This window comes from Pseudomonas sp. DCA-1, from assembly GCF_046523955.1.
In the GTDB taxonomy this organism is placed as follows: Bacteria; Pseudomonadota; Gammaproteobacteria; order Pseudomonadales; family Pseudomonadaceae; genus Aquipseudomonas; species Aquipseudomonas putida_Y.
In genome coordinates this window covers 1522270-1637612 of record NZ_CP169881.1, presented here as the reverse complement: position 1 = coordinate 1637612, position 115343 = coordinate 1522270, and the positions used below count along the sequence as shown (strand labels likewise).

94 protein-coding genes and 1 pseudogene (2 of these 95 only partly in view) are annotated in these 115343 nt (G+C 62.4%); 47 read left to right on the top strand and 48 right to left on the bottom strand.

What is annotated here, in order from left to right:
• Positions 1-278, bottom strand: the 5' end (the start) of a protein-coding gene (locus tag ACE4QZ_RS07840; protein ID WP_021781976.1) for a response regulator transcription factor. 346 nt of this gene lie to the left of the window's left edge; only the first 278 of its 624 coding nucleotides appear in the window; its start codon is at positions 276-278; its stop codon lies off the left edge, out of view.
• Positions 279-646: 368 nt separating this feature from the next.
• Here ACE4QZ_RS07840 and ACE4QZ_RS07835 point away from each other — a divergent pair, with 368 nt between their 5' ends.
• Complete coding sequence (locus ACE4QZ_RS07835) at positions 647-1129, top strand: hypothetical protein (protein ID WP_021781975.1); 483 nt, start codon at positions 647-649, stop codon at positions 1127-1129.
• Between the two features lie 67 nt (positions 1130-1196).
• Here the strand turns inward: ACE4QZ_RS07835 and ACE4QZ_RS07830 are convergent, their stop codons facing one another.
• Both ACE4QZ_RS07830 and ACE4QZ_RS07825 read right to left on the bottom strand, forming a co-directional pair.
• Positions 1197-2414, bottom strand: coding sequence for an argininosuccinate synthase (locus ACE4QZ_RS07830; protein WP_021781974.1), 1218 nt, complete (start codon positions 2412-2414; stop codon positions 1197-1199).
• A 167-nt stretch (positions 2415-2581) separates the two neighbouring features.
• Complete coding sequence (locus ACE4QZ_RS07825) at positions 2582-3535, bottom strand: flagellar protein MotY (RefSeq protein ID WP_021781973.1); 954 nt, start codon at positions 3533-3535, stop codon at positions 2582-2584.
• A gap of 130 nt (positions 3536-3665) precedes the next feature.
• On the opposite strand from ACE4QZ_RS07825, the gene pyrC reads away from it, so the two are divergent.
• A complete protein-coding gene (pyrC, locus tag ACE4QZ_RS07820; RefSeq protein WP_103443567.1) occupies positions 3666-4712 on the top strand; it encodes a dihydroorotase in 1047 nt (348 codons plus the stop codon).
• Positions 4713-4771: 59 nt separating this feature from the next.
• On the top strand, positions 4772-5383 hold the full coding sequence (gene rnt / locus ACE4QZ_RS07815) for a ribonuclease T (RefSeq protein WP_010952252.1): 612 nt from the start codon (positions 4772-4774) through the stop codon (positions 5381-5383).
• 158 nt (positions 5384-5541) lie between these two features.
• Here the strand turns inward: rnt and ACE4QZ_RS07810 are convergent, their stop codons facing one another.
• A complete protein-coding gene (locus tag ACE4QZ_RS07810; protein ID WP_003254945.1) occupies positions 5542-6144 on the bottom strand; it encodes a peroxiredoxin in 603 nt (200 codons plus the stop codon).
• A 224-nt stretch (positions 6145-6368) separates the two neighbouring features.
• Here ACE4QZ_RS07810 and ACE4QZ_RS07805 point away from each other — a divergent pair, with 224 nt between their 5' ends.
• Together ACE4QZ_RS07805 and bfr are read left to right on the top strand one after the other, a co-directional pair.
• On the top strand, positions 6369-6587 hold the full coding sequence (locus ACE4QZ_RS07805) for a bacterioferritin-associated ferredoxin (protein ID WP_003254947.1): 219 nt from the start codon (positions 6369-6371) through the stop codon (positions 6585-6587).
• A gap of 198 nt (positions 6588-6785) precedes the next feature.
• Positions 6786-7259 (top strand): bacterioferritin, encoded by a 474-nt coding sequence (gene bfr / locus ACE4QZ_RS07800; protein WP_003254948.1) that lies wholly within the window; start codon positions 6786-6788, stop codon positions 7257-7259.
• Positions 7260-7316: 57 nt separating this feature from the next.
• Here bfr and grxD read toward each other — a convergent pair whose 3' ends face one another.
• Positions 7317-7652 carry a Grx4 family monothiol glutaredoxin gene (grxD, locus tag ACE4QZ_RS07795; RefSeq protein WP_021781969.1) on the bottom strand — a complete coding sequence of 112 codons (336 nt, stop codon included), beginning with the start codon at positions 7650-7652 and terminating at the stop codon, positions 7317-7319.
• 91 nt (positions 7653-7743) lie between these two features.
• Positions 7744-9852, bottom strand: a complete 2109-nt coding sequence (locus ACE4QZ_RS07790) for a molybdopterin-dependent oxidoreductase (RefSeq protein ID WP_410480427.1) — start codon at positions 9850-9852, stop codon at positions 7744-7746.
• Between the two features lie 372 nt (positions 9853-10224).
• On the opposite strand from ACE4QZ_RS07790, the gene argF reads away from it, so the two are divergent.
• Together argF and ACE4QZ_RS07780 are read left to right on the top strand one after the other, a co-directional pair.
• Positions 10225-11145: an ornithine carbamoyltransferase gene (argF, locus tag ACE4QZ_RS07785; protein ID WP_021781967.1), complete on the top strand. Its 921-nt coding sequence runs from the start codon at positions 10225-10227 to the stop codon at positions 11143-11145.
• Positions 11142-12251 (top strand): ABC transporter ATP-binding protein, encoded by a 1110-nt coding sequence (locus ACE4QZ_RS07780; protein ID WP_103463188.1) that lies wholly within the window; start codon positions 11142-11144, stop codon positions 12249-12251. Before argF ends, ACE4QZ_RS07780 begins: the two co-directional genes overlap by 4 nt.
• Before the next feature lie 38 nt (positions 12252-12289).
• On the opposite strand, the gene ybaK is transcribed toward ACE4QZ_RS07780, so the two are convergent.
• Positions 12290-12760 (bottom strand): Cys-tRNA(Pro) deacylase, encoded by a 471-nt coding sequence (gene ybaK / locus ACE4QZ_RS07775; RefSeq protein ID WP_021781965.1) that lies wholly within the window; start codon positions 12758-12760, stop codon positions 12290-12292.
• Positions 12761-13061: 301 nt separating this feature from the next.
• Here ybaK and ACE4QZ_RS07770 point away from each other — a divergent pair, with 301 nt between their 5' ends.
• From ACE4QZ_RS07770 to glpD, 4 genes are all read left to right on the top strand, one after another.
• Entirely contained in the window at positions 13062-13913 is an 852-nt protein-coding gene (locus tag ACE4QZ_RS07770) for an MIP/aquaporin family protein (protein ID WP_084850135.1), read from the top strand.
• A gap of 51 nt (positions 13914-13964) precedes the next feature.
• On the top strand, positions 13965-15464 hold the full coding sequence (glpK, locus tag ACE4QZ_RS07765; RefSeq protein ID WP_021781963.1) for a glycerol kinase GlpK: 1500 nt from the start codon (positions 13965-13967) through the stop codon (positions 15462-15464).
• 101 nt (positions 15465-15565) lie between these two features.
• On the top strand, positions 15566-16321 hold the full coding sequence (gene glpR / locus ACE4QZ_RS07760; protein WP_021781962.1) for a DNA-binding transcriptional repressor GlpR: 756 nt from the start codon (positions 15566-15568) through the stop codon (positions 16319-16321).
• A 297-nt stretch (positions 16322-16618) separates the two neighbouring features.
• Complete coding sequence (glpD, locus tag ACE4QZ_RS07755; protein WP_103463189.1) at positions 16619-18157, top strand: glycerol-3-phosphate dehydrogenase; 1539 nt, start codon at positions 16619-16621, stop codon at positions 18155-18157.
• Positions 18158-18184: 27 nt separating this feature from the next.
• On the opposite strand, the gene ACE4QZ_RS07750 is transcribed toward glpD, so the two are convergent.
• Entirely contained in the window at positions 18185-22507 is a 4323-nt protein-coding gene (locus ACE4QZ_RS07750; RefSeq protein ID WP_410480426.1) for an NEL-type E3 ubiquitin ligase domain-containing protein, read from the bottom strand.
• Positions 22508-22839: 332 nt separating this feature from the next.
• Between ACE4QZ_RS07750 and ACE4QZ_RS07745 the strand changes: the two genes are divergently transcribed.
• From ACE4QZ_RS07745 to ACE4QZ_RS07720, 6 genes are all read left to right on the top strand, one after another.
• Positions 22840-23757, top strand: coding sequence for a glutamate/aspartate ABC transporter substrate-binding protein (locus tag ACE4QZ_RS07745; RefSeq protein WP_021781959.1), 918 nt, complete (start codon positions 22840-22842; stop codon positions 23755-23757).
• A 145-nt stretch (positions 23758-23902) separates the two neighbouring features.
• Positions 23903-24649 carry an amino acid ABC transporter permease gene (locus tag ACE4QZ_RS07740; RefSeq protein ID WP_021781958.1) on the top strand — a complete coding sequence of 249 codons (747 nt, stop codon included), beginning with the start codon at positions 23903-23905 and terminating at the stop codon, positions 24647-24649.
• Positions 24650-25321 carry an amino acid ABC transporter permease gene (locus tag ACE4QZ_RS07735; RefSeq protein ID WP_021781957.1) on the top strand — a complete coding sequence of 224 codons (672 nt, stop codon included), beginning with the start codon at positions 24650-24652 and terminating at the stop codon, positions 25319-25321.
• A complete protein-coding gene (locus tag ACE4QZ_RS07730; protein ID WP_021781956.1) occupies positions 25318-26052 on the top strand; it encodes an amino acid ABC transporter ATP-binding protein in 735 nt (244 codons plus the stop codon). Before ACE4QZ_RS07735 ends, ACE4QZ_RS07730 begins: the two co-directional genes overlap by 4 nt.
• A gap of 68 nt (positions 26053-26120) precedes the next feature.
• Positions 26121-28025, top strand: a complete 1905-nt coding sequence (locus ACE4QZ_RS07725) for an ATP-binding protein (RefSeq protein ID WP_021781955.1) — start codon at positions 26121-26123, stop codon at positions 28023-28025.
• 47 nt (positions 28026-28072) lie between these two features.
• Positions 28073-29350: a sigma-54-dependent transcriptional regulator gene (locus ACE4QZ_RS07720; RefSeq protein WP_230065345.1), complete on the top strand. Its 1278-nt coding sequence runs from the start codon at positions 28073-28075 to the stop codon at positions 29348-29350.
• Between the two features lie 79 nt (positions 29351-29429).
• On the opposite strand, the gene ACE4QZ_RS07715 is transcribed toward ACE4QZ_RS07720, so the two are convergent.
• On the bottom strand, positions 29430-30425 hold the full coding sequence (locus ACE4QZ_RS07715) for an alpha/beta fold hydrolase (RefSeq protein ID WP_021781954.1): 996 nt from the start codon (positions 30423-30425) through the stop codon (positions 29430-29432).
• Positions 30426-30620: 195 nt separating this feature from the next.
• Between ACE4QZ_RS07715 and metR the strand changes: the two genes are divergently transcribed.
• Positions 30621-31538 carry a transcriptional regulator MetR gene (metR, locus tag ACE4QZ_RS07710; RefSeq protein ID WP_021781953.1) on the top strand — a complete coding sequence of 306 codons (918 nt, stop codon included), beginning with the start codon at positions 30621-30623 and terminating at the stop codon, positions 31536-31538.
• Here the strand turns inward: metR and ACE4QZ_RS07705 are convergent.
• Positions 31522-31935, bottom strand: a complete 414-nt coding sequence (locus ACE4QZ_RS07705; RefSeq protein WP_021781952.1) for an NUDIX hydrolase — start codon at positions 31933-31935, stop codon at positions 31522-31524. The two genes, metR and ACE4QZ_RS07705, sit on opposite strands and share 17 nt — an antisense overlap.
• A 135-nt stretch (positions 31936-32070) precedes the next feature.
• On the opposite strand from ACE4QZ_RS07705, the gene ACE4QZ_RS07700 reads away from it, so the two are divergent.
• Positions 32071-36351: a DEAD/DEAH box helicase gene (locus ACE4QZ_RS07700; RefSeq protein WP_103463191.1), complete on the top strand. Its 4281-nt coding sequence runs from the start codon at positions 32071-32073 to the stop codon at positions 36349-36351.
• A gap of 247 nt (positions 36352-36598) precedes the next feature.
• Positions 36599-38218, top strand: coding sequence for an FMN-binding glutamate synthase family protein (locus ACE4QZ_RS07695; protein WP_028697979.1), 1620 nt, complete (start codon positions 36599-36601; stop codon positions 38216-38218).
• A 36-nt stretch (positions 38219-38254) separates the two neighbouring features.
• On the opposite strand, the gene ACE4QZ_RS07690 is transcribed toward ACE4QZ_RS07695, so the two are convergent.
• Positions 38255-39673 carry an amino acid permease gene (locus ACE4QZ_RS07690; protein ID WP_021781949.1) on the bottom strand — a complete coding sequence of 473 codons (1419 nt, stop codon included), beginning with the start codon at positions 39671-39673 and terminating at the stop codon, positions 38255-38257.
• A 391-nt stretch (positions 39674-40064) separates the two neighbouring features.
• Here ACE4QZ_RS07690 and ACE4QZ_RS07685 point away from each other — a divergent pair, with 391 nt between their 5' ends.
• The 3 genes from ACE4QZ_RS07685 (at position 40065) to ACE4QZ_RS07675 (ending at position 44603) form a co-directional block, all read left to right on the top strand.
• On the top strand, positions 40065-43214 hold the full coding sequence (locus ACE4QZ_RS07685) for a transglycosylase domain-containing protein (RefSeq protein WP_103463192.1): 3150 nt from the start codon (positions 40065-40067) through the stop codon (positions 43212-43214).
• Positions 43215-43303: 89 nt separating this feature from the next.
• A complete protein-coding gene (locus ACE4QZ_RS07680; RefSeq protein WP_021781947.1) occupies positions 43304-43849 on the top strand; it encodes a PadR family transcriptional regulator in 546 nt (181 codons plus the stop codon).
• The gene (locus ACE4QZ_RS07675) at positions 43842-44603 is read left to right on the top strand and encodes a siderophore-interacting protein (protein ID WP_021781946.1); all 762 of its coding nucleotides are present in this window, start codon (positions 43842-43844) and stop codon (positions 44601-44603) included. The genes ACE4QZ_RS07680 and ACE4QZ_RS07675 overlap by 8 nt, the downstream gene beginning before the upstream one ends.
• A gap of 274 nt (positions 44604-44877) precedes the next feature.
• Here ACE4QZ_RS07675 and gspN read toward each other — a convergent pair whose 3' ends face one another.
• Genes gspN through ACE4QZ_RS07615 form a run of 12 tightly spaced genes read right to left on the bottom strand, consistent with a single transcriptional unit; the run spans position 44878 to position 55306 of the window.
• Entirely contained in the window at positions 44878-45540 is a 663-nt protein-coding gene (gene gspN / locus ACE4QZ_RS07670) for a type II secretion system protein N (protein ID WP_103443560.1), read from the bottom strand.
• Positions 45537-45923: a type II secretion system protein GspM gene (gene gspM / locus ACE4QZ_RS07665; protein WP_103443559.1), complete on the bottom strand. Its 387-nt coding sequence runs from the start codon at positions 45921-45923 to the stop codon at positions 45537-45539. Before gspM ends, gspN begins: the two co-directional genes overlap by 4 nt.
• On the bottom strand, positions 45920-46996 hold the full coding sequence (locus tag ACE4QZ_RS07660; RefSeq protein ID WP_258035548.1) for a GspL/Epsl periplasmic domain-containing protein: 1077 nt from the start codon (positions 46994-46996) through the stop codon (positions 45920-45922). Before ACE4QZ_RS07660 ends, gspM begins: the two co-directional genes overlap by 4 nt.
• Positions 46993-47583: a type II secretion system protein J gene (locus tag ACE4QZ_RS07655; RefSeq protein WP_021781942.1), complete on the bottom strand. Its 591-nt coding sequence runs from the start codon at positions 47581-47583 to the stop codon at positions 46993-46995. The genes ACE4QZ_RS07660 and ACE4QZ_RS07655 overlap by 4 nt, the downstream gene beginning before the upstream one ends.
• Entirely contained in the window at positions 47580-47948 is a 369-nt protein-coding gene (locus ACE4QZ_RS07650; RefSeq protein WP_103443557.1) for a type II secretion system protein GspI, read from the bottom strand. The genes ACE4QZ_RS07655 and ACE4QZ_RS07650 overlap by 4 nt, the downstream gene beginning before the upstream one ends.
• Positions 47945-48376: a type II secretion system minor pseudopilin GspH gene (gene gspH, locus ACE4QZ_RS07645; protein ID WP_021781940.1), complete on the bottom strand. Its 432-nt coding sequence runs from the start codon at positions 48374-48376 to the stop codon at positions 47945-47947. The genes ACE4QZ_RS07650 and gspH overlap by 4 nt, the downstream gene beginning before the upstream one ends.
• 3 nt (positions 48377-48379) lie before the next feature.
• Positions 48380-48814, bottom strand: coding sequence for a type II secretion system major pseudopilin GspG (gene gspG / locus ACE4QZ_RS07640; RefSeq protein WP_103443556.1), 435 nt, complete (start codon positions 48812-48814; stop codon positions 48380-48382).
• Between the two features lie 17 nt (positions 48815-48831).
• Complete coding sequence (gene gspF, locus ACE4QZ_RS07635) at positions 48832-50034, bottom strand: type II secretion system inner membrane protein GspF (protein ID WP_103443555.1); 1203 nt, start codon at positions 50032-50034, stop codon at positions 48832-48834.
• A 3-nt stretch (positions 50035-50037) separates the two neighbouring features.
• Positions 50038-51486: a GspE/PulE family protein gene (locus ACE4QZ_RS07630; RefSeq protein ID WP_103463193.1), complete on the bottom strand. Its 1449-nt coding sequence runs from the start codon at positions 51484-51486 to the stop codon at positions 50038-50040.
• Complete coding sequence (gene gspD / locus ACE4QZ_RS07625; RefSeq protein ID WP_103443553.1) at positions 51486-53222, bottom strand: type II secretion system secretin GspD; 1737 nt, start codon at positions 53220-53222, stop codon at positions 51486-51488. The genes ACE4QZ_RS07630 and gspD overlap by 1 nt, the downstream gene beginning before the upstream one ends.
• A 21-nt stretch (positions 53223-53243) precedes the next feature.
• On the bottom strand, positions 53244-53666 hold the full coding sequence (locus tag ACE4QZ_RS07620) for a pilus assembly protein PilZ (protein WP_021781935.1): 423 nt from the start codon (positions 53664-53666) through the stop codon (positions 53244-53246).
• Entirely contained in the window at positions 53666-55306 is a 1641-nt protein-coding gene (locus ACE4QZ_RS07615) for a hypothetical protein (protein ID WP_021781934.1), read from the bottom strand. Before ACE4QZ_RS07615 ends, ACE4QZ_RS07620 begins: the two co-directional genes overlap by 1 nt.
• A gap of 223 nt (positions 55307-55529) precedes the next feature.
• Here ACE4QZ_RS07615 and ACE4QZ_RS07610 point away from each other — a divergent pair, with 223 nt between their 5' ends.
• Positions 55530-57590, top strand: a complete 2061-nt coding sequence (locus ACE4QZ_RS07610) for a PhoX family protein (protein WP_103443552.1) — start codon at positions 55530-55532, stop codon at positions 57588-57590.
• Positions 57591-57720: 130 nt separating this feature from the next.
• Here the strand turns inward: ACE4QZ_RS07610 and gspK are convergent, their stop codons facing one another.
• On the bottom strand, positions 57721-58686 hold the full coding sequence (gene gspK, locus ACE4QZ_RS07605) for a type II secretion system minor pseudopilin GspK (protein ID WP_103463194.1): 966 nt from the start codon (positions 58684-58686) through the stop codon (positions 57721-57723).
• Positions 58687-58831: 145 nt separating this feature from the next.
• Between gspK and tatA the strand changes: the two genes are divergently transcribed.
• The 3 genes from tatA to tatC are packed head-to-tail and all read left to right on the top strand — an operon-like array spanning position 58832 to position 60113.
• On the top strand, positions 58832-59065 hold the full coding sequence (gene tatA / locus ACE4QZ_RS07600) for a twin-arginine translocase TatA/TatE family subunit (RefSeq protein ID WP_021781931.1): 234 nt from the start codon (positions 58832-58834) through the stop codon (positions 59063-59065).
• Entirely contained in the window at positions 59065-59355 is a 291-nt protein-coding gene (tatB, locus tag ACE4QZ_RS07595; protein ID WP_103463195.1) for a Sec-independent protein translocase protein TatB, read from the top strand. The genes tatA and tatB overlap by 1 nt, the downstream gene beginning before the upstream one ends.
• The gene (gene tatC / locus ACE4QZ_RS07590; protein ID WP_103463196.1) at positions 59352-60113 is read left to right on the top strand and encodes a twin-arginine translocase subunit TatC; all 762 of its coding nucleotides are present in this window, start codon (positions 59352-59354) and stop codon (positions 60111-60113) included. Before tatB ends, tatC begins: the two co-directional genes overlap by 4 nt.
• 103 nt (positions 60114-60216) lie before the next feature.
• On the opposite strand, the gene ACE4QZ_RS07585 is transcribed toward tatC, so the two are convergent.
• Both ACE4QZ_RS07585 and purL read right to left on the bottom strand, forming a co-directional pair.
• Complete coding sequence (locus ACE4QZ_RS07585; RefSeq protein ID WP_021781928.1) at positions 60217-60528, bottom strand: NIF3 1; 312 nt, start codon at positions 60526-60528, stop codon at positions 60217-60219.
• Between the two features lie 3 nt (positions 60529-60531).
• The gene (gene purL / locus ACE4QZ_RS07580; RefSeq protein WP_021781927.1) at positions 60532-64431 is read right to left on the bottom strand and encodes a phosphoribosylformylglycinamidine synthase; all 3900 of its coding nucleotides are present in this window, start codon (positions 64429-64431) and stop codon (positions 60532-60534) included.
• A gap of 494 nt (positions 64432-64925) precedes the next feature.
• On the opposite strand from purL, the gene mltF reads away from it, so the two are divergent.
• On the top strand, positions 64926-66383 hold the full coding sequence (mltF, locus tag ACE4QZ_RS07575) for a membrane-bound lytic murein transglycosylase MltF (protein ID WP_021781926.1): 1458 nt from the start codon (positions 64926-64928) through the stop codon (positions 66381-66383).
• A gap of 92 nt (positions 66384-66475) precedes the next feature.
• On the opposite strand, the gene tadA is transcribed toward mltF, so the two are convergent.
• Entirely contained in the window at positions 66476-66955 is a 480-nt protein-coding gene (gene tadA, locus ACE4QZ_RS07570) for a tRNA adenosine(34) deaminase TadA (protein ID WP_021781925.1), read from the bottom strand.
• Positions 66955-68334, bottom strand: a complete 1380-nt coding sequence (locus ACE4QZ_RS07565; protein WP_021781924.1) for a multicopper oxidase family protein — start codon at positions 68332-68334, stop codon at positions 66955-66957. The genes tadA and ACE4QZ_RS07565 overlap by 1 nt, the downstream gene beginning before the upstream one ends.
• 340 nt (positions 68335-68674) lie before the next feature.
• Here ACE4QZ_RS07565 and ACE4QZ_RS07560 point away from each other — a divergent pair, with 340 nt between their 5' ends.
• Positions 68675-70150: a DUF6861 domain-containing protein gene (locus ACE4QZ_RS07560; RefSeq protein ID WP_103463197.1), complete on the top strand. Its 1476-nt coding sequence runs from the start codon at positions 68675-68677 to the stop codon at positions 70148-70150.
• Positions 70147-71214 (top strand): ADP-ribosylarginine hydrolase Tri1, encoded by a 1068-nt coding sequence (gene tri1 / locus ACE4QZ_RS07555; RefSeq protein WP_021781922.1) that lies wholly within the window; start codon positions 70147-70149, stop codon positions 71212-71214. Before ACE4QZ_RS07560 ends, tri1 begins: the two co-directional genes overlap by 4 nt.
• Positions 71215-71338: 124 nt before the next feature.
• Here the strand turns inward: tri1 and guaA are convergent, their stop codons facing one another.
• The 4 genes and pseudogenes from guaA to ACE4QZ_RS07535 form a co-directional block, all read right to left on the bottom strand.
• Complete coding sequence (guaA, locus tag ACE4QZ_RS07550) at positions 71339-72916, bottom strand: glutamine-hydrolyzing GMP synthase (RefSeq protein ID WP_021781918.1); 1578 nt, start codon at positions 72914-72916, stop codon at positions 71339-71341.
• A 78-nt stretch (positions 72917-72994) separates the two neighbouring features.
• On the bottom strand, positions 72995-74464 hold the full coding sequence (gene guaB / locus ACE4QZ_RS07545) for an IMP dehydrogenase (RefSeq protein WP_003255025.1): 1470 nt from the start codon (positions 74462-74464) through the stop codon (positions 72995-72997).
• An 86-nt stretch (positions 74465-74550) separates the two neighbouring features.
• Positions 74551-75108, bottom strand: a complete 558-nt coding sequence (locus tag ACE4QZ_RS07540; protein ID WP_103463198.1) for a sugar ABC transporter ATPase — start codon at positions 75106-75108, stop codon at positions 74551-74553.
• A 47-nt stretch (positions 75109-75155) separates the two neighbouring features.
• Positions 75156-75302 (bottom strand): annotated as a pseudogene (locus ACE4QZ_RS07535) (sulfite exporter TauE/SafE family protein); the annotation flags it as partial.
• A 425-nt stretch (positions 75303-75727) separates the two neighbouring features.
• Here ACE4QZ_RS07535 and xseA point away from each other — a divergent pair.
• From xseA to leuA, 3 genes are all read left to right on the top strand, one after another.
• Positions 75728-77107 (top strand): exodeoxyribonuclease VII large subunit, encoded by a 1380-nt coding sequence (gene xseA / locus ACE4QZ_RS07530; RefSeq protein WP_028698084.1) that lies wholly within the window; start codon positions 75728-75730, stop codon positions 77105-77107.
• Between the two features lie 3 nt (positions 77108-77110).
• Positions 77111-77938 carry a M23 family metallopeptidase gene (locus ACE4QZ_RS07525; protein WP_103463199.1) on the top strand — a complete coding sequence of 276 codons (828 nt, stop codon included), beginning with the start codon at positions 77111-77113 and terminating at the stop codon, positions 77936-77938.
• 433 nt (positions 77939-78371) lie between these two features.
• On the top strand, positions 78372-80045 hold the full coding sequence (gene leuA / locus ACE4QZ_RS07520; RefSeq protein WP_021781914.1) for a 2-isopropylmalate synthase: 1674 nt from the start codon (positions 78372-78374) through the stop codon (positions 80043-80045).
• A gap of 407 nt (positions 80046-80452) precedes the next feature.
• Here leuA and ACE4QZ_RS07515 read toward each other — a convergent pair whose 3' ends face one another.
• The 3 genes from ACE4QZ_RS07515 to zwf are packed head-to-tail and all read right to left on the bottom strand — an operon-like array spanning position 80453 to position 83320.
• Positions 80453-81133: a bifunctional 4-hydroxy-2-oxoglutarate aldolase/2-dehydro-3-deoxy-phosphogluconate aldolase gene (locus ACE4QZ_RS07515; protein ID WP_003255037.1), complete on the bottom strand. Its 681-nt coding sequence runs from the start codon at positions 81131-81133 to the stop codon at positions 80453-80455.
• Positions 81134-81150: 17 nt separating this feature from the next.
• The gene (pgl, locus tag ACE4QZ_RS07510; protein ID WP_021781913.1) at positions 81151-81864 is read right to left on the bottom strand and encodes a 6-phosphogluconolactonase; all 714 of its coding nucleotides are present in this window, start codon (positions 81862-81864) and stop codon (positions 81151-81153) included.
• Positions 81851-83320, bottom strand: coding sequence for a glucose-6-phosphate dehydrogenase (zwf, locus tag ACE4QZ_RS07505; protein ID WP_103463201.1), 1470 nt, complete (start codon positions 83318-83320; stop codon positions 81851-81853). Before zwf ends, pgl begins: the two co-directional genes overlap by 14 nt.
• A gap of 211 nt (positions 83321-83531) precedes the next feature.
• On the opposite strand from zwf, the gene hexR reads away from it, so the two are divergent.
• Positions 83532-84395 (top strand): DNA-binding transcriptional regulator HexR, encoded by an 864-nt coding sequence (gene hexR / locus ACE4QZ_RS07500; protein WP_169774905.1) that lies wholly within the window; start codon positions 83532-83534, stop codon positions 84393-84395.
• Here hexR and ACE4QZ_RS07495 read toward each other — a convergent pair.
• From ACE4QZ_RS07495 to edd, 11 genes are all read right to left on the bottom strand, one after another.
• A complete protein-coding gene (locus ACE4QZ_RS07495; protein ID WP_103463202.1) occupies positions 84388-85242 on the bottom strand; it encodes a D-hexose-6-phosphate mutarotase in 855 nt (284 codons plus the stop codon). The genes hexR and ACE4QZ_RS07495 overlap by 8 nt on opposite strands.
• A gap of 117 nt (positions 85243-85359) precedes the next feature.
• Complete coding sequence (locus ACE4QZ_RS07490) at positions 85360-86703, bottom strand: carbohydrate porin (RefSeq protein ID WP_021781910.1); 1344 nt, start codon at positions 86701-86703, stop codon at positions 85360-85362.
• Between the two features lie 40 nt (positions 86704-86743).
• A complete protein-coding gene (locus ACE4QZ_RS07485; RefSeq protein ID WP_103463203.1) occupies positions 86744-87898 on the bottom strand; it encodes an ABC transporter ATP-binding protein in 1155 nt (384 codons plus the stop codon).
• A 3-nt stretch (positions 87899-87901) separates the two neighbouring features.
• Positions 87902-88747 carry a carbohydrate ABC transporter permease gene (locus ACE4QZ_RS07480; RefSeq protein WP_103463204.1) on the bottom strand — a complete coding sequence of 282 codons (846 nt, stop codon included), beginning with the start codon at positions 88745-88747 and terminating at the stop codon, positions 87902-87904.
• The gene (locus tag ACE4QZ_RS07475; RefSeq protein WP_410480425.1) at positions 88740-89648 is read right to left on the bottom strand and encodes a carbohydrate ABC transporter permease; all 909 of its coding nucleotides are present in this window, start codon (positions 89646-89648) and stop codon (positions 88740-88742) included. The genes ACE4QZ_RS07480 and ACE4QZ_RS07475 overlap by 8 nt, the downstream gene beginning before the upstream one ends.
• Before the next feature lie 133 nt (positions 89649-89781).
• Positions 89782-91068 carry an ABC transporter substrate-binding protein gene (locus ACE4QZ_RS07470; RefSeq protein WP_410480424.1) on the bottom strand — a complete coding sequence of 429 codons (1287 nt, stop codon included), beginning with the start codon at positions 91066-91068 and terminating at the stop codon, positions 89782-89784.
• A 104-nt stretch (positions 91069-91172) separates the two neighbouring features.
• Complete coding sequence (locus tag ACE4QZ_RS07465) at positions 91173-92423, bottom strand: AGE family epimerase/isomerase (protein ID WP_101196499.1); 1251 nt, start codon at positions 92421-92423, stop codon at positions 91173-91175.
• Positions 92424-92651: 228 nt separating this feature from the next.
• A complete protein-coding gene (locus ACE4QZ_RS07460; RefSeq protein ID WP_101196497.1) occupies positions 92652-94106 on the bottom strand; it encodes an ATP-binding protein in 1455 nt (484 codons plus the stop codon).
• Entirely contained in the window at positions 94087-94812 is a 726-nt protein-coding gene (gltR, locus tag ACE4QZ_RS07455) for a two-component system response regulator GltR (protein ID WP_101196496.1), read from the bottom strand. The genes ACE4QZ_RS07460 and gltR overlap by 20 nt, the downstream gene beginning before the upstream one ends.
• A 78-nt stretch (positions 94813-94890) precedes the next feature.
• Entirely contained in the window at positions 94891-95850 is a 960-nt protein-coding gene (locus ACE4QZ_RS07450; RefSeq protein WP_021781902.1) for a glucokinase, read from the bottom strand.
• Complete coding sequence (gene edd, locus ACE4QZ_RS07445) at positions 95847-97673, bottom strand: phosphogluconate dehydratase (RefSeq protein ID WP_103443545.1); 1827 nt, start codon at positions 97671-97673, stop codon at positions 95847-95849. The genes ACE4QZ_RS07450 and edd overlap by 4 nt, the downstream gene beginning before the upstream one ends.
• A gap of 264 nt (positions 97674-97937) precedes the next feature.
• On the opposite strand from edd, the gene gap reads away from it, so the two are divergent.
• From gap to ACE4QZ_RS07415, 6 genes are all read left to right on the top strand, one after another.
• The gene (gene gap, locus ACE4QZ_RS07440) at positions 97938-98939 is read left to right on the top strand and encodes a type I glyceraldehyde-3-phosphate dehydrogenase (protein WP_410480423.1); all 1002 of its coding nucleotides are present in this window, start codon (positions 97938-97940) and stop codon (positions 98937-98939) included.
• Positions 98940-99321: 382 nt separating this feature from the next.
• On the top strand, positions 99322-99834 hold the full coding sequence (locus ACE4QZ_RS07435; protein WP_103463206.1) for an RNA polymerase sigma factor: 513 nt from the start codon (positions 99322-99324) through the stop codon (positions 99832-99834).
• Positions 99835-99923: 89 nt separating this feature from the next.
• Positions 99924-100886 carry a FecR family protein gene (locus tag ACE4QZ_RS07430; protein WP_021781898.1) on the top strand — a complete coding sequence of 321 codons (963 nt, stop codon included), beginning with the start codon at positions 99924-99926 and terminating at the stop codon, positions 100884-100886.
• 125 nt (positions 100887-101011) lie between these two features.
• Complete coding sequence (locus ACE4QZ_RS07425; RefSeq protein WP_103463207.1) at positions 101012-103600, top strand: TonB-dependent receptor; 2589 nt, start codon at positions 101012-101014, stop codon at positions 103598-103600.
• Between the two features lie 349 nt (positions 103601-103949).
• A complete protein-coding gene (locus ACE4QZ_RS07420) occupies positions 103950-104543 on the top strand; it encodes a biliverdin-producing heme oxygenase (protein WP_103463208.1) in 594 nt (197 codons plus the stop codon).
• Positions 104544-104597: 54 nt separating this feature from the next.
• Positions 104598-105011: a YbaN family protein gene (locus ACE4QZ_RS07415; protein WP_103463209.1), complete on the top strand. Its 414-nt coding sequence runs from the start codon at positions 104598-104600 to the stop codon at positions 105009-105011.
• On the opposite strand, the gene arcD (ACE4QZ_RS07410) is transcribed toward ACE4QZ_RS07415, so the two are convergent.
• On the bottom strand, positions 104991-106418 hold the full coding sequence (gene arcD, locus ACE4QZ_RS07410) for an arginine-ornithine antiporter (RefSeq protein WP_021781894.1): 1428 nt from the start codon (positions 106416-106418) through the stop codon (positions 104991-104993). The two genes, ACE4QZ_RS07415 and arcD (ACE4QZ_RS07410), sit on opposite strands and share 21 nt — an antisense overlap.
• 434 nt (positions 106419-106852) lie before the next feature.
• Here arcD (ACE4QZ_RS07410) and arcD (ACE4QZ_RS07405) point away from each other — a divergent pair, with 434 nt between their 5' ends.
• The 7 genes from arcD (ACE4QZ_RS07405) to gltS all read left to right on the top strand — a co-directional run bounded on the left by arcD (ACE4QZ_RS07405) (position 106853) and on the right by gltS (position 115148).
• A complete protein-coding gene (arcD, locus tag ACE4QZ_RS07405; RefSeq protein ID WP_021781893.1) occupies positions 106853-108280 on the top strand; it encodes an arginine-ornithine antiporter in 1428 nt (475 codons plus the stop codon).
• Between the two features lie 33 nt (positions 108281-108313).
• Entirely contained in the window at positions 108314-109567 is a 1254-nt protein-coding gene (gene arcA, locus ACE4QZ_RS07400) for an arginine deiminase (RefSeq protein ID WP_021781892.1), read from the top strand.
• 69 nt (positions 109568-109636) lie between these two features.
• Positions 109637-110647, top strand: coding sequence for an ornithine carbamoyltransferase (locus tag ACE4QZ_RS07395; protein ID WP_003255074.1), 1011 nt, complete (start codon positions 109637-109639; stop codon positions 110645-110647).
• Positions 110648-110811: 164 nt separating this feature from the next.
• Positions 110812-111741 (top strand): carbamate kinase, encoded by a 930-nt coding sequence (gene arcC, locus ACE4QZ_RS07390; protein WP_103463211.1) that lies wholly within the window; start codon positions 110812-110814, stop codon positions 111739-111741.
• A 56-nt stretch (positions 111742-111797) separates the two neighbouring features.
• Positions 111798-112166, top strand: a complete 369-nt coding sequence (locus ACE4QZ_RS07385; RefSeq protein ID WP_021781890.1) for a DUF5064 family protein — start codon at positions 111798-111800, stop codon at positions 112164-112166.
• Positions 112167-112306: 140 nt separating this feature from the next.
• Positions 112307-113815: a sigma-54-dependent transcriptional regulator gene (locus ACE4QZ_RS07380; protein WP_021781889.1), complete on the top strand. Its 1509-nt coding sequence runs from the start codon at positions 112307-112309 to the stop codon at positions 113813-113815.
• A gap of 127 nt (positions 113816-113942) precedes the next feature.
• Positions 113943-115148: a sodium/glutamate symporter gene (gltS, locus tag ACE4QZ_RS07375; protein WP_021781888.1), complete on the top strand. Its 1206-nt coding sequence runs from the start codon at positions 113943-113945 to the stop codon at positions 115146-115148.
• A 58-nt stretch (positions 115149-115206) separates the two neighbouring features.
• On the opposite strand, the gene ACE4QZ_RS07370 is transcribed toward gltS, so the two are convergent.
• On the bottom strand, positions 115207-115343 hold the final stretch of the coding sequence (locus tag ACE4QZ_RS07370) for a DUF1109 domain-containing protein (RefSeq protein WP_028698090.1). The gene runs 505 nt beyond the window's last position; the window shows 137 of its 642 coding nt (coding positions 506-642); its start codon lies beyond the right edge, outside the window; it ends in the stop codon at positions 115207-115209.

Genomic DNA, 115343 nt, shown 5'->3' with positions numbered 1-115343 from the left:
ATGCAGCGCATCGAAAAGTTACCGGGAGCCTGCGACGTCAGCACCAGCACCTTGCTACCCGGGCTGAATGTCGCCATGCGGGCGATCACCTCCAGGCCATCCAGTTTCGGGATACCGATATCCAGCACCACAATATCCGGCAGGTGTTGCCGTGTCAGCTGCAGCGCAGCCACCCCATTATCAGTCTCCGCCACAACGTCATACCCATGCCGCTCCATCAGCATGCGTACGGCCAGGCGTATGACCGGATGATCATCCACGATAAGCACTTTATTCATGCGATATCCATACATTGTTGTTGCTTTGGCACGCCACGATAACCGACAGGACGCTTGCTGGCGCGGCGATTTACCAGTGAAAGCCATGGACAGACAAAACCTACAGAGCTTACAGAAACTTCCTACACATTAAGACTATGGTTGTAACAAACAAATTACTTATTACCGAAAGAAACGGTACCACCCACTAACATAAACGCACCAGTTGAATACTGATCTTCAGCAGAGGAGAACTTCCGACTCGAACGCGTTGAAAAATCAACACAACGAGGTTCTCTGACGATCATTCCTCCCCCGGGAAAGAATCCAGCCTTTAGTTGAGTACAGCAGTAAGGTAAAGATGGACAAAACCGCTGGAGACGGCCCCTATGACCCAAGCACAACCTGTCGCCCCGCTGACGATCATTGCCATCTTCGCGGGGATTATCGAAGCCTCCGCCCTTGCCACACTGCCATTTCTCGGCGAGTCCAGCCAAAAGCTCTACACCTGGTTCCTGGTAGGTTTTCCATTCTTTCTGACGGCACTGTTTTTTCTGACGCTCAACTTCAATTACAAGTCGTTCTACAGCCCGCTCCCCAACAACCCTGTACACGAAAACACGCCAGCACTGAACAGTGCGGCCACACCCGCTATTGCCAATGATGCCCGTGAGGCGGTACAGGGCGAGCCTGTTACATTCATGTTCTCCGGCCCCGACGCCTGTCGCATGATGGAACAACAACTCTTGCACGCTCTTGCCCACCCCCCCGAGCCGGCGCGAGTCTGGCGCTTTTGTAATCTGGATAGACGTCAATGTGCGCAGCTTTCGATCAGCGCACTTGAGGGCGATGATGTGAACCCTCGAAGTTGAACGACTCGCCTTTGCGCAGGCATAAAAAAACCCCGGACTGAGCCGGGGTTTTCACGCACACCAGCAATCAGAGCAGCGAACGGCCCTTGTTGGCGGCAATGCGCATACGCAGCGCGTTGAGCTTGATGAAGCCAGCAGCGTCTTCCTGGTTGTAGGCACCACCATCTTCTTCAAAGGTGGCGATGTTGGCATCGAACAGCGAATCGTCCGACTTGCGGCCAACCACGGTCACATTGCCCTTGTACAGCTTCAGGCGCACCACACCATTCACGTTCACCTGCGAAGCATCGATCATCTGCTGCAGCATCAGACGCTCCGGGCTCCACCAGTAGCCGGTGTAGATCAGGCTGGCATACTTGGGCATCAGCTCATCTTTCAGGTGAGCGACTTCGCGGTCCAGGGTGATCGACTCGATGGCACGGTGGGCCTTGAGCATGATGGTACCGCCAGGCGTTTCGTAGCAACCGCGCGACTTCATGCCGACGTACCGGTTTTCGACGATGTCCAGGCGGCCGATGCCGTTGGCACCACCGATACGGTTCAGGTCGGCCAGAACGGTAGCCGGGGATTTCTCGACGCCGTCGATGGCAACGATGTCACCATTGCGGTAGGTCAGCTCGATATAGGTAGCCTGGTCCGGGGCGTTCTCAGGCGAGACACTCCAGCGCCACATGTCTTCTTCGTGCTCGGTCCAGGTATCTTCCAGGACACCGCCTTCATAGGAGATGTGCAGCAGGTTGGCGTCCATCGAGTACGGCGACTTCTTCTTGCCGTGGCGCTCGATCGGGATGCCGTGCTTCTCGGCGTAGTCCATCAGCTTTTCGCGGGACAGCAGGTCCCACTCGCGCCATGGGGCGATGACCTTGACGCCTGGCTTCAGGGCATAGGCACCCAGCTCGAAGCGCACCTGGTCGTTACCCTTGCCGGTGGCGCCATGGGAAATGGCGTCGGCGCCGGTTTCGTTGGCGATTTCGATCAGGCGCTTGGCGATCAGCGGACGGGCGATGGAAGTACCCAGCAGGTACTCGCCTTCGTAGACGGTGTTGGCGCGGAACATCGGGAACACGAAGTCACGCACGAACTCTTCGCGCAGGTCGTCGATGTAGATCTCTTTAACGCCCATTGCCTGGGCCTTGGCACGAGCCGGTTCGACCTCTTCGCCCTGACCCAGGTCAGCGGTGAAGGTCACCACTTCGCAGTTGTAGGTATCCTGCAGCCACTTGAGAATCACCGAAGTATCAAGGCCGCCGGAATACGCCAGTACGACCTTTTTTACGTCCGCCATGCCATCACTCCACGGGGTTGTACGGAAAGGGACCGATTCTACCGGCGTTGCGGATAAATTTACAGTGGGGCGACAGCTTCTGACGACAAAGCGACAGAAATTGTCGGAAGGGCGACTTGCCAGATCAACACGGAAATTTGAGGCAAGGGTTGGCGCCCCATCCGGTCTCAGGGCGCCTTCGCCCCCGACGCGGGAGCAGCCGGAACGGCTGGAGCGGGAGCAGCCGGCGACACGGGCTCAACCGGTTTTTCCACCGCCTTTTCAACCTCCGCCACCCGATCCAGTTCGATATTCACCCGCCGATTACGCGCCCGGTTCGATGCACTGTTGTTCTTCGCCAGCGGATAACGCTCACCATGGAAGCGCACAGTAATCTGCTCTTGCGGCACACCGTGAGCCTTGAAGTAATCGGCCACGGCCAATGCGCGGCGGCGCGACAGGTCGCGGTTGGTCAGGCGGTTGCCACTGTTGTCGGAGTGGCCGTTGAGCTCGATATGGTTAACCGTAGGGTCGGCCTTCAGGTAGTCGACAATCACCTCCAGCCGCGCCTTGGCTGCTGCATCCAGCTCGTAACCGCCCCCAGGGAAGCCCACTTGAGTCTGGCGCACCTGGTCATAGTTCATCGGCAACAGCTTGCCGGCACAGACCTGATAGTCATTGTAGGCTTTGGCGAAGCTGACCGGCAGCACCCGCACCTCCATCGGCCTGCCCGCCTCACCGGTGTAGTTGCGCACGACGGTGCTACGCCCGTCGAGCAAACCGTTGATCAGCCGGCTGGCCTGCCCCTGGGAGGAGCTGAACAGCACACCGCTGCGGGCCATGCGCACATGGCCCAGGTTGATATCGCCACGCCCAGGTTGCCAAGGCGCTGCCGCGGCCAGCAGGCTGGCGGTGCCGGCACCCAGTACGTTGCTGTCCGAACGCAGCTGGAACACCGGCTGCTCGCCTGCCCGGCGCACGAACGTACCGCTGCCGAAACCTTCGATCGGTTGGCTCAGACGACACTCGAACTGGTCACCCTCGACCTGCCAGGCAATGTTCTCCATGCGCGTCTGGAAAGTCAGTGCGCCGGCCGGCAGGCTGGCGAACAGGGTCAACAGGGCTAGGTAACGCTGGCGCACGGGCGGCTCCACAATTTCTGACGGCTTACCAGCAGGCTATCGGACGCCGCGCGGAAAACTTGATAGCCGTGCTCGCCCCAGGGTTTTCCGGTAGGATTGGGGCTTGAGTTCGACCCGCCTGGAATCCCCAATGTCCGATCGCCTGACCCTCCTGCGCCCCGACGACTGGCACATCCATCTGCGCGATGGTGCCGTCCTGCCCCACACCGTTGGCGACGTGGCGCGTACCTTCGCCCGTGCCATCATCATGCCCAACCTCATGCCGCCGGTGCGTAATGCCACCGAGGCCGGCGCCTACCGTGAGCGCATTCTGGCTGCCCGCCCGGCCGGCAGCCGCTTCGAGCCGCTGATGGTGCTGTACCTCACCGACAACATCAGCCCCGAGGACGTCCGCGCGGCCAAGGCCAGCGGTTTCGTGTACGCCGCCAAGCTGTACCCGGCCGGCGCCACCACCAACTCCGATTCCGGCGTGACCAGCATCGACAAGATCTTCCCGGCCATAGAGGCACTGGCGGAAGTGGGTATGCCGCTGCTGGTGCATGGCGAAGTGACCCGCAGCGAGATCGACGTGTTCGACCGCGAGAAGCGCTTCATCGACGAGCACTTGCGCCGTGTGGTCGAGCGCTTCCCGACGCTGAAAGTGGTGTTCGAACACATCACCACCAGCGACGCAGCGCAGTTCGTCACCGAGGCCCCGGCCAACGTGGGTGCGACCATCACCGCCCAGCACCTGCTGTACAACCGCAACCACATGCTGGTTGGCGGCATTCGTCCGCACTTCTACTGCCTGCCGATCCTCAAGCGCAATACCCACCAGGTGGCCTTGCTGGACGCCGCCACCAGCGGCAACCCGAAGTTCTTCCTCGGCACCGACTCGGCACCTCATGCCCGTCACGCCAAGGAAGCAGCCTGCGGTTGCGCGGGTTGCTACACCGCCTATGCGGCCATCGAGATGTACGCCGAAGCTTTCGAACAGCGTAACGCGCTGGACAAGCTGGAAGGCTTCGCCAGCCTGCACGGCCCGGCCTTCTATGGCCTGCCGGCGAACACCGACACCATCACCCTGGTCCGCGAAGAATGGACCGCTCCGGAAAGCCTGCCATTTGGCGAGCAAACCGTAGTCCCGCTGCGCGCTGGCGAAAAACTGCGCTGGCGCCTGCTGGAGGCAAACGCGTGAGCGAAGACCTTTACGAAGACGACCTGGAAACCCAAGGCAGCAGCGGTCCTCGCCACCCGATGGCCGAGCGCTTCCGCGGCTATCTGCCGGTCGTGGTGGATGTTGAAACCGGTGGTTTCAACAGCGCTACCGATGCGTTGCTGGAAATTGCCGCTGTCACCATCGGCATGGACGAGAAAGGCTTCCTGTTCCCCGAACATACCTACTTCCACCGAGTAGAGCCGTTCGAGGGCGCCAACATCGAGCCGGCCGCACTTGAGTTCACCGGGATCAAGCTGGACCACCCGCTGCGCATGGCGGTCAGCGAGGAAAGCGCGATGACCGACATATTCCGCGGCGTGCGCAAGGCCCTCAAGGCCAACGGCTGCAAGCGGGCGATTCTGGTCGGCCACAACAGCAGCTTCGACCTGGGCTTCCTCAATGCAGCAGTGGCGCGCAATGACCTGAAGCGCAACCCGTTCCACCCGTTCTCCAGCTTCGACACCGCCACCCTGGCGGGCCTGGCGTATGGCCAGACCGTGCTGGCGCGGGCCTGTCAGAGTGCCGACATCGACTTCGACGGTCGTGAGGCGCACTCGGCACGTTACGACACCGAGAAAACGGCTGAGCTGTTCTGCGGCATCGTCAACCGCTGGAAAGAAATGGGCGGCTGGCGCGATTTCAACGACTGATCTGCCAAAAGCATTCGCGGGCACGCCCGCTCCCACAGGTTAACCTTTGCCTTCAGGCATGCAGAGAATCTGTGGGGGCGGGCGCTCCCGCGAAGAGGCCGGCACAGGAAGGCAAAAAAAACCGGCCACGAAGGCCGGTTTTTTTGTGCACGCAGCAATTACAGCTTGCCAGCGTTCTCGCTCAGGTAGGCAGCAACGCCTTCAGGCGAAGCGTTCATGCCCTTGTCGCCTTTTTTCCAGTTGGCAGGGCAGACTTCGCCGTGCTCTTCGTGGAACTGCAGAGCGTCGACCAGACGCAGCAGCTCGTCCATGTTACGGCCCAGTGGCAGGTCGTTGACGATCTGCGAACGGACAACACCATTGGTATCGATCAGGAAGGCGCCACGGAAGGCCACGCCGCCTTCGGACTCGACGTCGTAGGCTTTGCAGATTTCGTGGGTCATGTCGGCAGCCAGGGTGTACTTCACCTGGCCGATACCGCCGTTGTTGACCGGGGTATTACGCCAGGCGTTGTGGGTGAAGTGCGAGTCGATCGACACGCCGATCACTTCCACGTTACGCGCCTGGAAGTCAGGGATGCGGTTGTCCAGGGCGATCAGCTCGGACGGGCAGACGAAGGTGAAGTCCAGCGGGTAGAAGAACACCAGGCCGTACTTGCCCTTGATGGCCGAGGCCAGGTTGAAGCTATCGACGATCTCGCCATTGCCCAGCACGGCCGGAACGGTGAAATCGGGGGCTTTCTTACCAACGAGTACGCTCATTGTAATCTCCTGATGAGGGTGAAAAACCGTTTGCCGGGCCAGACGGGCTTGCCCGACATCCAACAAAGGCCGACCATCATACACGGCTTCTCATGACAGGCCGACTCCGTCGACAAAGCGACCGCCGGTCGCTCAAGCACACCCCTCTCAGAAAGATCTTTGACAAGCATTCTCATTAACATTAAGCTCCAACCCATCGACCCAACCAGCGATGGTCAGCCCTTATGTATGTGTGTCTTTGTGTCGGCGTTACCGACGGACAGATCCGCGATGCGATCTATGAAGGATGCTGCAGTTACAAAGAAGTGCGAGCCGCGACCAATGTCGCCAGCCAGTGCGGCAAATGCGCCTGCGTGGCCAAGCAGGTGGTCCGCGAGACCCTGACCGAACTTCAGGTCAGCCAGGCAGCCCTGCCCTACCCCGTCGAATTTACCGCTGCCTGAACCCAGAATTTCAAGAACCGGACCTGGCGTCCGGTTTTTTTATGCCTGAAATTCAACAAGTTAGCGCTACAACGCGGTTCACAAACATTCTTATTCCTATTAATTTTCACTTATTATTCAAGAACTTAGGTTTGACACACCTAAGTATCGGGCTCAAACTTCACTGGATTGACACTTCTACAGGGCAGGAACCCCGACATGAAAGGCGACGTAAGCGTCATCCAGCATCTCAACAAGATCCTCGGAAACGAGCTGGTCGCGATCAACCAGTACTTCCTGCACGCACGCATGTACGAAGATTGGGGGCTGAACAAACTCGGCAAGCACGAGTACAAAGAATCCATCGATGAAATGAAGCACGCTGACAAACTGATCAAGCGTATTTTGTTCCTCGAAGGTATTCCTAACGTTCAGGACCTGGGCAAACTGCTGATCGGCGAGCACACCAAGGAAATGCTCGAGTGTGACCTGAAGATTGAACAGCAAGGCCTGGTCGACCTGAAGGCCGCCATCGCCCATTGTGAAACTGCTGGCGACTTCGGCTCGCGTGACGTGCTAGAAGATATCCTCGAGTCCGAGGAAGAACACATCGACTGGCTGGAAACCCAACTGGGGCTGATCGACAAGATCGGTATCGAGAACTACCTGCAGTCGCAGATGGGCGAAGAGTAACTACTCGCCCCATAAAAAAACCCGCGATCAGCGGGTTTTTTTATGCTTGCCGGTAGATCAGGCTTCAGAAGCCTTGGCCTTGGCAGCCGCTTCCTTGATCAGGGTTTGCAGCTCACCGTTCTCGAACATTTCCAGCATGATGTCGCTGCCGCCAACCAGCTCACCGGCTACCCACAGTTGCGGGAAGGTCGGCCAGTTGGCGTATTTTGGCAGGTTGGCGCGAATTTCCGGGTTCTGCAGGATGTCGACGTAGGCGAACTTTTCACCACAACCCATCACGGCCTGCGATGCACGCGCAGAGAAGCCGCACTGCGGGGCATTCGGCGAGCCTTTCATGTAAAGCAGAATGGTGTTGTTGGCAATCTGCTCTTTGATCGTTTCGATGATATCCATGTAGCACCTCGGCTGAACTATCCGACACAGTCGTCGGCACGGTGTCGCATTGTATCGGAAAGCCGAGCGCCGTGCTCGGCCTTGCCGTTCCTCAAGCGGCCTCGACCTGCACGGGTACGCCATTGAGCGCAGCGTTTCCGGAAACCTGGTCCCGAAAGCGTTCGTCAGTCAGGTCATTGGCACTCACGCCGGGTTGCGCCTGGGCGATCTGCAGGTGCACGCCCTGACGACCATGACCAAAGCCGTGGGGCAAGCTGACCACACCGGGCATCATGTCTTCGCAGGCCTGCACCTCGACCTCCAGTGAGCCAGTACGCGAACGGATGCGCACGCGCTGGCCATCCTGCAGTTGCCGCTGCTGCAAGTCTTGCGGGTGCATCAACAGCTGATGCCGTGGCTTGCCTTTTACCAGGCGATGGAAGTTGTGCATCCACGAGTTGTTGCTGCGCACATAGCGACGCCCAATCAGCAGCAGTTCGCCCGGCACTGGTGGCGTCATTTGCGCCAGGCGCTGCAGGTCGTCGAGCAAAACCTGAGGGGCTGCTTCGACAGCCTTGCTGGCAGTCGTCAGCCGCCCTGCGAGGTTGCTGCGTAAAGGCCCCAGGTCAAGCCCATGCGGGTGATCGTCCAGTGTTGCCAAGGAGAGCTGCCAAGGCGTTGCTTCACCATAGCGCCCTTTGCGCAGGGCTTGATCAATCATCTGCGCAGGCGACCAGGTCGGTTTCAATTCCAACTCGGCACGCTTGGCAAACGCCTGGGCCAGGCCGACGAAGATCTCCCAGTCATGCAGTGCCCCCTCCGGCTTGGCCAGGATCGCCCGGTTGAAGCGCGTGACGTTGCGCACTGCCAGCAGGTTGAAGGTGCTGTCGTAATGGTCATTTTCCAGCGCTGAGGTGGAAGGCAGGATCAGGTCGGCATGGCGGGTGGTTTCGTTGATGTAGAGATCGATGCTGAGCATGAAGTCCAAACCCTCCAGCGCTGCATCCAGCTGGCGACCGTTAGGCGTGGACAACACAGGGTTGCCGGCAACTGTCACCAGCGCGCGCACCTGCCCTTCACCCGATGTAAGCATTTCCTCGGCCAGGGCCGCCACCGGCAGCTCGCCGCCGTACTCGGGCAAGCCCGACACACGGCTTTGCCAGGCATTGAAATGCCCGCCCGAGGTGGTCGCCACCAGGTCGACGGCAGGTTCCGTGCACAACGCGCCGCCTGTGCGGTCGAGGTTGCCGGTCACCAGGTTCACAAGTTGTACCAGCCAGTGGCAAAGGGTACCAAATGCTTGGGTCGAGACGCCCATGCGGCCGTAACACACGGCCTGCCCGGCAGCGGCGAAGTCGCGTGCCAGCTGGCGAATGTCCGCTGCAGCGATACCACACTGGGCACTCACGGCCTCGGCACTGAACGGCGCAATGGCCTCACGCACCTGCTGCAGGCCGTTGACCGGCAAGTGCGAGCCCCGTGCCAGGCCTTCTTCGAACAATGTGTTGAGCAAGCCGCACAACAGGGCTGCATCACCACCGGGGCGTATGAACAAATGCCTGTCAGCCATTGCCGCCGTTTCGCTACGTCGCGGGTCAACCACCACCAGGCGCCCACCACGCGCCCGAAGGGCCTTCAGGCGCTTCTCCACATCCGGAACGGTCATGATGCTGCCATTGGAGGCCAGTGGGTTGCCGCCAAGAATCAGCATGAATCCCGTGTGGTCGATGTCCGGAATCGGCAGCAGCAGCCCATGCCCGTACATCAGATGGCTGACCAGGTGTTGGGGCAACTGATCCACTGAAGTGGCAGAGAAACGGTTACGGGTCTTGAGCAGGCCCAGAAAGTAGTTGCTATGGGTCATCAAGCCGTAATTGTGCACACTCGGGTTGCCTTGGTAGACCGCCACGGCATTGCGCCCATGGGCCTGCTGGACCGCCCACAATTTTTCGGCCGCCAGTGCAAAGGCCTCATCCCAGCCAATGGCTTGCCAATGGTCGCCTACTCGCCTGTGTGGCTGGCGCAGGCGATCCGGGTCGTTCTGAATGTCCTGCAACGCCACGGCCTTGGGGCAGACATGGCCACGGCTGAACGGGTCCAGTGGGTCGCCCTTGATCGAGCTGATCAGGGCTCGCCCGTCCTCCTCATGGCTGACTTCGATGTTGAGCCCGCAGATCGCTTCGCACAGGTGACAGGCACGGTGGTGCAGGGTCTTGGTCATGGCCGCCTCTGCCTTGTTGTTGTCGAAAAGTGACTATGCGCCCGGCCCCTCCCCGCGGCCAGTGCGCTTCGCCGCGTGAATCCACCGACATCAGGCGCACGATTTACGACAGCCATTTGCCAAATTGCCAGCAAGCCGTGTACAACCTTGTGTAGCAAATAAAGAACAGCACGGCCATCGGGCAAAGACACCGTTTGCAACACCCTTTGCGATCAGGCCGCTTTTCCCCCCTTGGCTTCAGGCGACATTTACTTATAGTATTGCGCCTTTCCCTATTTCGTCCGCCCCGTGCGGCTTACGCCGCAGGTCATTCCCGTTGTCAAAAAAACCATACGGTCGACCTGCATACCGTTGCAGATAAGGTAGTCAATCATGAGCGCTAGGCACTTTCTCTCCCTGCTGGACTTCACCACCGACGAATTGCTCGGGGTGATCCGCCGCGGCATCGAGCTGAAGGACCTGCGTAAGCGAGGCGTGCTGTTCGAACCCCTGAAGAACCGTGTACTGGGCATGATCTTCGAGAAGTCCTCGACCCGTACCCGAGTGTCCTTCGAGGCCGGCATGATCCAGCTCGGCGGCCAGGCCATCTTCCTGTCGCCTCGCGACACCCAACTGGGCCGAGGCGAGCCGATTGGTGACAGCGCCATCGTGCTGTCGAGCATGGTTGATGTGGTGATGATCCGCACCCACGCCCACAGCACCCTGACCGAGTTCGCCGCCAAGTCGCGCGTGCCAGTGATCAACGGCCTGTCCGACGAATCGCACCCGTGCCAACTGCTGGCCGACATGCAGACCTTTGTTGAACACCGCGGCTCGATTCAGGGCAAGACCGTGACCTGGATCGGCGATGGCTTCAACATGTGCAACTCCTATATCGAAGCCGCCACGCAGTTCGATTTCCAGCTGCGCATCGCCTGCCCCGAAGGCTATGAGCCGGATCAACGTTTCATGGAACTGGGCGGCGACCGCGTGCAGATCATCCGGGATGCCAAGGAAGCTGTGCGTGATGCTCACCTGGTGGTCACCGATGTCTGGACTTCCATGGGTCAGGAGGAGGAAACTGCACGGCGCCTGGCGCATTTCGCACCTTACCAGGTCACCCGCGAACTGCTCGACCTGGCTGCACCCGATGTCCTCTTCATGCACTGCCTGCCCGCCCACCGTGGCGAGGAAATCAGCCAGGACCTGCTCGACGACCCACGTTCGGTCGCCTGGGACGAGGCTGAAAACCGCCTGCATGCACAGAAGGCGCTTCTCGAATTCCTTGTAGAACCGGCTTACCACCACGCATGAGTCAACCCCTACTGCTCAACCTGCGCAACCTCGCCTGCGGCTATGGCGACCAGCGCATCGTCCAAAACCTCAACCTGCACCTGAACGCAGGCGACATCGGTTGCCTGCTGGGTTCATCCGGTTGCGGCAAGACCACCACCCTGCGCGCCATCGCCGGTTTCGAGCCGGTGCACGAAGGTGAAATCCACCTGGGCGGTGAGGTCATTTCCCGGGCTGGCTTCACCCTGGCCCCGGAAAAGCGCCGCATCGGCATGGTGTTTCAGGACTACGCGCTGTTCCCGCATCTTACCGTGGCGCAGAACATTGCCTTTGGTATCGCCAAACACCCACGCCAGACCGCCGTCATCGAAGAGATGCTGGAACTGGTCAAACTCGGCGGGCTGGGCGGTCGTTACCCGCATGAGTTGTCTGGTGGCCAGCAGCAACGTGTCGCCCTGGCCCGGGCGCTGGCGCCCGAACCGCAACTGTTGCTGCTTGACGAGCCGTTCTCGAACCTCGACGTAGAGCTGCGCCGTCGCCTGAGCCATGAGGTTCGCGACATTCTCAAAAGCCGCGGTACCAGCGCCATTCTGGTCACTCACGACCAGGAAGAAGCCTTTGCGGTCAGTGACCAGGTCGGTGTCTTCAAGGAAGGCCGCCTGGAACAGTGGGACACGCCCTACAACCTTTACCACGAGCCGCAGACGCCATTCGTGGCGAGTTTCATCGGCCAGGGATACTTCATCCGTGGGCAAATGAGCAGCCACGAAGCGGTCAATACCGAAGTGGGTGAGCTGCGCGGTAACCGCGCCTACATCATGGCGCCGGGCAGCTCGGTGGATGTACTGCTGCGCCCCGATGATATCGTGCATGCACCAGGCAGCGCGCTACTGGCAAACATCGTGGGCAAGAGCTTCCTCGGGGCATCGACGCTCTATCGCTTGCAGTTGCCCACCGGTAGCCAGCTGGAAGCGATCTTCCCTAGCCATAACGACCACGAGGTCGGTGAGAATGTGGAGATTGCAGTGAAGGCCGATCACCTCGTGCTATTCCCTGTACCGGGTAGCGTTGCGGCACAGTTGCCACGCCAGGAGAATGGCGTGCGTCGTTACAGTTCGGCGACTTGACTTCAGCGCCAGGGGGCCGCTTGGCGGCCCCCCTGTTCTCAGCCTCGACCAATCCCGGCGAACGAGCCCTGCGTATACTCCGCCAGCACCGCCGCTGCCAACTCCACTTCCAGGCCACGCCGACCGGCGCTGACATGGATAGTTGCAAAATTCTGCGCCGAGTCATCGATAAAGGTCCGCAGACGCTTCTTCTGCCCTAGTGGGCTGATCCCGCCCACCAGGTAACCGGTCGCCCGCTGCGCCGCCGCCGGGTCGGCCATCTCGCACTTCTTTACCCCGGCAGCATGGGCCAGGGCCTTGAGGTCCAAGGTCCCCACCACAGGCACAACCGCTACCAGCAATTCTCCTTTCTCGCTGCTTGCCAGCAACGTCTTGAACACCTGTTGCGGGTCGAGCCCGAGCTTTTCTGCCGCCTCCAGGCCATACGACGCCGACTTCGGGTCATGTTCATAACTGTGCACACGATGCTCAGCACGGTGCTTTTTCAACAGGTCTAGGGCGGGGGTCATGCAAGGGCTCCAGTCAGGGACGACTCGGCGGCTACTTTAGGACAATTCCTACATCCCAGCCAGCGCACCGCGATCGCGCGCCTCTAGTACGGGATCCGCATCTTATTCTAGCGGCCATATCGTGACTGACCGTTCACTTTCGACCTTTGACATCAGCGTTTCTTGTCTATATTTTTTCGTTTCTGAATAAGCGGTGCACTTTTAAGGTGCATTTCCTACATCATCCGGGGTCAATGGGGATAGACACCGGGTTTTGCTGTCGAGCGCCACGCGCCTCACAACAAAAAAAACGAGGTCATACATGACGACTGCTCTGCACCAACCCACGCTGTCCAGCCAGTGCCTGGCCGAGTTTCTCGGCACCGCCCTGCTCATCTTCTTCGGTACCGGCTGCGTCGCCGCGCTCAAGGTTGCCGGCGCCAGCTTCGGGCTTTGGGAGATCAGTATCATCTGGGGCGTGGGCGTCAGCATGGCCATCTACCTCACCGCCGGTATTTCCGGTGCGCACCTGAACCCAGCCGTAAGTATCGCCCTTGCACTGTTCGCAGGGTTCGACAAGCGCAAGCTGCCCTTCTACATGCTGGCCCAGGTATGCGGCGCATTCTGTGGCGCGGCACTGGTCTACACGCTGTACAGCAGTCTGTTCTTCGATTTCGAACAGGCCCACGCCATGCTGCGCGGTAGCGAAGGCAGCCTGGAGCTGGCCTCTGTGTTCTCCACCTACCCGCACCCGTCCCTGTCCACCAGCCAGGCATTTCTGGTCGAAGTGGTGATCACTGCCATTCTGATGAGCGTGATCATGGCCCTGACCGACGACAACAACGGCCTTCCGCGCGGTGCCATGGCACCGCTGCTGATCGGCCTGCTGATTGCGGTGATTGGGAGCGCCATGGGCCCTTTGACTGGCTTTGCGATGAACCCGGCCCGCGATTTCGGGCCAAAACTCATGACATTCCTCGCCGGTTGGGGCGAAATCGCCTTCACTGGCGGGCGGGATATTCCTTATTTCCTGGTTCCGGTATTTGCACCGATCGTTGGCGCCTGCCTGGGTGCAGCGAGCTATCGCGGCCTTATTGCACGCAACCTGCCAGTAGCGCCCGCCGCGACCCCAGAGACAAATGACATTCGCCAGGGCGATACTCAAGCCAATTGATGCCGCCACCACGCGCAGCCCTGACCCTCTATTCTTGCAAGGCCTACGACCATGACAGACACCCAGGATAAGAACTACATCATCGCCCTGGACCAGGGCACCACCAGTTCGCGGGCGATCATTTTCGACCGTGACGCCAATGTTGTGGGTACCTCCCAGCGCGAGTTCGCACAGCACTACCCACAGGCGGGTTGGGTCGAACATGACCCGATGGAGATTTTCGCCACACAAAGCGCGACCATGGTCGAGGCCCTGGCCCAGGCAGGCATCAGCCACGCTCAGGTCGCCGCACTGGGCATTACCAACCAGCGCGAAACCACTGTGGTGTGGGACAAGGAAACCGGGCGCCCGGTGTACAACGCCATTGTCTGGCAATGCCGCCGCAGCACCGAGATCTGTGCCCAGCTCAAGCGTGACGGCCATGAAGGCTACATTCGTGAAACCACCGGCCTGGTCACCGACCCGTATTTCTCCGGCACCAAGCTGAAGTGGATCCTCGACAATGTCGACGGCGCCCGTGAGCGCGCCGAGCGTGGCGAACTGCTGTTCGGCACCATCGACACCTGGCTGATCTGGAAATTTACCGGTGGCAAGGTTCACGTCACCGACTACACCAACGCCTCGCGCACGCTGATGTTCAACATCCACAGCCTGCAGTGGGACGACAAGCTGCTGGAAATCCTGGGCATCCCACGGCAAATGTTGCCTGAGGTGCGCCCCTCTTCTGAAGTGTATGGCCACACCAAGAGCGGCATAGCCATCGCCGGTATCGCCGGCGACCAGCAATCGGCACTGTTCGGCCAGATGTGCGTGGAGCCGGGCCAGGCCAAGAACACCTACGGTACTGGCTGCTTCCTGTTGATGAACACGGGTGACCAGGCGGTGAAGTCGTCCCACGGCCTGCTCACTACCATTGCCTGCGGCCCGCGTGGTGAGGTGGCCTATGCACTGGAAGGCGCGGTATTCAATGGTGGCTCTACCGTGCAATGGCTGCGTGACGAACTGAAGATTGTCAACGACGCCCTGGATACCGAGTACTTCGCCAGCAAGGTCAAGGACAGCAACGGCGTGTACCTGGTACCAGCCTTTACCGGCCTGGGCGCCCCATACTGGGACCCGTATGCCCGCGGTGCGTTGTTCGGCCTGACACGTGGCGTGAAGGTAGACCACATCATCCGCGCCGCACTGGAGTCCATCGCCTACCAGACCCGCGATGTCCTCGACGCCATGCAGCAGGACTGTGGCCAGCGCTTGTCCGAACTGCGTGTGGACGGTGGTGCCGTGGCCAACAACTTCCTCATGCAGTTCCAGGCCGACATCCTCGGCACCTGCGTGGAGCGGCCGCAAATGCGCGAAACCACGGCACTGGGCGCCGCCTATCTGGCTGGCCTGGCCTGTGGCTTCTGGAGTGGCCTGGACGAGCTGCGCGACAAGGCGATCATCGAGCGCGAGTTCAGCCCGCAGTTGGACGAAACGCAGAAAGAAAAGCTGTATGCCGGCTGGAAGAAAGCAGTCAAGCGTACCCGTGACTGGGAAGATCACGAGGCATGATACCTGTGGGGGCCGCCATACGGCCCCCATCGTCCACTGGCCGTCATCCCTTTCCTACGGCATCATTGCAGAATTTGTCCGGCAGCCCCAAAGGACCGCCCATGAATCTGCCCCCCCGCCAACAACAAATCCTCGAACTGGTGCGCGAACGCGGCTATGTCAGTATCGAGGAAATGGCGCAGCTATTCGTTGTCACTCCCCAGACTATCCGGCGCGACATCAACCAGCTTGCCGAGCTCAACCTGCTACGCCGCTACCACGGCGGTGCGGCTTACGATTCAAGTATCGAAAATACCGCCTACGCCATGCGTGCCGACCAGATGCGCGACGAAAAACAGCGCATTGCCGACGCCGTGGCCCGACAGATTCCCGACCATGCCTCGCTGTTCATCAACATCGGCACCACCACCGAATCGATTGCCCGGGCACTGCTCAACCACAGCCACCTGAAAGTCATCACCAACAACTTGCACGTGGCTGCGATCCTGGCCGCCAAGGACGATTTCGAAGTGCTGGTGGCGGGTGGCACGGTGCGCCGAGATGGTGGTGTAGTCGGCCAGGCCAGTGTCGATTTCATCAACCAGTTCAAGGTCGACTTCGCCCTGGTGGGCATCAGCGGTATCGACGAGGATGGCAGCCTGCTCGATTTCGACTATCAGGAAGTGCGGGTGTCGCAAGCCATCATTGCCAATGCCCGACAAGTGATCCTCGCGGCCGATTCCAGCAAATTCGGGCGCAATGCCATGGTGCGTCTGGGCTCGATCGACCTGGTCGACTGCCTGGTGACCGACCAGACACCGACCCCAACCCTTACCCAATTGTTGAACCAGAACAAGATCAGGCTTGAGGTGGTTTGAGGGCTGGCGGGTGCATGCCGCCAGATATGTGGCGGCCGTGAGATCAAATGCGGCCCGCGCGGCGCATCGCGAGCGAGGCTCGCGCCTGCATCGTTTTCGGGCCAGTTATGCCTGAGACAGCGCGCGCGCCCAGAACCCTGGCCGCCCCCTAAATTTTCGTAAATGTTCACTTCATTGTCATTTGATCAGTTTTTTCTATAGAGACTGACTGGCGACCGGCTTTCTGTTGCGCTAATATTTTCGCAAACGAACATCAATGTTCATATTCGATGTGAACAGCCCCAGGAGGCCTTGCCCGTGTCCCAGCCAGTTTCGTCCCAGCCCCCAACAGCCGACTGTTATGACCTTGCCGTGATCGGCGGTGGCATCAATGGCGTGGGCATCGCTGCCGACGCCGCTGGTCGCGGCTTGAAGGTCTTCCTTTGCGAAAAGGACGACCTGGCCCAACACACGTCGTCAGCCAGCAGCAAACTGATTCACGGTGGCTTGCGCTACCTGGAGCACTACGAATTTCGCCTCGTACGCGAGGCATTGGCTGAACGCGAAGTGCTGCTGGCCAAGGCGCCGCACATCGTCAAACCTATGCGCTTCGTGCTTCCGCACCGCCCGCACCTGCGCCCTGCCTGGATGATCCGCGCCGGCCTGTTCCTCTACGACCACCTGGGCAAGCGCAAGCGTCTGGGCGCCTCGCGTAGCCTGCGCTTCGGCCCGGGATACCCGCTTAAGCCAGCAATCACCCGCGGCTTCGAATACGCCGACTGCGCTGTCGATGACGCCCGCCTGGTGGTACTCAACGCCATGGCGGCACGTGAGCTAGGCGCACATATCCACACCCGCACCCGCTGCTTGCGCGCCGAACGTGTAAAGGGCTTGTGGCAGGTAGAACTGCAGCACGCCGATGGCACCCTCCAGACGATCCATGCCCGCGCACTGGTCAACGCCGCCGGCCCGTGGGTGGCCAGCTTCATCAAGGACGACCTCAAGCTCGAGGCGCCTTACGGCATCCGCCTGATCCAGGGCAGCCACCTTATCGTGCCGCGCCTGTATGAAGGTGAACATGCCTACATTCTGCAGAACGAAGACCAGCGCATCGTCTTCTGCATCCCGTATCTGGACCGCTTTACCCTGATCGGCACCACTGATCGGGAATACAGCGGCGACCCGGCCTCGGTCGCCATTACCGAGCAGGAAACACACTACTTGTTGAAGGTGGTCAACGAGCACTTCAACCATCAACTGAGCCCAGCCGACATCCTGCATACCTACTCCGGCGTTCGACCGCTGTGCAACGATGAATCGGACAACCCTTCGGCAGTGACCCGGGACTACACACTCGCCCTTTCGGCGGACGAAGGCCAGGCACCGTTACTGTCTGTGTTCGGCGGCAAGCTCACCACCTACCGTAAGCTGGCCGAATCGGCCATGGCCGAACTCAAGCCCTTCTTCACCCAGATGCGCGGCGCCTGGACTGCCAGTGCGCCACTGCCGGGCGCAGAGGGCATGACAACGGTACAGGCGCTGATCGATGCCGTACTGGCACGTTGCGGCTGGTTGCCTGTTGACCTGGCCAAACGCTGGGTGCTCACCTACGGCAGCCGCGTGTGGCGGCTGCTTGATGGCGTTCACGGCCCCGAAGACCTCGGGCAGGCTATCGGCGCCGGGCTGTTCACCCGCGAGGTGGACTACCTGCTGGAGGAGGAATGGGCAGAGCAAACCGCTGACATTATCTGGCGTCGCACCAAGCTGGGCCTGTCGCTGACCGCGCAGGAGCAGATGGCCCTGGGGGCGTATCTGCAGCAAGCCCGCAAGGTGCGCACAAATAGCCGCGCAGCCTGATACCGACGGTGAAGCCCTCTTGATTCGTCAAGGGGGCGTATTCGCCCAGCGCTCATAGGCTTCACGCGCCAACCGCGCCAGCAATGCCCGCTCGCTGCGATCGTAATCAGTTTTCAGTGCTTCACAGCGTTGCAGAAACTCGCTTTCGTTGATCACTTGCTCATCTACCTGAGCCTGCAGGGCTTCCATGCGCTGGTGCAGTGGCTGTACCAGTTCTTCAAATCGCTGCGCATGAAACTCTCGCGCGTATTGCTCCCAGAAAGGCCGCTGTGCCAACGAGGCTATCAGGGCATCCGTCGTCTCAGTTTGCAAAACCGCGTCCTGGACCCGCAGCACATCGCTGGTGGTTACGTTTGCAAAACCTGGGTAATGCATTTCGTCGAGCTCGATCGGCAAGCCCAAGGGACGCGCAAGCCGCTGTCGGTAAAAAAGCCGTGTCTCGATTTCATCGATATGAGGGGCGTGCTCGGCATGCATGCGTTGAACATGTAAAGTCGCGTGACGGTCGACCTCGTCCAGGCGAAACAAACCACGCGCCAGGCTTAGCAAACGGGCTTCCATCCGACTGCCATGCGCGTCTTCGACGGCGCGCAGCACCAGAACCCCAAGCTCCATCTGCTCCAGCAACAGCAGCAGGCGGTCTTCACAACTGCGTGGACCAGATGCCTCTAGAAACAACTGATGACGCAACTGCTCGTGCTGCTCACACGTTTCAAGAATTCGCCAGATTCGGCTGCGGTAATGCCCAGGGTGCTGTTCAAAGTCCTCACCATGGACGAAGTCTGCCAGAAAGCGGAACATTCCATCTGATTGCGGTTCCTCAAGCAGGGCTGTCCATATGGCCTGCTGGCGATCACGTTCAGCGTCGGCTGTACTGTTGGCCCAGGTATTGAAAAGGTCACTGTCAATGGCGCGATGGCGTGCGGACGCTGACCCCCACTGCCCCGGGGTCACACTTCGAGCCTCATCGAGCAGCAATGCGTCAGCTTCGCCAAGTGGATTATCGTGCAAGGACAACTGGTGCACCTGCAGGCGCAGCTGCTGCACCTCTCGGCGCAGTGTGCGGATGTTGTTGTTACGCAAGTCTATGTGGGCACGAAATGAAATCCGCTCAGGCAACGCCTCAAGGCCAGCAGAGCGCAAGTTGACTTCACGCAAATTGCCCAGGCGCGTCAGTACCGGCGCCCTTCCCAGCGGGTTGCGGCTGAGGTCGAGGTACCGCAGCGCGCTCATCCCGGCAAGACGCAACTCACCGGCCTCATCCATGATCACGCTGTTGCGGCGCAGGTTTAGCTGCCGCAGGCGGGGCATATGTTCAATGCCGTGAGGGATCGCAGTCAGGCGATTGCCGGACAGGTCGAGCTCAATCAGGTTGGGAAAACGTCGAAGGAAGTCCCCATTGATTTCACCAAGGCGCAGGTCACTGAGGATCAGCCGTCGCACATGATCAAAGCTCACCCCCTCCGGTAATTCGGGCAGACTACCGATACGCTCTCCGCTGATGATAAGCGCGTAGTCCCCGGCCTCGTCGGTTATCTTGCGCCGCCAGCTTCGCCGAACGGCAGTAGCGACCCGACGGCGGCGCAGCGCGTCCAGTGGGTTACTGGCATCCCTGCGCCATTGGCGCAGGCTCTGACGCAGGCGTGCCAACTGTCCCGTGAGCTGGCTGTAGTGCTCCCACAACCCTACTCGCCGCTCCATTAGGTCAAGCAGATAGGCTTGTAGCTCCCCGTCTGTCATTGTCGGAAACACTTGGTGGATACCACGCCCTATGGCACGCCGACTGCTCTCCCCTCGCCCACTCAAGGCATACCCGATACGCCCGTCCCCAAAACGGGTCGGGGGCCGCAGGCCAACGCCCAGACGGGGCATGCCACAGAGCTCAGCCGCTTGGGTACGATCACCGGCAGCGGCCTCGATCAACAACGAGCCCAGGGCACCTGGACTGACAGCGGCATCGCCGAGATCGGCTGTCTGCGTCTCGTCCAGCGCAGACAGCAGCGCCGCCAGGTAGGGGCCGGATGTGCCTTGACCGGCATAGCGGTAGCCATCACCGCGGCGCACGATACACCGTACATCCTGCGCAGACTCAGCGCCGATACCGGCCAGATACCGGCCACTCGGGCTACCTTCGCGCAGTTCGATGCGCAGGGTGTCCGGCCATTTCAGCTGACGCTCGAGCAAGCCCAAAGCCAGGCGTTCGGTATCGGGATTGACGCAACGCGGCAGGCGCAAGCCGGCACAGGCCCTGTCCAGACGGCTTTCGCGCAGTGACCATCGTGCGCGCTCGGCCACTGCCAAAGGGATCCGCTGCGCGGTGCTGAGCGTATCGAGCTGCGCACCGCTGCATTGCTGAAGCAGCTCACGGGTACAACGAGCCGACAGGCCCGGGAAAGTGCGCCGCAATATCCGCTCGATGCCATTGGGCTGCACTTGCCGATCAGCAACGTACTGCGCCAGTCGCGGCGCGCTGAAGTCCGGGTGCAATTCATGTGCCTGATAAAGCTCCAGGGCATCGAGCAACCGTGCAGGTGCGCCCATGTGCTCGACGTGCAAACGGCGAACCTGCGCCTCACTCAGCCCTGTCACCTGGAGTAGGTAGTCGCATGTCGCTTCCGGTAGTTCTGCCAGGGGCGTACTCAGGCGGCGCACCAGATTGGCCCGCCCTTCCCAGTATTGGGGAGCTTCCAGTTCATGGCGCCAGCCGCCGGCGCCATTCTGCTCGATCACAGGCCGATAGGCACTGGCACGACCAGGGTGCAGGATCCTGGAGCGACCATCCTGCGGATCCTCCAACACTCGATAACAGCCCTCATCGAGGTGCCATAACCATTCCTGTGCGCCAGCACCACGCAAAGGTTCGGCATCGTAACCGGGTAGATCCGTGGCCATGAGCTTGACCTTGCCTGCGGAGTCGCACACCGGTACCAAGTCATCCACGAAGGCCAGCCGCTCAAGGGCACGCACGGCCACTTTGCTGCCGGCTGCGATCATCCCGCCGAGCACGACGTTCTCGGCAACATTGAACAGGTGGTTCAACGCCCCTTCGCGATCACCCATGCGCCAATCTTCATACCCTTCATACACTTCGTCAGCAATCTGAACCGCGTTTGCCACCAGCAGCACTTCGCCAAGCACAGGCACGAAGGCGCCCGCCACGTTCAGCAAATTCATGCCCAGCTCTTTGTAGCCCTGCATGCGCGCTTCGCGGTCTTCGTCATCTTCGACATCGGTGGGTACGGCGAGCACCTTGGCGTCATCCCTGATCTTGGCAAGGTGTTGCCGGCGCAGGTGTACGAACGGTGCGTCCGTGACCGGTGCAGAACGGGCGTCGAGTTCCACCCCGGCTGCCGATGCCTGCGCGACCCGTTCGTTCAATACCCGATAGAAATTGATGCGCTCACGCTCGGTAATGAAGCGCGCGAAAAAGCGCCGATAGTCCGGCGCACAAAAGCGCTTACCGAGGTAGTTGTCGAGTGCGTCCCAGCTGGCATGACGGGAGACGGGCTGATGAGGGTCATCGGGTATCCAGAGCACCACCGACTCCACTGCGCCATCAGCTGACGGACGCACTTCCAGCGTCAGCACGCCTTGAACCGGGCGGCCCAATAGGTACAACTGTCGGGGAACCACAGTGCCAACCAGCGCAGGCACTACCGGCTTTTCGGCAACAAGCGGCAACAGAAAAAAATATGTGCGCTCGTCAATGTCCTGCTTCAACGCGGCGACCCGCATCGCCACCTCGAAATGTGCCTTGAAACTCGCTTCGAAAAGCCCGTGCAAGCGGGAAACGGCCTGGCCCGGCTCATCCTCCGGGCCATCTTCAGGCTGTAGGTGGTGCGTGAGCAACGCCTGGTACTTGCCACCTGCGTCGACCTCGCGACATGCGGAGGCAAACGCGTGGAAGCTCATCGGCAGCCGGTTACCGTTGCCATCGACCAGTTCACCTTTGCGCATCAGCCCGGGGCGCGTCTCCCTGCGATGATAGTTATGCAGCGCCGCCTCCAGCAATGACCGCCTAGAGCGGCGAACATAGGTGGGCCGCAGCAGCGCAGGCGAAGCGCTGGGCAGCACCAGCCGCTGCGAGAGCCGTACCTTCCAGCCCGTCACGTCCGGGTTGCTGATGCCGCTCTTGCGCAGTTTCGTTTTGAGCAACTCTGCCGCGTAGGCCTGCAAGGAAGGGATGGCCTGGAGGATCGGGCCAAGCCGAGCATTGCAGTGCGCCTGCCGACGCAGGGCATTACGTAACGCATCGAGCCTTTCCGGTTGCGCGTGGTCGACTAGCCATCCAGGCAAGTTTTGGGCAATCAGGCTATCGATGGAATCGTTCGGGGGCCGGTGCGGTGACATCTGTGGAACTCTCCAGGCAAAGAGCAGAGCACACTACGTCTGCGCCCTTGCCGCGCACTGCATAGTTACCACACGCGATACCTGAATGTGCGGCAGCCCACGCGTTCGGATAACCGAACGAGCAAACGCTATTTATTCGGCCTGGCGAACCCCGGAGAGATGTAGAGACTGTCAAGCGCGAGCAATACAAGCGGTTTAAGGTCGACAGCAGGGCTTGGCACGAGTCATGCTCTACACTTGGTAGCCGAATGCACCCGCTTCTTGCTGTATTCGTTGAACGAAGAGTCCGCCAACGGCTCCATAAAAAAAACAAACACGTCGAGGAAAATTTGATGCGTATCGTTCGTCAATTGCTGGGCGCAGCCATCGCGGCTGCAGTCATCGCTTCGCCGGCCATGGCCGAGGAGCTCACCGGCACCCTGAAGAAGATCAAGGAATCGGGCACCATCACCCTGGGGCACCGCGACTCCTCCATTCCATTTTCCTACCTGGCCGGCAAACCTGAGCCCGTCGGTTACTCGCATGACATCCAGCTGGCCGTCGTCGACGCGCTGAAGAAGCAACTGGGCACGGACATCAAGGTCCGTTACAACCTGGTCACCTCGCAAACCCGTATTCCGCTGGTGCAGAACGGCACCGTCGACCTGGAGTGCGGCTCCACCACCAACAACGTCGAGCGCCAACAACAGGTCGGCTTCTCGGTCGGCATCTTCGAAGTCGGTACCCGCCTGTTGACCAAGGTCAAGGACGGTCAGCCTGCATACAAAGACTTCCCGGACCTGGCCGGCAAGAACGTGGTGACCACCGCCGGTACCACCTCCGAGCGCATCCTCAAGGCGATGAACGCCGACAAGCAGATGAAGATGAACGTGATTTCCGCCAAGGACCACGGTGAAGCCTTCAACATGCTCGAAAGCGGCCGCGCCGTGGCCTTCATGATGGACGACGCCCTGCTCGCCGGTGAAATGGCCAAGGCGCGCAAGCCATCCGACTGGGTCATCACCGGTACGCCACAGTCGTATGAAATCTACGGCTGCATGGTGCGCAAGGAAGACGCTGCGTTCAAGAAAGCGGTCGACGACGCGATCATTGCCTACTTCAAGTCGGGCGAAGTCAACAAGAGCTACGACAAGTGGTTCATGCAGCCGATCCCGCCTAAAGGTCTGAACCTCAACTTCCAGATGAGCGAAGAGCTGAAAAAACTGATCGCCGAGCCAACCGACAAGGCTGCGGACGAGAAGAAGTCCTGATCCTCAGCAAATAGTGGCCTGGTGCTCACAAGCACGAATCAATTCTGCAGGCCACTCATTAGTGTCTAACCTTTCATCCGTGGGCGCCCTGCGCCCCCGGATGCTCGAAGGTGCCCGTGAAACAACCGTCTGAGGGGAAATCCCGATGAATTACAACTGGGACTGGGGCGTGTTCTTCAAGTCCACCGGCGTGGGCAGCGAAACCTATCTGGACTGGTACATCACCGGCCTGGGCTGGACCATCGCCATCGCCATCACCGCCTGGATCATCGCGCTGCTGCTGGGGTCACTCCTCGGCGTCATGCGTACCGTGCCGAACCGCCTGGTATCGGGTATCGCCACCGCCTACGTGGAACTGTTCCGCAACGTACCGCTGCTGGTGCAATTGTTCATCTGGTACTTCCTGGTACCCGACCTGCTGCCAGAAGGCTTGCAGGAATGGTTCAAGCAGGATCTCAACCCGACCACTTCGGCACTGATCAGCGTGGTCATCTGCCTGGGCCTGTTCACCGCCGCACGCGTCTGTGAGCAAGTGCGTACCGGTATTCAGGCACTGCCCAAAGGCCAGGAAGCTGCCGCCCGCGCCATGGGCTTCAGCCTCCCGCAAATCTACAACAATGTGCTGCTGCCGCAGGCCTACCGGATCATCATTCCGCCGCTCACCTCCGAGTTCCTCAACGTGTTCAAGAACTCCTCGGTGGCGTCGCTGATCGGCCTGATGGAGCTGCTGGCGCAGACCAAACAGACCGCTGAGTTTTCCGCCAACCTGTTCGAGGCGTTCACCCTGGCCACGCTGATCTACTTCACCCTGAACATGGGCCTGATGTTGCTCATGCGCATGATCGAGAAGAAAGTCGCCGTGCCTGGCCTGATCTCCGTGGGGGGCAAGTAAATGGAAATGGATTTCAGCGAAATCATCCCCGCCCTGCCAGCCCTCTGGGACGGCATGGTCATGACCCTCAAGCTGATGGTCATGGGAGTCATCGGCGGTATCGTGCTGGGCACCATACTGGCCCTGATGCGCCTGTCGTCGAGCAAGCTGCTGTCGAACCTGGCCGGTGCCTACGTCAACTACTTCCGCTCGATCCCGCTGCTGCTGGTGATCACCTGGTTCTACCTGGCGGTACCGTTCGTGCTGCGCTGGATCACCGGCGAAGATACCCCGGTGGGTGCCTTCACCTCCTGCGTGGTCGCCTTCATGATGTTCGAGGCCGCGTACTTCTGCGAAATCGTCCGCGCCGGCGTGCAGTCGATCTCCAAGGGTCAGATGGGCGCCGCACAAGCGCTGGGCATGAACTACGCGCAGACCATGCGCCTGATCATCCTGCCTCAGGCCTTCCGCAAGATGACCCCGCTGCTGCTGCAGCAGAGCATCATTTTGTTCCAGGACACCTCGCTGGTGTATACCGTGGGCCTGGTCGACTTCCTCAACTCGGCTCGCTCCAACGGCGACATCATCGGGCGCTCCCATGAGTTCCTGATCTTCGCCGGCGTCGTCTACTTCATCATCAGCTTCTCCGCTTCGTGGCTGGTCAAGCGCCTGCAAAAAAGGATCACCGTATGATTTCCATCAAGAACGTCAACAAGTGGTACGGCGACTTCCAGGTACTGACCGACTGCAGCACCGAGGTCAAGAAAGGTGAAGTAGTGGTGGTCTGTGGCCCGTCGGGCTCGGGCAAGTCCACCCTGATCAAGTGCGTCAACGCGCTGGAGCCGTTCCAGAAGGGCGACATCGTGGTTGACGGCACCTCGATTGCCGACCCGAAGACCAACCTGCCCAAACTGCGCTCGCGGGTGGGCATGGTGTTCCAGCACTTCGAGCTGTTCCCGCACCTGACCATCACCGAAAACCTGACCATTGCCCAGCGCAAGGTGCTGGGCCGCAGCGAGGCGGAAGCCACCAAGAAGGGCCTGGCCCTGCTCGACCGTGTAGGCCTCAGTGCCCATGCCAAGAAGCACCCTGGCCAGCTCTCCGGTGGCCAGCAGCAGCGCGTGGCAATCGCCCGCGCCCTGGCGATGGACCCGATCGTCATGCTGTTCGACGAGCCCACCTCGGCACTGGACCCTGAAATGGTCAGCGAGGTGCTGGACGTGATGGTGCAACTGGCCCAGGAAGGCATGACCATGATGTGCGTAACCCACGAGATGGGCTTTGCCCGCAAAGTCGCCAACCGGGTTATCTTCATGGACAAGGGCAGCATCATCGAAGACTGCACCAAGGAAGAGTTCTTCGGTGACCAGAGCGCCCGCGACCAGCGCACCCAGCACTTCCTCAGCAAGATCCTGCAGCACTGACCCGGCCACAGCTTCCGCTGCCAGGCACCCACCAGGCAGCGGAAGCTGGTCGTTACAAGGCCACTGTGATGAAATGCGACCCCTCGCTACTTCGCCCTGCCAAGCCTGCCGTGAATTCCCGCCTGATCCGTCAATTGCTGTTACCGCCACTGATCATCCTGCTGATGGTCGGCCTGGGAATGGCTGGCTACCTGATCAGCGAGAGCAATGGTATCCGCACCCTCAGCGAAAACGGCGAACGCCAGCTGGAGCTGCACGCACGTACGGTCGAAAGCGAAATCAGCAAGTACACCTACTTGCCGAGCCTGCTGGAACTGGAAGACAGCGTCTCGCACCTGCTCACCGACCCGGACGGCGGCTCACGCCAGACGGTCAACGAATACCTTGAAGGCCTGAACCGTCGCAGCCGCAGTCGGGCCATCTTCGTCCTCGACACCAATGGCCGGGTGCAGGCCACCAGCAACTGGCGCGATGCCGACTCGTTCCTGGGTGAAGACCTGTCGTTCCGCGCCTACTTCCAGACAGCCGTGCGCGGCGAACCCGGGCGGTTCTACGGCATCGGCAGTACCACTGGCGAGGCCGGCTATTACCTGGCCCACGGGCTTGAGGAGCACGGCAAGATCATAGGCGTTGCAGTGATCAAAGTGCGCCTGGACACCCTCGAGGAGCGCTGGCAGCGCGCCCGCCTGGAAGCGTTCGTCAGCGACGAAAATGGCATCATCATCCTCTCCAGTGACCCGGCCCGGCGCCTTAAGTCGGTGCGCCCGCTGACCCCGCAAATCAAGGAGCGCCTGGCGCGAAGCCTGCAGTACTACTGGTGGCCGCTGAACGAACTGCAGCCTCTGGCCCGGGAGACCCTGGCCGACGGTGTGGAAAAACTGACCTTCCCCGCCAACACCGAAACCGCTCATGGCAAACCGCACGAAGTGGCCTACCTGGCGCAAACCAGGCGCCTGGTGGACACGCCCTGGCATTTCACCCTGCTGACCCCACTGCAAGACCTGCGTCGCGAATCCATGGTGCAGGGCATCCTGGTGGGCGTGGCCTTTGCCTTGCTGGCGATCCTCGGCATTGCCTGGAACGAGCGGCGCAAGGTGATCGCCACCCGCCTGGCGGCCCGCGAAGCCCTTGAAGAAGCCAACAGCCAGCTGGAGCGGCGGATTGCCGAACGCACCGCCGACCTGCGCGCCAGCAACGAACGCCTGAAGGGCCAGATTCGCGAGCGCCGGCATGCCGAGCAAACCTTGCGCCACGCCCAGGATGAGCTGGTGCAGGCGGGCAAGCTGGCCGCCATCGGGCAAATGTCCACCAGCATTGCCCACGAGCTGAACCAGCCACTGGCCGCGTTGCGCACCTTGTCTGGCAATACTGTGCGCTTCCTCGAGCGCGGGGCGCTGGAGACCGCCAGTACCAACCTGCGCACCATGAATGACCTGATCGACCGCATGGGCCGCATCACCGCCAGCCTGCGCTCATTTGCCCGGCGCGGCGATGACAGCGGCCAGGCTTCACTGGCCAAGGCGGTGGAGGCCACCCTGCAAGTGTTGGCCAACCGCATCAGTGCCTGTCACCTGAAATTGCACCACCAGTTCGAGGACCAGCAACTGGCCATCGACCAGACCCGCCTGGAGCAGATTCTGGTCAACCTGATCGGGAATGCCCTTGACGCCATGGCCGCGCAACCGCAGCCTGAGCTGTGGCTGGAAGGCGAGTTGCAGGGCGACAAGTACCGTTTGCAGGTGCGCGACAATGGCCATGGCATCGACGCCGAGGCGCGCAAGCACCTGTTCGAACCCTTCTTTACCACCAAACCGGGCGAGCATGGCCTGGGCCTGGGCCTGACCCTGTCGGCGAGCCTTGCCGCCGCCGCCAAGGGAAGCCTCAACGTCGAGCATCCCGCCACCGGCGGCACGGCCTTTGTCCTGGCCCTGCCTCTGGTTTCACCCCCTAGCGAATCGGCAGAGCATCCATGAACCAAGCGCCTCTTACCGTCCTGATCGTCGAAGACGACCCGCATGTGCTGCTCGGCTGCCAGCAGGCGCTGGCCCTGGAGGATATCGCCTGCGAGGGCGTAGGCAGCGCCGAACAGGCGCTGGAACGCATCGGCGACGATTTCGCCGGCATTGTCGTCAGCGATATCCGCCTGCCGGGTATTGATGGCCTGGAGCTGCTCAATCGCCTCAAGGCCCGTGACCGCAGCCTGCCAGTGGTGCTGATCACTGGTCATGGCGATATCGACATGGCCGTAGGCGCCATGCGTAACGGCGCCTATGACTTCATGGAAAAACCGTTCTCCCCCGAGCGCCTGGTCGACGTGGTACGCCGCGCGCTGGAACAGCGCGGGCTGTCACGCGAAGTGGTGGCCCTGCGCCGCCAGCTGGCCGAACAGAGCAGCCTGGAGGGACGCATCATTGGTCGCTCACCGGCCATGGAGCACTTGCGCGAACTGATCGCCAACGTCGCCGACACCTCAGCCAACGTGCTGATCGAAGGCGAGACCGGCACCGGCAAAGAGCTGGTCGCACGCTGCCTGCACGACTTCAGCCGCCGCCAGAGCCACCCGTTCGTGGCGCTGAACTGTGGCGGCCTGCCGGAAAACCTGTTTGAAAGCGAGATATTCGGCCACGAGGCCAACGCCTTCACCGGTGCCGGCAAACGCCGCATCGGCAAGATCGAACACGCCAATGGCGGCACGCTGTTCCTCGATGAAGTGGAGAGCATGCCGATCAACCTGCAGATCAAGCTGCTGCGCGTACTGCAGGAGCGCACTCTGGAGCGACTGGGCTCGAACCAGAGCATCCCGGTGGATTGCCGGGTGATCGCCGCGACAAAGGCCGACCTCGATGCCTTGGGCCAGAGCGGCCAGTTCCGCAGTGACCTGTATTACCGGCTGAACGTGGTAACCCTGGAGCTGCCGCCGCTGCGTGAGCGCCGTGAAGACATTCTGCAGTTGTTCGAACATTTCCTGCAGCAGTCGGCCCTGCGCTTCGACCGCGAAACACCGACACTGGACAGCCAGACCCTGTCGCGCCTGATGGCCCATGACTGGCCGGGCAACGTGCGCGAGTTGCGTAACGTGGCCGAACGCTATGCCCTCGGCCTGCCAGCGTTCAAGAAAGGCCCCAGCGGTGGTGCCAACCAAGGCCTGCTTTTTGCCGAGGCGGTGGAAGCATTCGAACGCAACCTGCTCACTGATGCCCTGCAACGCACTGGCGGCAACCTGAGCCAGGCCAGCCAGGAGCTGGGCATGGCCAAGACCACGCTGTTCGACAAAGTGAAAAAATACGGCCTCGGCTGACTTGAACCCAAACTGGAAAGCCTGAGATCGGTGCAGCACCTGTGAGAGCGGGCAAGCCCGCGAAGCAGCCAGCGCAAATTCAGAGCCCAGCGATGTGCGTGACCGCTTGCCTATGCGCCTGCAAATAAGGCAACACCGCCCCCAGCAGCGGCGCCTTGAACGGCTCTTGAAAACGGTGCGCCAGCCCCGGGATCAAGCGCAATTGGCTACCCTGAATATGCGCCGCCAGGTGCACGCCATGCATCACCGGCAATAACGGATCAGCCGTACCGTGCACCACCAGGGTCGGCACTCGCAACTGGTTGAGCAACTCCACGCGACTCGGCTCGGCCAGTATCGCCATGATCTGGCGCTTGGCTCCGTCCGGGTTGAACGCCCGGTCGTAGGCCTCCGCCGCCTGATGCAGCAACACGTCACGGTCGTCGTGTACTTCCGGGCTGCCCAAAGCCGCCAGCAGGTCGGCCTGCTGCTCGATAGCCACTGCGCGGTTCGGCGCGCTGCGCCGGGCCAGCAACTGCACCAACGCCGGATCCGGTGCCGGCAAACCCGCAGCCCCTGAACTGGACATGATCAGCGTCAGGCTGCGCACACGCTCGGGCGCCATCGCCGCCAGATGCTGGGCAATCATGCCGCCCATGCTCACCCCCAATACATGAAACTGACGCACGCCCAACGCGTCCATCAGGCGCAAGCCGTCATCGGCCATATCAGTCAGCGTATAGGGCGCCGACACAGGCAGGCCCAGCTTGTAACGCAACAGTTCGAGCGTCAGGTTGGCGTGCGGTGGCACCTGGTTCCAGCGTGACAGGCCGACATCGCGGTTGTCATAGCGGATCACCCGAAAACCTTGTCGGCACAATGCCTCGACCACGTCGTCCGGCCAATGAATCAGCTGCCCGCCCAGGCCCATGACCAGCAGCAAGGCCGGGTCGCGTGGCGCACCGACGCTCTGGTACACCAGGCTGACGGCACCCAGTTCGGCACGCTGCACCGGCACATGGGCGTCACAGCGCTGTTCGGCGGAACTCGCCGGTACGCTCAGCAGGAAGAAAAGAAAAAGCCAAAAAGCCCGCATGAAAGAAACACCAGAATGCAGATCCCCAGTAGAGCGCGAGTCTGATGAATTCTGTTCGGGCGCGCTGCCACAGTTCGGTGACAGTTTCATGACTTCCGCCAGACGGTGCGACGATCGCCCAGTCGACAGATGCCGCATCATGAGGGAAACTCAACTCATTCCCTGTTTCTTCAATTCCACACCCCGGAGTCATCTGTGCTGGAGATCCGTCACCTGAAAACCCTTCATGCCCTGCGCGAAGCCGACAGCCTGGTGGAGGCCGCCGAACGCCTGCACCTGACCCAGTCGGCATTGTCGCACCAGTTCAAGGAGCTGGAAGAGCGCCTGGGCCTCCCGATTTTCGTGCGCAAGACCAAGCCGATCCGCTTCACCAGCGCCGGGCTGCGTCTGCTGCAACTGGCCGATGCCACCCTGCCGTTGCTGCGCGGTGCCGAACGTGACATCGCACGCCTGGCCGGCGGCACTGCCGGGCGCCTGCACATGGCTATCGAATGCCACAGCTGCTTCCAGTGGCTGATGCCGACCATCGACCAGTTCCGCGATGCCTGGCCGGAAGTGGAACTGGACCTGGCCTCCGGCTTTGCCTTCGCCCCGCTGCCGGCCCTGGCCCGCGGCGACCTTGACCTGGTGGTTACCTCCGACCCGGTGGACCTGGCAGGCATCACTTATGTGCCGCTGTTCACCTACGAGGCGATGCTGGCAGTGGCCAACCAGCACCCGCTGGCCAGCAAGCCTTACATCGTGCCGCAAGACTTGCTCGACCAGACGCTGATCACCTACCCGGTGGAGCGCGATCGCCTGGACATCTTCACCCGCTTCCTGGAGCCGGCCGATATAGAGCCAGCTGCCGTGCGCACCTCGGAGCTGACGGTGATGATGATGCAACTGGTGGCCAGCGGCCGTGGCGTATGCGGCATGCCGCATTGGGCGCTGCACGAGTACAGCTCGCGCGGCTATGTGAAGGGCAAACGCCTGGGCGAGAAAGGCCTGTTTGCCACGCTTTATGCCGCCGTACGCACCGACATGCTCGATGCCCCATATATGCGCGACTTTTTGCTGACGGCCAAGGACACCTCGTTCGCCACCCTCGACGGTGTCAGCGCGGTGCGTTGAGCGCCTGGCGATACAGCGGCAGGATCAAGTCGCGGGTCAGGGGGGCCAGTTGCATGACGGGCGCCTGATCTGCAGCCAGCCAGACCACCTCCTCGATCTCTGCGGCCGGCACCACGGCAGCGGCGCTGTCGACACGGAACAGTTCGGCTTGCACTTCGAAGCCGGGCTCGTTGGCGGCGGGGGCACTGAACTGGCCCAGGTGCATGGCCTGAGCCGGGTCGATGCGCAGGCCCAGTTCCTCGTGCAACTCGCGCACCAGCGCCTGTACCGGCGTTTCACCGGCATCGATCTTGCCGCCTGGCTGCATGAACGCCTCGGTGCCACGCTTGCGCACCAGCAGGGTGCGGCCCTGAGGGTCGATCAGCAGGGCGGCGGCGATGCGGATGATGTTGGGCATGGGTGAGCTCGCTGAAAAAATTGACTCGCGAGGATCCCATGGGGTCATTGGCCTGACAAGGCCGGTCATTCCTGTGCCGGCCTGACAGACGAGCGGCCCCTTGCCAACCCGTTGCACACCCTCCATAAACAACACATGAACCTGCCCGCCAAACACCACCCGGTGCTCGAGCTGTTCCATCCTGCCGTCAGCACCTGGTTCCGCCGCTACTTCGCCACGGTAACCGATGCCCAGGCCCAGGCCTGGCCATTGATCCACGCCGGGCAATCCATGCTGCTGGCCGCGCCGACCGGATCAGGCAAGACCCTGAGCGCTTTTCTGGCCGTGCTCGACGAACTGCTGCGCGAAGGCATGAAGCACCAGGGCGAGCTGCCCGCACAGACTCTAGTGATCTATATTTCACCTCTGAAGGCCCTGTCCAATGACATCCGTCTTAACCTGCAGGCCCCACTCGAAGGCATCAGCCAAGCCATCGCCGACCAAGGCCTGAACGCCCCACGTATCACTACGGCCGTGCGCACGGGCGACACACCGCAAAAGGAACGTGCCGCCATGCGCAAGCTGGCCCCGCACATTCTGGTGACGACCCCCGAATCGCTTTACGTGCTGATGGGCTCCGCTTCTGGCCGTGAAGGCCTGGCCAACGTGCACACCGTGATCGTCGATGAAATCCACGCCCTGGCCGGCAACAAGCGCGGCGCCCACCTGGCACTGACCTTGGAACGACTGCAAGCCTTGTGCAAAAGGCCACTGCGGCGTATAGGCCTGTCCGCCACGCAACGGCCGGTAGAGCGTGTGGCACAGTTTCTGGTCGGGAGCGGGCGTGCCTGCGCCATCGTCGATGTCGGCCATGCGCGCCAGCGCGATCTGGCTATCGAAGTGCCGCCAGTACCGCTGGGGGCAGTGATGGCTACCGACGTCTGGGGCCTCGTGTACGATCGTTTGGCCACCCTGGCCCGTGAACACCGCACCACGCTGGTATTCGTCAACACCCGGCGCCTGGCCGAGCGTATCACCCGCCACCTCAGCGACCGGCTGGGTAAAGAGGCGGTTGCTGCGCACCACGGCAGCCTGTCCAAGGAGCTGCGCCTGGATGCGGAGCAGCGGCTCAAGAGCGGCAAGCTCCAGGTGCTGGTAGCAACCGCATCGCTGGAGCTTGGCATTGATATCGGCGATGTCGACCTGGTTTGCCAGATCGCCTCGCCGGGCTCGATTGCCGCCTTCCTGCAACGGGTAGGCCGCGCTGGGCACCAGGTCGATGGTGTGCCAAAGGGGCGCCTGTTCCCCACCTCACGCGATGACCTGATCGAATGCGTTGCCCTGCTTGACTGCGTTCGCCAGGGCGAACTGGACGAACTGCACATCCCCCGGGCGCCACTGGATGTACTGGCCCAGCAGATCGTCGCAGAAGCCAGCAACCAGGCCTGGCACGAACAGGCTCTGCTGGATTGCCTACGCCAGGCTACACCTTACGCCGAGCTCGATCAGCACCATTACCAGGCCCTGCTGCGCATGCTCGCCGAGGGCTACAACGGCCGCCAGGGTGTGCGCAGTGCCTACTTGCACCGTGACGTAGTGACCGGCACGCTGCGTGCCCGACGTGGCAGCCAACTGACTGCGCTGACCAGCGGCGGCACTATCCCCGACAACGCTGACTACGCCGTGTTACTGGAACCGCAGGCGCTGAACATTGGCAGCGTCAATGAAGACTTTGCCGTGGAAAGCATTGCCGGCGATATTTTCCAGCTGGGCAACGCCTCGTATCGCATTCTGCGCGTAGAGCCGGGCCGGGTGCGGGTAGAGGATGCTCACGGCCTGCCGCCGACCATTCCGTTCTGGCTGGGTGAAGCGCCGGGGCGCAGTGACGAGCTGTCTGCCGCCGTAGCCCGGTTGCAGGCGCGAATAGACCAGCAACTGGCGCTGGCAGGCGGCGACACGGTCGAGGTACTGGCCTGGTTGCAGGCGACCTTCGAACTGGACGAAGCCAGTGCAGGCCAGTTACTCGACTACCTGGCCCGCACCCGTGAAGTGCTTGGCGCCCTGCCCTCGCAGGATACGCTGGTGATGGAACGCTTTTTCGATGAGTCCGGCGGGACCCAACTGATCATTCATTCGCCCTACGGCAGCCGTATCAACCGCGCCTGGGGCCTGGCCCTGCGCAAACGCTTCTGCCGCACCTTCAACTTCGAGCTGCAGGCTGCCGCCAGCGAGGACGCCATCGTGTTGTCACTGTCGACCAGCCACAGTTTCGAGCTGGACGAAGTGTGGCGTTACCTGAACAGCCGCAGCGCCGAGCCGATCCTCATCCAGGCCCTGCTCGATGCACCGCTGTTCGGCGTGCGCTGGCGCTGGAACGCAGGCGTGGCCATGGCACTGCCGCGCTTTGTGGGCGGACGCAAGGTGGCGCCACAAATCCAGCGCATGAAAAGCGAAGACCTGATTGCCGCTGTGTTTCCCGACCAGATCGCCTGCCTGGAGAACATCGTCGGCGAGCGGCAGATTCCCGACCACCCGCTGGTCGAGCAAACCCTCGACGACTGCCTGCACGAAGCAATGGACAGCGAAGGCTGGCTGGCCCTGCTGCGGCGCATGGAAAGCGGTGCAGTGCGCTTGCTGTGCAGGGACTTGCCCGCCCCCTCGCCGCTGGCATCAGCGATTCTCAACGCCCGGCCTTATGCCTTTCTGGACGATGCACCACTGGAAGAACGACGTACCCAGGCGGTACTCAACCGGCGCTGGAACGACGTGCACAGTAGCGACGACCTGGGCGCACTGGACGCTGATGCCATTGCTGCCGTCGCGGCCGAGGCCTGGCCACAGCCGGCCAATCCCGACGAAATGCACGAAGCATTGATGAGCCTGGGTGCCATCGGTCAGATCGAGGTAGATGCCAACCCCTGCTGGGATTTGTTGCTAAGGCAGCTGGCCAAGGCCGGGCGTGCCTTGCGTCTGCCCGATGACAAGCTCTGGTTGGCCCGCGAACGCCTGAGCCTGCTGCTGGCCCTGTACCCCACAGCGCACATGGAGCCAGCGTTCGAACGGCTCGCTGGCTTCGACCAGCCCATCGAACCCGACAACGCACTGAGCGAACTGCTGCGCGCCCGCCTGAGCGGCCATGGCCCGCAGACCCTGGCGCAAATCGCTGCGCCATTGGGCAAACCGGTAACCGATATCGAGCAGGCTCTGGCCCGCCTGGAAGCCGAAGGCTATGTGCTGCGCGGGCATTTCAGCCCAGGTACAACTGACTTGCAATGGTGCGAACGCCACTTGCTGGCACGCATCCACCGCTACACGGTCAAACGCCTGCGCCGCGAGATCGAACCGGTCAGCCTGCAAGACTTCATGCACTTTCTGTTCGATTGGCAGCACCTGGCGCCTGACGAGCGCCTGCGTGGTCCGCAGGCGGTGGCCGAAGTGCTGGTCCAGTTACAAGGGTTCCCCAGCGCCGCAGCAGCCTGGGAGGCGGAACTGCTTCCGGCGCGTATCAAAGACTACAGTCCGCACTGGCTCGATGAAGCCTGCCGAAGCGGGCAGTTTGCCTGGAGCCGGCTGGCGGCAACAGTGGCGAGCAGCACGTTGACCAGTACCCCACTGGTGCTGCTGCCGCGGGAGCAGTTGAACACGTGGCGCAGTCTGGCGCCCGCACCTGCTGTCGACGCCCTTGGCCTACGTGCGCAACGTGTGCACGAAGCGCTGAAAACCCTGGGGGCGCTGTTCTTCGATGAACTGGCACATGAAGCACATCTGCTGCCCAGTGAACTGGAAACTGCACTGCAGGAGCTAGTGGGCTCAGGCCTGGTCGGGGCGGACAGCTTCACTGGCTTGCGCAGCCTTATCACGCCTGCAACCAAGCGCAGCTCACGTAACAGCCGCCGTGGCCACCCGCCACTTTCCAGCAGCATGGCACATGCCGGGCGCTGGTCACTGCTGCGCCGCAGCGTTGCGCCACCGGAGCACGACCAGCGCCTGGAGCACATTGCCCGCACGCTGCTGCGCCGCTATGGCGTGATCTGTTGGCGCCTGTTGGCGCGCGAGAGTGATGTACTGCCGCCCTGGCGTGAGCTGCTGCGCTGCTACCACCGATTGGAAGCACGTGGCGAAATCAGGGGCGGGCGCTTCATTGCCGGGCTGGCCGGTGAACAGTTCGCCTTGCCGGAGGCGGTAGTATTGCTGCGGCAAGTGAGACGACGTGAACCGGACGGAACGCTGCAGGTGGTGAGCGCCAGTGACCCGCTGAACCTGATCGGCTCGTTGCTGCCGGGGGCGAAAGTGCCGGCAGTGATTGGCAACCGGCTTCTGTATCGCGACGGAATACCGGTGGCGGTGCGGATGGCAGGGCGTTACGCGTATCTGATCGAGGCGTCCGCACAGGAGCAGGAAAGCTGGCGGCAAAAACTGCTGCGCGACACCCTGTAGGAGCGGGTTTACCCGCGAATATGGTAGCGGCGGCAACGGTGAACGGCGGGTGGAGATTGCCCGGCAGGCCCGACCCTTCGCCGGTAAACCCGCTCCTACAGCGGTTGGCGTTGCGCCCAGGCAATTTGGCTCGGGTCGAGAATGATTTGCGCTACCCCGATTTTATTTTGCAGTGCCCGGCAACTTGGCTATGGTCGGGGTTTGCCCCCAGGCCCTGAGCCTGACCGAGCCATCGCAAGGACCCTGTATGAGCCTGTCACTTCTCAGTCGTTATGCCTTCTTCGCCGCCTGTGTGCTGTTCACTCTGGCGAGCATCCCCTTCAGCCACCACGAATGGTTGTGGCCGTTCACCCTGACCACTGGCATCCTCAGCCTGGTCGGCCTGTTCGACCTGCTGCAGCAGCGCCACGCCGTACGCCGCAACTACCCGGTTCTTGGCAACATCCGCTATCTGGTCGAGGCCATTCGCCCGGAAATCCGCCAGTACCTGCTGGAGTCCGACAGCGATGCTCTGCCATTCTCCCGCGCCCAACGCTCGCTGGTGTATGCCCGGGCGAAGAACGAAGCCTCGGACAAACCTTTCGGCACCCTGATCGACGTATATGAATCCGGTTTCGAGTTTATCGGCCACTCGATGCGCCCGGCACCGCTGGCCGACCCGGCCAGCTTCCGCGTTATCGTTGGTGGGCCGCAGTGCAGCCAGCCGTATTCGGCCTCGATCTTCAACATTTCGGCCATGAGTTTCGGCTCGCTCAGTGCCAATGCCATCCGTGCGCTCAACCAGGGCGCCAAGCTGGGCAACTTCCACCACGACACCGGCGAGGGCAGCATCAGCCCTTACCATCGCGAGCACGGCGGTGATCTGGTGTGGGAACTGGGCAGCGGCTACTTCGGGTGCCGCACGCCGGATGGGCGCTTCGATCCCGAACGCTTCGCCGCCCAGGCGCGCAGCCCTCAGGTGCGCATGATCGAGATCAAGATGAGCCAGGGCGCCAAGCCCGGCCACGGCGGCATATTGCCCAAACACAAGGTTACCCAGGAAATTGCCGAAACCCGTGGCGTGCTGATGGGCGAGGATTGCATCTCCCCGTCGCGCCACAGCGCCTTCTCGACACCGATCGAAATGATGCAGTTCATCGCCCAGTTGCGTGAACTGTCCGGCGGCAAGCCGGTGGGTTTCAAGTTCTGCCTGGGTCACCCGTGGGAATTCATGGGCATCGCCAAGGCCATGCTGGAAACCGGCATCCTGCCCGACTTCATCGTCGTCGATGGCAAGGAAGGCGGCACCGGCGCAGCGCCTGTGGAGTTCACCGACCATATCGGGGTGCCACTACGTGAAGGCCTGCTGTTCGTGCACAACACCCTGGTCGGCCTGAACCTGCGCGACAAAATCAAGCTGGGCGCCAGCGGCAAGATTGTCAGCGCCTTCGACATCGCCAGCGTGCTGGCCATTGGCGCCGACTGGGCCAACTCGGCACGCGGCTTCATGTTCGCCATCGGCTGCATCCAGTCGCAAAGCTGCCACACCAACAAGTGCCCGACCGGCGTGGCCACGCAAGATCCGCTGCGCCAGCGTGCGCTGGTGGTGCCCGACAAAGCCCAGCGGGTGCTGAACTTCCATCACAACACGTTGCGTGCCTTGGCGGAAATGCTCGCGGCGGCAGGCCTGGAGCACCCGGCTCAACTGGAGGCCAAGCACCTGGTGCGGCGCATTTCGGCCACCGAGATCAAGCTGTTCTCGCAGATGCATGTGTTCTTGAAGCCAGGTGAGTTGCTGACCGGCGAGGTGAACGGGCAGTTCTATTCGCGGATGTGGCAACTGGCCCGGGCGGACAGTTTCGAGCCGCACAGCGAAGTGGCGGCCTGACGGAACGCTGGGGCCGCAAAGCGGCCCCACGTCAGATCAGGAGGCGGTACTCGTCGCACCTTGTGCGTCTTTCGGCGCCAGGCGGAGCGTGTAATACAGCACCGTCAGCAGCACCAGGAACGCCGGGCCGATGTACAGGGCCACACGCGTATCCTCGAAGTACGCCATCAGCCCGACCACCAGCACCAGGAAGGCCAGCGCCAGATACGAGCTCAGCGGCCACAGCCACATGCGGTACTTCAATGCCTTGCGCTCGGCAGTGGTAAGGCCGGCGCGGAACTTCAGCTGTGCCAGCAAGATCATCACCCAGGTCCAGATCGCACCGAAGGTGGCGATCGAGGTTACCCAGACGAAGACCTTTTCAGGCACCAGGTAGTTGGCCAGCACGCCCAACAGCAACGCGCCGATCGACAGCAGCAGCGCATTGCGTGGCACGCCGTTCTTCGAGGTACGGGCGAAGGCCGCCGGGGCCTGGCCATTCTGCGCCAGGCTATAGAGCATGCGCCCGGTGCTGAAGATGCCGCCGTTGCACGACGAAAGCGCCGCTGTGATGACCACGAAGTTGATGATGCCGGCGGCGGTCTTGATGCCGAGACGCTCGAAGGTCATGACGAACGGGCTGCCCTGACTGCCGATTTCGTTCCACGGATAAATCGACAGGATCACGAACAACGCACCGACGTAGAACAGCAGGATGCGCCAGAACACCGAGCCGATGGCCTGCGGAATGGTCTTTTGCGGGTTGCGTGCTTCACCTGCGGTGAGGCCGATCATTTCCACGCCCAGGTAGGCGAACATCACCATCTGCAGCGACATCAGCACGCCAGTCACACCATTGGGCATGAACCCGCCGTTGCTCCACAGGTTGGAGATACCGACTGCGACACCGTCATTGCCAAAGCCGAAGGCAATGATGCCGATGCCGCCAAGAACCATGGCGATGATGGTGACGATCTTGATCAGCGCGAACCAGAACTCGAACTCACCAAAAGCCTTCACCGCCACCAGGTTGACCGCGCCCATACTGCCCAGCGCCGCCAGGGCCCAGATCCAGCGCGGTACGTCGGGGAACCAGATGCCCATGTAGATGGCCACTGCAGTAATTTCGGCAACACAGGTCACCAGCCACAGGAACCAGTAGTTCCAGCCGGTCAGGAAGCCCGCCAATGGGCCGAGGTAATCCTGGGCATAACGGCTGAAAGAGCCGGCGACAGGGTTGTGCACGGCCATTTCACCAAGCGCGCGCATGATCACCAGGATGGCCAGGCCACCGATGATGTAGGACAACATGATGGCCGGGCCGGCCATTTCGATCGCCTTGGCCGAACCGAGGAAAAGACCGACACCGATACAGGCGCCCAGCGCCATCAGGCGGATGTGCCGTTCGCCCAGTTCACGCTTGAGCGGGCCGCCTTCAGTGGCCTGGCCGTGGGCAGAGTGGTTGCCGACTGGCATAGCAATACAACCTCATTTTGTTATTGGATTTGACCTCCGTGCAGCCGCGACCATGCCGATAGGCGTGGCGTTGGCTTGCCAGGCCGGCCTTGTGAGCCGGCCCATGTGCCGGACTAGAGCGCCCGGCAGGGCGAAGGGGGCCAGCAGTATAGGAAGACCGTTGTAGGAGTTTTCACTGTATATATGCAGAAATTTGGCTAGAACTCTGGGGCCGCTGCGCCCCCCAAAAATCGCCAAGGCACCATAGCAACATCGTCCGTTGAGGAAACCCACACCAAAGCCGCATAGCCCTACGCCACTTTTCCCTTCTTCTTACAAATTTTTCACCCTATCCACTCAACGTCTAAGCTTCAGACAAGCAAGACGAAAACACCTGGCCGGATAGAAGACTATGGGCGCACTGTGGCAATCGGAACCCAGCAGAACGGAAGCACCCGAGATACCTCCGGCCGAGACGCCACAACCTGAATCCCCCCGTCAGCGTCGGCTATGGTGGTGGCTGATCCTCCTCACCCTGCTGGTGGCACTGGTAGTTATCGCCGTTGCCGCGTACGACGAGTTCCGCACCTCCGAACTACAATCGCGCGAGTTCAGCAAACTGGCCGGTACACTGACCTACTCGCTGCAACCTGGTCCCAGCGACGCCATCATCTACCCCGGCGATGGGCCGTTCGACAAACGCCTGGGCTATAGCGCCCTGGGTGAATTCCTGCCACGCCTGCTCAAGCGCGACTACCTCATCAGCGAACAGGTGAAGTTCTCTCCCGCACTGATGAACTACGTCGAACATGGGCTGTTCGCTCCCTATATCGAGAAGATCCAGGCCGGCCTGTCGATCACCGACTGCCGCGGCGACACGCTGTACCAGTACAACTACCCCCAGCACCTGTACCCGGACTTTGCGGCGATTCCTCCCGTGATGGTCAACAGCTTGCTGTTCATCGAGAACCGCGACCTGTTGGATACCAACGAACCACGTAACAACCCGGCCGTGGACTGGCCACGCTTTGCCAAGGCCGCCTACAGCCAGGTCGCCAAGTACCTGGCCCTGCCCGGCCAGTCTGCCGGCGGCAGCACCCTGGCCACACAGCTGGAGAAATATCGCCACTCACCCGATGGCCTGACGGTGTCGGGCGCGGAGAAGATCCGGCAGATGATTTCTGCCAGCGTACGTGCCTATCAGGGCGGCCCCGACACCACAGAGGCACGCCAGCGCATCGTGCGCGACTACCTCAACAGCGTACCGCTGTCGGCCGTGCCTGGGCATGGTGAGGTACATGGCATGGCCGAGGGCCTGCGGGTGTGGTACGGCGCCGACTTCGACCAGGTCAACCAGGCCCTGAACGCCACCGCCACCGACCCCGAGAGCATGGCCGCGCGCGGCCTGGCCCTGCGCCAGGTACTGTCGCTGATGATTGCCCAGCGCCGCCCCTCGTATTACTTGTCCAAGGGCCGGGTCGAGTTGGCCGAACTCACCGACTCGCACATTCGCGTGCTTGCCGCCAACAAGGTCATCAATCAGCCGCTGGCCGATGCCGCGCTGGCCAGCAAGGCGGTGTACCGCGACTGGGTAGCGCAGCCAACCATCGTACCGATCATCACCAACAAGGGCATCAGCCTGGCACGCAACCGCCTGTCGGCCATGCTCAACCGCCCGCTGTACGACCTTGACCGCCTTGACCTGTCAGCCACCAGTACCTTGCAGGCCGACCTGCAACTGCAGGTCAGCCAGTACCTGAAAAACCTTGCCGACCCAGAGTTTGCCGCACAGATCGGCCTGATCGGCGAGCGGCTACTCACTGCCAAGACCACCGACCAGGTGAGCTACAGCTTCACCTTGTTCGAGCGCACCGCCGATGGCTCACGGGTACGGGTGCAGACCGACAGCACCAACCAGCCCTTCGACATCAATGAAGGCAGCAAGCTGGAACTGGGCTCAACCGCCAAGCTGCGGGTACTGACCACCTATCTGGAAATTATCGCCGAGCTGCACGACAAGTACGCGGGCAAACCTGCCGCCGATCTGAAGAAGGTCGAAGTGGCCGAACTCGACCGCATCACGCAATGGTCGCTGGAATGGCTGGCACAGAACAGCAAAAACCAGAGCCTGGACGCCATGCTCGACGCCGCGCTGGAACGCAAGTACTCGGCCAACACCGGCGAAGCGTTCTTCACTGGCGGCGGGATGCATGTGTTCAACAACTTCCGCAAGGAAGACAACAACCGCAACCCGACACTCAAAGACGCACTGCGCGAATCGATCAACCTGCCGTTCATCCGCCTGATGCGCGACCTTGTGCGCTACGTGACTTACCAGCAGCCGTACAACCGCGTGGCGCTGCTCAAGGACGACACCGACCCGCGCCGTCAGGAGTACCTTGCGCGCTTCGCCGACAAGGAGGGCACCAAGTACCTGATGCGCTTCTGGAAGAAGTACCAGCGTAAAACCTCGCAACAACGCCTGGACACGTTCCTCGACAGCATGCGCGTGACCCCACAGCGGTTAGCGGCAGTACACCGCTACCTGTTCCCCGAGGCAGGCCAGGAAACGTTCAACGCATTCGTGCGTGCCCACCTCAACGGTAACAAGAAAGTGTTGGGCAAACTGACCGATGGCCGTCTGTCAGAGATGTACGCTGCTTACGGCCCAGGCAAGTACGACCTGCCCGACCAAGGTTACATCGCCAAGGTTCACCCGCTGGACCTTTGGCTGCTTGGCTACCTGCTGAAGCACCCAAGCTCGACACTGACCGAGATGGTCAATGCCAGCCGTTTCGAGCGCCAGGAGGTATATGGCTGGCTGTTCAAGAGCCGCCACCAGAGCGCCCGAGACAGCCGTATCCGCACCATGGTCGAAATCGAAGCCTTCCTCGATATCCACCAGCGCTGGAAACGCGTGGGCTATCCATTCGACCACCTGGTGCCCTCATTGGCCACCGCCATCGGCAGCTCCGGCGATCGCCCCGCTGCCCTCTCGGAACTGGTCGGGATCATCCAGAACGACGGCATTCGCCTACCAACCCTGCGCATCGATACCCTGCACTTTGCAGCCAATACACCCTACGAGACCAAGTTGATCACAGACCCGGACCGGGGCGTGCGAATTCTGCCGGTCGAAGTGGCACGTGCGCTCAAAGGCGCCATGTCGCAAGTGGTCGACGCAGGTACCGCGCGGCGTATTTCCGGCAGCTTCAAGCTACAGGACGGCACGCCACTGGTGATGGGCGGCAAGACCGGTACCGGTGACAACCGAATCGAAAGCTTCGGCGCCGGCGGCCGGCTGATCGGTTCGCGCTCGCTGAACCGCACCGCCACCTTCGTGTTCTTCCTCGGCGACAACCACTTCGGCACGCTGACCGCCTTCGTGCCGGGTCGCACGGCAGAAGCGTTCAAATTTACCTCGGCGCTGCCGGTGCAGGTGCTCAAGGGCATGGCACCGATCCTCATGCCATACCTGCAGCCAGGCAACCCGAATGAGTGCAAACCGCCACAGGTTGCCCTGCACACACCGCCGCCGACAGGTAACACATCGACTGAGTAGATGATAATCATCAGCATTTAAAGGCTTGTCATTAGATATATCTTGAGTAATATCTTACGATATATCGCAAACGACAGAGCCCTATTCTTATGCGCGAACATCACCCTCATGACCCCTTCGAGCGGCGCCCCGGCCGTGGCGAACGCGGCCCGCGGGTCTTCGCCCCTGGTGACCTCAAGCTGCTGATGCTGGACATGCTGGCCGAGCAACCCGGCCACGGTTACGACCTGATCCGCCAGATCGAAAACCTGTTCGAAGGCAGCTACAGCCCAAGCCCCGGGGTGATCTACCCCACGCTGAACTTTCTTGAAGAAGCCGAGCTGATCAGCGGCCAGGTGCAGGGCAGCAAACGCCTGTATGCCATCACCGATGCCGGCCGCAGCGCCTTGGCGGATCAGGCGGTAGCCCTGGATGGCGTGCGCATGCGCATCGAGGTCAGCAAACGCGCCCTGCGCGGCCACGACCGCCCACCAGAGATTCATGAAGCAGTCGGCAACCTGCGCCATGCACTGCACATGCACAGCGGCCGCTGGACCGCGGAAGAAATCGAACGGGTCCGTGACCTGCTCAACCATGCCGCCAAGGCCATTGCCTCCGGGCCAACCGAACCTTTCAGGGAGACGCCCAATGAGTGACACCGTTCACCGCGTAAACCATGAGATCCGCCAGCGCCGTCTGCAGGTACTTCGGGTCACCGAGCTGACCCCGCGCATGCGCCGCATCACCTTGGGGGGTGCCGAGCTGCAAGGCTTTACCAGCATGGGCAGCGACGACCATATCAAGCTGCTGTTCGCCGAAACGCCGGAGCAACAACAGGCCATCGAGGCCCGTAATCTGGGTAAGGACGGTGGCGCGCGGCCTACCATGCGCGAGTACACGCCACGGCGCATCGACCTGGTGGCAAATGAGCTGGACATCGACTTCGTGCTGCACGGCGACGGCCCTGCCTCTACCTGGGCCGCACAGGCCACGCCCGGGCAAACCCTGGACATCGCCGGACCAAGGGCCTCGCTGGTGGTACCGGATATTTTCGACAACTACCTGCTGATCGGCGATGAGACTGCCATCCCGGCAATTGGCCGTCGGCTGGAGGAGTTGCCAGCCGGCCGCCAGGTGCTGGCAGTGATCCAGATAGAAGACGAGCAGGAGCGCCAGCCGCTGCCAAGCAAGGCCCAGGTGGAAGTGATCTGGGTACGTCGCCAAGAGGAAGACTTGTTGGCACTGGTGCGAAACCTGAGCTTGCCGCAAGGCCAGCTGTATGCCTGGGTGGCGCTGGAGAAAGCCCTGACTCGCCAGGCCAAGGCGTTGTTGCTGGAGAAAGGGGTAAAGGAAGACGCGCTAAAGGCTGCAGCCTACTGGCGGGCCAACGGGACCGCCGACGACGAGTGATCGTGATTGCCTGATCTGCCGTCTTCGCGGGCAAGCCCGCTCCTACACTGATCGGGGATGGACGCAAATCGGCGGTTGGACACAAATCGGTTGTTGGCACAGGCCGTTGTAGGAGCGGGTTCACCCGCGAACACCGGCGCAGCCGGCGCCACGCAAAGCGCCGCCTGCGTCTCGGTTTGAACCATTTGATAAGACCAAGCGGTTCAGCCCCGACCACCTCAGAAAAGCTCGACCGCCCACAGCGTATCTACAGGGCGCCACGCCACGTTGTTGCTTACCAACGAAGGTCTCGCTGCCCCGCCAGGGCCTGCGGCCCGAGCCATTGGGCCCCACGCAACAATGGCGTCAACGGCGCTTCAGGCTGCAGCTGGAACACCACCTGCGCCCGGCGCCCTGGCAGGTCGGCATCCACGCCCAGTTGATGTTGCCCTTGCTGCGCTAACTGCCCGCGCAGGTGCCAGCCACTGCGGCAGTCCATTTCCAGCCAGCCGTGCCCAAGGCCTAGTGACCAAGGGTCGCTCAGCGCAAGGTCGGTTACGATCACGCGGCCTTCACTGGCTTGGCATTGGCGCCCTGCCCCTTGCATCTTCAACACACCCTGCCACTGGCCGGCCAGGCGGTAATCCGTCGATACCGTCGCCAAAGTCCCCTTGGCTGATACCTCCAGCCGCCAACGCCAAGGCCAGCCGTCTGCAAGCAACTGCCAGGCCTGGCCCTGGAACCCCACCTGCGCATTCGCCTGCAAGCGCCAGGGCTGCAGCGTCCAGCGCAAAGGCCCGACCGGCCCCCATTGTTGTGCCTGCCCTTGCCAAAGGCTTCCACTGACATCACGTATCGGCAGGCCGGACGCACGCACCAACCACTTGGCCGGAAGCTCGATAAACAGCGTGAGCACGAATACCAATAGCACACAGGCCATTGCTGCTCTGCGGCTCATGGCTGCACCACCAGGTCGAATCGCAAAGCCTTGCCCTGCTGCTCCAGCCCCCATTGCAACGGCAGTGCGCCTTCTGCACGCAGGCTCTGCAGCCAGCCTTGCAGCATGCGCTCATCGGCCACTTGCCCGCGCAGCTGCCAGGCCTTGTCTTGTGTATCGACTTCGGTCAGTTCGATCCCACGGGCCTGGGCCGACTGACGTAGCCGCTCCAGGTTCACACCGGGCCCGCCTTGCAGGCTGGCCGCCTGTTCGGCCAGCGCGCGCCACTGGCCAAGCTCGCGCCATTGCGCAACGCCTTCACGCAGGGCCAGGACGGCCAGCAGCAGAGCGATCAGTCCCCAGGCGAACTTGAAGCGATGACGCTGTAACCAGTCCCGGTTCATGAGGCGGCTCCCAAGTCGAAGATCACCCGGCCTTCTTGAACCTGCACTGTGGCGCCAGCGGCAGCCGCCATATCACGCCATGGCGGCGCATTGCCCTCGCCCTCCAGGCGCAGGTGCCAACGCTGACCATCGAAGCGCACCGCTTGCAGGCGCCAATCAGGGTTGGCCCGCAGCCAGGCCTGCAAGCGAGCCTGCAGGTCGTCTAGCTGACGTGTACGCAGTTGCTGCTGCAGTACGCTCTCGCGCAGGCGCTTGAGGGCCTGCGCCGCGTGCCGAGGGCTGGCCTGCTCGCCGGTCACGGCAATGACCTGGCTGCGCCAGAGTTGCGCCTGGCGCCATTGCTGGCTCAACCACAAACCACCCCAAACGGCGGCCAGCACCAGGCAAGCCGCCAGCAGCCGCTGCTGCTGGTGGGACGCCACCGGCAACGAGCGCACTTTGCGGGTGCGTTCGAACAGACCGGGTAATGTGTCGAGCGGCGCAAATACGGTGGGCCAGTTGCCGCTCAGCGACGTCTTGTGCAGCCCTGCCCACGGTGGCTGCGGCACCCCACCCAAGGCATCAGGCCAGGCCAGCCAGTGTTCCTGTCCGTCTTCGGCCAGCCCTTTGTAACAGGACATGCCGGGCATACGCTGCCATTGCCAGGCGCATCCTGGCTCGGGCAACGGCAGCAACTGTAGCTCCGCCCAGCAGCGCACCACCTGCAAGCCCCAGGCGGCACATTGGCCACGCCAGTCATCCAGTTGCTGACGCGCCACTACCAGCAGGCGAAGGTGCCCGGGTTCACGGGCCAGGCAGGCACAAGCCACCTCATGCGGGGCCTGCAGCAATCGATCCTCAAGCAACAAAGGCCATTCTTCGCGCTTGAGCCCGGGCGGGGCCGGCACGCGAAAATGGCTGCAGGCTTCGGCAGGCAGAACCAGCGCAACATGGGCCTGCGGGTTGGCCGGTGGCTCACCCTGCCCCTGGCTTTGCAAAATACCCTCCTGGACCAGCGCCCAGTGCCAGACAGCACCCGGGCGCAGCAATAGCCACGCCTGGGCCGGCGTACGCCGCCGCCATTCAAATTTCATGAGCGCCCCCATGGAAGGGCGAAGGTGCAGACATAGGGGGCTCCATCACGCAGCAGTTCCAGACGCACGCCACGGCCTGGGTGCACCGGTTGGTCAGAAGGCCAGGCCAGCCAGCGGCCGCCCTGGTAGTACAGAACGTTCATGGCGCTGACCTGGTCGAGTCGTTCGCGCTGTACCCAGCGTGGGGCGACGGCGGCGTACAAATCCGCCGAGCTTTCCAGCAGCAGGCGCTGCTCACGGGCCTCGAAGCGCAGGCGCTGGCGTTGCAGGCGCGAGCCACCTTCGGCTGCCGGCAGGCCGGTGCTGGCAACCCACAGCAACTGGTTGCTAGCGGGCTGCCAGTCCAGCCAACGACTGGCCAACGGCAGACGCTGGTCGTAGACACGGCGCAGCACCGGGCTGTCGAAGCGCCGCTCCAGCGCCAGGCAAAAGTCCAGCACCGAGGTTTGCTGATTGGTGTGCTGCAGGCGCTCGCGCACCTTCAGCCAGCCGTTGACCAAGGCAGCCAGCATGATGCCAAGCACGGCAGTCAGGGCCAGAGCGACCATCAGTTCGATCAGGGTCAGGCCTGCCTGGTGGCGTTTCATGGGCGCTCCAGAAACACGGTGTACTGGCCCAGTGGCAGGCGCTGCTCGCGGTCGGCGAACAGCTGTAGCTCGCCACGGCGCAGGTCGCGCACGCCGGTGCGGCGCAGTTGCAGTTGCCAGTGACACAGTTGGCCACCTTGCCCAAGCTCGCCGGCTACCTGGTTTTCGGCAGGCCAGTACTGCTCGACGACAAAGCGTGCTTGCAGCTCACGCGCGCACAACAAGCCAAGGCGGTGCTGTTGCAGGTTGTCCTGCACAGCCAGCCGCTGGCGGAGTACCTGGCTGGTGATCACCGCCAGCACGGCAGCGATCGCCAGGGCTACGGTCACCTCCAGCAGAGTGAAACCACGCTGTGTTTGCTTCATGGCACTACCCACATGCCATCGGTGCGGCTCCAGGCCCATTGCTGACTGCCATCGGCCCAGCGCCAGCGCACGCTACCCGACTGCGCCCAGCCATGCGGCGTGAACAGCACGCGCGGTTGCGGGCTGGCCGGCCAGTCCGGGTGCAGGCCCTTGGGCCAGTCGCCGAGCGGCACCGCTTCGACCACCCAGGCATTGGCCTCGCGGCGCACGAACTCCGGGCGCTGGCCATTCCAGCGCAGCCCGCGCAGTTGCCCGGCATGCCGGGCCAGCGCGGCCTGGCCGCGAGTCTCGGCCGCCAATCGTTGCAAGGCCTGGTCGACACGGGCCTGGCCACTGCCGAGCCCGACTACCGCCAGCCCGGTCATCAGCCCGGCGATGGCCAGTACCACCAGCAGCTCGATCAGGCTGAAGCCACGCTGACCGCGCACCGGTTACAGCGCCCAGTTACCCAGGTCGGCATCCTGGCCTTCGCCACCCGGCATGCCATCGGCGCCCAACGAGTACACATCGACCCGGCCGTGTTCGCCGGGCATGCGGTACTGGTAAGGGGTGCCCCACGGGTCTTCCGGCAGGCGACGCACGTAGCCATCACTGCGCCAAGCCCGAGGCAGCGGCTCCTGAGCCGGCTTTTTCACCAGCGCGGCCAGGCCCTGTTCGTTACTGGGGAAGCGCAGGTTGTCCAGACGGTACATGTCCAGTGCCTGCTCCAGGGTGGCCAGGTCGGCCATCACCTTCTGCTTCATGGCCTTGTCCTGGTTGCCCAGCACGCTGGGCGCAACCACGGCGATCAGCAGGCCGATGATGAAGATCACCACCATGATTTCCATGAGGGTGAAGCCGCGTTGGCGGTTACTTCGATGCTGCATGGCAATACTCCTTGTCGTCACAATTGCAGGCCCTGGTTGAGTTGCATGATCGGCAGCAGCACCGCCAGCACGATGAACAGCACCACAGCGCCCATCACCAGGATCATCAGGGGTTCGAACAGCGCCATGGCGGTATCGACCTGGCGGGCAAAGCCGCGCTCCTGGTCGTCGGCCACGCGCTCGAGCATGTCCGCCAGGGTGCCGCTGGCCTCGCCGCTGCCGACCATATTCACCAGCAGCGGCGGGAATTGCTGGCTGGCATCTAGCGCACGGTGCAGGCTTGTGCCGCCCTGCACGTGTTGGCGCACCTGCTCCATGGCCAGGCGGATACGCCGGTTACCGATGGTTTCAGTGGCCACTTGCAAGGCTTCGAGCAGGGCCACGCCACTGCCAGTGAGAATCGCCAGGCTGCGCGCCAGACGTGCGCTTTCCAGCACCTGCAGCAGGCTGCCAATACGTGGCAGGCGCAGCAGCAGTTGGTCGCGACGCAGACACCAGTGCGGTTTGCGCAGCAACCATCCAGCCAGCACGGCAAGCATCAACGCCAGCCCCAGCAACCACGGTCCGGCCTGCACCACCGCCTGGCTCAAGCCGATCAGCAACGAGGTAATCAGCGGCAGACTCTGCCCGGCGTGGGCAAACTGTTCGGTGAGCTTGGGCACGACGAAGGTCATCAGGCCAATGACCACGGCCAGCGACACCCCCATCAGTACCGTGGGGTAGATCAACGCGGTACGGGCCTTGTGTTGCTGGCGTTGCACCTGCTCCAGATGGTCGGCCAACCGGGTCAGCACCTGGGCCAGGTGCCCGGAACGTTCGCCGGCCTCGACCAGCGCGCAGTACAGGCCAGTGAACGGTGCGCCCTGCCGGGCCAGGCTGCGGGCCAGGCCCAGGCCTTCGGCCAGCGAGCCGCGCAAGGCCACCAGCACACTGTGCAGGGCGGGCTGACGCAGTTGCCGTTCAAGGGTGGCAAGGGCATCGACCAAGGGAATGCCGGCCCCGGTCAAGGTGGCCAGCTGACGGGTCAGCTCACACAGCTGGGCGCGGCTCAGGCGCTGGCGACGGGGTTGTCGGCTGCCGGCTTCATGACGCTGCAACTGGCGGGCGAACAGGCCCTGCTCGCGCAACAGCTGGCGAGCGTGGCGTTCACTGTCAGCCTGCAAGCTGGCCTTGTGCGATTTGCCGGCGAGGTCAACGGCCTGGTAGCGATAGGTTGGCATGCCTTAGCCCTGTACCACGCGCAGTACTTCGGCCAGGCTGGTCTCGCCGCGAGCAAGGCAATCGCTGGCCATCGCCACCAGGCTTTGGCGCCGATCAGCCAGGTAATCCTGCATGGCCAGCTCACTGGCGCCGTCGTACAACAAGCCGATGAGCCCAGCGTCCAGTTCGATAAACTCGTACAGCCCCAGTCGCCCGATATAACCGCTGCCCTGGCAATGCTCGCAGCCCACGGCGTGATAAGTGCTGTCCAGTGCCGCCAGCTCGGGCCACAGCTCGCGCTCGGCGGCCTGTAGCGGGTGCGCCACGGCACAGCTGCACAAACGCCGCACCAGGCGCTGGGCCAGGACGCCGCGCAGGCACGAGGCGATCAGGAAGGGCTCGATGCCCATGTCGCGCAGGCGGGTCACTGCGCCTACCGCGCTGTTGGTGTGCAAGGTCGACAGCACCAGGTGGCCGGTGAGGCTGGCCTGCACGGCGATCTGTGCAGTCTCCTGATCGCGGATTTCGCCGAGCATGATCACATCTGGATCCTGACGCAGGATGGCGCGCAGGCCACTGGCAAACGTCAGCCCCGCACGCGGGTTGATCGCGGTCTGGCCAATGCCGGCGATGGCGTACTCCACCGGGTCCTCGACGGTAAGGATGTTGCGGCTGCCATCGTTGAGGCTGTTCAGGCTGGCGTACAGGGTCGTGGTCTTGCCCGAACCGGTCGGCCCGGTGGACAGCACAATGCCGTTGGGCCGCGCCAGGCAACTGCGCAGGCCCTGCAATACCGCTGCCGGCATGCCCAGGTTATCCAGCGCCAGCAGGCTGGCCTGCTTGTCGAGCACGCGCATCACCACCCGCTCGCCGTGGATGCCGGGCAAGGTCGAGACTCGTACATCCACTTCGCGCCCCGCCGCGCGCAAGGTGATGCGGCCGTCCTGGGGCTGACGCTTTTCAGCGATGTCCAGGCGGGCCATGACCTTGATCCGTGATACCAGCATGGCCGACAGCGCACGCGGTGGACGCAGCACCTCACGCAGGTGGCCATCGACCCGCAGACGCACCACCAGGCTCTGCTCGAAGGTCTCGATATGGATGTCCGAGGCGCGCAGCCGCAGCGCCTGGCCGAACAGGCCGTTGATCAGGCGGATCACCGGCGCTTCGTCGTCGCTTTCAAGCAGGTCTTCGATGCGCGGCATCTCGCTCATCAGGCTATCCAGGTCGACCTGGTCGCCGATGCCTTCGATCAGCGCCTCGGTGGCGGCATCGCCGGCCTGGTACAGCTGGCCAAGGCGCTCGTCGAACAGCGCAGGTTCCAGATATTCGAGCAGGCTTGGCTGGCCATGCACACGCAACAACTCCTGCAACTGGGCATTGTCGGCGTCGGGCCGCAGCCATAGCTGCCAGCCCTGCTCTGCCGGGGCCATGGCCACTCCGCTCTGCCGTGCCTGGCGATAGGGCAGCATCACCAGTCACCGCCTTCCAGGCGTGCGCGGCTGGCGGGGAATACCTGCAACAGCCGCGTGCCCTCTGCAAGGTCCGGCAATTGCAGCGGTGTGGTCTGCTGCAGGGTGCGGTACTTGTCTTCACTGAGGCCCGCCAGGCTCGGGCCGTCGCGCAGGATACGCGGGCGGATGAACACCATCAGGTTCTGCTTGGTATTGCGGGTGGCATCGGAGCGGAACAACCGGCCAAGATAAGGAATGTCGCCAAGCAGCGGCACACGCTGGTTGCTGGTACTCAACTCGTCACTGATCAGGCCGCCAAGTATCACCAGGCCGTTGTCCTCGACCATGACCTTGGTCTTGATCTCGCGCTTGTTGGTGATCACGTCGCTGGCCGAGCTGGTGTCGGCAATCGACGACACCTCCTGGACGATGTCCAGGCGCACGCTGTTATCGATATTGATCTGCGGCTTGATGCGCAGCTTCACCCCGACTTCCTTGCGCTCGATGGTCTGGTACGGGTTGGCGTTGTTCTGCGTCACGGAGCCGGTGACGAAGGGCACCTCCTGACCGACCAGGATCGATGCTTCGGCGTTGTCCAGGGTCAGCAAGGTGGGCGTGGACAGCAGGTTGAAGCCGCTCTTGCCCTTCAGCGCGTTGATCAGCATGGCGAAGTTGAAGCCCCCGCCGAAATGGCCGATGCCCGCCGTGGCACCGGTAGTGGTGGACAACAGGTCACCCAGGGCCTCGTTGTCGCCACTGGCGGCGGCCCCGGCAATGCTGGCGATATTCACCCCGTTACTGCCGAAGTTGACGATACCGGCGCCGAACTTCTCGTCGGCGAACAGCCACTGCACACCCAGCTCCTGGGCGCTGCTGTCGGACACCTCGGCGATGATCGCTTCGACCACCACCTGGGCACGGCGAATGTCCAGTTGCTCGACAATGGCCCGGTACGCTGCCAGCTCGCTGTCGGGGCCGACCATGACCACGGCATTGGTACCTTCTTCGTATTCCAGGCGGATGCCCGGGCCACCGGAGGCTGGCATCACCGGCCGGTCCTTGCCCTCTGCCTCACCCGCGCCCTCAGCCGGCACCGCACCTTCCTGGCTGAGCCCTCGCAGCACCTTGACCACTTCACCGGCATTGGCATGGCGCAGGTAGATCACCTGGGTGCTGCCATTGCCCGGTGCCTCTTGAGGGCGGTCAAGCTGGCGCAGCAGGCTGGCGATGCGTTCGAGGTTGCTGCGCCAGTCAGTCACCACCAACTGGTGCGCCGCCGGGTACGGTGTAATAACCCCAACCCGCGGGTCGATCAGCGGTTTGAGGATACCCAGTACCTGTTCGCTGGCGGCGTTGCGCACGTTGAATACGCGGGTGGCCACGCTGTCGCTACCCTCACCCTGCCGCCCGCCCGCCTCCACTGGCACCGGCTCCAGGCGCGCGGCCTGGTCGGGCACGATCTTCACGCTGCCATTGGGCAGGTCGACGGTGGCATACCCCTGGGCGCGCAGTTGGGCCAGGAAGATGTCGTAGATGGCGTCGGCGTCGTGCAGGTCGACAGTGCGCACGGTGACCTTGCCCTTGACCCGGGGGTCGACGATGAAGGTAGTGCCGGTGATGCGCGACACGCTGTCGATGAACTCGCCGAGTTCGGTATCGACGAAATTCACTTCGTACATCGGCGTACCGTTGTCATCGAACACCGGCTCTTGGGCATAGGCCATGGACAAGGCCAGGCTCAGCGCAGCCGCCATGCAGTATCTAACAGGCATCGTTCATCCTTGCCGCTTGAAGCCGGTCACGGCGGGGCGTGGCGGCCAGGGCAGGCGCTCACGCCGCCCCTGGTTGTTGAAAATCAGGCCATCGCTGTCGATGTCCTGCAGCACGATCCCTGGCGCCAGGCGCTGACCGCGGGCCAGGGTGCGCACTTGCTGGCCGTAGCGCAGCACCACCACACTGGCGGCCAATGGCTGGGCCTTGAGGCCGCCGAGGTACTGCAGCGGCAGACGGGTGATGGTGATGGCGCCGTTGTCGGGCGGCGCCTGCCAGTGACCGACCATCAGCCCGGGCAGCGGGCTATCGGCCACCGCAGGTGCCGTGGCCGGGTGTGGCTGCCGGCTCAGCTGCAGCACACACTGCGCAGACAGCCAGCCGGCCAAGGTCAGGCCAGCACCGGTGAGCAGACGCGAGGTGAGCATCACGAGGCCAATTGCCGTGGGTGCCAGCCTGGGTGCCCCTGCACGTAACGCACTTCGGGCAGTTGCAGCGGCGCCAGTTGCCAACCGTCAGGCTGGCGGGCGAGCCAGGCCTCGACCCGCTGCCAAAGTGGCTCGCCGGCCTGGCTTTCGAATTGCAAGCCAAAGGTGCGGCACAGGCCCTGCACCGGCTCCAACCCCGTGATGCGCTTGCCTTGTGGGCTGTAGCTGACGCTCCAGGCCTGGCCCTGCCAGCGCGGCAGGTCCTGGCTGTTGTCCAGCAGCAGCGGGTCACCGAACAATTGTTCAGCGGCGTTTTCCAGCACTTGTTCGACCTGCCTGGCCGGTGCCTCGACCACTGGCGCCGGGTAACCACCGGTAAGGCTGATCAGGTGTTCGCGGGTAATGGGCGCCCCGGCGGACAGCGGGTAGTCGTAACGCAGGCCCGGCAGCAACACGGGCATGCTGCTATCGTCGGCCAAGGCTTGATGCAGCAGGCAGTCCCAACTGCCGCCACGGGTATCGCGGCGCCACAAGGCCTGGGGCGCGCGGGCCAGCGGCTGGTCGAGCCAGGCCGCGTGGCCGGCCCGTTGCTGGCGCAGTTGTGCCTGCAATTGCGCGACACGCAGCTGCGCGGCAGGCGCCAGTTGCTGTTCAAAGGCCGGGAAAAAACGCCCGTCGAACTGCCACTGGCCGGCCACTCGCTGGCAGCGCAGGCGGAAGGCACCGCTGCCCCGGCAGCCGGCAAACAGCACCGGCACGCGCCGACCGCTGGCCTGGGTGACCTCGACCGGTGCCGGCCACAGGTCCTGACCACGGGCACACAACAGCACGTCGATTTGCGGCACCCGTTCAGCCAGCCACAAGCCGGGGCCCGTGCCTGCATCGGCCATGGCCACCACCAGGTCAGCCTCGCGCCGGGCTTGCTCGAATACCGGCAGCAGTGACTGATACCACTGTTTAAGAGAGGCTTTCTGGTCCTGTGCGTACGGGTCGGTCACGCCAACCACTGCAATACGGGCACCGCCGCGCTCGAAAATGTGCAGGCCTTGCACGCCCAGTGCCTGGCGTTGTGCGTCAGCCAGCCCGGCGCCGAGGGTAATGGCGCTGGCCTGGCGATACAGGCCCATGCAGCGTTGCGGCCACAGCACACGCTCGTCGCTGCTGACCCGCGCTTCGATGCCCAACAGCTGGCTGCCTTGCACACCACTTTCGCCCTGGGTCAGGTAGGCCAGGCCACTGCCATTCCAGCCTTGGCCGTTTTCCAGGGTCAGGCTGTTGCCCGCACCGGCCTCGCCACGCAGTTGTTCCAGCAACGCCGCGAGCACCGCATAACCGCCCAGCGGGGCCGTCGTTGCCTGGCGGGCATCGAGCAGCGGCGCCAGTTGAGGGTAGGCGATGCTGGCGCTGCTGCCGGTCATCCAGGGCGCACGGCCCAAGTGGCTGACCGGCCCCAGCCGGGTAGCCGGTACCACCGCCTGGCCAGGCTGGCGGGCATCGAGGGTATCGGCGACGTACAGCAAGTCGAGCCGGGCGTTGCCGCCCTGCTGCCCTGGGAAGGCTGTGCAGGCGCCGAGCAGCGGTGCCAAGGCACCGATACCCATCCAGCCGATCACTTCGCGCCTGCGCACACTGCTCGCCATCGCATCGCCATCCTTATCCACGTCCATTCAGGGTCCCGGATGTTGCGGCGTTGGCATTACAGTTTGATGGCAGAAATCCGACAGAAATTCCAATTCGATCTTTAGATTCCCCATCCAAGAACCGAAAGTTTTAAAAGCTCGTTAACATTTCTGCCAAGGAATCATCACACTTGCGCCTTACAGTCGCGGTTTCTTCCAACTCAGCCAACATAAGGACAACCTGATGAGTCGAGATACCGGCGACAACCTGGACCGGAACCAAAGCGGCAATCTGCCGATGGCCAACGTCATGGATGCCTACCTGAGCCGCCGCAGCGTGATGCGCGGCAGCCTGGGCGCCGCCATCGCCATGATCGCCGGTACCGGCCTGACAGGCTGCTTCGACGGTGGTGGTTCCGATCACGATGATCCGGTCACCGAACCGCCAGTCACCGAGCCGGAAGTGCCAAAACTGGCGCTGGGCTTCCAGTCCATCCCAGGCTCGCGCACCGACGCCTGTGTGGTCGCCGCCGGCTATAGCGCCTATGTGCTGGCACCTTGGGGCACGCCACTGAACAGCAACGGCAACCCGTGGAAGTCCGACGGCAGCAACACCTCGACCGACCAGGCCAACGCCATGGGCATGCACCACGACGGCATGCACTTCTTCCCCATCAACGGCAGCTCGGAAGACGGCCTGCTGGCAATCAATTTCGAGTACATCGATACCGCCGCCCTGCACCCGGCCGGCCCCACTACCGATGTCAACGGCAAGCGCCCAGTTGAAGAAGTGCGCAAGGAAATCAACGCACACGGTGCTGGCGTGGTACGCCTGCAGAAAATCAACGGCCGTTGGCAGGTGGTCGACAACGACCCGCTGAACCGTCGCTTCACCACTGCTTCACGCATGGAAATCACCGGCCCGCTGCGTGGCACCGACCACGTCAAGACCAAGTACTCCACTGCTGGCACCCACTGCCGTGGCACCAACAACAACTGCGGCAATGGCTATACCCCGTGGGGCACCTACCTGACCTGCGAAGAGAACTGGCCGGGCATCTTCGTCAACAAGGGTACCCGCCCCGAGGACCAGCGCCGCATTGGCGTGGGCACCTCCAGCGGCCAGTACAAGTGGGAAAGCGCTGCCGGTGACGCCAGCGAAGTGGATGACGAATTCGCCCGTTTCGATGTTACCGTCAAAGGCGCCAGCGCCACCGACGACTATCGCAACGAAGCCAGCACCTACGGCTACATTGTCGAAATCGACCCGTACAACAGCAGCACCCTGGCCACCAAACGCACCGCGCTGGGCCGCTTCCGCCACGAGGGCTGCGCCCCCGGCCTGCCCGTCGCCGGCAAGCCGCTGGTGTGGTACATGGGTGACGACTCGAACAACGAGTACCTGTACAAGTGGGTGTCCACCGCCGTGTGGGACCCCGCCGACGCCACCCCGGCCGACCGCTTGGCCACCGGCGCCAAGTACCTCGACCAAGGCAAGCTCTACGTGGCCCGCTTCAATGCCGACGGCACCGGTGTATGGCTGCTGCTGGATGTGGCCACCGCCACCACGGGCGGCAGCACCTTGGGCGCGCTGTACGGCGACTTGCCGGGCATCATCCTCAACACCCGCGGTGCTGGCGATGCCGTGGGCGCAACGCCGATGGACCGCCCGGAATGGACAACGGTCAACCCGCTGAACGGCGATGTGTACCTGACCCTGACCAACAACAGTGCACGCACCCCGGACAAGGTCGATGCAGCGAACCCGCGCGGCCCGAACCGCCACGGCCACATCATTCGCTGGCACGACAGCGACGATCAGCTGAGCTTTAACTGGGACATCTTCGTGTTCGGCGCCAACGCTGCCGGTACTGCCGACATCAACCGCTCCGGCCTGACCGAACTGAACCAGTTCGCCAGCCCCGACGGCATGAGCTTCGATAGCCGCGGCGTGCTGTGGTTCGAGACCGACAACGGCGAAAGCACCTTGACCGACTACACCAACGACCAGTTGCTGGCGGTGATCCCTACCGACCTGGTGGATGCCAGCGGCAAGCAGGTGCCGGTGAACGCACAGAACCAGGTGGACCTGCGGCGCTTCTTTGTCGGGCCAAACGGTTGCGAGGTGACCGGGATTACCTTTACCCCGGACAACAAGACGCTGTTCGTCAACATTCAGCACCCGGGGAACTGGCCGTATACCGACAAGGCGACCGATGCGACGCCGGCTGGGGCTACCGTACGGCCGCGGGCTTCGACGGTGGTGATCCAGCGTATTGATGGCGGGGAAATCGGCACCGTTTGATCCAGTGCCGGTCAGCCAACCTTTTGCTGGCTGTACCGGCCTCTTCGCGGGCAAGCCCGCTCCTACAGGGATCCCACGGGTTTCAAAACCGGCGTAGGGGCGGGCTTGGCCGCGAAGGCGCCCGTAAACGTTACCAGGCTATCGGCTCCCGGCTACGCACCCGCACTTGCTGCGCTGGCACCCGGGCATGCCATTGCACCACCCCCAGCGCCTCCACCTGGAATTCGCTGCGCATCACCCGCCCCTCTTCTTCGAACGACAGCTGCAACAGAAAATGCCCGCTATTGAGCAGCAGCCCTTCGCTCAACCGTTCGAACGTTTCATCATCCACCGCCCCCAGCGCCTGGCGCAGCGCGGCGGCATCCACGTACCCTGACGCCGGCCGACCGCTGATGATGCGGCTGAGCAACGAACGCGAGTAACGCCCTTCATACAGCGCCTCCAGCAGGGGCAGATGCTCCAACCCCAGCGCGTTGGCATTGAGCCGCCAACCCGTGGTCTGGGGCAAGGCGCACAGCATCGGGTAACGCGCCTGGCGGCTGGCGTCCGGCTCCAGCAACAGGTTCAGCTCGCTGGTGTCGAGCATCGGCTGGTCAGCCGCCAGCCGTGGCGGTTGCTGACGCAGGTACTGGGCGCTCTCGGCGCCCTGCAGGCGGGCATCACTGTCGGCATCGAGCCAGTCGACCAAGGCATCGACCAGGCGTTCGGCCGCCATGTCATTGCCCAGCAAGTAACGCAACTGGCGCTCGGCGCGTTCGCCATCGGCACCCAGCAGCGCATTGACGTTGAAGCAGGTGTGCTGGTCGCGTACCCGCAACTGCGCCTGGCCAGCGCCAAAATCGTAGTTCAGCGGCTGCCCGCGCAAGGCTTGCCAGAACAGCGGACTGAGCCGCCAGGCGGGGTCACGCAGGGCCTGCCCGGCATAGGCCAGGCCGGCCTGCTCCATGGCCCGCACCTGCACCCGCTGGTGCAACAGGCGCACTTCGTCAACCTGGCGTCGGCCATCCTCCACCAACCAGGCCATGCCCGCCGCCAGCATTGCCAGCACCACCATCACCATCAACAGGGCCGCACCCTGCTGTTGCCTTCCACCCATCCGTGTGTGCCTCGCTCGCGGAATAAAAACGCCAGTCAACACGCGGGGTGTTTCAGGTAGATGGCAATGCCCGTTCGTCATGCGCACGTCATCTAGGCAAGGCAGGATTGCCCTTCCTTTTCATGACCTTACAGGAGTGGTCGCTATGGGTGGCATTGGAATCTGGCAACTGGTGATCGTACTGCTGATCGTGTTCTTGCTGTTTGGTACCAAACGCCTGAAGGGTCTGGGTAGCGATGTGGGCGAGGCGATCCAGGGTTTTCGCAAGTCCATGGGCGGCGACAATGACGCCAGCGCCGCTGGCCAGGCGCACGTGCAGCAACAGTGCCCGCTGAACGGCCAGGCTGCGCAGCAACCTCAAGCGGACCGCCAGGCCTGATGTTCGAGGTAGGCTTCAGCGAGTTGCTGCTGATCGGCGTCGTCGCACTGTTGGTACTAGGCCCCGAGCGCCTGCCGGTGGCAGCCCGTACCCTTGGGCGCGGCCTGGGCCAGGCACGCCGGGCCATGCACGCCTTGCGCACGCAGGTGGAGCGCGAAATCGAAATGCCCAACCTCGACAAGGCACCTTTGCAGCGCCTGGAACAGGAGATCCGCCAGGGCATCAGCCTGAACGCGGTGCCGGCCAATGATGCGGCCACGGCCGCGCTGCCCAAGGAAAATGCTTCATGAGTATTGCCATGGACCCTGCGGCGAGCATGCCGCTGACCGAACACCTGCGCGACCTGCGCAAACGCCTTGTGCGTTGCCTGGCGCTGGTGGCATTGGTGTTTGCCGGCCTGTTCCCCTTCGCCCAGACGCTGTACACGCTCATATCCGAACCGCTACGGCGCTTTTTGCCGGAAGGCGCGAGCATGATCGCCACCAGTGTCACCTCGCCCTTTCTGACACCGTTCAAGCTGACCGCGATGTGCGCACTGTTCCTGGCCATGCCGTTGCTGCTGCATCAGGCCTGGGGCTTTCTGGCGCCGGGGCTGTACCGCCGTGAACGGCGCATTGCACTGCCGCTGCTGGTTTCGAGCATCGTGCTGTTCTATGCCGGCATGGCGTTCGCGTTCTTCCTGGTGTTCCCGATGATGTTCGGTTTCTTTGCCAGCGTGACGCCGGACGGCGTGGCGATGATGACCGACATCAGCCAGTACCTGGACTTTATCCTGGCGCTGTTTCTGGCGTTCGGGCTGGCGTTCGAGATCCCGGTGGCGACGTTCATCGTGGTCTGGGCGGGGTTGGCCGATGTGGCCGCATTGCGACGCAGCAGGCCCTACGTGGTCGTCGGGTGCTTTGCGGTGGGGATGATTCTGACACCGCCGGATGTGTTTTCGCAGACGATGCTGGCAGTGCCGATGTGGGTGCTGTTCGAGGTGGGGTTGCTGGCTTGTGGAATGTTGAAGCGGCCGGAGCCAGGCAAGGAGACTGTGGCTGGATTGTAGGGCCCTTTCGCGGGCACGCCGGCTCCCACAGGGATATCACAGGTTCTGAGGATTGTGATATCCCTGTGGGAGCCGGCGTGCCCGCGAATGGCCGTGATGCGTTCTAGAACTCGGCGAGGCGCCAGACTTCATAGGCTGGCGTCTCGTACGGGTGGCTCTGCTTGAGCGCAGCGACGACCTGAGCCACCAGTTCGTCAGCCACCACCAACTCCACCTTCCACTCCTCCACCACCTCGACCTGGCCGGTTTGCCCGAGGAACGGCTGGCTGCCGTCCAACGGGCGGAACTGGCCCTGGCCCAAGGTTTGCCAGGCGCAGTGGTCATAATCACCAATGCGCCCGCCGCCAGCGGCGAACACAGCGGCCTTGACCGCTGCGACGTGACTGGCGGGGACGAAGAAGGCGAGCTTGTACACGCCTTAGTTCACCCACACCCGCGCGTTGCGGAACATACGCATCAGCGCGGCGTCTTCCTGCCACTCGTCCGGGCGCCAGGAGTTCTGCACAGCGCGGAACACACGCTCCGGGTGCGGCATCATGATGGTCACGCGGCCGTCGCGGCTGGTCAGGCCGGTGATACCACGCGGCGAGCCGTTCGGGTTGGCCGGGTAGGCTTCGGTGACCTTGCCATGGTTGTCGACGTAGCGCAGGGCCACGCAACCGGACACATCGGCTTCCAGCAAGGCTTCTTCGCTGGCGAACTCGGCATGGCCTTCACCGTGGGCGATGGCGATCGGCATGCGCGAACCGGCCATGCCCTGCAGGAAGATCGAGTTGGACTTCTGCACCTCGACCATGGCCACACGGGCTTCGAACTGCTCCGAGCGGTTGCGCACGAAGTGCGGCCAGTACTCGGTGCCCGGGATCAGCTCGTGCAGGTTGGACATCATCTGGCAACCGTTGCACACGCCCAGGGCGAAGCTGTCGGTACGCTCGAAGAAGGCCTGGAAGGCGTCACGTGCACGGGCGTTGAACAGCGCCGACTTGGCCCAGCCTTCACCAGCGCCCAGCACGTCACCGTACGAGAAGCCGCCACAGGCGACCAGGCCCTTGAAGGCTTCGAAGTCGACACGGCCAGCGAGGATATCGCTCATGTGCACGTCGATGGCGGCGAAGCCGGCACGGTCGAAGGCGGCTGCCATCTCGACCTGGCCGTTGACGCCCTGCTCACGCAGGATGGCCACTTGCGGGCGCACGCCTTTCTTGATGTAAGGCGCGGCGATGTCGTCGTTGACGTCGAAGCCCAGCTTGACCGACAGGCCCGGGTTGTCTTCCTCAAGCAGCAGGTCGAATTCCTGGTCAGCGCAGTCGGCGTTGTCGCGCAGGCGCTGGATCTGGTAGCTGGTTTCAGCCCACTGGCGCTGCAGCATGCGACGGTCATCGTCGAACAGCACTTCGCCATTGAGGCTGATGGTCACTTCAGCGTTGTTGACCGGCTTGCCGATCACCGCGACGCATTCTTCACCCAGGCCGGCAGCGCTGAACTGAGCCAGCACGTCCGGGGTAGCATCCTGGCGAACCTGGATCACCGCGCCCAGCTCTTCGTTGAAGAGGATGGCCGGCACTTCGCCCTTGCTGTCGGTCAGCGGGTCGAGTTGCAGGTCGAGGCCGCAGTGGCCGGCGAAAGCCATTTCCAGCACGGTGGTGACCAGGCCGCCGTCGGAACGGTCGTGGTAGGCCAGCAGGTGGCCGTCGTCGTTCAGGCCCTGGATCACGGCGAAGAAGGCTTTGAGGTCTTCGGCATCGTCGACGTCCGGTGCCTGGGCAGCGATCTTGCCGTAGGTCTGGGCCAGGATCGAGGCACCCATGCGGTTCTTGCCGCGGCCCAGGTCGATCAGGATCAGGTCGGTCTCGCCCTTGTCCATGCGCAGTTGCGGGGTCAGGGTCTTGCGGATGTCGGTGACCGGGGCGAAGCCGGTGATGATCAGCGACATCGGCGAGGTGACGCTCTTCTCGACGCCCTCGTCGCTCCACTTGGTCTTCATCGACATCGAGTCTTTGCCGACCGGAATGGTGATGCCCAGCTCCGGGCACAGCTCCATGCCGACAGCCTTCACGGTGTCGTACAGGCGTGCGTCTTCACCCGGGTGACCAGCAGCGGACATCCAGTTGGCCGACAGTTTGATGTCGGACAGCTTTTCGATGCGCGAAGCCGCCAGGTTGGTCAGGGTTTCGCCGATGGCCATGCGGCCGGACGCCGGGGCATCCAGCAGCGCCAGCGGCGTACGCTCGCCCATGGCCATGGCCTCACCGGTGTAGACGTCGAAGCTGGTGGCGGTAACGGCGCAGTCCGCCACCGGAACCTGCCACGGGCCGACCATCTGGTCGCGGGCAACCAGGCCGGTGATGGTGCGGTCGCCAATGGTGATGAGGAAGCTCTTGCTGGCCACAGCCGGGTGGTTCAGCACGCGCTGGACGGCGCTGTCCAGGTCCAGCTCGCTCGGGTCGAAGTCATCGCCCAGCTCGGCTTCGCGGGTAACCGAACGGTGCATGCGCGGCGGCTTGCCCAGCAGCACGTCCAGCGGCATGTCCACCGGGGTATTGCCGAAGTGGCTGTCGCTTACGGTCAGGTGCGGCTCTTCAGTCGCTTCACCAACCACGGCAAACGGGCAACGCTCGCGCTCGCAGATGGCCTTGAAGCGCTCGAAGTCGACTGCGCTGACGGCCAGCACGTAACGCTCTTGCGATTCGTTGCTCCAGATTTCGTGCGGGGCCATGCCCGGCTCGTCATTTGGCACGTTGCGCAGTTCGAAGCGACCACCGCGGCCGCCATCGTTGACCAATTCAGGGAAGGCGTTGGAAATACCGCCAGCGCCCACGTCGTGGATGAAGGCGATCGGGTTGCTGTCGCCCAACTGCCAGCAACGGTCGATGACCTCCTGGCAACGGCGCTCCATTTCCGGGTTTTCGCGCTGTACCGAAGCGAAGTCCAGGTCAGCCGAGCTGGCACCGGTAGCCACCGACGAAGCAGCGCCGCCGCCCAGGCCGATCAGCATGGCCGGGCCGCCAAGCACGATCAGCTTGGCGCCGACGGTGATTTCGCCCTTCTGCACATGGTCTTCACGGATGTTGCCCATACCACCGGCGAGCATGATCGGCTTGTGGTAGCCGCGCACTTCTTCACCGTGGGGGGTGTCGATGGCTTGCTCGAAGGTACGGAAGTAGCCGGTCAGGGCCGGGCGACCGAATTCGTTGTTGAACGCAGCGCCACCCAGAGGGCCTTCGATCATGATGTCGAGGGCGTCGACGATACGCTCGGGCTTGCCATAAGCCTGCTCCCAAGGCTGTTCGAAGCCCGGAATGCGCAGGTTGGACACGGTGAAGCCGGTCAGGCCGGCCTTGGGCTTGGCACCACGGCCGGTTGCACCTTCGTCGCGGATTTCGCCACCGGAGCCGGTGGAGGCGCCGGAGAACGGGGCGATGGCGGTCGGGTGGTTGTGCGTTTCCACCTTCATCAGGATGTGCACCGGCTCCTGCACCGCGCCGTACTGGCGGGTTTCAGGGTTCGGGAAGAAGCGGCCGGCAACGTTGCCGACGATTACCGAGGCGTTATCCTTGTAGGCCGACAAAACACCTTCGTTGTGCATCTGGTAGGTGTTCTTGATCATGCCGAACAGGCTCTTATCCTGAGCCTGGCCGTCGATATCCCAACTGGCGTTGAAGATCTTGTGACGGCAGTGCTCGGAGTTGGCCTGGGCGAACATCATCAGTTCGATGTCGTTCGGGTTGCGCTTGAGGCCCTGGAAGGCATTGACCAGATAGTCGATTTCGTCTTCGGCCAGGGCCAGGCCCAGGTCGATATTGGCCTTGGCCAGGGCGTCGCGACCGCCGGAAAGGATGTCCACGGAGGTCATCGGCTTGGGCTGGGCGTGGCTGAACAGGTCTGCGGCCTGCTCCAGCTGGCCGAGCACACGCTGGGTCATGCGGTCGTGCAATTCGGCGGCGATCAGTTCGGCGTCAGCGTCGCTCAGGGTGCCGGCCACGTAGTAGGCGATGCCGCGCTCCAAGCGCTGGATCGACTGCAGGCCGCAGTTGTGGGCGATGTCGCTGGCCTTGCTGGCCCATGGCGAAATGGTGCCCAGGCGCGGCACTACCAGGAACAGACGACCCGTCGGCTCCTGTACCGGCACGCTCGGGCCGTACTTGAGCAGACGGCCCAGCACCTGCTGCTGGTCGGCGGTCAACTCGCCGTCAACATCGGCGAAGTGGGCAAATTCGGCATACAAACCAGTAACAGCGGGGACTTTCTGGCTCAGTTGCTCGAGTAATTTACCGTGGCGAAAGGCAGAAAGGGCAGGAGCGCCGCGCAGGATCAACATCGTCGGGACAGCCTCAGGAAGGGGTGTGCTTAGAGGCCGTGCATTCTAGCCTAATTCGATGGCTTTCGGCACCTGCTCTAAGCCATGCCTGCCGGGCGGCGGAACCGGACTTTCGGGTCAGAATTTTGGATGTTCGCCTGAAGATGTTCGTCGCCTGGAAGATCGAGCGCCGTCCGCACGGCGCATCGCGAGCTGCGCTCGCTCCTACGTTTGTTTCAGGCCAGTAACGTCAGTGACAGGCGCGCGCGACCGTGTGCTCCGTACGACGCGATATTCCGTCATGCGCCAAGGCGCTCGCGCGTAACTCCTGCAGAAATAACTGGCCGCAAACAAACGTAGGAGCGAGCGCAGCTCGCGATGCGCCGTGCGGACGGCGCTCGATCTTCCAGGCGACGAACCTCTAACGGCAAGCCACACAGCACAGAACCCGCTACCAGACAAGCTAACAGTTGTCGAGATATGGTTGGGCCAGTCCTTTGCGTATACTGCAACCTATGTTCGCCCACACTGCTTTGCGCCAGCGTTGCGCCAAATGGCTTCTCGCAACCGGACTCTTTCTGCTGCTAGGTGCCTGCGTTGAAAAACCCAGCACCCTCGAGCGCGTGAAGGAGGATGGCGTGCTGCGCGTAATCACACGCAACAGCCCGGCAACCTACTTCCAGGACCGTAACGGCGAAACCGGCTTCGAGTACGAACTGGTCCAGCATTTCGCCGACGATCTCGGCGTAAAGCTGCAGATCGAGACCGCCGACAACCTGGACGAGCTGTACGACTCCCTCGGCAAGCCCTCCGGCCCGGTACTGGCTGCTGCCGGCCTGGTCAGCAGTGAGCGGCGCAAAGCGCAGGTGAAATACTCCCATCCCTATCTGGAGGTGACCCCGCAGGTCATCTACCGCAACGGCCGCCCACGCCCCACCAGCGCCAAGGGTTTGGTCGGCAAGAAGATCATGGTGCTCAAGGGCAGCAGCCATGCTGACCAGTTGGCCGAGCTGAAAAAGCAGTACCCGGCCTTGCAATATGAGGAATCCGACGCCGTCGAAGTGGTCGACCTGCTGCGCATGGTGGACGAAGGCCAGATCGACTTGACCCTGGTGGACTCCAACGAACTGGCGATGAACCAGGTGTATTTCCCCAACGTGAGGGTCGCCTTCGATTTGGGCGACACCCGCGACCAGCGCTGGGCAGTGGCAGCAGGCGAAGACAACAGCCTGCTCAACGAAATCAACGAATTTCTCGACAAGGCACAGAAGAACGGCACCCTTCAGCGTTTGAAGGATCGCTACTACGGCCATGTTGACGTACTCGGCTACGTCGGCGCCTACACCTTCGCCCAGCACCTGCAACAGCGCCTGCCCAAGTACGAGAAGCACTTCAAGAGCTACGCCAAGGTCGAGCAGGTCGACTGGCGCCTGCTGGCAGCCATCGGCTACCAGGAATCGATGTGGCAGCCGGAAGTCACCTCCAAGACCGGCGTGCGCGGCCTGATGATGCTGACCCAACGCACCGCCCGGGCCATGGGCGTGTCCAACCGGCTGGACCCGAGGCAGAGCATCCAGGGCGGCGCCAAGTACTTCATGAAGATCAAGGAAGAGCTTGATGACAGCATCAAGGAGCCGGATCGAACCTGGTTTGCCCTTGCCGCCTACAACGTTGGTGGCGGCCACCTTGAAGACGCCCGCACCCTGGCCAAGCGCGAAAAGCTAAACCCGAACAAGTGGCTGGACGTGAAGAAGATGCTGCCGCGGCTGGCTCAGAAGCAGTGGTACCGGCAGACCAAGTACGGCTACGCCCGTGGTGGCGAACCGGTGCATTTCGTGGCCAACATCCGCCGCTACTACGACATCCTCACCTGGGTGACCCAGCCGCAACTCGAAGGCCAGGTGGCCGAGGGCAACCTGCATGTGCCCGGGGTCAACAAGAACAAGCCGGCGGATCAGTCGCCACCGATGTAAGCCTTTCAGGGCCTCTTCGCGGGTAAACCCGCCCCTGCATAATTTGCACAGAACCTGCAGGAGCGGGCTGCCCGCAAAGAGCCCGATGCAATTCAGGCCTTGGCCCGACGAGCCCTGAAGAAATCGCTGAGAATCTGCCCGCACGCCTCGGCCAGCACCCCGCCTTCCACCATCACCCGGTGGTTGAGAAAGCCTTGGCCAAAGAACTGTCCCTGGCTCTGCACGATCCCCGCCTTGGGTTCCAGCGCGCCAAACACCACGCGCATCACCCGCGAATGCACGATCAGCCCCGCACACATGCTGCACGGTTCCAGGGTCACATACAGGGTGCTGCCGGGTAGCCGATAGTTGCTGGCCGACCTGGCTGCCGCCCTGATCGCCACCATCTCGGCATGCGCGCTGGGGTCACTGTCGATGATCGGTCGGTTGAAGCCCTGGCCGATCACCTGTCCGTGCTGCACCAGTACCGCGCCCACCGGCACCTCGCCCAGCGCCGCGCCTTCGGCGGCCAAGCCCAGTGCCAGCCGCATGAATTCCTGATCGCGACTGCGATCGATGATCTGCGGACGCATCAGACCACCGCGATCGCGGCCATCAGGCCGGTTTCCATGTGGTCGATGACGTGGCAGTGGAACATCCAGGTCCCAGGGTTATCCGCCACCAGCGCTACCTGGGCACGCTCGTTCTTGCCCAGCAGGTAGGTGTCGGTGAACCACGGCTCCTTGATGTCGTGACGGTTGGAGCCGATCACCTTGAAACTCATGCCATGCAAGTGGATCGGGTGCTGGTACTGGGTCATGTTCTTAAGCTCGAAGATGTAGCTCTTGCCCTTTTGCAACGTGGCGATGGGGCGGTCGGCGCAGGTCTTGTCGGTAATATCCCAGGCCTGACCGTTGATCTGCCACAAGCTCGGCGGTTTGCCCGCGTCAGTGGTGACAGAGACGCTGGCCGCCCACTCGAAATTGAAGTTCAGCTTTTCGGCATTCTCCAGGTCCGGCTCGGCGATCGGATTGGGCGGCAGCGCTGGCGGCCAGTCACTCGGCGCGTCGTTGCTGGCCACCGAACGCAGGGTGCCCAGGCGCACGAAACCGTCGCGCAGGGAGATTTCCTCACCCGCCTCGGGAATGCGAATGGCCAGACAGATACGCATGCCCGGGCCTAACCAGTACTCATCCAACGCACGCGGGGTGACCGGGTTGCCGTCGAGGGCATAGATTCGCGCCTCGCAGTTGCCTTTGAGGTTGAGGCGATAGGTCCAGGTGTTGTCCAGGTTCAGCAGGCGCACCCGCACCACCTGGCCGGCCGGCAGCTCGGTGATCGAGTCGGCCTGGCCGTTGATGGTGATCAACCGCCCGGCAGTGCCGTTGCGCGCGGCCTCGCGCGGGATGCTGAAAGGCAGCCATGCGCCCTGCTCGTCCACATGCCAGTTCTTCAGGCTCAGCGTACGCTCATGCTGGAACCCGGTGGGTTCACGCTCCTCGACGATCAGCGGCCCGACCAGACCGCGGCCTAGCTCCTCGGAGCTGCTGACATGGGGGTGATACCAATAGCTGCCGGCGTCCGGCACGCGGAACTTGTAATCGAAGTATTCACCTGGCTTGACCGGCAATTGCGACACATAAGGTACGCCGTCCATTTCCAGCGGTAGGCGAATGCCGTGCCAGTGGATAGTGGTCTCGACCGGCAGATGGTTGATAAAGCGTACCCGCAGCCAAGTGCCCTGGCGCACGCGCAGCTCGGTGCCCGGGGCCGATGGGCCGAAGGCCCAGGCCTCGGTCTTGAAGCCCGGCACCAGCTCCACTTCCAGCGGGGCGGCAATCAGCTCGTAGTCATGCCCGGCGTTTTCGTCCTCGACCTTGCCCAGCCAGTAACGCGCCGCGCCACCGGCGCCCAGGCCAACCACAACCAGGCCGGTCAGGCCCTTGAGCATTTGTCGACGGGTGAAGGACATCGGTGCGGGTACCTCGTGTTCTGCGCAATCAGTCTGCCAGCAAGGCGCTGACGATGAGGGGCGAATACGATACACCTGCAAATGGGAAATATTAAGTGAAGTATCCAAGCATCGTCCGCTTTAGCCACGGCATTGGCTGGACGGCAGGCGTAGCGGAACCAATCGACAGCGACGACATCAAATTGACACCATTGCCAGAGGCACCTCAGATGAGAAAATGCCTCGCAATGCAACCATCAGCTTATTTGGCAGTTGGCTTGACTGCCAGGGCGGTGCATGGGAATGAATCGCCTTCAGCCAGCACACTCACCGGGCTTTCTCTAAAGGAATGCAATGGTAAATGGACTTATCAGCTTACGTCCCTAGCTGGGACGACATCGAACGCAACCTGGACCAGAAGTTCAGCGCCCTGAATCAGAGCGTCAGCAGCGGGTTGCGCAGTGCCCATGACAGCTGGGACGGCTTCACCCGCCGTGTAAGCGATGGCGCCAGCCAGGCCTATGGCGCTGTAGGCGGGCACCGGATCGACAACGTCCGGCAGGCGATGGCGCTGTCCTATCCCATGATGCAGTCAAATCTGTCCCGCAAATGGGCATCCATCAACATCGACCAGATTTTGCCCGTGCTGCTCAAGCTCGTGCAGGAAGTGGTGATGATTCTCGGCGGCAGCGTCGCGCTAGGCGGCGCTATAGGCGGCGCGGTAGGTTCTCTTGCCTTTGGCGTGGGCGCGGCACCTGGGGTGGTCGCAGGCAGCGGTATCGGCCTGCAGGTCGGTAACCTGATCCTGATGGCATTGGGCCTGGCCGCCATCGCGGAGTATTTCTATCAAGGGCTTCCCGCCTGCCTGGCCTCGATGCAAGAGGGGCTTGCAACCGCGTGGACTGCCGAAGACGGCCTGAAACCCTCGGGTCTCGACCCTTCGGGCGGCTCGGCCGCGCTGGTTCAAGAACGTACCGAACAAGCTGCAAGGCAACTGGCACGCGGACAAGAGCAACTCGTGACGCTTTTGCTGATGGCGATCGTGACCTACCTGACCCGCGGGCAGATGAAAGCCGGCGTGATGAGCAGCATGGAAAGCATCGCCAGCCGCAGCGCCAAGCTTCAGGCCGAGATTTCCAACAAGCAGTTGGCCAACTGGCTGGCAAAAAACCAGAACAGGCTGCTGATCGAACCTGAGCTGCAGATGAAAACCGCAACGCCGCTTAAGAAAGCGGAGCCAGAGCTGCCCCCAGCGACGCAAGCCACGGAAAAAACCGTTGCAGCGGCGCCGAAGAAGCTCATGAGCCTGCGCGATGCAGTGGGCAAGGACATGGCAGAGCGATGGATTGCCGAAGGCCGCGCTCGGGCAGACATACGGGCCCCGGAGCTTTCGAGACTGCTCAGCGACGATCAAATAGGCGCACTTTACGGCTACTCTACCAACGATGTGTACAAGGCGTATAACCAAGCATTGCGCGAAGGCACTGCTACGCCTGGTATCAAGGCCTTTGCCGAGCATGCAACCGAAGGCCTGGCACGCTTGCCTCGCTACTTAGGCGCTGAAACCTATCGTGGAACGGATCTTCCGCAGCATGTGCTCAATCGGATGCAAATGGGTGCAGTAGAGACCGACATGGCATTCTTCAGCTCATCCGCTACAACACCGTTTTCGGGCAATACCCAGATGGTCGTACGCGGCGTATCCGGCAAGGACATCAGTTTCCTCACGCAAATTCCCGAAGCGGAGGTACTGTACCCGCCAGGTACCTCTTTCAGAGTACTGAATCGGATTGAACAAGGCCCCACGACTCGTCTCTTATTAGAAGAAGTACTATGATCGACCTGCACAGCTCCACCCTCGCCGTTACCGAATATGCCTACCGGTACAACCACTTGCTGCCAGCGCCCACCCCACGCGAATCCGCAAGCCGTGGCTACGTACACCCGCAATGGCAAAATTCGCGCGCCTGCACACTCACCCCCGATCAATCGCTCGACAGAGCCAAGGGGGCATTGCTGGGGTTGGCCATTGGCGATGCCGTAGGCACCACGCTGGAGTTCTTGCCCCGTGATGCCAAGCATGTCGATGACATGGTCGGCGGCGGGCCGTTCAGGCTCAAGCCAGGTGAGTGGACCGATGATACGAGCATGGCGCTTTGCCTGGCGGACTCGTACCTGGCGTGCATGCGATTTGATCATGCCGATTATCTTGAGCGTCTGTGCAGGTGGTACAAGCAAGGGGAAAACAGCGCTAACGGTGTCTGCTTCGACATTGGCAATGCAACCCGCCTTGCCTTGGAAGGATGGCTACGGCAAGGCTTGGACTGGTCAGGCAACACAGACCCGAACACGGCCGGTAATGGCTCGATCATCCGACTCGCCCCGACCGCCATATTCAGGCGCCACATGCTACCGTCCACCTGGCGCGAAGCTCAAAGTCAGAGTCGGACCACCCACCGGGCGCCCGAAGCACTAAGTTGTTGCGAACTGCTGGGTGCGCAGCTGCACCTCGCCCTGAACGGCGCAGACAAGGAGGAAATATGCCGCCCCATGGTGCGCCCATTGCAGCCCCGCGCCACGATTATCAACGCTGGCGAATACAAGGAAAAAAGCCGCGACCAGATTCGCTCTTCAGGGTATGTCATCGACACCTTGGAAGCTGCACTGTGGGCAGTGTGGAATACCGACAACTTCAGGGACGCAGTGCTTCTGGCAGCAAACCTGGCAGACGATGCCGACAGTGTGGCAGCCGTGGCGGGGCAACTAGCCGGGGCGTTGTACGGGGTATCCGGCATGCCCGTGCAATGGGTAAAGACAGTGGCGTGGTCAGAACACATACAGGACCTCGCCCAAGCGCTGCACGACCAGGCGCCTGAAAGCGACCCGTTCTACTCGCTGTGATAATGCACGCAGCGGGGCAGATGAATGTGAGTAGCCGATAGACCTCAGAATGACAAAGGCCCGCGATTACGCGGGCCTTTGTGTGTTACAGGTCATCTGACACTGGCTTTTGCCATATGCCGACTTATTCCCACTCGATGGTCGCCGGCGGCTTGCTCGACACGTCGTAGGTAACGCGCGAAATACCGTCGATTTCGTTGATGATACGACCGCTGACAGTTTCCAGCAGCTCGTACGGCAGGTGTGCCCAACGCGCGGTCATGAAGTCCACGGTCTCGACGGCACGCAGGGCCACGACCCAGGCGTAGCGACGGCCGTCGCCGACGACGCCGACCGACTTGACCGGCTGGAATACCACGAATGCCTGGCTGGTCTTGTGGTACCAGTCGGCCTTGCGCAGCTCTTCGATGAAGATGTGGTCGGCGCGACGCAGGATGTCGGCGTATTCCTTCTTCACTTCACCAAGGATACGCACGCCCAGGCCCGGGCCCGGGAACGGGTGGCGGTAGACCATGTCGTATGGCAGGCCCAGCTCCAGGCCGATCTTGCGCACTTCGTCCTTGAACAGTTCACGCAGCGGCTCGACCAGCTTGAGGTTCATCTCCTCGGGCAGGCCGCCGACGTTGTGGTGCGACTTGATCACGTGAGCCTTGCCGCTCTTGGCGCCAGCCGACTCGATCACGTCCGGGTAGATGGTGCCCTGGGCGAGGAACTGGATGTTTTCCAGCTTGCTGGCTTCGGCATCGAACACATCAATGAAGGTGCGGCCGATGATCTTGCGCTTCTTCTCCGGGTCGGCTTCGCCGGCCAGGTTGTCGAGGAACTGCTTTTCAGCGTCGGCGCGGATTACCTTGACGCCCATGTTCTCTTTGAACATGGCCATCACCTGGTCGCCTTCGTGCAGGCGCAGCAGGCCGTTGTCGACGAATACGCAGGTCAGCTGGTCGCCGATGGCACGGTGCAGCAGCGCGGCAACCACCGAGCTGTCGACGCCGCCGGACAGGCCCAGCAGAACGTTGGCCGAACCGACTTGCGCACGCACCTGGGCGATGGCGTCTTCAACGATGTTGGACGCCGTCCACAGGGCTTCACAGCCGCAGATGTCCTGCACGAAACGGGACAGGATGCGACCACCTTGCTTGGTGTGGGTCACTTCGGGGTGGAACTGCACGCCGTAGTAGCCGCGGGCGTCGTCGTACATGCCGGCGATCGGGCAGCTTGGGGTGCTGGCCAGAATGCTGAAGTTGGAAGGCATCTGGGTGACCTTGTCACCGTGGCTCATCCACACGTCCAGGCCCAGCACGCCATCGTCGTCAACGTGGTCTTCGATGCCATCGAGCAGGCGGCTCTTGCCGACAACGTCCACGCGGGCATAGCCGAACTCACGCAGGTCGGAACCTTCTACCTTGCCGCCCATCTGCTCGGCCATGGTCTGCATGCCGTAGCAGATACCCAGCACAGGCACATTCAGGTCAAACACGGCCTGCGGAGCGCGCGGGCTGTTGGCTTCGTGAACCGACTCGGGGCCGCCGGCGAGGATGATGCCGCGCGGGTTGAATTCGCGGATCGCTTCATCGTCCATGTCGAACGGGTGCAGTTCGCAGTACACGCCGATTTCGCGCACGCGGCGGGCGATCAGCTGGGTGTACTGGGAACCGAAATCGAGGATCAGGATGCGGTGAGCGTGAATGTCGAGGGCCATGACTCAATCTCGTCAGTGGAAATCGGAAACGACGCGGGGCTGTCATGACAGCCCCGCTTTATGTTGTAGCTGGAAGCCTCAGCCTACGCGGTAGTTAGGGGCTTCTTTGGTGATTTGCACGTCATGCACGTGGGACTCGGCCATGCCGGCACCGGTGATACGTACGAATTCCGGCTTGGTGCGCATTTCTTCGATGGTTGCGCTGCCGGTGTAGCCCATGGACGAACGCAGGCCGCCCATCAGCTGGTGGATGATCGCGGCCAAGGCACCTTTGTAAGGAACGCGGCCTTCGATGCCTTCCGGTACCAGCTTCTCGGCGCCGGCCGAGGAGTCCTGGAAGTAACGGTCGGACGAGCCTTGCGCCTGTGCCATGGCACCCAGCGAGCCCATGCCGCGGTAAGCCTTGTAGGAACGGCCCTGGAACAGCTCGACTTCACCCGGGGCCTCTTCGGTACCGGCGAACATCGAACCCATCATCACGCAGGAAGCACCGGCAACGATGGCCTTGGACAGGTCACCGGAGAAGCGGATACCACCGTCAGCGATCAGTGGCACGCCAGTGCCTTCCAGCGCTGCGGCAACGTTGGCGATGGCGCTGATTTGCGGCACGCCGACACCGGCAACGATACGGGTGGTGCAGATAGAGCCAGGGCCGATACCGACCTTGACCGCATCGGCACCCGCTTCGGCCAGGGCCTTGGCGGCAGCGCCGGTGGCGATGTTGCCGCCGATCACCTGCACTTGCGGGTAGGTTTCTTTCACCCAGCGTACGCGGTCGATCACACCTTTGGAGTGGCCGTGGGCAGTGTCGACGACGACAACATCAACGCCAGCCGCCACCAGCGCAGCTACGCGCTCGCCGGTGTCCTTGCCGGTGCCGACGGCGGCGCCGACGCGCAGGCGACCCTGGTCGTCCTTGCTGGCCAGCGGGTAAGCCTTGGCTTTTTCGATGTCTTTGACGGTCATCATGCCCTTGAGGTTGAACTTGTCGTCAACGATCAGGACTTTTTCCAGACGATGCTTGTGCAGCAGCTCGCGAACTTCGTTTTTGTCGGCGCCTTCGCGGACGGTGACCAGACGCTCTTTCGGCGTCATCACGTCGCGGACCTTGGCGTCCAGACGATTTTCGAAGCGCACGTCACGGGAGGTGACGATGCCGACCAGGTCGCCGTTCGCCAGCACCGGCACACCCGAGATGTTGTTCAGGCGGGTCAGCTCGAACAGGTCGCGCACAGTGGCATCGGCGTCGATGGTGATCGGGTCCTTGACCACGCCAGCCTCGAACTTCTTGACCTTGCGCACTTCGCCGGCCTGTTGTTCGATGGTCATGTTCTTGTGGATGATGCCGATACCGCCTTCCTGAGCCATGGCAATGGCCAGACGCGCTTCGGTCACGGTATCCATGGCAGCGGAAACCAGCGGAATGTTCAGCTCGATGCCACGGGTCAAACGGGTCTTGAGACTGACTTCATTGGGCAGTACCTCGGAATAGCCAGGTACAAGGAGGATATCGTCGAAGGTCAGGGCTTCTTGGCTGATACGCAGCATCGCGGGGGCTCCCGGGCGGGAAAAATGGAAGCGCGCCATTATACTCATGCATGGCGCGCCGCTCAATGCAAAATAAGGGCCTTCGGTCAGGCTTGTGGCAGTTTTACCTGCACCACGGCCACCGGCTGGTCGAGCCAGTCGGCGAAGCTGTCGAGAAAGGCCTGGGTGAACCCGGCCTCGCCCCAGTTGTTGAAGATGAACCCCAGGTTGGAAAAGGCACATGGCTGCAGGTAAATGAAGCCATTGATGTCATCTTCGAAGCCGCACAGTGGGCAGGTAAAGTTGTCGCTCACTGCCGGCATCCACTCTTCCAGGCTTTCGAACAACGGCTCGCCTACCTCGCGCCGGCACTCCGGGCAACCGGCTTCTTCGAGGAAGCCTTCGGTGGGGGTGTAGATGCAGCGCTTGAGCATCACTTCCAGGCCGTTGACCGGCTCGCCGAAGGGCAGTTTTTCCGGGTGCAGGGCCACTTTGCGCGCCCCTGCCGCCAGGGCATGGCCCATGCGGTTGCCGGTGCGACCGCAGGTGGTCAGTTGCTCCTCGACGACTTTTTCGCGCACCAGCCAGCGCAGGATGGCGCGGGAGCGGGCTTCATGCACCGGGACGGTAGACAGCTTTGGAACGATGATGCTCTGGGTGTTCATGAACGGGACAAGCCTGAGAAACGCCGGTAATGACGCAATTCTACCGCTCAGGCGCTCAGGTAGCGACCAATCAACGCCAGGCCGCTGGCCAGCACCAGCAAGGTGACCAGGCGTACGAACGCTTCGCGGGACAACCGGTTGGTCAATCTACGCCCTACCCACAGGCCAGTGAACATGATAGGCAGCAGGTAGGCGATGCCGAAGACAATGTAGGCCCCAGCGATGGCCATGAGGAGAGCTGAGCGAGCATCGTGCCGAGTTCCTGGGTAGTCCTTGTATTCGTCGCAGGATTGCGCTGGGGCAAACAGGTGCATGTCTTGGGGTTTGTGGTGCCTGTGAGATCGAGCGCCGCCCGCGCGGCGCATCGCGAGCTGCGCTCGCTCCTACGTTTGTTTCGGGCCAGTAACGCCTGTGACAGGCGCGCGCGACCGCCTTGTTTGTAAGACGTGATATTGCGCCATGCGCCAAGGCGTTCGCGCGCAAATGGCACAGGAATAATTGGCCCGAAACAAACGTAGGAGCGAGCGCAGCTCGCGATGCGCCGCGCGGGCGGCGCTCGATCTCACAGGCACCACAAACCCCAAGACATGCACTCACCCAGCCCAGTATCATGCCCACCATGATCAGAGACCCCTTTGAACGACTCGGCCTGGACCGCGAGGTCCTTACCGTCAGCCAACTCAACGGCCGCGCCCGCGTGCTGCTGGAAGACGTTTTCCGCAGTGTGTGGGTGGAAGGCGAAATCTCCAACCTCGCCCGCCCGGCGTCCGGCCACATGTACTTCACCCTCAAGGACAGCGGCGCCCAGGTGCGTTGTGCGTTGTTCCGGCAGAACGCCACGCGGGTACGCCAGGCGCTGCGCGACGGCCTGGCGGTGCGGGTGCGCGGCAAGGTTTCGCTGTTCGAGGGACGTGGCGACTACCAACTGATTCTCGACACCGTCGAGCCCGCCGGTGATGGCGCGTTGCGCCTGGCTTTCGAGGCCCTGAAGGAAAAGCTCGGTGCCGAGGGGCTGTTCAGCACCGAACGAAAGAAGCCGCTGCCGGCTCACCCGCAGCGCATCGGCATCATCACCTCGCCCACTGGCGCGGTGATCCGCGACATCATCAGTGTGTTCGGCCGCCGTGCCCCGCAGGTGGAGCTGAACCTGATCCCTACGGCGGTACAGGGCCGCGAAGCCATCGCGCAGATCGTACGCGCCATCCGCCTGGCCGACAGCCTCGGCTTCGATGCGCTGATCCTGGCGCGTGGTGGTGGTTCGCTGGAAGACCTGTGGTGTTTCAACGAGGAAGCCGTGGCGCGTGCCGTGGCCGCCTGCGTCACGCCAATTGTCAGCGCCGTGGGCCATGAAACCGACGTGTCGATCAGCGATTTCGTGGCTGACGTGCGCGCGCCCACACCGTCTGCTGCCGCCGAGCTGCTGGCCCCTGACAACAGCGGCCTTCGGCAACGCCTGGATGGCCTGCAACGGCGCCTGCTGCTGCGCATGCAGAACCGCCTGACCCACGACCGCCTGCGCCTGGAATCACTCACCCGGCGCCTGCGCCACCCAGGCGAGCGTTTGCGCCAGCAGGCTCAACGCCTGGACGACCTGGACATGCGCCTGCGTCGCGCGTTCATGCTCAACCTCAACCAGCGCCGCGAACGCCTGGCACGCCTGGACGCCCGCCTGGCCGCGCAGCATCCGGGGCGTAACCTGAAACTGCTGAACCAGCGCCTGGACAGCCTGGCCGAGCGCCTACCACGGGCCATGCGTGAGGTGCTCAAGGACCGTCGCCAGCGGTTCCAGGCCCAGCTGCAGACACTGCAAGTGGTCAGTCCGCTGGCCACCCTGGCCCGCGGATACAGCATTTTGCTGGATGAACAAGGCCAGGCCATTCGCAGCGCCGAACAGACCCGCAACGGCCAACGCCTGACTGCCCGCCTGAACGAAGGCGAGCTGCTGGTGCGCGTCGAAGACAACCACCTGACCCCGGTCACCCTCTCACTACTGGACTGACACATGCCCCGCATGCTCGCGCCCCTGCTTGCCCTTTCCCTGCTGCTGCTGGCCGGCGGCGCCCAGGCCAGCTATATCACCCGCACGCTGAACAAACCGGTACCCGGCGGCGTGGCGGTCGTCGACCTGGGCCCCGCCGCCAGCGCACCCAGCGCCCGTTTCGAAGGCAAGCCGGTGCTGGTGGTGAAGGAGCAGGACAACTGGCTGGCCATCGTCGGCATCCCGCTCACCCAAAAGCCCGGTACCGCAGTGCTGAACCAGGGCGGGCGCACCCTGCCTTTCAGCGTAGGTAGCAAGAAGTACCCTGAGCAGCGCATCACCCTGAAGAACACCCGCCAGGTCAACCCTAACCCGGCCGACCTCAAGCGCATCGACCGCGAGCTGGCCGAGCAGATCGAGGCCTACCGCAGTTTCAGCCCGAACCTGCCAAGCAACCTGATTCTCGACAAGCCGGTCAACGGCCCGCTGTCGAGCAAGTTCGGCGTGCGCCGCTTCTTCAATGGCGAAGAACGCAACCCGCATGCCGGGCTGGACTTTGCGGTACCGGCGGGCACGCCGATCAAGACACCCGCCAATGGCAAAGTGATTCTGCTGGGGGATTATTTCTTCAACGGCCGCACGGTGTTCGTCGACCATGGGCAGGGCTTCATCAGCATGTTCTGCCACATGTCGAAGATCGATGTGCAGGTCGGGCAGCAACTGCGTCGTGGCGAGGTGGTCGGGCGCGTGGGCTCGACCGGGCGGGCGACCGGGCCGCATATGCACTGGAACGTCAGCCTGAACGATGCGCGGGTGGACCCGGCGATTTTCATTGGCGCGTTCCAGCCCTGAAACTGCGGCGTCTGCTTCGCGGGCACGCCCGCTCCCACAGGTACAGCGAAGCCTTCAGACACAGCGCGATACTGGTGGGAGCGGGCATGCCCGCGAAGACGCCAGCACAGTCGACAGCAGATCAACTGCGTTGCGCCATCGAAAAATACTGCGCAAGAATCAATAAGCGCCCAGAAGATCCAAGCCATAAAATCTCGCCCGATTACTTTTTTTAAGCATTTATCTCAATTTTTCCCGAACGCTTGCCATCCCCTACCCCACTGGTTAAGTTTGAAGGCATGAAAACCTTCAGCACCCTCATCCTGCTCCGACAACATCGCAGCCTCTGCCTGGTCAGCGCCCGACTACCAGGCTGAATCGCGTCGCCTCGCCTCTTCATATCGTTATCGCTTCGGCAGGCCCGACCTCGGCCGCACACAAAAGGATTGCTTCCATGACCATGCTCAAAGACCCTTCGAAGAAGTACCGCGCTTTCCCGACCATCGACCTGCCTGACCGTACCTGGCCGTCGAAAACCATCACCCAGGCACCTATCTGGTGCAGCTCCGACCTGCGTGATGGCAACCAGTCGCTGATCGAGCCGATGGACTCGGAGAAGAAACTGCGCTTCTGGAAGACCTTGGTGCAGGTTGGCGTGAAGGAGATCGAAGCCTCGTTCCCGTCTGCCTCGCAAACCGATTTCGACTTCGTGCGCACCCTGATCGAGGACGGCCACATCCCGGATGACACCACCATCCAGGTGCTCACCCAGGCACGTGAGGACCTGATTGCCCGCACCTTCGAGTCGCTGCGTGGTGCGAAGAAGGCCATCGTCCACCTGTACAACGCCACCAGCCCGTCGTTCCGCCGCATCGTCTTCAATCAGGACAAGCAAGGCGTGAAGGACATCGCGGTGAACGCGGCCAAGCTGTTCGTCAAGTACGCCGCCCAGCAGCCGGAAACCCAGTGGACCTTCCAGTACTCGCCAGAAACCTTCAGCGCCACTGAAATGGAGTTCGCCAAGGAAGTCTGTGACGCGGTCATCGAGGTGTGGAACCCTACCCCTGAACACAAGATCATCCTCAACCTGCCGGCCACCGTGGAAGTGTCCACGCCAAATATCTACGCCGACCAGATCGAGTGGTTCTGCCGCAACATCAGCCGCCGCGACAGCGTGATCATCAGCCTGCACTGCCACAACGACCGTGGCACCGGCATCGCTGCCACCGAACTGGGCCTCATGGCCGGCGCCGACCGTGCCGAAGGCTGCCTGTTCGGCAACGGCGAGCGTACCGGTAACGTCGATCTGGTGACTTTGGCTCTGAACCTCTACACCCAGGGCATCGACCCGTTGCTGGACTTCTCCGACATCGACGGCGTGCGCAAGGTGGTCGAAGAGTGCAACCAGTTGCCGGTACACCCACGCCACCCGTATGTGGGCGACCTGGTCCATACCGCGTTCTCCGGCTCGCACCAGGACGCCATCCGCAAGGGCTTCGCCAAGCAGCAGGATGGGGAACTGTGGGAGGTGCCTTACCTGCCGATCGACCCGGCCGACATCGGCCGCAGCTACGAAGCGGTAATCCGCGTCAACAGCCAGTCGGGCAAAGGCGGTATCACCTACCTGCTTGAGCAGGAATACGGCATCAGCCTGCCGCGTCGCATGCAGATCGAATTCAGCCAGGTGGTGCAGGGTGAGACCGACCGCCTGGGCCTGGAAATGACCGCCCAGCAGATCTACAGCCTGCTGCACAAGGAATACCTCCAGGCCAACGCGCCATACGCACTGGTCAGCCATCGCCTGCAGGAAGAAAACGGCCACAGCGCTGTGGAAGTGGAAGTTGCCGGTGAAGGCGAAACCACCCTACACTGGCGCGGCAAGGGCAACGGCGCCCTGGAAGCACTGGTGGCTGGCCTGCCGGTTGCCGTAGAGATCATGGACTACAACGAGCACGCCATTGGCGCTGGCACCAATGCCAAGGCCGCGGCCTACATTGAACTGCGTGTAGCCGGTGGCCGTCCGGTGCATGGCGTGGGTATCGATGAGAACATCACCACGGCCAGCTTCAAGGCCCTGTTCAGCGCGCTGAACCGCTCGCTGAGCCAGCAGGAAGCCAAGGCGGCCTGAAGCCTGGAATGAGGGATGAGAAAGCCCGCATCGTTTGATGCGGGCTTTTTTTGTTGACCTGGACTGGCCATTTCGCGGGTAAACCCGCTCCTACAACGGCCTGCGCCCAATCACCAATGTGTGTGTGTCCACCACCGATCAGGTGTAGGAGCGGGTTTACCCGCGAATACGGAGGCCACGGCAACGGTGAACGGCCAGGGATATTGGCCAGCAGGCCCGGCCCTTTCGCGGGTAAACCCGCTCCTACAACGGCCTGTGCCCAATCACCAATGTGTGTGTGTCCACCACCGATCAGGTGTAGGAGCGGGTTTACCCGCGAAAAGATCAGCACAACCAATGCAAATATCCCAGGCAAAAAAAAGGGGCGCCGACCAAGCGCCCCATAAGCCGTAAAGCACACAACTGATTCAGTTGGCGTCCAGCAGTGCCATAGCCTCGGCACTGCACGCTTCGATCCGCGCCCAGTCACCGTTCTTGATCCAGCTGCTGTCGAGCATCCAGGTCCCCCCCACGCACATCACGTTTGGCAGGGCCATGTAGTTGCGCACGTTGGCCGGGTTTACACCGCCAGTGGGACAAAAACGAATATCGCCGAATGGGCCACCAAAGGCCTTGATCGCTGCTACGCCGCCGCTGATCTCCGCCGGGAACAACTTGAACCGGCGGTAGCCCAGGGCATAGCCCATCATGATTTCAGACGGCGTACTGATGCCCGGCAACAGCGGGATTTCACTGTCCACCCCCGCCTCGAGAATGTCCTGGGTAATGCCTGGGGTAACGACGAACTGCGCGCCCGCAGCCTCAACCGCTGCGAACATGCTGCGGTCGAGCACGGTACCAGCGCCGACACACAGCTCCGGGCGCTGCTCACGCAGCACCTGAATGGCCTTGAGGCCATGCTGTGAGCGCAGGGTCACTTCCAGGGTACGGATGCCGCCGGCGGCCAGGGCGTCAGCCAGCGGCAGGATGTCTTCCTCACGAGCAATGGTGATTACCGGCAGGATGCGCGCCTTTTTGCAAATGGCGTCGATCCGCGCGGCTTTATCAGCCATCGAGAGCTTGGGCTGCGGGCGTTCAAGGGTGGTCATGACTGTGGATCCTTGGCTCATGGGCACCAGTAGATGTCCAGGGGGTCGTGAAGAAAAGCGCGAATCGGCATTTCAGTAAGGTCGTTGCCCGCCAGCGCGGCGCGCAGGGTAGCGAGTTTGCTCTGGCCTTGCACAGACAGCGCGATGAAGGCAGCACTGGCCAGCAGCGAACGGGTCATCGACAGGCGCTGGTGCGGCACGCTCGGCGCCAGCAACGGCAGGCAGCGGCGTGGGCCGGCCGGGTCCAGGCCTGCTTCCAGGTTGGGACTGGCGGGGAACAGCGAGGCGGTATGGCCATCGTCGCCCATGCCCAGCACCAGCACGTCGATCGGCGGTAGCTCAGCCAAGGCCTGGTCAGCTTTGAGCGCAGCTGCATCGAGGTTCTCCGCCTGGTGGTACAGGCCAACGAAGCGGGCCTTGGCGGCTGCGCCCTTCAACAGGTGACGGGCCAGCAGGCCGGCATTGCTGTCGACGTGCTCTACCGGCACCCAGCGCTCATCAGCCAGGCTGACGATGACTTTGGCCCAGTCCAGATTCTCGCTGGCCAGCTTCTCCAGGAACGGCACCGGGCTGCGTCCGCCAGACAACACCAAGCAGGCCTGCCCCTTGGCGGCAATCGCTGCGCGCAGGCGCTCAGCCACATCATGAGCCAAGGACACGGACAGTGCCTTGGCATCCGCCAGTTCATGAGCCTTCACGGCCGCTGGCAGTTTCAGTTCAGATATCCCCATACCACGCCCTCCCATCGCGTGTGATCAGTGCAATCGAGCTCATTGGCCCCCAGGAGCCCGCAGCGTACGGCTTGGGCGCGTCGCCCGCATTACGCCAGCCGGCGATCAACTGGTCGCACCACTTCCAGGCATACTCGATTTCGTCCTTGCGCACGAACAGGTTCTGGTTGCCGCGCATCACTTCGAGCAACAGCCGCTCGTAGGCATCCGGAATTCTTGCACTGCGCCAGGCATCGGAAAAATTCAGCTGCAATGGGCCACTGCGCAGTTGCATGCCTTTGTCCAGGCCCTGCTCCTTGGTCATCACCCGTAAAGAAATGCCTTCGTCCGGTTGCAGGCGGATGATCAGCTTGTTACCGATCTGCAAACGCTGTTCCGGGGCGAAGATGTAGTGCGGCGTTTCCTTGAAGTGAATGACGATCTGCGACAGTTTTTGCGGCATGCGCTTGCCGGTTCGCAGGTAGAACGGCACGCCCGACCAGCGCCAGTTACGGATGTCGGCGCGCAGGGCGACGAAGGTTTCGGTGTCGCTCTGAGCGTTGGCGTTGTCTTCTTCCAGGTAACCCGGCACCGGTTTGCCTTCGCTATAGCCGGCAATGTACTGGCCGCGCACCACACTGGTGCTCAGGCCGTCGCCGGTGATCGGTGCGAGGGCCTTCAGCACTTTCACCTTCTCGTCACGGATGGCATCGGCGGACAGTTCGCTGGGCGGGTCCATGGCGATCAGGCACAGCAACTGCAGCAGGTGGTTCTGGATCATGTCGCGTAGCTGGCCGGCCTTGTCGAAATAGCCCCAACGGCCCTCGATACCGACCTTTTCCGCCACGGTAATCTCCACATGGGAGATGGAATTCTGGTTCCACTGGGTTTCGAACAGGCTATTGGCGAAACGCAGGGCAATCAGGTTCTGCACCGTCTCTTTGCCCAGGTAGTGGTCGATGCGATAGACCCGACTTTCAGGGAAGAACCGCGCCACGGCATCGTTGACCCGGCGCGACGACTCCAGGTCGTGGCCAATAGGTTTCTCGAGCACTACCCGGGTGCGCGCAGCCAGCCCGACCTTGTCGAGGTTTTCGCAGATGGCCCCATACACCGCCGCCGCCGTGGCGAAGTAGGCGATCAGCGGCAGCTCGCCAGGCAGTTGCTCGGCAAGGGCCTGGTAACCCTCGGGCTGAAGGAAGTCCAGGTGCTGGTAATTCAGGCGGGCGAGGAAGCGCCCCAGCGCAGCAGGCTCGATGTCTGTCTCGGGCACGTGCCGGCGCAGGTGGGCTTCGATACTGTCCAGGTGCTCCTGCGCACTGCCGGCCTCGCGAGCCAGGGCCAGCAGGCGGGTGTCCGGGTGCAACAGGTTGGCCCGGTCGAGCTGGTAGAGCGCAGGAAACAGCTTGCGCAGTGCCAGGTCGCCGAGGGCGCCAAACAGGGCAAAGGTGCAAGGTTCGACACTGATTGCAGCCATGATGTTGGTTCTTTCCTAAAGTTGGTCTAGGAATACCGCTTTCACACACGGTTTTCAAGGGGAAATGTAGTAAAAACCACAACATTACACACAAGTGTTACAGACAAGTGGTACGCCAACCGCACCGACAGTACGATAGACGACCGTGCAAAAAGCCTGCTGCTCCCACAGCCGGCTGTCTTCCCGACCCAAGGACACACCCATGGACCGCGTGCGAAACCTCCTGGAACAGATCCAGGGCCGCCTCGACGAGCTGAACAAGGCCGAACGCAAAGTCGCCGAAGTCATCCTGCTCAACCCGCAACAAGCCACCCGTTTCAGCATCGCTGCGCTGGCCCAGGCGGCCAAGGTCAGCGAACCGACCGTCAACCGCTTCTGCCGCTCGTTCGGCGTCAGCGGCTACCCCGAACTCAAGCTGCAACTGGCGCAGAGCCTGGCCAGTGGTGCCGCCTATGTCAGCCGCGCGGTGGAGGCCGACGATGACCCGGCCGCCTACACCCAGAAGATCTTCGCCAGCGCCATCGCCTCGCTTGACAGCGCCTGCCAGCAACTGGACCCGCAGCAGGTCAGCCGCGCCGTGGACATGATGATCCAGGCCCGGCAGATCCACTTCTTCGGCCTTGGAGCCTCGGCTCCAGTGGCCCTGGATGCGCAGCACAAGTTCTTCCGCTTCAACCTGGCCGTGTCGGCCCACGCCGATGTGCTGATGCAACGCATGCTGGCCTCGGTCGCCCACACCGGCGATCTGTTCGTGATCATTTCCTACACCGGACGCACCCGCGAACTGGTCGAAGTGGCACGCCTGGCACGTGAAAACGGCGCTTCGGTGCTGGGCCTGACCGCCGCAGGCTCGCCACTGGCCAATGCCTGCAGCCTGAGCCTGCACATCCCGCTGCCGGAAGATACCGACATCTACATGCCGATGACCTCGCGGATCATCCAGCTGACCGTGCTCGATGTGCTGGCCACCGGCATGACCCTGCGCCGCGGCGTGGACTTCCAGCCCCACCTGCGCAAGATCAAGGAAAGCCTCAACGCCAGCCGCTACCCGATCGAGGACGACGAACTCAATTGAGCCGGTGCGCCTGCAAACGCAGGTGCGCACGCTGCCCAGGCGCCAGGCTCAGGCCTTCGCCACTGCCGCTGGTCGCCTCGACGCAGACAAAACGCTGCGACTCGCGGCCAGTCACCCCCATCAGCGGGCGATTGCCAGGGTGCCAGACCACGGTGTCGTCGCTGTCACCGGTGTCGATGCACAGCTCGCGCTGCCAGGCTGGGTCCTGCAATTGCACCCGTGGCGTACCGGGGTAGACCTTCTGGCAGCCGCCCTTGAGCTTCAGCGCGCCATCTTCACGGCAAGCCTGGCGGTTGAGGCGGTCGTAGCCTTCAATGTCTTCCAGCCCAGACAGCGCTATCTCTGACACGTCACTGATGCGCCAGTACGCCAGCAGCGCATGGCTCAGCTGGCAGGGCTCGCTATCCTGATGTTCGGTGCTCAGGCTCAGCTCCATACGGCTACCTAGCCGGGCGTGCAGGTCGACTTGCCAGTCGCACAGGTCCAGCCGCCATTTCAGGGTCACACCCTCCTCGTCCTCACGGCTGTCCACCAGTTTCCAGTCCAGCAGCCGCGCCCAGCCGTGGTCCGGCCACAGGTCTTCGCTGGGATGGCAGCCATACCAGGGCCAGCACACCGGTACACCACCGCGGATCGCCCCCACCTGCGGCCACTGTTCGGCGCACCACAGCCACGGCCGTTCACCCGCCGGTTGAAAGTGCAGCAACTGCGCGCCCTGGCGGCTGAACACCGCCTGGCAACGGGGGTGGTCGATGATCAGGACATCGCGCTGCTGGTAACGCTCCCATTCGAATGTCGGCCGTGGCCGCTGCGAGGAAAAGAAGCGATGGAGCGGATGTTCGGGCATGGTTCAGAGCTCTTGTTGTTCGAGATAGCGCTGTCTCGGCCTATCCCCGACACCCACTGCAGACCAGTGGGTGCCAGGAACCGATAATGGATTGGCGTAAATTTACAACAAGTGCCCTCAGAATGACGACTGAATCTTCAAGCCAGCGACCAGCGCGTTATCTACCTCGTCCACCCCGCCAGGGCTCTTGATGTACTGCAGGTTAGGCCGCACGGTCAGCCAGTTGGTAACGTGGAAGCCGTAGTAGAGCTCTGCGTTGTACTCGGTGCGCTGCAGCGGCACGAAACCAGGGTTGTCGTAATCGTTGATGCCGCTTTGGCCGTTGAGCAACTCGGCGCGCTTCTTCACGTCGTCATTCACATGAATTCGCGCCACGCCGAAGCCGATGTCATCTTTGGGCCGAGCGTCGAAAGCACCTTTGTAGACCAACCCCACCTGCTGGTAGTTATCGACCACGTTGGTGGCCTTGTCGTGCACGGTAAAGTTGGCGAACAGGCTGAGGCCACGGTTGACGTCGCCGCCGTGGGCGGTGACCTGCTGTTGCGCCACCACCCACCACCCGTGCTTGCTGGAGTGCGACTTGAAGGCTTCACCTGTCAGCGCCTGCGGGTTGCCGTTGACGTCGTCGAACACATCGTCAGCCTTGGCCGTGCTGTAGTAGTAACCCAGGCGGTACTCGCCCGGCAGGCCATTGACCTTGGGCGACCACACCGCTTCCACCGGCAAGATCGCACCCTTGGTGCCACTGCCGCTGAGCTTGAAGCCGTTGCCGGTTTCCAGGTTGGAAGGGTTCTGCTCGAAGGCCCCGACCTGTACGAAGAACTCCGGCGTGATGTTGTACTTCACCCGCAGCGCCCACTGGCTGACCGGCCAGTTGTACCAGATGCCGCCCACCCAGTTGCCCACCTGCGAGCCGCAGAAAGCCAGGTTCTGGAAGTCGCAAGGGAAGCTGTTGAAGTCCTCGCCTTCGCCAAAGCGGCCAAATTTCACGTCCAGTGCGCCGTCGAAGTACTTCTGCTTGATCCACATCTGGGTCAGGCGCCAGGTCTGGCCACGGCCCCACACCTCCTGCACCGAGCTGAACTGCCCGGCGCGCGGGTCGCTGATGCGGTCGTTGGACAGGTTGCGACCGCTTCGCTCGGTGATTGCCAGCTTGAACTCGGCATCATGCCAGCCCAGTATCTTCTGCAAGTCCAGATGCGCGCCGAGGGCGAACTGGTCGCTGTAGCGTGCGGTCTTGTCGTCGTTGTAGCCGCCATGCAGGTTGCCAGCCACCTCGCCTACATAATCGAGGGTGAAGTCATAGCCCTTGTCCAGCAGCTCGGTCCGGGTGCCGCCCCAATCGCCGGTCATCCATTTTGATTCGCTGGAAAAAGCCTCGGCAGCCTGTGTACCGCTGCTGCCTACAAGTGCAAGCAAGGCCAACGATCCCAGTGTCTTGATGCGTTTGCGCTGTTCCATCCCTTTGCGTCCTCTTTTTCTTATTGATGGTGTAGACGAGTCAACGGCCTTTGAAGTGAGCCACGTTGTCCTTTGCAGTTGCGCCAGTGCTGGCCAGGTGCAGGCGCTCGCCATTGTCGGCGTCGAACAGAAGCACCCGGGCCGGGTCGAATTGCAGGTTGAGGGTGTCACCCACCCGGCACACCACATCCGGTGCAAGGCGGCAGCACACTTTTGTCTGGTTGAGCGTGACGAACACCAGCAGGTCCGGCCCGGTGGGCTCTGTGACCTGCACCTCGGCGCGGATACCCGGCAAACCATTACCGTCAGCAGCGCCCAGGGCGATCTGCTCAGGGCGGATGCCGAGGATGATCTCGCGCCCCTCCAGCTCGTCAGCAGCCAGCCCCAAAGGCAGCTCGCAGCGTGCCTGGCCGCTGTCGAGCAGCGCCAGCAAGCGGCCATCGTGCCTGGCCAGACGCACCGGAATGAAGTTCATCGGCGGCGAACCGATGAAGCTGGCCACGAACTGGTTGGCCGGGTCGTTGTAGATCTGCTGCGGGGTGCCGAACTGCTGGATGATGCCGTCCTTCATCACCGCCACCTTGTCGCCCAGGGTCATGGCCTCGATCTGGTCATGGGTGACGTACACCGTGGTGGTCTTCAGGCGCTGGTGCATCAACTTCATTTCGGTGCGCATTTCGACCCGCAGCTTGGCGTCGAGGTTGGACAGGGGTTCATCGAACAGGTAGATCTTGGGTCGCCGCGCCAGCGCCCGGCCCATGGCCACGCGCTGCTGTTGGCCACCGGACAGCTGCGCCGGCTTGCGCGCCAGCAAGTGTTCGATCTGCAGCAACTTGGCCACCCGCGCCACTTCCTCGTCGATGGCCGCCTGGGGCAGCTTGCGGATCTTCAGGCCGAACTCGATGTTCTCACGCACGCTCATGGTGGGGTACAGCGCATAGGACTGGAACACCATGGCGATATCGCGGTCCTTGGGGCTCATGCCACTGACGTCCTGCTCGTCGATGAGTATGGCGCCGCCGGTAATCTGCTCCAGGCCGGCGATACAGTTCATCAAGGTCGACTTGCCGCAGCCCGACGGCCCCACCAGGATCAGGAACTCGCCATCCTTGATCGACAGCTGAATGTCCTTGAGGGTGTCCGGCAGGCCGCTGCCGTAGGTTTTGTTCACATTGCGAAGTTCGAGCGTTGCCATGGCTTACCCCTTGACCGCGCCGGCCGTCAGCCCGCGCACGAAATATTTGCCTGCCACCACATAGACCAGCAGGGTTGGCAGGCCAGCGATCATCGCTGCCGCCATGTCGACGTTGTATTCCTTGGCCCCGGTGCTGGTATTGACCAGATTGTTCAGGGCTACGGTGATCGGTTGCGAATCGCCGCTGGAGAACACCACGCCGAACAGGAAGTCGTTCCAGATCTGGGTGAACTGCCAGATCAGGCAGACCATGATGATCGGCGTGGACATCGGCAGAATGATGCGGCGGAAGATGGTGAAGAACCCGGCACCGTCCAACCGTGCGGCTTTGACCAGCGCGTCGGGGATGCTCACGTAGAAGTTGCGGAAGAACAGCGTGGTGAAGGCCAGGCCGTAGACCACATGCACCAGCACCAGGCCGCTGGTGGTGCTGGCCAGGCCAAGCTTGCCGAGGGTGAACGAGGCCGGCAGCAGCACGGTCTGGAACGGCAGGAAGCAGCCGAACAGCAGCAGGCCGAAGAACAGTTGCGAACCCCGAAAGCGCCACATCGACAGCACATAGCCGTTCAGTGCACCAATAGCGGTGGAGATCAGCACCGCTGGCACGGTGATCATGATCGAGTTCCAGAAGTAACCGCTGACCGCTGCCCAGGCCTTGGCCCAGCCTATGCCGGTAATCACCGCAGGCCAGCTCAGCAGGTTGCCGGTGCTGATGTCTTCGGGGGTCTTGAAGCTGGTCAGCAGCATCACCACCAGCGGCACCAGATACAGCAGCACGGCGATCAGCAACACGGCATGGATGGCCATACGGCTGAAGCTGAGCACCGGCTTGTCGACAGGACTATGCATGGCGTTTGCTCCGCAGCTCCGAGTACAGGTAAGGCACGAGGATCGCCAGGATCGCCCCGAGCATGAGGATGGCGCTGGCCGAGCCTATGCCCATCTGGCCGCGGCTGAAGGTGAACGAATACATGAACATTGCAGGCAGGTCGGACGAGTAACCCGGGCCGCCGGCCGTCATTGCCGCCACCAGGTCGAAGCTCTTGATGGCAATGTGCGAAAGGATCATCAGCGCGCTGAAGAACACTGGGCGCAGGCTGGGCAGCACTACAGTCCAGTAGATGCGCGGCAAGCTGGCACCGTCGATCTGGGCGGCGCGGATGATCGATTGGTCAACGCCGCGCAGGCCGGCGAGGAACATCGCCATGATAAAGCCCGAGGCCTGCCACACGGCGGCGATCACCAGGCAGTACACGACCCGGTCAGGGTCGATCAGCCAGTCCAGGCGAAAGCCCTCCCAGCCCCAGTCACGCAACAGCTTGTCCAGGCCCATGCCGGGGTTGAGCAGCCATTTCCACGCGGTACCGGTGACGATCATCGACAACGCCATGGGGTACAGGTAAATGGTGCGAATGAAGCCCTCACGGCGGATGCGCTGGTCCAGCAGCACCGCCAGCAACACACCGATGGCCAGGCTGATGGCAATGAACAGGCCGCCGAACAGAAGCAGGTTCTTGCTCGCCACCCACCAGCGGTCGTTGTCGAACAGACGGGCGTATTGCGCAAGGCCCGCCCACTTGTAGGTGGGCAGAAAGGTCGAGGTGGTGAAGGACAGCACGAAGGTCCAGAGGATGTAGCCGTAGAAGCCCACCAGGACGATGAACATGCTGGGTGCCAGCACCAGCTTGGGCAGCCAGCGCTGAAGCGCGTCCAGGGGTGAGGCCCGCAGTTGGGCGGTGATAGTGCTCATGTATTGAATCCCGAGGTAGTGGCGGTGCTGCGCACCGCTTCGCGGGCAAGCCCGCCCCCACAGGTCCGGCGTCATGACCAGGAACTGTGGTGAGCAGGGCCCATGTGGGAGCGGGCGTGCCCGCGAACAGCCGTTACCGGGCAGCCTTGATAGCCGCCGCCAGCTTCTTCGCCGCATCGGCCGGGTCGGCCTTGGGGTCGTTGATGTAGTTGGTCACCACATCGAAGAACGCGCCCTGCACGGCCAGCGTGGTGGCCATGTTGTGCGCCATGCTCGGTTGCAGGCCGCCCGTTTTGGCGTCGGCCAGGAAGTCCTTGGCGGAGGTTTGAGCACAGGCATCGAAACCATACTTGCCCATGTCGGCAAGCATGTCGTTGCGTACCGGGATCGAGCCCTTGTTGATGCTGAAGACCTTCTGGAAGTCCTCACCCAGCACCTTGCGGGCGATATCCTGCTGGCCAGCAGAGGTGCCAGCGTTGTTCTGCTTGAACACCACCAGCGAGTCGATGTTGTACAGGAACGCCTTGTCGGTGCCGGGGAATGGCACGCACTGGTAATCCTTGCCGGCGGTTTTCTTTGCCAGTGTCCATTCGCTCTTGGCCCAGTCGCCCATGATCTGCATGCCGGCCTTGCCGTTGATGACCTTGGCGGCTTCCAGGTTCCAGTCCTGGCCCTTGCCGTCCGGGTCCATGTAGGTGGCGACCTTCTTCAGCTCGGTCAGCGCCTTGACCATGTCCGGGCCGGTCAGGGCGGTGTTGTCGAGGTCGACCAAGGCCTTCTTGTAGCCGTCGACGCCCATTACCGACAACACCACGCTTTCGAACACGGTGCTGTCCTGCCAGGGTTGGCCACCATGGGCCAGCGGGATGAAGCCAGCAGCCTTGAGCTTGTCAGCGGCGGCGTAGAATTCCTCGAGGGTGGTGGGCGCCTTGTCGATGCCGGCCTTCTTGAATACTTCGGGGTTGATCCACAGCCAGTTGATACGGTGGATATTCACCGGCACGGCAACATAATCACCGTCGTACTTCACGGTGTCGGCGACTTTCTTGTCCAGCAGGGAGTCCCACTTTTCTTCCTTGGCCACATCCTTGAGCACATCGGCGTCCAGCAGGCCGGTGGCCGCCCAGTCCTGGATGTCGGGGCCTTTGATCTGCGCGACACCGGGCGGGTTGCCTGCGACGGCGCGGCTCTTCAGCACGGTCATGGCCGTGGCACCGCCGCCGCCGGCAACGGCGCCGTCCTTCCAGATGAAGCCATCTTTTTCGACCTGGGCCTTGAGCACATCGACCGCGGCTTTTTCACCACCGGAGGTCCACCAGTGCACCACTTCGACTCTGCCTTTGGCGTCAGCAGCCTGGGCACCCAGGGGGATCAAGGAGGCAAAGGAAATTGCGGCAGCGAAACGGAGCGTGGAATTCATCGAGGCACCTTTCTTGTTGTTATGCCGTGCAAGTCGATCGCTTGCGTTGCATGAAGTCTAAACAGCGCGCTCGCCTCGTCAGGTAACGAAGCGATGCGTGAATGTCATCGTTTGGTTACATTGCCGCCCAGGTTGCTGGCCAGGCTGGGTGCCAGGGGCAAGCCTGGCAACAGCAGCGCCTGGTAGGCGTGATAGAGGTCGGGCTTGCCCGGCCAGAGGGTGCCGGCCGGCTGGTTGTGTGCATCGAGTTCGTGGTGCCAGCTGCCGCCGATGGGGTCGATGAAATGATTGGCGATAAAGCCCCAGCAGCAGCGGTACCACTGTTCGTAATGCGCCTCGCCGGTGCGTTGCAACAGGGCTGCCGCAGCGGCGCAGGCCTCGGCGTGCACCCAGTGCAGTCGTGCATGCACCACCGGGCGATCAGCCCAGTCCAGCGTATAGACGAAACCCGGTTCACCATCGACGTTCCAGGCCTGCTGGCAGGCGGTGTCGAACAATGCGCGGGCACTGTTCGGCAGCCATTGCGGGGCGCACAGGCCGGCCCGTTCAAGGCTGGCTTCCAGGTGCAGCAGCAACCGCGCCCACTCCAGGGCATGCCCGGGTGTAGTGCCATAAGGCCGAAAGGGGTCGGCGGGGTGTTCGAGGTTGTAATCCGGCAGCGGTGCCCAATGGGCATCGAAATGTTCGATCACCCGATAACCGTTGGCGGCAGCATGGCCATGGATGATGCGTTCGGTAATTCGCAGGGCGCGTTGCAGCCACAGGCCGTTGCCGGTGGCATCTGCCAAAGCCAGAAAGGCCTCGGTCGCGTGCATGTTGCTGTTGGCGCCCCGGTACGGCTCGGGGAGCTGCCAGGCGCGGGAGAAGGCTTCCCGCAGGGCACCTTCTTCTTCGCTCCAGAAATGCGCTTCGATCACCTGGATTGCGTCTGCCAACAGCGTGCCAGCGTCGACAGCGCCCGCCACAACCGCCGAGCTGGCAGCCAGGGCGACGAAGGCATGCAGGTAGGCCGCCTTGCCGCTATCGACGTGGCCGTCGGGGTGAGCGAACCAGCCGCCGTGGTCGGCATCCTGCATGGCTCCGCGCAGTGCTGCCACACCGTGCTCGGCATAGGCCAGGCTGCCAGGGATGCCCTGCAGATGGGCCAAGGCGAAGCAATGGGTCATACGGGCGGTGTTCATGGTTTCGGCACGGGCACCAGGGGCGAGTTGCCCGTTGGCATCCAGATTGCCGAAACCGTCGGGTAGTTTCGCGGCCTTGGCAAAGGCCAGCAGGCGCTGTGCTTCGGCCAAGCGCCAGGCGTTGTGGGCCGGGGCATTGAGCCAGCTGTCAGCGGACAGGTTGAGGGAGGTCATGGGCCAGCTTGATCCTTGCCAGTCATTTGCGAATTCTAGCCAGCGGGGTCATGGCGGATGTCACGAAGGACGGCGGGATTGTCACCGGTCAGTGACATTGCGCCTGCCTGTATTGGCCTCTTCGCGGGCGCGCCCGCTCCCACAAAGACCACACAGCCTTCCAAGTTTACGCTGTACCTGTGGGAGCGGGCTTGCCCGCGAAGAGGCCCACACAGGCACCCCAAAAAATCAATCCATACCCCGTGGCAGATACAGAGTCACCCGCAGCCCGCCCTCGCGCAGGTTCAGCAAGCTCACCTCGCCCCCATGGCTATGGGCGATGTTGCGCGCAATGCCCAACCCCAGCCCATACCCCTGCTGCTGCCCGGCCAGACGGAAATGCGGCTCGAACACCTGTTCCAGCTGCTGCTGCGGCACCCCGGGCCCCTGGTCATCCACCTGCAGCACAAAGCCTTCTGCCCCGTCGATGATGCGCAGCCGCGCCCGTTCGCCGTACTTGATGGCGTTGTCGATCAGGTTGCCGATGCAACGACGCAATGCCAGCGGCTTGCCCGGGTAAGGCGCCAGCGCCTGGCCCTCGACGGTGATGCGACCATCGCCCAGGTAAGGCTCGGCCAGAATCTCCAGCACCTGGTTGAGGTCGACCGGCTCGATGTTTTCGTGGATGTCGGTATCCTTTACGCACTGCAAGGCGCCTTTGACCAGCAACTCCAGCTCGTCCAGATCCTGGCTGAACTTGGCCTGCAGGCGCTCGTCCTCCAGCAGTTCGACACGCAGGCGCAAGCGGGTGATTGGCGTGCGCAGGTCGTGGGAAATGGCGCTGAACAACTGGCTGCGTTCGGTCAGGTAGCGGCTGATTCGCTCACGCATGCTGTTGAACGCCCGACTAACCTCGACCACTTCACTGCCGCCCGCTTCAGCCAACGGCGCCACATCGGCGCCCAACGACATTTCCCGCGCAGCCCGCGCCAGCCGTTTGAGCGGCCAACTTTGCCAGTGCACCAGCAGGCCGATGAACAGCAGCAGCAAGGTTGTGGTGAGCACGATGAAACCGATCTGCTGCCGAGGCAGGCGTTCGGCCTCCAGGCTGGTATAGGGTTCAGGCAGCAACGAGGCGATATACAACCACTCCCCCTCACCCAGACGGATCTGCGTTACCAGCACCGGCGGGTTGAGTGGTTCCAGGGTCAACGAGTAATGCGCCCAGGAGCGCGGTAGCTCGTCGAGCTTCAGGCCACTGTTGAAGATACGCAGGTCGTCGGGGGCGACGAACGCTACGGAAATTTCCATCTGTGAACCCAGGCGCTCGTGCAGCACCTGCTGGAACACATCGATCACCGCCTGCTTGCGAGGGGTGATGGGCAGTGCCTGCATGTCCAGCGGCGTGGCGTTAAGCGACACGAAGAAACGCGTGCCGCCCATGCTGCGCAATTGGTCGAGCACCAGCGGCCGGTAGGCCACCGGCAGCGAGCGGAAGTAACTGACGCTGGCACTCATGGAATGGGCCAGGCTGCTGGCGCTGGCACGCAGCCCCTGAAGCTGGCTGGCGCGCAGCTGAGACACCCAGATAATGCTGGACAACCCCTGGGCCAGCAGGACAACCAGCAAGGTCAGCAGCAGCATGCGCCCCAGCAAGGAGCGCGGAAGCAGGCGCCAGCGCCGCTCAGGGTGCACAGCAGACATGCGCCGCCAACAAGTAGCCACTGCCTCGCACGGTGCGGATCAGCCGGGGAGGTTTGTCGGTATCGCGCAGGCGCTGGCGCAGACGGCTGACCGCCATGTCGACGATACGGTCCAGCGGCATCGGTTCGCGGCCACGGGTGGCGTTGCCGATGGTGTCGCGGTCGAGGATTTGCTGCGGGTGATCGAGGAACAGTTTGAGCAGGGCAAAGTCGGCGCCGGAGAGGATCACCTCCTCTCCATCACGGTGGAACAGGCGGTGGCTGACCGTGTCCAGGCGCCAGTCGTCGAAGGCCAGCACGGCGCTGCCCGGCGCCGTCTGGCCGAACTCGGTGCGGCGCAACAAAGCCTTGATTCGCGCTTGCAGTTCGCGGGGGCTGAACGGCTTGCCCAGATAGTCATCAGCGCCCAGTTCCAGGCCAATGACCCGGTCAGCCTCGTCCGAGCTGGCGGTGAGCATGATGATAGGTACGCGCGCCTGGCGTGGGTGCTGGCGTACCCAGCGGCACAAGCTGAAGCCGTCTTCGTCGGGCAACATGACGTCAAGAATGACCAGGTCGCAGGGCGTGGTTTCCAGCGCACGGCGAAAGCCCCTGCCGTCAGCCTCGGCATGCACCTGGAAGCCGGAGCGGCTCAGGTAGGTTTGCAGCAGTTCACGGATTTCCTGGTCGTCGTCGACCATCAGGATCGATTTGCCGGCAGTGCTCAAGGTGGTCCTTCCTCTTGTTGATTGCAGGTCTTTTTGCCTGCTGTCGGGTATTGCCATCGGGGCCGTCAAGTGGCCCCATCAGTGATCCAACGCCTGCTGCAACGCTACACCGGCCCCCTCCAACCCGGAAAACTCCGCCGTCACCAGCCACACCGGCACCCCGGCAAAATAGCCACTCATACACCCCTTGTCGGCAAAACTCGCGGCAAACCCGCTACGCAGGAACAGCTCGGCAAAGCGCGGAATCACACCGCCAACAATATAGACCCCGCCTCGTGCACCCAGCGTCAGCACATTGTTACCCGCCACTCGCCCAAGGAAACGGCAGAACTGCTCGACCACCGCCAGCGCTCGCGGCTCACCGCCCAGTGCGGCATCGGTGATATGCGCCGGGGTCTTGTGCCTGGGCGTGTCGCCGTCCAGCGCACAGATCGCCTGGTACAGCCGCACCAGGCCACCACCACTGAGCACGGCCTCGGCGCTGACATGACCGATCTGACTGTGGATCTGCTGGTGGATTGCCGCTTCGCGAGCATTGCCTACCGGCAGGTCAACATGCCCGCCTTCACCCGGCAGGGCCTTCCAGTGCTGTTCGCCCAGACGCAACAACGAGCCCACCCCCAGGCCAGTACCTGGGCCGATCACCAGTGCCGGCCTCGAGGGGTCGGCCTGGCCGGGGCACACCTCGCGGAACTCGCCTTCGCGCAGACGGGTCATGCCCAGCGCCATCGCGGTGAAATCATTGATCAGCAACAGTCGCTCGACCTGCAAGGTCTTGCAAAATGCCGTGCGGCTAAGGCGCCAGTGGTTGTTGGTGAAGCGGAATTCATCGCCATCGACCGGGCCGGCCACCGCCAGGCACACCGCCGCCAGGCCGCCACGGGCGATACCCTGGCTTTCCAGATAGGCCTCGATGGCCTGCTCGGGGTTGGTGTAGTCCGCGGTGGCGAAAATTTTTACCTCATGCAGCTGGTTGTCACGCCACAACGCAAAACGGGCATTGGTGCCGCCAATATCACCAACCAGCAGGTGCTTCATTTGAGGTGCTCCAGGGCCGAGGTAAAGGCACTGGCGCCCTGCTCTGCCGGGCTGAACGCCATGCGCATGAAGCCGAACAGCTCGCGCCCACACCCCAGGTCGTTGCCCTGGGGCGCTGGCGGCAGCTCACGGCTGGCCAGTTCTTCTGCCGACACCATGATCCGCAACGTGCCTTCGACACCGTCGACTCGCACGATATCACCATCGCGCACCCGCGCCAGCGGGCCGCCGTCGTAAGCCTCCGGGCAAACGTGGATGGCCGCGGGGATCTTGCCCGAGGCACCGGACATGCGTCCGTCGGTAACCAGCGCAACTTTGTAGCCACGGTCCTGCAACACACCGAGGAACGGGGTGAGCTTGTGCAGTTCCGGCATGCCATTGCAACGCGGGCCCTGGAAGCGCACCACCGCGACAAAGTCACGCTCCAGCTCGCCGGCCTTGAACGCGTCGGCCAGCGATTGCTGGTCCTGGAACACCCGTGCGGGGGCCTCGACCACCTGGTGCTCAGGGGCGACGGCAGACACTTTCATCACGCCACGACCCAGGTTGCCTTCCATCACCCGCAGGCCGCCTTCGGCCGAGAATGGCCGCGACACCGGGCGCAGGATGCTTTCGTCCAGGCTCTGTTGCGGCCCTTCGCGCCACACCAGCTTGCCATCGTCGAGGAAGGGTTCCTGGGTGTAGCGGCGCAGGCCATGGCCGGCCACGGTGTTGACATCTTCGTGCAGCAGGCCGGCGTCGAGCAGTTCACGAATCAGGAAGGCCATGCCGCCGGCAGCCTGGAAGTGGTTGATGTCGGCCTTGCCGTTGGGGTACACGTGCGACAGGGTCGGCACCACTTCGGAGAGGTCGGCCATGTCCTGCCAGGTCAGCTGGATACCCGCAGCCTGGGCAATCGCCGGGATGTGCAGGGTGTGGTTGGTCGAGCCGCCGGTAGCGTGCAGCGCGACGATGGAGTTGACCAGCGCCTTCTCATCGACGATTTCGCCCAGCGGCATGAAGCTGCCGCTGGCCTTGGTCATGCGCGTCACCTGCTGCGCAGCCTCGGCGGTGAGTGCGTCGCGCAGCGGCGTGTACGGGTTGACGAACGAGGCGCCCGGCAGGTGCAGCCCCATCACCTCCATCACCAATTGGTTGGTGTTGGCGGTGCCATAGAAGGTGCAGGTGCCGGGGCTATGGTAGGAATTCATCTCGGACTCCAGCAGCTCTTCGCGGCTGGCCTTGCCTTCGGCATAGCGCTGGCGCACATCGGCCTTCTGCTTGTTGGAGATGCCGGAAACCATCGGTCCGCCCGGGACGAAGATGGTCGGCAGGTGGCCGAAGCGCAGCGCGCCCATCATCAGGCCGGGGACGATCTTGTCGCAGATGCCCAGCATCAGTGCTGCGTCGAACATGTTGTGCGACAGCGCCACCGCCGTGGACATCGCGATCACTTCACGGCTGGCGATAGCCAACTCCATGCCCGGCTCGCCCTGGGTCACACCGTCGCACATGGCCGGCACGCCACCGGCAAACTGGCCGACCGAACCGACCTCGCGCAAGGCCTGCTTGATCTGCTCGGGGAAATGCAGGTACGGCTGGTGGGCAGACAACATGTCGTTGTAGGCCGAGACGATGGCCACGTTGGCCGCGTTCATCAGGCGCAGAGTCTGCTTGTCTTCGCTGCCGCAACCGGCCACGCCGTGGGCGAAGTTGGCGCACTGCAGGCTGGCACGCATGGGGCCGTCACTGGCCGCGCCACGAATCAGCTGCAGGTAGCGTTCGCGGGTGGCTCGGCTGCGTTCGACCAGCCGCTGGGTGACCTCAAGGATGCGCGGATGCATGTACTGGACTCCAGGCTAATTGTAAGGGCGGTTTACCGGGCATTTCCCCTCCAAACGATTGCGGCCTAGGCTCATGGTTAGGAGCCCGCCGCATCGGTGGAGGCACGTCGCCCAACCACTCGTTGTATATTTAAACAAAATACTGCCACTAAAAAGGCTTGTTTTCTATCAGCCAGTGAATAATCTTGTAATTCCAACAACAAAACCGTTTCAGTGAAGCTCCTTTGTGCCACAGGTTTCACTCGAACTGCCAGAGGTACTGCCATGACCCTTCGCATCGCCATCAATGGATTCGGCCGAATCGGGCGCAATGTCCTGCGCGCACTGTATACCCAAGGCTATCGCCAGGACCTGCAGGTCGTCGCCATCAACGACCTGGGCGACAGCGCCATGAATGCCCACCTGCTCAAGTACGACAGTGTCCACGGCATCTTTGACGCGACCGTCGAGGCCGACCACGAAAGCCTGACGGTCAACGGTCACCGTATCGCGGTCAGTGCCATCCGCAATCCGGCCGAACTGCCCTGGAAGGCCGAGGCGATCGACGTGGTGTTCGAATGCACCGGGCTGTTCACCGACCGGGCCAAGGCTGCTGCGCACCTGGCCGCCGGGGCGGGCAAGGTGATTGTCTCGGCACCGGCCAAGGGTGCCGATGCCACCGTGGTATACGGGGTCAACCACGACATCCTGCGCGCCTCGCACCAGGTCATTTCCAATGCCTCCTGCACCACCAACTGCCTGGCGCCGATCGCTCAGGTGCTGCACCGGGAGTTCGGCATCGAGCAAGGCCTGATGACCACCATCCACGCCTACACCAACGACCAGGTGCTGACTGACGTGTACCACAGCGACCCGTACCGCGCGCGTTCAGCGACCCAGTCGATGATCCCGAGCAAGACCGGTGCCGCCGAGGCCGTGGGCCTGGTGCTGCCGGAACTGGCCGGCAAGCTGACCGGCATGGCGGTGCGGGTGCCCGTCATCAACGTGTCGCTGGTAGACCTCACTGTCAACCTCAAGCGCGAAGCTACGGCGGAGCAGGTCAACCAGCTGTTCCTCGAGGCCAGCAAGCATTCCAAGGTATTGGGCTACAACGCCCTGCCATTGGTTTCCTGCGATTTCAACCACAACCCGCTGTCGTCGATCTACGATGCCAACCATACCCGCGCCAACGGGCGGATGCTCAAGGTGCTGGCCTGGTATGACAACGAATGGGGGTTCAGCAACCGGATGCTGGATAACTGTTTGGCGTTGTGCCGGGCTGGCTGAGCATGACAAGGCATTTTCGGCGCCTATGAAATCGAGCGCCGCCCGCGCGGCGCATCGCGAGCAAGCTCGCTCCTACATTTGTTTCGGGCCAATTATGCCTGTGGGATTTGCGCGCGAACGCCCTGGCGTATGGCTCGATATCGCGTCGTACAAACAAGGCGGTCGCGCGCCAGTGGCACAGGATGGACTGGCCCGAAACAAATGTAGGAGCGAGCTTGCTCGCGATGCGCCGCGCGGGCGGCGCTCGATTTCAAATACACAGAAAATCCACCGCCAAGCGCCCGCAGACTCACAATCTTTACCTTTTCCTGATAATTCCACACTTGACCTGCCGCATGGATGATAAGCATTATCATTAACCTTTCGTCGGCCAGGTCCCCCCGTGAGTCAGTCCCGGTTCAATTCCGTCTTCCTCGTTCAGCGCCTCACCCTGCTGCGTACCCTGCAGCGCATGGTCGGTAACCCCAGCACGGCCGAAGACCTGCTGCAGGAAACCTACCTGCGGGTGTCCCGCGCGCTGGGCGAGCGGCCCATCGAGCACATCGAGCCGTTCGTGTTTCAGACCGCGCGCAACCTGGCCCTCGACCACCTGCGCGCGCGCCGCGTGCAATCACGCATGCTGGTCGATGACGTGCCAGATGAGGTCTTGCATAGCGTGGCCGCACCGGCCACCAGCAACGAAGACGCCGCCCATGCCGAACAGTTGCTCAAACAGCTCAGCGTCAGCCTTGGGCAACTGAGCGAGCGCCAACAGCGCATCTTCATCCTCAGCCGCCTGCATGGCGCCACCTACCTGGAAGTGGCCGAACAACTGAACATTTCGCCCAGCACGGTACAAAAGGAACTGAAACTGATCATGGCAATCTGCATGGGTGTTGCCGAACGACTCAAGTAAGCTGAACCCAGGCGAACGGCAACGCAAAGCCCTTGCCACACCCCGCCTTAGCCTTGATCATTCGCAAAAAAACCATTCAAGGATTCACCGTGACCGACCGCCCTGCCCCTCGCCCGTCACCTGCCCGGCTTAGCGCCCGAGCTCGTGCCATGGACGAGGCGCTGGACTGGCTGGTGCGCCTGCAATGCGCAGATGCCGCAGACACCCAGGCCTTTGAAGCCTGGCTGAGCGCTGCGCCAGAAAACGCCGAGGCCTATGTCGAGGCCGAGGCACTGTGGAACGGTACCCCGTTGCATCAAGTGGCCACACAGATGCACCAGCAGCAACGCCGCTCATGGCGCGGGCGCCTGCGCAGCCACTGGAAACCCCTGGCCACCGCAGCGCTGCTGGTGGTTGGGCTGTTCACCGTCGGTAACCTGCCCATGCGCCTGCAGGCGGACCACCTGACTGTGGTCGGCGAGCGCCAGCGCCTGCAACTGGAAGACGGCGCAAAAGTGCTGCTCAACACCAATTCGGCATTTGCCAGCGAACGCCAGGACGGCCGCCAGGTCGCCCGCCTGCTGCAGGGCGAGGCTTATTTTCAGGTTCCCGACAGCGCGCAGCTGCCGCTGGAAGTGAAAGCCGGGCCTTTGCGCGCACAGGTGCGCGACACCGACTTTGCCGTGCGTTACCTTGACGGCGAAGCCCAGGTGCGGGTGCAACGCGGCGCTGTCGACCTGCAGGGTGGGCGCGACCAGCGCATCCGCCTGAGTGCCGGCGACAGCATCAGCGTCGGCCCCGAGGGCTTTGGCCAACGCCAGCGCCCAGACATGCACAAGGACCTGGCCTGGATTGACGGCCGCCTGGTGTTCGAGAACTGCCCGTTGAGCCAGGTGCTGGCCGAAGTGCAGCGGTACTACCCGGGCTGGATCATCAACCGCAATACACAGCTGGAGAATGTTGCCGTCACCGGTAACTACCGCCTCGACCAGCCGCTGGAAACCCTGCGCGCACTGGCCCACATCACCTCGGCACAGCTGCATGAGTACCCGGCGCTGGTCATCCTGAACTGACCCTGAATTATTTTTACGCGATCGCACTCGCCCGCCCGTCTCGTTATAGCCAATGCAACTGATTCTTGTTTGAGAACGAGAACAGCCATCACCTATAACAGCCCGCGCGTCTGGGAGCGCTTCCGATGTCCACTGGTCCTACCCGCTCGTCCAACTTTCCCCGCCGTACAGGACAACTGTCCCTGTTGACCTTTGCCCTGCTCGCAAGCGGTGCCTGCAGCCTGCCGGCGCTGGCCGCCGAGCCGGCCCAGGCCAGCAGCCCGCGCATGGGCGACTACCGCTTCAGCATCGGCCAGCAACCGCTGGTGTCGGCGATCAATGCCTTCAGCCAGGTCACCGGCTGGCAGGTCGGCTTCAGCGCCGAGCTGGCCGACGGCGTGGCTTCGCCAGGCGTACAGGGTTCGCTGCCGCCAGATGCTGCCCTCAAGCGCCTGTTGCGGGGTACCGGGCTGAGTTTTCGCAAGATCAGCAACGGCAATGTGGTACTGGAGCGCCAAACCGCAAGCAACGTGATCGCCCTGCAGCAGGTGACCGTCAGCGCCACCCGCAGTGCACAGGACGTCAGCCAGGTGCCGAGCACTGTCAGCGTGCAGACCCGTGAGCAACTGGACCGGCAGAACGTGAACAATATCCAGGATCTGGTGCGCTACGAGCCGGGGGTGTCGGTATCCGGAACCGGCCAACGCAGCGGGCTGAACGGCTACAACATCCGGGGTATCGACGGCGAGCGGATTCTCACCCAAGTCGACGGCGTGTCGATCCCCGACAGCTTCTTCTACGGCCCCTACGCCCAGACCCAGCGCAACTATGTCGACCCGGAAATCGTCAAGCGTGTGGAAATCCTCCGCGGCCCGGCCTCGGTGTTGTATGGCAGCAACGCCATCGGCGGTGCGGTGAGCTACTTCACCCTCGACCCGGACGACATCATCAAGCCCGGCAAAGACGTGGGTGCACGCCTGAAAACCGGCTACAGCTCGGCCGACGAAAGCTGGCTGACCTCCGCCACTGTCGCCGGCCGCCAGGGTGATCTCGACGGCCTGCTGCACCTGAGCCAGCGCAACGGCCACGAGACCGAAACCCACGGCAGCCACAGTGGCGACGGCCTGTCACGCACCGAAGCCAACCCGATCGACGTGCGCACCACCAACGTGCTGGCCAAGCTGGGCTGGAACTACGCCGACGACGCGCGCCTGGGGCTCACCTACGAGCGCTACAAGGATGACCGCGACCAGAACATCCTCAGCGCGGTGGGTGGGCCGTTCATTCCGGGCTTCGGTGGCATGAACTCGTACCGCATGCGCCAGGGCAACGACACGATCACCCGTGAACGCTTCGGCCTCAATCATGAATTCGACCTCGATAGCGTGGTCGCAGATCACGTCAAATGGAGCCTCAACTACCAGATCGCGAAGACCGACCAACGCACCGATGAGCTGTATGTCGCCTCGGGACGCCAAGTGTTTCGGGACCGGCAGACGACCTACAAGGATCGCCAGTGGGTATTCGACGCCCAATTGGACAAGGCCTTCAGCATCGGCCAAACCGACCACCTGCTCACCTACGGCACCACACTCAAACAGGAGAAAGTCACGGGTTCACGTAGCGGCACCGGCACTTGCCTGAATATCGGTGGGACCTGCACCGCCATCGGACAGGACAGCGCGCGTGACGGGCAGGCGTTGGTCAGCGACTTCCCGGACCCGACCGTGAATACCTACAGCCTGTTCGCGCAGGATGAAATCCGCTGGAACAACTGGACCTTCATGCCCGGCGCGCGCTACGACTACACCCGCATGGAACCCAAATTCACGGAGGAATTCCTGCGTGGTCTGGAGTCCAGCGGTACGGCGCCAACCTCCCAGGACGATTCGGACAAGAAGTGGCACCGCATCTCGCCCAAGTTCGGCCTGACCTACGCCTTCAACGACAACTACACCTGGTACGGCCAGTATGCAGAGGGCTTCCGTACTCCGACCGCCAAAGCCATGTATGGCCGCTTCCAGAACCTGGACCAAGGCTACCGCGTGGAGGGCAACCCGAACCTCGAGCCTGAAAAGAGCAAAAGCTACGAAACCGGCCTGCGTGGCAACTTCGACGCCGGCAACTTCGACGTGGCAGTGTTCTACAACAAGTACCGTGATTTCATCGACGAAGATGCCGTGCAAAGCGCCAACCTGGAACAGACCTTCCAGGCCAACAACATCAAGCACGCCACGATCAAGGGTGCCGAATTCAAGGGCCGCCTGAACCTCGACCACTTCGGCGCACCGCAGGGCCTCTATGCCCAAAGCTCGATTGCCTACACCTATGGTCGTAACGATGACACCGGTCAACCGTTGAACAGTGTCAACCCGCTCAAGGGCGTATTCGGCCTGGGCTACGAGCAGCAGAACTACGGCGGCTTGCTGAGCTGGACGCTGGTCAAGCGCAAGACCCGTGTCGACGACAGTACCTTCTATTCGCCTGACGGTTCCACCTCGAAGTTCCGTACCCCGGGCTACGGCGTGCTGGACCTGACCGGCTACTACAAGGTCACCGACGACGTCACCATCAATGCCGGGCTGTACAACCTTACCGACAAGAAATACTGGCAGTGGGATTCGGTGCGCAGCTACGACGGCCAGGGTGAAGCGGCTGTGACCCAGCCCGCTAACATCGACCGCCTGACCATGCCGGGGCGCAACTTCGGTATCAATGTGGTTTGGGATATCTGATCGCTTTAAATGTGCATTGGTTGTGAGATCGAGCGCCGCCCGCGCGGCGCATCGCGAGCGAAGCTCGCTCCTACATCTGTTTCGGGCCAGTTATTCCTGCGCCTTATGCGCGCGGCCCCTTGGTGTCCGACTCTGTATTGTGTCGAACCAACAAGGCGGTCGCGCGCGCGGTCACAGGTGTTATTGGCCCGAAACAGATGTAGGAGCGAGCTTCGCTCGCGATGCGCCGCGCGGGCGGCGCTCGATCTCTCAGGCGCTGCAATAACCAATCTGAAAACACCCTTTTTTTACTGTCCCGCCCCCGCTGTTTCGTCTTGTATCTAGACGCCCCCTCTCCAAGGACTGCCCCATGACCGAACGCCCAGCCCTGCGCTCCCAACGCCTGAACCAGATCACCCACGCCCCGCACGCCGAGCTGGATGCCCTGGTCAAATCCCACGCGCCTTTCGACAGCCGCGAAAGTTTCGCCCGCTTCGTCGTCGCGCAATACCTGTTCCAGTCCGAGCTGCAGGCCCTGTACAACGACCCTCAACTGATCGCCATCGTCCCTGACCTGGCTGAACGCTGCCGTGCCGACCAGGCCCGCCTGGACCTCGCCGACCTCGACACCAAAGTACCGGCCGCCGTGCCGGGCGCCGTAGGCAAGCCGAGCCTGGGCGAGGCAATGGGCTGGATCTTCGTCTCCGAAGGCTCCAAACTGGGCGCTGCGTTTCTGATCAAGCGTGCCGTGGCCCTGCAGCTGTCCGACAGCTTCGGTGCCCGTCACTTGGGCGAGCCCGCCGGTGGCCGTGCCGAAGGCTGGAAGCAGTTCACCCGCATCCTCGATGGCCTGGCGCTCTCGCCTGAAGAGGAAGCGGCTGCCGAACGCGGTGCAGTGGCCGCTTTCGAGCGTTTCACCGAGCTGCTCAAGCACGCCTACGCTGCGGATGCCGCGCTGGTCTGATACGCCGTAGCCGGCCACCCCTCCGGTGGCCGAACCGTTTTATGCAGTGAGAACATGACCCAACCAGCCCGCTCGAAACTCGCCCGCCTGTTGTATGGAATCCTGGCCTACGTGAGCCTCGGGGTGGGCCTGGTCGCCATTGTGATCCCTGGCTTGCCGACCACCGAGTTCATCCTGCTGGCCGCCTGGGCCGCCACACGCAGCTCACCGCGCCTGTCGGCATGGCTGGAGAACCACCGGCTGTTCGGGCCAACTCTGCATAACTGGCGCAACGGCAAGGTTATCCAGCGCCGCGCCAAGGTCAGCGCAACCATCAGCATGCTGCTGTGTGCGGGCCTGATGCTGACCTTTCTGGAACACCACTGGCCGGTATTCCTGGCAATCGCCGGGATGACCTTGGGCAACCTGTGGATCTGGTCACGCCCGGAGCACGCCTGCCCTGCCCCGTCACAAGCTCAGCAGCCCTGAATACAGGGCATAGGCCGCCAGCGCGGCACCCACCAGCACGGCGGCGAAAATCAGCTTTTCCCAGGCCGTGAACAACGTCTGCCCCTGCTCATGCTTGGCCCTCGCGAACAAGATGACGCCGGGGGCGTACAGCAGCGCCGAAAGCAGCAGGTACTTGAGCCCGCCGGCATACAGCAGCCACACGGCATACAGCAGGGCAACCAGCGCCACCAGCAAGTCCTTGCGCCGCAACCTCGGCTGCCCGGCATAGGTTTCTGCACGCATCGCCAGCAGCACGGCATACGCCGCAGACCACAGGTAGGGCACCAGGATCATCGACGAGGCCAGGTAGATCAGACTGGTGTACGTACCGGCGGAAAACAGCGTGATCAGCAGGAAGCCCTGAATCATGCAGTTGGTCAGCCACAGGGCGTTAGCCGGCACATGGTTGGCGTTTTCCTTGGCCAGAAAGCGCGGCATGGTCTTGTCCCGCGCCGTAGCGTAAAGGATCTCGGCACACAGCAGCGCCCAGGACAGCAAAGCGCCAAGCAACGAGACTGCCAGACCGAGACTGATCAGCAAGGCGCCCCAGGGGCCAACGATATGCTCCAGCACCGAGGCCAGTGAGGGGTTCTGCAGCCCGGCCAGTTCCGGTTGGGTCATGATGCCCAGCGACAACACGTTGACCAGCACCAGCAACGCCAGCACACCAAGAAAACCGATGACCGTGGCCTTGCCCACGTCTGACCGACGCTGGGCGCGCCCGGAATACACGCTGGCGCCCTCTATGCCGATGAACACGAATACGGTCACCAGCATCATATTGCGCACCTGCTCCAGCACGCTGCCGAATTGTGGGTTGCTCAAGCCCCAGATATCCCGGGTGAAGATGTCGGCGCGGAAGGCAAATGCAGCGATCACCACAAAAATCAGCAACGGCACCACCTTGGCCACGGTAGTGACCTGGTTGATGAAAGCCGCCTCCTTGATGCCGCGCAATACCAGAAAATGCACCGACCACAACAGCAGCGAGGCACAACCGATGGCGATGGGTGTGTTGCCTTCGCCGAACACCGGGAAGTAGAAACCCAGGGTGCTGAACAGCAGTACGAAGTAGCCGACGTTGCCCAGCCAGGCGCTGATCCAGTAGCCCCAGGCCGAGGAAAAGCCCATGTACTCGCCAAAGCCAGCCTTGGCGTAGGCATATACCCCCGAGTCCAGTTCCGGCTTGCGGTTGGCCAAGGTCTGGAACACGAAGGCCAAGGCCAACATGCCGACTGCGGTGATCGCCCAGCCGATCAGCACTGCACCCACATCGGCACGCGCGGCCATGTTCTGCGGCAGCGAGAAGATCCCGCCACCAATCATCGACCCGACCACCAGCGCGATCAGCGCGCCCAGGCGCAGCTTCTGTCCCGGTTCGCTCATGAGCCTCCTTCTTCAAACCCTGTCATGCGTTTGAAACAGCATTGCGGGCTATATAAATATCGTTACTTATACTGAAGCTGTGGGTTCAACCTATATCACTCATAACTGCTTTGTCTATGTACCTGCCCTCTCAAAACTAGCAGCAGTCCGGCAACAGGAAAAGAAACTGATAAAACTCGAATTTCTTGTGAAAAATTTGCTAAAGCGGCAAAAGCGGCTAATTTCAAGCATCGCAGGCTGAACAGAGCGTTTGCTCTAGAAGGACATGGAGGTGCCAGCACACAAGGCCTGCAGCTCAAGCTGTCGGCACTCTCCAGGAGCACCCGTGAAGGAAATTTCCTACCTTCACGGCGCCTTAAACTGACATAAGTCAGCTCAAGGCAAAGGCGTCGGATCTATTCTGTCGTCAACTTTCTCCTGGCAGGAGTTGTTAAATGTCTGATTCATCCGGAAAACTAAAGCTCGGCGCGTTAGTTGCACTTGTCGTCGGTTCGATGATTGGCGGCGGTATCTTCTCGCTGCCGCAAAACATGGCAGCCAGCGCAGGGGTTGGGGCCGTGCTGATCGGCTGGGCGATCACCGCAGTCGGCATGCTGACCCTGGCCTTCGTGTTCCAGACCCTGGCCAACCGCAAGCCTGATCTGGATGGCGGGGTGTATGCCTATGCCAAGGCCGGCTTCGGCGACTACATGGGCTTTTCCTCGGCCTGGGGCTACTGGATCAGTGCCTGGCTGGGCAACGTCGGCTACTTCGTGTTGCTGTTCAGCACCCTGGGCTACTTCTTCCCGATCTTTGGTGAAGGCAATACCCCAGCCGCCATCATTGGCGCGTCGATCCTGTTGTGGGCGGTGCACTTCCTGGTACTGCGCGGCATCAAGGAGGCTGCCTTCATCAACCTGGTCACCACTGTGGCCAAAGTGGTGCCGCTGGTGCTGTTCGCCCTGATCTGCCTGTTCGCCTTCAGGCTCGACATCTTCACCGCCGATATCTGGGCCGTGGGCACGCCAGAGCTTGGCAGTGTCATGAACCAGGTGCGCAACATGATGCTGGTCACCGTGTGGGTGTTCATCGGCATCGAGGGCGCGAGCATCTTCTCGGCGCGGGCGGAAAAACGCACCGACGTGGGCAAGGCAACGGTGATCGGCTTCGTGACCGTGCTGCTGTTCCTGGTGTTGGTCAACGTGCTGTCGCTGGGCATCATGACTCAACCGGAACTGGCCAAGCTGCAGAACCCGTCGATGGCTGCCGTGCTGGAGCATGTGGTCGGCCACTGGGGGGCGGTGCTGATCAGCGTCGGCCTGGTCATCTCGCTGCTCGGGGCGCTGCTGTCGTGGGTGCTGCTGTGCGCCGAGATCATGTTCGCCGCAGCCAAGGACCACACCATGCCGGAGTTCCTGCGCCGCGAGAACGCCAAACAGGTACCGGCCAACGCCCTGTGGCTGACCAACGCCATGGTGCAGATCTTTCTGGTCATCACGCTGTTCTCAAGCAGCACCTACCTGTCCCTGATCTACCTCGCCACCTCGATGATCCTGGTGCCCTACCTGTGGTCGGCAGCCTATGCGTTCTTGCTGGCACTGCGCAGCGAAACCTACGAACAGGCCCTGGCCGAACGCAAGAAGGACCTGATCATCGGTGGTATCGCCCTGTTGTACGCCGTCTGGCTGCTGTACGCAGGCGGCGTGAAATACCTGCTGCTCTCGGCCCTGCTCTACGCACCTGGCGCCATCCTGTTCGCCAAAGCCAAGCGTGAGGTGGGCAAACCGGTCTTCACCAACGTGGAAAAACTGATCTTCGCAGCCGTGGTCATTGGTGCCTTGGTGGCAGCCTATGGCCTGTATGACGGCTTCCTGACCCTTTGACCCACGTCTTCGCTCAATTGGAGGAATGAAACCATGTCCGCTGAAAAACAGAAGTACGGTGTCCACTCCGAAGCCGGCAAACTGCGCAAAGTGATGGTTTGCGCCCCTGGCCTGGCGCACAAGCGCCTGACGCCGAGCAACTGTGACGAACTGCTGTTCGACGACGTGATCTGGGTCGACCAGGCCAAGCGTGACCATTTCGACTTCGTTACCAAGATGCGCGAGCGTGGCGTGGATGTGCTGGAGATGCACAACCTGCTGACCGATATCGTGCAAAACAAAGAGGCCCTGAAGTGGATCCTCGACCGCAAGATCACCCCTGACACCGTCGGCGTAGGCCTGACCAACGAAGTGCGTAGCTGGCTCGAAGGCCTTGAGCCACGCCACCTGGCCGAATTCCTGATCGGCGGTGTGGCAGGCCAGGACCTGCCGCAGAGCGAAGGCGCCGAAGTCGTGAAGATGTACAACGACTACCTGGGCCACTCCAGCTTCATCCTGCCACCACTGCCCAACACCCAGTTCACGCGAGACACTACTTGCTGGATCTACGGCGGCGTGACGCTGAACCCGATGTACTGGCCGGCGCGTCGCCAGGAAACCCTGTTGACCACCGCCATCTACAAGTTCCACAAGGAGTTCACCGAGGCCGACTTCCAGGTGTGGTATGGCGACCCGGACAAGGACCATGGCAATGCCACGCTCGAAGGCGGTGATGTGATGCCGATCGGCAATGGCATCGTGCTGATCGGCATGGGCGAGCGCACCTCGCGCCAGGCCATCGGCCAGCTGGCGCAAAACCTGTTCGCCAAGGGCGCCGTCAAGGAAGTGATCGTCGCCGGCCTGCCAAAATCCCGCGCCGCCATGCACCTGGACACTGTCTTCAGCTTCTGCGACCGCGACTTGGTCACGGTCTTCCCGGAAGTGGTGAAAGAGATTGTGCCATTCATCATCCGCCCGGACGAAAGCAAGCCTTACGGCATGGATGTACGCCGCATCAACAAGTCGTTCATCGAAGTGGTGGGCGAGCAACTGGGCGTCCAGCTGCGCGTGGTCGAGACCGGCGGCAACAGCTTCGCCGCCGAGCGCGAACAGTGGGATGACGGTAACAACGTGGTGGCCATCGAGCCGGGCGTAGTCATTGGCTACGACCGCAACACCTACACCAACACCCTGCTGCGCAAGGCCGGCATCGAGGTCATCACCATCAGCGCCGGCGAACTGGGCCGAGGCCGTGGCGGCGGCCACTGCATGACCTGCCCGATCGTGCGCGACCCGATCGACTACTAACGACCATCACGCCCGGCCGCACCCATGAAGTGGCGGCCGGGACATCACCGAACTCAAGGAGAAACTGTCATGGCGTTCAACATTCACAACCGCAACTTGCTCAGCCTGGAACACCACACCACCCGTGAGTTGCGCTACCTGCTGGACCTTTCCCGCGACCTCAAACGCGCCAAGTACACCGGCACCGAGCAGCAGCACCTGAAGGGCAACAACATTGCCCTCATCTTCGAAAAGACCTCCACCCGTACCCGTTGCGCCTTCGAAGTGGCAGCCTATGACCAAGGCGCCAACGTCACCTACATCGACCCCAACTCCTCGCAGATCGGCCACAAGGAGAGCATGAAGGACACGGCCCGTGTGCTCGGGCGCATGTATGACGCCATCGAGTACCGTGGCTTCAAGCAGGAAATCGTCGAAGAGCTGGCCAAGTTCGCCGGCGTACCGGTGTTCAACGGCCTGACCGATGAATACCACCCAACCCAGATGATCGCCGACGTGCTGACCATGCGTGAGCACAGCGACAAGCCGCTGCACGACATCAGCTACGCCTACCTGGGCGATGCCCGCAACAACATGGGCAACTCGCTGCTGCTGATCGGCGCCAAGCTGGGCATGGATGTGCGCATCGCCGCGCCCAAGGCACTGTGGCCGCATGACGACCTGGTCGAACGCTGCAAACAGTACGCTGAAGAAAGCGGCGCACGCATTACCCTCACCGAAGACCCGAAAGCCGCGGTCAAGGGTGTCGACTTTGTCCATACCGACGTGTGGGTCTCGATGGGCGAGCCGATCGAAGCCTGGGGTGAGCGCATCAAGCAGCTTAAGCCTTATCAGGTGAATGCCGAACTGATGAAGTCCACCGGCAACCCGCGGACCAAGTTCATGCACTGCCTGCCGGCATTCCACAACTCCGACACCAAGGTAGGCAAGCAGATCGCCGAACAATACCCGGACCTGGCAAACGGCATCGAAGTGACCGATGACGTGTTCGAGTCGCCAGCGTGCATCGCCTTCGAGCAGGCGGAAAACCGCATGCACACGATCAAGGCGATCTTGGTATCGACCCTGGCGGATCTATAAGTAGCCCGCAGTCCCTGTGGGAGCGGGCGTGCCCGCGAAGGCGTCAGCCGCATCATCGATGATGTCAGGTCTGGCCTCTTCGCGGGCATGCCCGCTCCCACAGCGAACTCCGCAGCCTCCGTGCAGCGACAGTCCATTCATTCTTTCGCTAAAGGACATTCCACATGCGTATCGTTGTTGCATTGGGCGGCAACGCCCTGCTTCGTCGCGGCGAGCCCATGACCGCTGACAACCAGCGCGCCAATATCCGCACCGCCACCGAACAGATCGCCAAGATCCACCCTGGCAACGAACTGGTCATCGCCCACGGCAACGGCCCGCAAGTGGGTCTGCTGTCGCTTCAGGCCCTGTCGTACAAGCCAGACGAGGCCTACCCGCTGGACGTGCTGGGTGCAGAGACCGAGGGCATGATCGGTTACATGATCGAACAGGAACTGGGCAACCTGCTGGCCTTCGAGGTGCCCTTCGCCACCTTGCTCACCCAAGTGGAAGTGGACGCCAACGACCCGGCCTTCAATGATCCGACCAAATTCATCGGCCCGGTCTACAGCAAGGAAGAGGCCGAGCGCCTGGCCAAGGAAAAGGGCTGGGTGGTCAAGGCCGACGGCGACAAGTACCGCCGCGTGGTAGCCAGCCCGAAACCCAAGCGCATCTTCGAAATTCGCCCGATCAAGTGGCTGCTGGAAAAAAGCAGCATCGTGATTTGCGCAGGCGGTGGCGGCATCCCCACCATGTACGATGAAAACGGCAAGCTCAAAGGCATCGAGGCGGTGATCGACAAAGACCTGTGCTCGGCGCTGCTGGCCGAGCAATTGGAAGCCGACCTTCTGATTATCGCCACCGACGTCGATGCAGCCTACATTGACTGGGGCAAACCGACGCAGAAGGCCATCGCCCAGGCCCACCCGGACGCGTTGGAAACGCTGGGGTTTGCCGCCGGCTCCATGGGGCCGAAGGTGCAGGCCGCCTGCGACTTTGCCCGCAACACCGGCAAGGTGGCGGTGATCAGTTCGCTGGAGAACATCGAAGGCATCGTCAAAGGCACGGCCGGCACTCGGGTTTCCACCGAGAAGCCGGGGATCAGCTACCGTTGAATGCAGCAGGCGGGCTTACGCGGCCCGCCATTTTCGACCTTCCAAAGGAGATAGCCATGGCCCAGTATCACTCCGGTCATGTACACATCGAGCGCACTGCGCTGAACAACGCCGACCACAGCTATGACCTGAGCATCGAGTACGAGGCTGTGTCGGACCCCAAGGAAGGCAGAGGTATTCAGTTCCACATGCATGGCAGCATCGAAGGCAAGCCGGTGGAAGAAAAGTTCTTCCTGGCCAAGGACCAGGTCTTGCCCAGCTTCCTCATGCTACTGACCCGCAAGGCGCAGTCGTATCTGGCGCCGCCGAAGAAATTCGAGACCCTGAGTTCGCCGCACAAGCTCTATGACCATATGTTTGCGGACATTCGCGAAAAGCTCGATGTGAAATCGGGCGACCCGATCAAACCTGAACATCTGGAGTGACCCTTTTCGCGAGCAAGCCCGCCCCTACAGCAGCAATCCTGTGGGAGCGGGCGTGCCCGCGAATGCGCCACCGCCAACCTTGGGCCTGACCCCCGTCTCAGGGCATACTGGCGGCCTCCATCGCCAACTGTTCGAACCCCATGCGCATCCACGTCAGCTTCATCGACCGCGTCGGCATCACCCAGGAAGTCCTCGCCCTGCTCGGTGCCCGCAACCTCAACCTGGACGCCGTGGAGATGGTCCCGCCGAACGTCTACATCGACGCCCCCACCCTCAGCCCCGCCGTACTCGAAGAACTGCACGACGCGCTGTTCGAAGTACACGGCGTGCAATCGGTGGACGTGGTCGACATCCTCCCAGGCCAGCGCCGCCACCTGCAACTCGATGCCCTGCTGGCCGCCATGAGCGACCCGGTGCTGGCGGTGGACAGCGCAGGCCTGGTGCTGTTGGCCAACCCGGCGCTGATCGAACTGTGCGGTCGCGAATCTGCCGGGCGCTCGGTGGGTGAACTGTTTGGCGACCCCGCACTGCTGCAAGCGCTGCTCGACAACAACTTCCACCTGCCCATGCGCGAGATGCAGCTGAACGGCCATAGCCTGCTGCTGGACGCCATGCCGATCACCAACGCCGGCGGCCTGCTGACGCTGTACCCACCCTCGCGCATGGGCGAACGCCTGTCGGCCCTGCACCACGACCACGCCGAAGGCTTCGATGCCTTGCTGGGCGAGTCGCCGGCCATTCGCACCCTCAAAGCCCGTGCCTTACGCGTGGCTGCGCTCGATGCGCCGCTGCTGGTGCATGGCGAGACCGGCACCGGCAAAGAACTGGTAGCCCGCGCCTGCCATGCCGTCAGCAGCCGCCACGCGGCCCCGTTCCTGGCCTTGAACTGCGCAGCACTGCCGGAGAGCCTGGCCGAAAGCGAACTGTTCGGCTACGCGCCCGGGGCCTTTACCGGCGCGCAACGAGGTGGCAAGCCTGGGCTGATGGAACTGGCCAACCAGGGCACCGTATTCCTTGATGAAATTGGTGAGATGTCGCCATACCTGCAGGCCAAACTGCTGCGTTTTCTCAGCGACGGCAGCTTCCGCCGGGTGGGTGGCGACCGCGAAGTGAAGGTGGATGTGCGCATCATCAGCGCCACCCACCGCGATCTGGAACGCATGGTCGCCGAAGGCAGCTTCCGCGAAGACCTGTTCTACCGTCTGAACGTGCTTAACCTGGAGGTACCGCCGCTTCGCGACCGTGGCCAGGACATCCTGATGCTGGCGCACTTCTTCATGCAGCAGGCGTGCACGCAGATCCAGCGCCCAGCCTGTCGGCTGACCCCCTCCACCCATTCGGCACTGCTGGCCAACCCTTGGCCGGGCAATGTGCGCCAGTTGCAGAACGTGATCTTCCGCGCCGCGGCTATCTGCGAGGGCAACCTGGTGGATATCGGCGACCTGGACATCGCCGGCACCTCGGTGGCACGCGGGCAAGATGGCGAAGTGGCCAGCCTGGAACAGGCCGTGGGTAATTTCGAGCGCGAGCTGTTACAGCGCCTGTATGCCAGCTATCCGTCAACACGACAACTGGCCGGGCGCTTGCAAACTTCGCACACGGCTATCGCCCAGCGGCTGCGTAAATATGGAATACCCGGGAAACCATGACGCCCGTGGTAAAAACCCATAATTGAATCAGACTTTTCCTAGCTGCCCAGCCGTATTTGACTGGAGTGCTCCCCGTAGAATGGTGACATTGTAATTTTGCATGTCACCTTGAACTAAGAGCACCCTGATGTTTGAACTCGATTTTTACGGGACACTTGTAGCCGCCTCTTTGGTACTGCTATTGGGACGCGGCCTGGTCGCACGTATTGGTTTCCTGCGCGCATACAATATCCCTGAGCCTGTTGCAGGCGGCCTGGTCGTTGCCTTGTCACTTCTGGCATTGCGCAGTTTCGATGTACACGTCCAATTTGATACCTCGTTGCAAACACCGTTGATGCTGGCATTCTTCGCTACCATCGGCTTGAGTGCAGACTTCGCGAGCCTGAAGAAAGGTGGACGCGTGGTCGCCGTATTCCTCCTGGTGGTGACGGGTTTGCTGGTGGTTCAGAACGCCATGGGTATCGGTCTGGCGACAGCGTTGGGGCTCGACCCGCTGATGGGCCTGCTGGCCGGCTCGATCAGCTTGTCGGGTGGCCACGGTACAGGCGTTGCCTGGGGCGCGACCTTCACTGAGAGGTTTGGCCTGGCTTCGGCGTCGGAACTGGCAATGGCCTCTGCCACTTTCGGCCTGGTGTTGGGCGGTTTGATTGGTGGCCCAGTCGCCCGGTTGCTGATCAAACGGGTCAAGACACCAGGGGTGCAAGAAGAAACGCCGCAGTTACCCAAGGGCTTTGAACAACCGGACAGAGAGCGCCTGATCACATCGTTTTCATTTATAGAAACCTTGGCACTTATTGCTGTCAGCTTATTGACTGGCACATTACTTAACAGCTTGCTGAAAGGTACAGCATTCGAACTACCGACATTCGTTTGCGTACTCTTCGTCGGCGTACTGTTGCGCAATGGGCTTCGGGCTTTCGGCTTTTACAAAGTATTCGAACGGGAAGTGTCGGTACTGGGTAATGTAAGTTTGTCCCTGTTCCTGGCCATTGCCTTGATGTCGCTCAAGTTGTGGGACCTGGCAGCCCTGGCTTTACCCTTCTTTACCTTGTTGGCCGCGCAGACACTGGTCATGGCGCTGTTCGCAATCTTCGTGACGTTCAAGGTAATGGGGCGCAACTACGATGCTGCAGTCCTGGCTGCCGGCCACTGTGGCTTCGGCCTGGGTGCTACACCGACAGCCATCGCCAACATGCAAGCGGTGACACAACGCTATGGCGCCTCGCACCTTGCCTTCCTGGTGGTGCCGATGGTGGGGGCGTTCTTCATCGACATCATCAATGTCATCGTGATCAAGCTGTACCTGGCATTGCCCTTGTTCATTACTGGTTAAGCGCTTTCAGGCCCCCTTAAAGCACAGGACCGGCAACCAGAAAGCCGCTCTGAGTTGCCTACCAACGCAGCATGCGGGGGCCCCACCAGGCACCGAACGCCGTCGGAACAAGCATGCCAAGGACATACCACACACCCCAGAACGGTACGCCCATTTCCGGACAATGCAGGCAGTAGGCCACCGTTGCGGTCGAGC

What these genes read in the sequence shown, in the direction of transcription:
- ACE4QZ_RS07835 (WP_021781975.1), top strand. Translation starts at nt 647, where the DNA reads ATGACCCAAGCACAACCTGTCGCCCCGCTGACGATCATTGCCATCTTC.
- ACE4QZ_RS07830 (WP_021781974.1), bottom strand. Translation starts at nt 2,414, where the DNA reads ATGGCGGACGTAAAAAAGGTCGTACTGGCGTATTCCGGCGGCCTTGAT.
- pyrC (WP_103443567.1), top strand. Translation starts at nt 3,666, where the DNA reads ATGTCCGATCGCCTGACCCTCCTGCGCCCCGACGACTGGCACATCCAT.
- rnt (WP_010952252.1), top strand. Translation starts at nt 4,772, where the DNA reads ATGGCCGAGCGCTTCCGCGGCTATCTGCCGGTCGTGGTGGATGTTGAA.
- ACE4QZ_RS07810 (WP_003254945.1), bottom strand. Translation starts at nt 6,144, where the DNA reads ATGAGCGTACTCGTTGGTAAGAAAGCCCCCGATTTCACCGTTCCGGCC.
- ACE4QZ_RS07805 (WP_003254947.1), top strand. Translation starts at nt 6,369, where the DNA reads ATGTATGTGTGTCTTTGTGTCGGCGTTACCGACGGACAGATCCGCGAT.
- bfr (WP_003254948.1), top strand. Translation starts at nt 6,786, where the DNA reads ATGAAAGGCGACGTAAGCGTCATCCAGCATCTCAACAAGATCCTCGGA.
- grxD (WP_021781969.1), bottom strand. Translation starts at nt 7,652, where the DNA reads ATGGATATCATCGAAACGATCAAAGAGCAGATTGCCAACAACACCATT.
- ACE4QZ_RS07790 (WP_410480427.1), bottom strand. Translation starts at nt 9,852, where the DNA reads ATGACCAAGACCCTGCACCACCGTGCCTGTCACCTGTGCGAAGCGATC.
- argF (WP_021781967.1), top strand. Translation starts at nt 10,225, where the DNA reads ATGAGCGCTAGGCACTTTCTCTCCCTGCTGGACTTCACCACCGACGAA.
- ACE4QZ_RS07780 (WP_103463188.1), top strand. Translation starts at nt 11,142, where the DNA reads ATGAGTCAACCCCTACTGCTCAACCTGCGCAACCTCGCCTGCGGCTAT.
- ybaK (WP_021781965.1), bottom strand. Translation starts at nt 12,760, where the DNA reads ATGACCCCCGCCCTAGACCTGTTGAAAAAGCACCGTGCTGAGCATCGT.
- ACE4QZ_RS07770 (WP_084850135.1), top strand. Translation starts at nt 13,062, where the DNA reads ATGACGACTGCTCTGCACCAACCCACGCTGTCCAGCCAGTGCCTGGCC.
- glpK (WP_021781963.1), top strand. Translation starts at nt 13,965, where the DNA reads ATGACAGACACCCAGGATAAGAACTACATCATCGCCCTGGACCAGGGC.
- glpR (WP_021781962.1), top strand. Translation starts at nt 15,566, where the DNA reads ATGAATCTGCCCCCCCGCCAACAACAAATCCTCGAACTGGTGCGCGAA.
- ACE4QZ_RS07750 (WP_410480426.1), bottom strand. Translation starts at nt 22,507, where the DNA reads ATGTCACCGCACCGGCCCCCGAACGATTCCATCGATAGCCTGATTGCC.
- ACE4QZ_RS07745 (WP_021781959.1), top strand. Translation starts at nt 22,840, where the DNA reads ATGCGTATCGTTCGTCAATTGCTGGGCGCAGCCATCGCGGCTGCAGTC.
- ACE4QZ_RS07740 (WP_021781958.1), top strand. Translation starts at nt 23,903, where the DNA reads ATGAATTACAACTGGGACTGGGGCGTGTTCTTCAAGTCCACCGGCGTG.
- ACE4QZ_RS07735 (WP_021781957.1), top strand. Translation starts at nt 24,650, where the DNA reads ATGGAAATGGATTTCAGCGAAATCATCCCCGCCCTGCCAGCCCTCTGG.
- ACE4QZ_RS07730 (WP_021781956.1), top strand. Translation starts at nt 25,318, where the DNA reads ATGATTTCCATCAAGAACGTCAACAAGTGGTACGGCGACTTCCAGGTA.
- ACE4QZ_RS07725 (WP_021781955.1), top strand. Translation starts at nt 26,121, where the DNA reads ATGAAATGCGACCCCTCGCTACTTCGCCCTGCCAAGCCTGCCGTGAAT.
- ACE4QZ_RS07715 (WP_021781954.1), bottom strand. Translation starts at nt 30,425, where the DNA reads ATGCGGGCTTTTTGGCTTTTTCTTTTCTTCCTGCTGAGCGTACCGGCG.
- ACE4QZ_RS07705 (WP_021781952.1), bottom strand. Translation starts at nt 31,935, where the DNA reads ATGCCCAACATCATCCGCATCGCCGCCGCCCTGCTGATCGACCCTCAG.
- ACE4QZ_RS07700 (WP_103463191.1), top strand. Translation starts at nt 32,071, where the DNA reads ATGAACCTGCCCGCCAAACACCACCCGGTGCTCGAGCTGTTCCATCCT.
- ACE4QZ_RS07695 (WP_028697979.1), top strand. Translation starts at nt 36,599, where the DNA reads ATGAGCCTGTCACTTCTCAGTCGTTATGCCTTCTTCGCCGCCTGTGTG.
- ACE4QZ_RS07690 (WP_021781949.1), bottom strand. Translation starts at nt 39,673, where the DNA reads ATGCCAGTCGGCAACCACTCTGCCCACGGCCAGGCCACTGAAGGCGGC.
- ACE4QZ_RS07685 (WP_103463192.1), top strand. Translation starts at nt 40,065, where the DNA reads ATGGGCGCACTGTGGCAATCGGAACCCAGCAGAACGGAAGCACCCGAG.
- ACE4QZ_RS07680 (WP_021781947.1), top strand. Translation starts at nt 43,304, where the DNA reads ATGCGCGAACATCACCCTCATGACCCCTTCGAGCGGCGCCCCGGCCGT.
- ACE4QZ_RS07675 (WP_021781946.1), top strand. Translation starts at nt 43,842, where the DNA reads ATGAGTGACACCGTTCACCGCGTAAACCATGAGATCCGCCAGCGCCGT.
- gspN (WP_103443560.1), bottom strand. Translation starts at nt 45,540, where the DNA reads ATGAGCCGCAGAGCAGCAATGGCCTGTGTGCTATTGGTATTCGTGCTC.
- gspM (WP_103443559.1), bottom strand. Translation starts at nt 45,923, where the DNA reads ATGAACCGGGACTGGTTACAGCGTCATCGCTTCAAGTTCGCCTGGGGA.
- ACE4QZ_RS07660 (WP_258035548.1), bottom strand. Translation starts at nt 46,996, where the DNA reads ATGAAATTTGAATGGCGGCGGCGTACGCCGGCCCAGGCGTGGCTATTG.
- ACE4QZ_RS07655 (WP_021781942.1), bottom strand. Translation starts at nt 47,583, where the DNA reads ATGAAACGCCACCAGGCAGGCCTGACCCTGATCGAACTGATGGTCGCT.
- ACE4QZ_RS07650 (WP_103443557.1), bottom strand. Translation starts at nt 47,948, where the DNA reads ATGAAGCAAACACAGCGTGGTTTCACTCTGCTGGAGGTGACCGTAGCC.
- gspG (WP_103443556.1), bottom strand. Translation starts at nt 48,814, where the DNA reads ATGCAGCATCGAAGTAACCGCCAACGCGGCTTCACCCTCATGGAAATC.
- gspF (WP_103443555.1), bottom strand. Translation starts at nt 50,034, where the DNA reads ATGCCAACCTATCGCTACCAGGCCGTTGACCTCGCCGGCAAATCGCAC.
- ACE4QZ_RS07630 (WP_103463193.1), bottom strand. Translation starts at nt 51,486, where the DNA reads ATGCTGCCCTATCGCCAGGCACGGCAGAGCGGAGTGGCCATGGCCCCG.
- gspD (WP_103443553.1), bottom strand. Translation starts at nt 53,222, where the DNA reads ATGGCGGCTGCGCTGAGCCTGGCCTTGTCCATGGCCTATGCCCAAGAG.
- ACE4QZ_RS07620 (WP_021781935.1), bottom strand. Translation starts at nt 53,666, where the DNA reads ATGCTCACCTCGCGTCTGCTCACCGGTGCTGGCCTGACCTTGGCCGGC.
- ACE4QZ_RS07615 (WP_021781934.1), bottom strand. Translation starts at nt 55,306, where the DNA reads ATGGCGAGCAGTGTGCGCAGGCGCGAAGTGATCGGCTGGATGGGTATC.
- ACE4QZ_RS07610 (WP_103443552.1), top strand. Translation starts at nt 55,530, where the DNA reads ATGAGTCGAGATACCGGCGACAACCTGGACCGGAACCAAAGCGGCAAT.
- gspK (WP_103463194.1), bottom strand. Translation starts at nt 58,686, where the DNA reads ATGGGTGGAAGGCAACAGCAGGGTGCGGCCCTGTTGATGGTGATGGTG.
- tatA (WP_021781931.1), top strand. Translation starts at nt 58,832, where the DNA reads ATGGGTGGCATTGGAATCTGGCAACTGGTGATCGTACTGCTGATCGTG.
- tatB (WP_103463195.1), top strand. Translation starts at nt 59,065, where the DNA reads ATGTTCGAGGTAGGCTTCAGCGAGTTGCTGCTGATCGGCGTCGTCGCA.
- tatC (WP_103463196.1), top strand. Translation starts at nt 59,352, where the DNA reads ATGAGTATTGCCATGGACCCTGCGGCGAGCATGCCGCTGACCGAACAC.
- purL (WP_021781927.1), bottom strand. Translation starts at nt 64,431, where the DNA reads ATGTTGATCCTGCGCGGCGCTCCTGCCCTTTCTGCCTTTCGCCACGGT.
- mltF (WP_021781926.1), top strand. Translation starts at nt 64,926, where the DNA reads ATGTTCGCCCACACTGCTTTGCGCCAGCGTTGCGCCAAATGGCTTCTC.
- tadA (WP_021781925.1), bottom strand. Translation starts at nt 66,955, where the DNA reads ATGCGTCCGCAGATCATCGATCGCAGTCGCGATCAGGAATTCATGCGG.
- ACE4QZ_RS07565 (WP_021781924.1), bottom strand. Translation starts at nt 68,334, where the DNA reads ATGTCCTTCACCCGTCGACAAATGCTCAAGGGCCTGACCGGCCTGGTT.
- ACE4QZ_RS07560 (WP_103463197.1), top strand. Translation starts at nt 68,675, where the DNA reads ATGGACTTATCAGCTTACGTCCCTAGCTGGGACGACATCGAACGCAAC.
- tri1 (WP_021781922.1), top strand. Translation starts at nt 70,147, where the DNA reads ATGATCGACCTGCACAGCTCCACCCTCGCCGTTACCGAATATGCCTAC.
- guaA (WP_021781918.1), bottom strand. Translation starts at nt 72,916, where the DNA reads ATGGCCCTCGACATTCACGCTCACCGCATCCTGATCCTCGATTTCGGT.
- guaB (WP_003255025.1), bottom strand. Translation starts at nt 74,464, where the DNA reads ATGCTGCGTATCAGCCAAGAAGCCCTGACCTTCGACGATATCCTCCTT.
- ACE4QZ_RS07540 (WP_103463198.1), bottom strand. Translation starts at nt 75,108, where the DNA reads ATGAACACCCAGAGCATCATCGTTCCAAAGCTGTCTACCGTCCCGGTG.
- xseA (WP_028698084.1), top strand. Translation starts at nt 75,728, where the DNA reads ATGATCAGAGACCCCTTTGAACGACTCGGCCTGGACCGCGAGGTCCTT.
- ACE4QZ_RS07525 (WP_103463199.1), top strand. Translation starts at nt 77,111, where the DNA reads ATGCCCCGCATGCTCGCGCCCCTGCTTGCCCTTTCCCTGCTGCTGCTG.
- leuA (WP_021781914.1), top strand. Translation starts at nt 78,372, where the DNA reads ATGACCATGCTCAAAGACCCTTCGAAGAAGTACCGCGCTTTCCCGACC.
- ACE4QZ_RS07515 (WP_003255037.1), bottom strand. Translation starts at nt 81,133, where the DNA reads ATGACCACCCTTGAACGCCCGCAGCCCAAGCTCTCGATGGCTGATAAA.
- pgl (WP_021781913.1), bottom strand. Translation starts at nt 81,864, where the DNA reads ATGGGGATATCTGAACTGAAACTGCCAGCGGCCGTGAAGGCTCATGAA.
- zwf (WP_103463201.1), bottom strand. Translation starts at nt 83,320, where the DNA reads ATGGCTGCAATCAGTGTCGAACCTTGCACCTTTGCCCTGTTTGGCGCC.
- ACE4QZ_RS07495 (WP_103463202.1), bottom strand. Translation starts at nt 85,242, where the DNA reads ATGCCCGAACATCCGCTCCATCGCTTCTTTTCCTCGCAGCGGCCACGG.
- ACE4QZ_RS07490 (WP_021781910.1), bottom strand. Translation starts at nt 86,703, where the DNA reads ATGGAACAGCGCAAACGCATCAAGACACTGGGATCGTTGGCCTTGCTT.
- ACE4QZ_RS07485 (WP_103463203.1), bottom strand. Translation starts at nt 87,898, where the DNA reads ATGGCAACGCTCGAACTTCGCAATGTGAACAAAACCTACGGCAGCGGC.
- ACE4QZ_RS07480 (WP_103463204.1), bottom strand. Translation starts at nt 88,747, where the DNA reads ATGCATAGTCCTGTCGACAAGCCGGTGCTCAGCTTCAGCCGTATGGCC.
- ACE4QZ_RS07475 (WP_410480425.1), bottom strand. Translation starts at nt 89,648, where the DNA reads ATGAGCACTATCACCGCCCAACTGCGGGCCTCACCCCTGGACGCGCTT.
- ACE4QZ_RS07470 (WP_410480424.1), bottom strand. Translation starts at nt 91,068, where the DNA reads ATGAATTCCACGCTCCGTTTCGCTGCCGCAATTTCCTTTGCCTCCTTG.
- ACE4QZ_RS07465 (WP_101196499.1), bottom strand. Translation starts at nt 92,423, where the DNA reads ATGACCTCCCTCAACCTGTCCGCTGACAGCTGGCTCAATGCCCCGGCC.
- ACE4QZ_RS07460 (WP_101196497.1), bottom strand. Translation starts at nt 94,106, where the DNA reads ATGTCTGCTGTGCACCCTGAGCGGCGCTGGCGCCTGCTTCCGCGCTCC.
- ACE4QZ_RS07450 (WP_021781902.1), bottom strand. Translation starts at nt 95,850, where the DNA reads ATGAAGCACCTGCTGGTTGGTGATATTGGCGGCACCAATGCCCGTTTT.
- edd (WP_103443545.1), bottom strand. Translation starts at nt 97,673, where the DNA reads ATGCATCCGCGCATCCTTGAGGTCACCCAGCGGCTGGTCGAACGCAGC.
- gap (WP_410480423.1), top strand. Translation starts at nt 97,938, where the DNA reads ATGACCCTTCGCATCGCCATCAATGGATTCGGCCGAATCGGGCGCAAT.
- ACE4QZ_RS07425 (WP_103463207.1), top strand. Translation starts at nt 101,012, where the DNA reads ATGTCCACTGGTCCTACCCGCTCGTCCAACTTTCCCCGCCGTACAGGA.
- ACE4QZ_RS07420 (WP_103463208.1), top strand. Translation starts at nt 103,950, where the DNA reads ATGACCGAACGCCCAGCCCTGCGCTCCCAACGCCTGAACCAGATCACC.
- ACE4QZ_RS07415 (WP_103463209.1), top strand. Translation starts at nt 104,598, where the DNA reads ATGACCCAACCAGCCCGCTCGAAACTCGCCCGCCTGTTGTATGGAATC.
- arcD (WP_021781894.1), bottom strand. Translation starts at nt 106,418, where the DNA reads ATGAGCGAACCGGGACAGAAGCTGCGCCTGGGCGCGCTGATCGCGCTG.
- arcD (WP_021781893.1), top strand. Translation starts at nt 106,853, where the DNA reads ATGTCTGATTCATCCGGAAAACTAAAGCTCGGCGCGTTAGTTGCACTT.
- arcA (WP_021781892.1), top strand. Translation starts at nt 108,314, where the DNA reads ATGTCCGCTGAAAAACAGAAGTACGGTGTCCACTCCGAAGCCGGCAAA.
- ACE4QZ_RS07395 (WP_003255074.1), top strand. Translation starts at nt 109,637, where the DNA reads ATGGCGTTCAACATTCACAACCGCAACTTGCTCAGCCTGGAACACCAC.
- arcC (WP_103463211.1), top strand. Translation starts at nt 110,812, where the DNA reads ATGCGTATCGTTGTTGCATTGGGCGGCAACGCCCTGCTTCGTCGCGGC.
- ACE4QZ_RS07385 (WP_021781890.1), top strand. Translation starts at nt 111,798, where the DNA reads ATGGCCCAGTATCACTCCGGTCATGTACACATCGAGCGCACTGCGCTG.
- ACE4QZ_RS07380 (WP_021781889.1), top strand. Translation starts at nt 112,307, where the DNA reads ATGCGCATCCACGTCAGCTTCATCGACCGCGTCGGCATCACCCAGGAA.
- gltS (WP_021781888.1), top strand. Translation starts at nt 113,943, where the DNA reads ATGTTTGAACTCGATTTTTACGGGACACTTGTAGCCGCCTCTTTGGTA.